Annotated in this window: 103 protein-coding genes (2 of these 103 running past the window's edge); 79 read left to right on the forward strand and 24 right to left on the reverse strand. The window is 42.4% G+C overall.

Annotated features, from left to right (window positions below; genetic code table 11):
- The 3 genes in view from ENLAB_RS11535 to ENLAB_RS11545 are tightly spaced (at most 51 nt apart) and all read left to right on the forward strand, a layout consistent with a single transcriptional unit that may run on beyond the window.
- Positions 1-1,284 carry the 3' portion of an alpha-N-arabinofuranosidase gene (locus ENLAB_RS11535; protein WP_195265329.1) on the forward strand. 162 nt of this gene lie to the left of the window's left edge, so the window shows 1,284 of its 1,446 coding nt (coding positions 163-1,446); its start codon lies off the left edge, out of view; its stop codon occupies positions 1,282-1,284.
- Positions 1,285-1,287: 3 nt separating this feature from the next.
- Complete coding sequence (locus tag ENLAB_RS11540) at positions 1,288-1,554, forward strand: DUF6171 family protein (RefSeq protein WP_140966217.1); 267 nt, start codon at positions 1,288-1,290, stop codon at positions 1,552-1,554.
- Positions 1,555-1,605: 51 nt separating this feature from the next.
- Positions 1,606-2,796 (forward strand): arabinan endo-1,5-alpha-L-arabinosidase, encoded by a 1,191-nt coding sequence (locus ENLAB_RS11545; RefSeq protein ID WP_244351158.1) that lies wholly within the window; start codon positions 1,606-1,608, stop codon positions 2,794-2,796.
- Between the two features lie 66 nt (positions 2,797-2,862).
- Here the strand turns inward: ENLAB_RS11545 and ENLAB_RS11550 are convergent, their stop codons facing one another.
- Positions 2,863-4,125: a glycoside hydrolase family 27 protein gene (locus tag ENLAB_RS11550; RefSeq protein WP_200126214.1), complete on the reverse strand. Its 1,263-nt coding sequence runs from the start codon at positions 4,123-4,125 to the stop codon at positions 2,863-2,865.
- Between the two features lie 120 nt (positions 4,126-4,245).
- On the opposite strand from ENLAB_RS11550, the gene ENLAB_RS11555 reads away from it, so the two are divergent.
- The 3 genes from ENLAB_RS11555 to ENLAB_RS11565 all read left to right on the forward strand — a co-directional run bounded on the left by ENLAB_RS11555 (position 4,246) and on the right by ENLAB_RS11565 (position 10,143).
- Positions 4,246-5,145 (forward strand): helix-turn-helix domain-containing protein, encoded by a 900-nt coding sequence (locus ENLAB_RS11555; protein WP_244351162.1) that lies wholly within the window; start codon positions 4,246-4,248, stop codon positions 5,143-5,145.
- A gap of 50 nt (positions 5,146-5,195) precedes the next feature.
- Positions 5,196-7,136 (forward strand): glycoside hydrolase family 127 protein, encoded by a 1,941-nt coding sequence (locus tag ENLAB_RS11560; RefSeq protein ID WP_200126211.1) that lies wholly within the window; start codon positions 5,196-5,198, stop codon positions 7,134-7,136.
- A 175-nt stretch (positions 7,137-7,311) separates the two neighbouring features.
- Positions 7,312-10,143: an endo-beta-N-acetylglucosaminidase gene (locus tag ENLAB_RS11565; RefSeq protein WP_200126209.1), complete on the forward strand. Its 2,832-nt coding sequence runs from the start codon at positions 7,312-7,314 to the stop codon at positions 10,141-10,143.
- A gap of 131 nt (positions 10,144-10,274) precedes the next feature.
- Here the strand turns inward: ENLAB_RS11565 and ENLAB_RS11570 are convergent, their stop codons facing one another.
- Genes ENLAB_RS11570 through ENLAB_RS11585 form a run of 4 tightly spaced genes read right to left on the reverse strand, consistent with a single transcriptional unit; the run spans position 10,275 to position 13,676 of the window.
- Positions 10,275-10,937, reverse strand: coding sequence for an ABC transporter permease (locus tag ENLAB_RS11570; RefSeq protein WP_005227316.1), 663 nt, complete (start codon positions 10,935-10,937; stop codon positions 10,275-10,277).
- A gap of 4 nt (positions 10,938-10,941) precedes the next feature.
- On the reverse strand, positions 10,942-11,862 hold the full coding sequence (locus ENLAB_RS11575) for an osmoprotectant ABC transporter substrate-binding protein (protein ID WP_060792624.1): 921 nt from the start codon (positions 11,860-11,862) through the stop codon (positions 10,942-10,944).
- A complete protein-coding gene (locus ENLAB_RS11580; RefSeq protein ID WP_005227319.1) occupies positions 11,862-12,497 on the reverse strand; it encodes an ABC transporter permease in 636 nt (211 codons plus the stop codon). The genes ENLAB_RS11575 and ENLAB_RS11580 overlap by 1 nt, the downstream gene beginning before the upstream one ends.
- A 3-nt stretch (positions 12,498-12,500) precedes the next feature.
- Complete coding sequence (locus ENLAB_RS11585) at positions 12,501-13,676, reverse strand: betaine/proline/choline family ABC transporter ATP-binding protein (RefSeq protein ID WP_005227327.1); 1,176 nt, start codon at positions 13,674-13,676, stop codon at positions 12,501-12,503.
- A gap of 352 nt (positions 13,677-14,028) precedes the next feature.
- Between ENLAB_RS11585 and queA the strand changes: the two genes are divergently transcribed.
- Entirely contained in the window at positions 14,029-15,060 is a 1,032-nt protein-coding gene (queA, locus tag ENLAB_RS11590) for a tRNA preQ1(34) S-adenosylmethionine ribosyltransferase-isomerase QueA (RefSeq protein ID WP_005227329.1), read from the forward strand.
- 448 nt (positions 15,061-15,508) lie between these two features.
- Here queA and ENLAB_RS11595 read toward each other — a convergent pair whose 3' ends face one another.
- Positions 15,509-16,219, reverse strand: a complete 711-nt coding sequence (locus ENLAB_RS11595; protein ID WP_061053705.1) for a DUF975 family protein — start codon at positions 16,217-16,219, stop codon at positions 15,509-15,511.
- A 198-nt stretch (positions 16,220-16,417) separates the two neighbouring features.
- Between ENLAB_RS11595 and tgt the strand changes: the two genes are divergently transcribed.
- Positions 16,418-17,563 (forward strand): tRNA guanosine(34) transglycosylase Tgt, encoded by a 1,146-nt coding sequence (tgt, locus tag ENLAB_RS11600; RefSeq protein WP_005227333.1) that lies wholly within the window; start codon positions 16,418-16,420, stop codon positions 17,561-17,563.
- Positions 17,564-17,646: 83 nt separating this feature from the next.
- Positions 17,647-17,988 carry a preprotein translocase subunit YajC gene (gene yajC / locus ENLAB_RS11605; RefSeq protein ID WP_005232170.1) on the forward strand — a complete coding sequence of 114 codons (342 nt, stop codon included), beginning with the start codon at positions 17,647-17,649 and terminating at the stop codon, positions 17,986-17,988.
- A 131-nt stretch (positions 17,989-18,119) separates the two neighbouring features.
- Here the strand turns inward: yajC and ENLAB_RS11610 are convergent, their stop codons facing one another.
- Entirely contained in the window at positions 18,120-18,551 is a 432-nt protein-coding gene (locus tag ENLAB_RS11610; protein ID WP_142962413.1) for an Hsp20/alpha crystallin family protein, read from the reverse strand.
- Between the two features lie 236 nt (positions 18,552-18,787).
- Between ENLAB_RS11610 and ENLAB_RS11615 the strand changes: the two genes are divergently transcribed.
- The 9 genes from ENLAB_RS11615 (at position 18,788) to adhE (ending at position 28,648) form a co-directional block, all read left to right on the forward strand.
- On the forward strand, positions 18,788-19,630 hold the full coding sequence (locus tag ENLAB_RS11615) for a YitT family protein (protein WP_005227341.1): 843 nt from the start codon (positions 18,788-18,790) through the stop codon (positions 19,628-19,630).
- Positions 19,631-19,656: 26 nt separating this feature from the next.
- Positions 19,657-20,385, forward strand: a complete 729-nt coding sequence (locus ENLAB_RS11620; protein WP_016609636.1) for a GntR family transcriptional regulator, LSA1692 subfamily — start codon at positions 19,657-19,659, stop codon at positions 20,383-20,385.
- A 25-nt stretch (positions 20,386-20,410) separates the two neighbouring features.
- The gene (locus ENLAB_RS11625) at positions 20,411-21,712 is read left to right on the forward strand and encodes a Sapep family Mn(2+)-dependent dipeptidase (RefSeq protein ID WP_244351164.1); all 1,302 of its coding nucleotides are present in this window, start codon (positions 20,411-20,413) and stop codon (positions 21,710-21,712) included.
- Between the two features lie 125 nt (positions 21,713-21,837).
- The gene (locus ENLAB_RS11630) at positions 21,838-22,785 is read left to right on the forward strand and encodes a glycosylasparaginase (RefSeq protein ID WP_244351166.1); all 948 of its coding nucleotides are present in this window, start codon (positions 21,838-21,840) and stop codon (positions 22,783-22,785) included.
- A 39-nt stretch (positions 22,786-22,824) separates the two neighbouring features.
- Positions 22,825-23,157, forward strand: coding sequence for a PTS sugar transporter subunit IIB (locus ENLAB_RS11635; RefSeq protein WP_005227348.1), 333 nt, complete (start codon positions 22,825-22,827; stop codon positions 23,155-23,157).
- A 68-nt stretch (positions 23,158-23,225) separates the two neighbouring features.
- Positions 23,226-24,581, forward strand: a complete 1,356-nt coding sequence (gene celB / locus ENLAB_RS11640) for a PTS cellobiose transporter subunit IIC (protein WP_005227350.1) — start codon at positions 23,226-23,228, stop codon at positions 24,579-24,581.
- Between the two features lie 17 nt (positions 24,582-24,598).
- Positions 24,599-25,117, forward strand: coding sequence for a GrdB-related putative oxidoreductase (locus ENLAB_RS11645; RefSeq protein ID WP_086293925.1), 519 nt, complete (start codon positions 24,599-24,601; stop codon positions 25,115-25,117).
- Between the two features lie 139 nt (positions 25,118-25,256).
- Positions 25,257-25,748, forward strand: a complete 492-nt coding sequence (locus ENLAB_RS11650; RefSeq protein ID WP_142424129.1) for an NUDIX hydrolase — start codon at positions 25,257-25,259, stop codon at positions 25,746-25,748.
- 308 nt (positions 25,749-26,056) lie between these two features.
- A complete protein-coding gene (gene adhE / locus ENLAB_RS11655) occupies positions 26,057-28,648 on the forward strand; it encodes a bifunctional acetaldehyde-CoA/alcohol dehydrogenase (protein WP_244351168.1) in 2,592 nt (863 codons plus the stop codon).
- A gap of 246 nt (positions 28,649-28,894) precedes the next feature.
- Here adhE and arfA read toward each other — a convergent pair whose 3' ends face one another.
- The gene (gene arfA, locus ENLAB_RS11660; RefSeq protein ID WP_244351170.1) at positions 28,895-30,427 is read right to left on the reverse strand and encodes an arabinosylfuranosidase ArfA; all 1,533 of its coding nucleotides are present in this window, start codon (positions 30,425-30,427) and stop codon (positions 28,895-28,897) included.
- Between the two features lie 101 nt (positions 30,428-30,528).
- On the opposite strand from arfA, the gene ENLAB_RS11665 reads away from it, so the two are divergent.
- Positions 30,529-31,344: an AraC family transcriptional regulator gene (locus ENLAB_RS11665; protein ID WP_244351172.1), complete on the forward strand. Its 816-nt coding sequence runs from the start codon at positions 30,529-30,531 to the stop codon at positions 31,342-31,344.
- 43 nt (positions 31,345-31,387) lie between these two features.
- Positions 31,388-31,873: a hypothetical protein gene (locus tag ENLAB_RS11670; RefSeq protein WP_244351174.1), complete on the forward strand. Its 486-nt coding sequence runs from the start codon at positions 31,388-31,390 to the stop codon at positions 31,871-31,873.
- A 244-nt stretch (positions 31,874-32,117) separates the two neighbouring features.
- Here the strand turns inward: ENLAB_RS11670 and ENLAB_RS11675 are convergent, their stop codons facing one another.
- A complete protein-coding gene (locus ENLAB_RS11675) occupies positions 32,118-33,953 on the reverse strand; it encodes a DUF2264 domain-containing protein (protein WP_244351177.1) in 1,836 nt (611 codons plus the stop codon).
- A gap of 169 nt (positions 33,954-34,122) precedes the next feature.
- Between ENLAB_RS11675 and ENLAB_RS11680 the strand changes: the two genes are divergently transcribed.
- Entirely contained in the window at positions 34,123-34,971 is an 849-nt protein-coding gene (locus ENLAB_RS11680) for a hypothetical protein (RefSeq protein WP_244351179.1), read from the forward strand.
- Complete coding sequence (locus ENLAB_RS11685) at positions 34,968-36,635, forward strand: heparinase II/III family protein (RefSeq protein WP_244351182.1); 1,668 nt, start codon at positions 34,968-34,970, stop codon at positions 36,633-36,635. The genes ENLAB_RS11680 and ENLAB_RS11685 overlap by 4 nt, the downstream gene beginning before the upstream one ends.
- 59 nt (positions 36,636-36,694) lie before the next feature.
- Here the strand turns inward: ENLAB_RS11685 and ENLAB_RS11690 are convergent, their stop codons facing one another.
- Positions 36,695-37,738 carry a LacI family DNA-binding transcriptional regulator gene (locus ENLAB_RS11690; RefSeq protein WP_005232137.1) on the reverse strand — a complete coding sequence of 348 codons (1,044 nt, stop codon included), beginning with the start codon at positions 37,736-37,738 and terminating at the stop codon, positions 36,695-36,697.
- A gap of 177 nt (positions 37,739-37,915) precedes the next feature.
- Here ENLAB_RS11690 and ENLAB_RS11695 point away from each other — a divergent pair, with 177 nt between their 5' ends.
- From ENLAB_RS11695 to sufB, 15 genes are all read left to right on the forward strand, one after another.
- Positions 37,916-38,338, forward strand: a complete 423-nt coding sequence (locus ENLAB_RS11695; protein ID WP_074535302.1) for a hypothetical protein — start codon at positions 37,916-37,918, stop codon at positions 38,336-38,338.
- Positions 38,301-40,142 carry a DUF2264 domain-containing protein gene (locus ENLAB_RS11700; RefSeq protein WP_244351185.1) on the forward strand — a complete coding sequence of 614 codons (1,842 nt, stop codon included), beginning with the start codon at positions 38,301-38,303 and terminating at the stop codon, positions 40,140-40,142. Before ENLAB_RS11695 ends, ENLAB_RS11700 begins: the two co-directional genes overlap by 38 nt.
- Positions 40,126-41,277: a glycoside hydrolase family 88 protein gene (locus ENLAB_RS11705; protein WP_244351187.1), complete on the forward strand. Its 1,152-nt coding sequence runs from the start codon at positions 40,126-40,128 to the stop codon at positions 41,275-41,277. Before ENLAB_RS11700 ends, ENLAB_RS11705 begins: the two co-directional genes overlap by 17 nt.
- 45 nt (positions 41,278-41,322) lie before the next feature.
- Complete coding sequence (locus tag ENLAB_RS11710) at positions 41,323-42,594, forward strand: ABC transporter substrate-binding protein (RefSeq protein WP_223079666.1); 1,272 nt, start codon at positions 41,323-41,325, stop codon at positions 42,592-42,594.
- 86 nt (positions 42,595-42,680) lie between these two features.
- Positions 42,681-43,583 carry a carbohydrate ABC transporter permease gene (locus tag ENLAB_RS11715; protein WP_005232126.1) on the forward strand — a complete coding sequence of 301 codons (903 nt, stop codon included), beginning with the start codon at positions 42,681-42,683 and terminating at the stop codon, positions 43,581-43,583.
- Positions 43,584-43,596: 13 nt separating this feature from the next.
- Positions 43,597-44,469: a carbohydrate ABC transporter permease gene (locus tag ENLAB_RS11720; protein WP_244351189.1), complete on the forward strand. Its 873-nt coding sequence runs from the start codon at positions 43,597-43,599 to the stop codon at positions 44,467-44,469.
- An 11-nt stretch (positions 44,470-44,480) separates the two neighbouring features.
- Positions 44,481-45,137 (forward strand): DUF624 domain-containing protein, encoded by a 657-nt coding sequence (locus tag ENLAB_RS11725; protein WP_244351192.1) that lies wholly within the window; start codon positions 44,481-44,483, stop codon positions 45,135-45,137.
- Positions 45,138-45,197: 60 nt separating this feature from the next.
- Complete coding sequence (locus tag ENLAB_RS11730; protein ID WP_244351194.1) at positions 45,198-45,740, forward strand: GNAT family N-acetyltransferase; 543 nt, start codon at positions 45,198-45,200, stop codon at positions 45,738-45,740.
- A 177-nt stretch (positions 45,741-45,917) separates the two neighbouring features.
- Positions 45,918-46,142: a type II toxin-antitoxin system PemI/MazE family antitoxin gene (gene mazE, locus ENLAB_RS11735; RefSeq protein WP_371860490.1), complete on the forward strand. Its 225-nt coding sequence runs from the start codon at positions 45,918-45,920 to the stop codon at positions 46,140-46,142.
- On the forward strand, positions 46,135-46,485 hold the full coding sequence (locus ENLAB_RS11740) for a type II toxin-antitoxin system PemK/MazF family toxin (RefSeq protein ID WP_244351196.1): 351 nt from the start codon (positions 46,135-46,137) through the stop codon (positions 46,483-46,485). The genes mazE and ENLAB_RS11740 overlap by 8 nt, the downstream gene beginning before the upstream one ends.
- Positions 46,486-46,790: 305 nt before the next feature.
- Positions 46,791-47,564 carry a Fe-S cluster assembly ATPase SufC gene (sufC, locus tag ENLAB_RS11745; protein ID WP_005227367.1) on the forward strand — a complete coding sequence of 258 codons (774 nt, stop codon included), beginning with the start codon at positions 46,791-46,793 and terminating at the stop codon, positions 47,562-47,564.
- Positions 47,565-47,577: 13 nt separating this feature from the next.
- Positions 47,578-48,882, forward strand: a complete 1,305-nt coding sequence (sufD, locus tag ENLAB_RS11750) for a Fe-S cluster assembly protein SufD (protein WP_244351198.1) — start codon at positions 47,578-47,580, stop codon at positions 48,880-48,882.
- The gene (locus tag ENLAB_RS11755; RefSeq protein ID WP_244351201.1) at positions 48,879-50,123 is read left to right on the forward strand and encodes a cysteine desulfurase; all 1,245 of its coding nucleotides are present in this window, start codon (positions 48,879-48,881) and stop codon (positions 50,121-50,123) included. The genes sufD and ENLAB_RS11755 overlap by 4 nt, the downstream gene beginning before the upstream one ends.
- Positions 50,101-50,595 (forward strand): Fe-S cluster assembly sulfur transfer protein SufU, encoded by a 495-nt coding sequence (gene sufU, locus ENLAB_RS11760; protein ID WP_005232105.1) that lies wholly within the window; start codon positions 50,101-50,103, stop codon positions 50,593-50,595. Before ENLAB_RS11755 ends, sufU begins: the two co-directional genes overlap by 23 nt.
- A 29-nt stretch (positions 50,596-50,624) precedes the next feature.
- Positions 50,625-52,016 (forward strand): Fe-S cluster assembly protein SufB, encoded by a 1,392-nt coding sequence (gene sufB / locus ENLAB_RS11765; RefSeq protein ID WP_005232103.1) that lies wholly within the window; start codon positions 50,625-50,627, stop codon positions 52,014-52,016.
- 673 nt (positions 52,017-52,689) lie between these two features.
- Here sufB and ENLAB_RS11770 read toward each other — a convergent pair.
- Positions 52,690-52,998 carry a hypothetical protein gene (locus tag ENLAB_RS11770; RefSeq protein ID WP_244351203.1) on the reverse strand — a complete coding sequence of 103 codons (309 nt, stop codon included), beginning with the start codon at positions 52,996-52,998 and terminating at the stop codon, positions 52,690-52,692.
- Positions 52,999-53,881: 883 nt separating this feature from the next.
- Between ENLAB_RS11770 and ENLAB_RS11775 the strand changes: the two genes are divergently transcribed.
- From ENLAB_RS11775 to ENLAB_RS11845, 15 genes are all read left to right on the forward strand, one after another.
- Positions 53,882-55,576, forward strand: a complete 1,695-nt coding sequence (locus tag ENLAB_RS11775; protein WP_016609664.1) for a DUF2075 domain-containing protein — start codon at positions 53,882-53,884, stop codon at positions 55,574-55,576.
- On the forward strand, positions 55,539-55,874 hold the full coding sequence (locus ENLAB_RS11780; protein ID WP_061053736.1) for a nucleotide pyrophosphohydrolase: 336 nt from the start codon (positions 55,539-55,541) through the stop codon (positions 55,872-55,874). The genes ENLAB_RS11775 and ENLAB_RS11780 overlap by 38 nt, the downstream gene beginning before the upstream one ends.
- Positions 55,875-56,355: 481 nt before the next feature.
- Positions 56,356-57,180 carry a hypothetical protein gene (locus tag ENLAB_RS11785; protein WP_244351206.1) on the forward strand — a complete coding sequence of 275 codons (825 nt, stop codon included), beginning with the start codon at positions 56,356-56,358 and terminating at the stop codon, positions 57,178-57,180.
- A gap of 626 nt (positions 57,181-57,806) precedes the next feature.
- Entirely contained in the window at positions 57,807-59,087 is a 1,281-nt protein-coding gene (celB, locus tag ENLAB_RS11790; protein WP_244351207.1) for a PTS cellobiose transporter subunit IIC, read from the forward strand.
- 1 nt (position 59,088) lies between these two features.
- Positions 59,089-59,988 (forward strand): DUF7916 family protein, encoded by a 900-nt coding sequence (locus ENLAB_RS11795; protein ID WP_244351208.1) that lies wholly within the window; start codon positions 59,089-59,091, stop codon positions 59,986-59,988.
- 178 nt (positions 59,989-60,166) lie between these two features.
- Positions 60,167-60,985 (forward strand): MerR family transcriptional regulator, encoded by an 819-nt coding sequence (locus tag ENLAB_RS11800; protein ID WP_081118988.1) that lies wholly within the window; start codon positions 60,167-60,169, stop codon positions 60,983-60,985.
- 86 nt (positions 60,986-61,071) lie between these two features.
- Positions 61,072-61,548, forward strand: coding sequence for an SAM-dependent methyltransferase (locus ENLAB_RS11805; protein ID WP_081118989.1), 477 nt, complete (start codon positions 61,072-61,074; stop codon positions 61,546-61,548).
- Positions 61,549-61,714: 166 nt separating this feature from the next.
- The gene (locus ENLAB_RS11810; RefSeq protein WP_081118990.1) at positions 61,715-62,296 is read left to right on the forward strand and encodes a GNAT family N-acetyltransferase; all 582 of its coding nucleotides are present in this window, start codon (positions 61,715-61,717) and stop codon (positions 62,294-62,296) included.
- A gap of 361 nt (positions 62,297-62,657) precedes the next feature.
- Positions 62,658-64,901 carry an ATP-binding cassette domain-containing protein gene (locus ENLAB_RS11815; protein ID WP_244351209.1) on the forward strand — a complete coding sequence of 748 codons (2,244 nt, stop codon included), beginning with the start codon at positions 62,658-62,660 and terminating at the stop codon, positions 64,899-64,901.
- Positions 64,902-65,219: 318 nt separating this feature from the next.
- A complete protein-coding gene (locus tag ENLAB_RS11820) occupies positions 65,220-66,695 on the forward strand; it encodes an AcpB/EbpR/MafR family transcriptional regulator (RefSeq protein ID WP_244351212.1) in 1,476 nt (491 codons plus the stop codon).
- Between the two features lie 378 nt (positions 66,696-67,073).
- Positions 67,074-71,252: a hypothetical protein gene (locus ENLAB_RS11825; protein ID WP_244351214.1), complete on the forward strand. Its 4,179-nt coding sequence runs from the start codon at positions 67,074-67,076 to the stop codon at positions 71,250-71,252.
- A 38-nt stretch (positions 71,253-71,290) separates the two neighbouring features.
- Positions 71,291-71,809, forward strand: coding sequence for a hypothetical protein (locus ENLAB_RS11830; RefSeq protein ID WP_077453676.1), 519 nt, complete (start codon positions 71,291-71,293; stop codon positions 71,807-71,809).
- 23 nt (positions 71,810-71,832) lie between these two features.
- On the forward strand, positions 71,833-72,402 hold the full coding sequence (locus ENLAB_RS11835; RefSeq protein ID WP_244351216.1) for a hypothetical protein: 570 nt from the start codon (positions 71,833-71,835) through the stop codon (positions 72,400-72,402).
- Between the two features lie 31 nt (positions 72,403-72,433).
- Entirely contained in the window at positions 72,434-72,775 is a 342-nt protein-coding gene (locus tag ENLAB_RS11840; protein ID WP_244351218.1) for an EF2685/EF0750 family sortase-dependent surface protein, read from the forward strand.
- 456 nt (positions 72,776-73,231) lie between these two features.
- The gene (locus ENLAB_RS11845) at positions 73,232-73,579 is read left to right on the forward strand and encodes a DUF7006 family protein (RefSeq protein WP_077453673.1); all 348 of its coding nucleotides are present in this window, start codon (positions 73,232-73,234) and stop codon (positions 73,577-73,579) included.
- A gap of 511 nt (positions 73,580-74,090) precedes the next feature.
- Here ENLAB_RS11845 and ENLAB_RS11850 read toward each other — a convergent pair.
- Entirely contained in the window at positions 74,091-74,831 is a 741-nt protein-coding gene (locus tag ENLAB_RS11850) for an EAL domain-containing protein (protein ID WP_077453672.1), read from the reverse strand.
- A 174-nt stretch (positions 74,832-75,005) separates the two neighbouring features.
- Between ENLAB_RS11850 and ENLAB_RS11855 the strand changes: the two genes are divergently transcribed.
- From ENLAB_RS11855 to ENLAB_RS11865, 3 genes are all read left to right on the forward strand, one after another.
- A complete protein-coding gene (locus tag ENLAB_RS11855; RefSeq protein ID WP_244351220.1) occupies positions 75,006-76,112 on the forward strand; it encodes a GGDEF domain-containing protein in 1,107 nt (368 codons plus the stop codon).
- 360 nt (positions 76,113-76,472) lie between these two features.
- Positions 76,473-76,790: a hypothetical protein gene (locus tag ENLAB_RS11860; protein ID WP_077453670.1), complete on the forward strand. Its 318-nt coding sequence runs from the start codon at positions 76,473-76,475 to the stop codon at positions 76,788-76,790.
- A gap of 59 nt (positions 76,791-76,849) precedes the next feature.
- The gene (locus ENLAB_RS11865) at positions 76,850-77,392 is read left to right on the forward strand and encodes a DUF3267 domain-containing protein (protein ID WP_244351222.1); all 543 of its coding nucleotides are present in this window, start codon (positions 76,850-76,852) and stop codon (positions 77,390-77,392) included.
- 282 nt (positions 77,393-77,674) lie between these two features.
- Here the strand turns inward: ENLAB_RS11865 and ENLAB_RS11870 are convergent, their stop codons facing one another.
- Positions 77,675-78,094 carry a DUF2000 domain-containing protein gene (locus ENLAB_RS11870; RefSeq protein ID WP_244351223.1) on the reverse strand — a complete coding sequence of 140 codons (420 nt, stop codon included), beginning with the start codon at positions 78,092-78,094 and terminating at the stop codon, positions 77,675-77,677.
- Positions 78,087-78,920, reverse strand: coding sequence for a helix-turn-helix domain-containing protein (locus ENLAB_RS11875; protein WP_081119003.1), 834 nt, complete (start codon positions 78,918-78,920; stop codon positions 78,087-78,089). The genes ENLAB_RS11870 and ENLAB_RS11875 overlap by 8 nt, the downstream gene beginning before the upstream one ends.
- A gap of 367 nt (positions 78,921-79,287) precedes the next feature.
- Here ENLAB_RS11875 and ENLAB_RS11880 point away from each other — a divergent pair, with 367 nt between their 5' ends.
- Positions 79,288-79,392, forward strand: a complete 105-nt coding sequence (locus ENLAB_RS11880; RefSeq protein ID WP_439711688.1) for a putative holin-like toxin — start codon at positions 79,288-79,290, stop codon at positions 79,390-79,392.
- Positions 79,393-79,896: 504 nt separating this feature from the next.
- Here ENLAB_RS11880 and ENLAB_RS11885 read toward each other — a convergent pair.
- Positions 79,897-81,336, reverse strand: coding sequence for a glycoside hydrolase family 1 protein (locus ENLAB_RS11885; protein ID WP_200126130.1), 1,440 nt, complete (start codon positions 81,334-81,336; stop codon positions 79,897-79,899).
- Positions 81,337-81,503: 167 nt separating this feature from the next.
- Here ENLAB_RS11885 and ENLAB_RS11890 point away from each other — a divergent pair, with 167 nt between their 5' ends.
- Both ENLAB_RS11890 and ENLAB_RS11895 read left to right on the forward strand, forming a co-directional pair.
- On the forward strand, positions 81,504-82,217 hold the full coding sequence (locus ENLAB_RS11890) for a GntR family transcriptional regulator (RefSeq protein WP_016611336.1): 714 nt from the start codon (positions 81,504-81,506) through the stop codon (positions 82,215-82,217).
- A 145-nt stretch (positions 82,218-82,362) separates the two neighbouring features.
- Positions 82,363-83,691: a PTS sugar transporter subunit IIC gene (locus ENLAB_RS11895; RefSeq protein WP_005227522.1), complete on the forward strand. Its 1,329-nt coding sequence runs from the start codon at positions 82,363-82,365 to the stop codon at positions 83,689-83,691.
- Between the two features lie 205 nt (positions 83,692-83,896).
- On the opposite strand, the gene ENLAB_RS11900 is transcribed toward ENLAB_RS11895, so the two are convergent.
- Complete coding sequence (locus tag ENLAB_RS11900; RefSeq protein ID WP_005232077.1) at positions 83,897-84,649, reverse strand: MurR/RpiR family transcriptional regulator; 753 nt, start codon at positions 84,647-84,649, stop codon at positions 83,897-83,899.
- 145 nt (positions 84,650-84,794) lie between these two features.
- On the opposite strand from ENLAB_RS11900, the gene ENLAB_RS11905 reads away from it, so the two are divergent.
- From ENLAB_RS11905 to ENLAB_RS11940, 8 genes are all read left to right on the forward strand, one after another.
- On the forward strand, positions 84,795-86,120 hold the full coding sequence (locus ENLAB_RS11905; protein WP_244351225.1) for a 6-phospho-beta-glucosidase: 1,326 nt from the start codon (positions 84,795-84,797) through the stop codon (positions 86,118-86,120).
- Positions 86,121-86,122: 2 nt separating this feature from the next.
- Complete coding sequence (locus tag ENLAB_RS11910; protein ID WP_139960420.1) at positions 86,123-86,848, forward strand: glucosamine-6-phosphate deaminase; 726 nt, start codon at positions 86,123-86,125, stop codon at positions 86,846-86,848.
- Positions 86,849-86,862: 14 nt separating this feature from the next.
- On the forward strand, positions 86,863-88,125 hold the full coding sequence (locus tag ENLAB_RS11915) for a PTS sugar transporter subunit IIC (RefSeq protein ID WP_142424087.1): 1,263 nt from the start codon (positions 86,863-86,865) through the stop codon (positions 88,123-88,125).
- A 362-nt stretch (positions 88,126-88,487) separates the two neighbouring features.
- Complete coding sequence (locus ENLAB_RS11920; RefSeq protein ID WP_142963133.1) at positions 88,488-90,527, forward strand: BglG family transcription antiterminator; 2,040 nt, start codon at positions 88,488-88,490, stop codon at positions 90,525-90,527.
- On the forward strand, positions 90,524-90,805 hold the full coding sequence (locus ENLAB_RS11925; RefSeq protein ID WP_005227537.1) for a PTS sugar transporter subunit IIB: 282 nt from the start codon (positions 90,524-90,526) through the stop codon (positions 90,803-90,805). Before ENLAB_RS11920 ends, ENLAB_RS11925 begins: the two co-directional genes overlap by 4 nt.
- A 16-nt stretch (positions 90,806-90,821) precedes the next feature.
- The gene (gene ulaA / locus ENLAB_RS11930) at positions 90,822-92,186 is read left to right on the forward strand and encodes a PTS ascorbate transporter subunit IIC (protein ID WP_005232062.1); all 1,365 of its coding nucleotides are present in this window, start codon (positions 90,822-90,824) and stop codon (positions 92,184-92,186) included.
- Positions 92,187-92,208: 22 nt separating this feature from the next.
- Positions 92,209-93,066 carry a transketolase gene (locus tag ENLAB_RS11935; RefSeq protein WP_008377922.1) on the forward strand — a complete coding sequence of 286 codons (858 nt, stop codon included), beginning with the start codon at positions 92,209-92,211 and terminating at the stop codon, positions 93,064-93,066.
- A gap of 3 nt (positions 93,067-93,069) precedes the next feature.
- Positions 93,070-94,032, forward strand: coding sequence for a transketolase family protein (locus tag ENLAB_RS11940; RefSeq protein WP_244351227.1), 963 nt, complete (start codon positions 93,070-93,072; stop codon positions 94,030-94,032).
- 115 nt (positions 94,033-94,147) lie between these two features.
- On the opposite strand, the gene ENLAB_RS11945 is transcribed toward ENLAB_RS11940, so the two are convergent.
- Both ENLAB_RS11945 and ENLAB_RS11950 read right to left on the reverse strand, forming a co-directional pair.
- Positions 94,148-95,617, reverse strand: a complete 1,470-nt coding sequence (locus tag ENLAB_RS11945) for a PH domain-containing protein (RefSeq protein ID WP_244351229.1) — start codon at positions 95,615-95,617, stop codon at positions 94,148-94,150.
- Positions 95,607-96,098: a PH domain-containing protein gene (locus ENLAB_RS11950; protein ID WP_189372338.1), complete on the reverse strand. Its 492-nt coding sequence runs from the start codon at positions 96,096-96,098 to the stop codon at positions 95,607-95,609. Before ENLAB_RS11950 ends, ENLAB_RS11945 begins: the two co-directional genes overlap by 11 nt.
- 238 nt (positions 96,099-96,336) lie before the next feature.
- On the opposite strand from ENLAB_RS11950, the gene ENLAB_RS16900 reads away from it, so the two are divergent.
- The 3 genes from ENLAB_RS16900 (at position 96,337) to ENLAB_RS11960 (ending at position 97,961) form a co-directional block, all read left to right on the forward strand.
- Positions 96,337-96,459 (forward strand): hypothetical protein, encoded by a 123-nt coding sequence (locus ENLAB_RS16900; protein WP_279612821.1) that lies wholly within the window; start codon positions 96,337-96,339, stop codon positions 96,457-96,459.
- 63 nt (positions 96,460-96,522) lie between these two features.
- Complete coding sequence (locus tag ENLAB_RS11955) at positions 96,523-96,738, forward strand: GyrI-like domain-containing protein (RefSeq protein ID WP_244351231.1); 216 nt, start codon at positions 96,523-96,525, stop codon at positions 96,736-96,738.
- A gap of 380 nt (positions 96,739-97,118) precedes the next feature.
- Positions 97,119-97,961 carry a class I SAM-dependent methyltransferase gene (locus ENLAB_RS11960; protein ID WP_244351233.1) on the forward strand — a complete coding sequence of 281 codons (843 nt, stop codon included), beginning with the start codon at positions 97,119-97,121 and terminating at the stop codon, positions 97,959-97,961.
- Positions 97,962-98,080: 119 nt separating this feature from the next.
- On the opposite strand, the gene ENLAB_RS11965 is transcribed toward ENLAB_RS11960, so the two are convergent.
- From ENLAB_RS11965 to ENLAB_RS11975, 3 genes are all read right to left on the reverse strand, one after another.
- Complete coding sequence (locus ENLAB_RS11965) at positions 98,081-98,542, reverse strand: GNAT family N-acetyltransferase (protein WP_244351234.1); 462 nt, start codon at positions 98,540-98,542, stop codon at positions 98,081-98,083.
- 98 nt (positions 98,543-98,640) lie between these two features.
- Positions 98,641-99,210 carry a hypothetical protein gene (locus ENLAB_RS11970; protein ID WP_035006572.1) on the reverse strand — a complete coding sequence of 190 codons (570 nt, stop codon included), beginning with the start codon at positions 99,208-99,210 and terminating at the stop codon, positions 98,641-98,643.
- A complete protein-coding gene (locus tag ENLAB_RS11975; RefSeq protein WP_086333005.1) occupies positions 99,200-100,108 on the reverse strand; it encodes a helix-turn-helix transcriptional regulator in 909 nt (302 codons plus the stop codon). Before ENLAB_RS11975 ends, ENLAB_RS11970 begins: the two co-directional genes overlap by 11 nt.
- 93 nt (positions 100,109-100,201) lie before the next feature.
- On the opposite strand from ENLAB_RS11975, the gene ENLAB_RS11980 reads away from it, so the two are divergent.
- The 4 genes from ENLAB_RS11980 (at position 100,202) to ENLAB_RS11995 (ending at position 104,889) form a co-directional block, all read left to right on the forward strand.
- The gene (locus ENLAB_RS11980; protein ID WP_244351235.1) at positions 100,202-100,618 is read left to right on the forward strand and encodes an effector binding domain-containing protein; all 417 of its coding nucleotides are present in this window, start codon (positions 100,202-100,204) and stop codon (positions 100,616-100,618) included.
- A 27-nt stretch (positions 100,619-100,645) separates the two neighbouring features.
- Positions 100,646-101,158 carry a ClbS/DfsB family four-helix bundle protein gene (locus tag ENLAB_RS11985; protein WP_061053753.1) on the forward strand — a complete coding sequence of 171 codons (513 nt, stop codon included), beginning with the start codon at positions 100,646-100,648 and terminating at the stop codon, positions 101,156-101,158.
- Between the two features lie 274 nt (positions 101,159-101,432).
- A complete protein-coding gene (locus tag ENLAB_RS11990) occupies positions 101,433-102,164 on the forward strand; it encodes a class I SAM-dependent methyltransferase (RefSeq protein ID WP_185946528.1) in 732 nt (243 codons plus the stop codon).
- A gap of 367 nt (positions 102,165-102,531) precedes the next feature.
- A complete protein-coding gene (locus ENLAB_RS11995; RefSeq protein ID WP_244351236.1) occupies positions 102,532-104,889 on the forward strand; it encodes an HAD-IC family P-type ATPase in 2,358 nt (785 codons plus the stop codon).
- Positions 104,890-104,968: 79 nt separating this feature from the next.
- Here ENLAB_RS11995 and ENLAB_RS12000 read toward each other — a convergent pair whose 3' ends face one another.
- Together ENLAB_RS12000 and ENLAB_RS12005 are read right to left on the reverse strand one after the other, a co-directional pair.
- On the reverse strand, positions 104,969-106,183 hold the full coding sequence (locus ENLAB_RS12000) for an MFS transporter (RefSeq protein WP_142424080.1): 1,215 nt from the start codon (positions 106,181-106,183) through the stop codon (positions 104,969-104,971).
- Positions 106,176-108,512 (reverse strand): alpha-L-rhamnosidase, encoded by a 2,337-nt coding sequence (locus ENLAB_RS12005; protein ID WP_244351237.1) that lies wholly within the window; start codon positions 108,510-108,512, stop codon positions 106,176-106,178. The genes ENLAB_RS12000 and ENLAB_RS12005 overlap by 8 nt, the downstream gene beginning before the upstream one ends.
- Positions 108,513-108,686: 174 nt before the next feature.
- Here ENLAB_RS12005 and ENLAB_RS12010 point away from each other — a divergent pair, with 174 nt between their 5' ends.
- Both ENLAB_RS12010 and ENLAB_RS12015 read left to right on the forward strand, forming a co-directional pair.
- Positions 108,687-109,694 carry an AraC family transcriptional regulator gene (locus tag ENLAB_RS12010; RefSeq protein ID WP_081119021.1) on the forward strand — a complete coding sequence of 336 codons (1,008 nt, stop codon included), beginning with the start codon at positions 108,687-108,689 and terminating at the stop codon, positions 109,692-109,694.
- 225 nt (positions 109,695-109,919) lie between these two features.
- A complete protein-coding gene (locus ENLAB_RS12015) occupies positions 109,920-110,846 on the forward strand; it encodes a LacI family DNA-binding transcriptional regulator (protein ID WP_170920163.1) in 927 nt (308 codons plus the stop codon).
- 414 nt (positions 110,847-111,260) lie between these two features.
- On the opposite strand, the gene ENLAB_RS12020 is transcribed toward ENLAB_RS12015, so the two are convergent.
- Positions 111,261-111,449, reverse strand: a complete 189-nt coding sequence (locus ENLAB_RS12020) for a hypothetical protein (RefSeq protein ID WP_081119023.1) — start codon at positions 111,447-111,449, stop codon at positions 111,261-111,263.
- 923 nt (positions 111,450-112,372) lie between these two features.
- Here ENLAB_RS12020 and ENLAB_RS12025 point away from each other — a divergent pair.
- The 4 genes from ENLAB_RS12025 to ENLAB_RS12040 all read left to right on the forward strand — a co-directional run.
- Positions 112,373-112,897 (forward strand): hypothetical protein, encoded by a 525-nt coding sequence (locus ENLAB_RS12025; RefSeq protein WP_244351238.1) that lies wholly within the window; start codon positions 112,373-112,375, stop codon positions 112,895-112,897.
- A gap of 244 nt (positions 112,898-113,141) precedes the next feature.
- Positions 113,142-114,449, forward strand: coding sequence for a DUF3440 domain-containing protein (locus ENLAB_RS12030; protein ID WP_081119025.1), 1,308 nt, complete (start codon positions 113,142-113,144; stop codon positions 114,447-114,449).
- Positions 114,450-114,485: 36 nt separating this feature from the next.
- The gene (locus ENLAB_RS12035) at positions 114,486-114,977 is read left to right on the forward strand and encodes a hypothetical protein (RefSeq protein WP_201705754.1); all 492 of its coding nucleotides are present in this window, start codon (positions 114,486-114,488) and stop codon (positions 114,975-114,977) included.
- A protein-coding gene (locus ENLAB_RS12040) for an IbrB-like domain-containing protein (RefSeq protein WP_077453646.1) crosses the window boundary here: on the forward strand, positions 114,904-115,343 show its 5' portion. Its footprint extends 94 nt past the window's final position; only the first 440 of its 534 coding nucleotides appear in the window; it begins with the start codon at positions 114,904-114,906; its stop codon lies off the right edge, out of view. Before ENLAB_RS12035 ends, ENLAB_RS12040 begins: the two co-directional genes overlap by 74 nt.

The raw sequence follows: 115,343 nt of genomic DNA on the forward strand, positions 1-115,343 counted from the left end.
GCACTGAAAAACATTCAAATCCCTGTGCTGCGTTGGCCAGGCGGCTGCTTCGCCGATGAATACCATTGGAAAGACGGGATTGGTCCTAAAGAAAACCGCAAAACGATGGTCAACACGCACTGGGGCGGCGTGACTGAAAACAATCATTTCGGGACCCATGAATTTTTTGAATTGATTAAGCAGCTGGAATGTGACGCGTATGTCAACGGCAATGTCGGCAGCGGAACGGTGCAAGAAATGTCGGAATGGGTGGAATACATCACGATGGATGGCATTTCTCCGATGGCTGATCTTCGCAGAGAAAATGGCCATGAAGAAGCGTGGGAAATGAAATTCTTTGGCGTAGGAAACGAAAACTGGGGCTGCGGCGGCAATATGCGGCCAGAGTACTATGCGGATCTGTATCGCCGCTATCAAACCTATGTCCGCCAATACGGTGACAAAAAAATCTACAAAGTTGCTGGCGGAGCGAATGTCGCAGACTATCATTGGACAGAAACGCTGATGAAAAACGCCCATTGGTTGATGGACGGCCTAAGCTTGCACTACTACGTTCATCCGCAAGGCTGGGAAGAAAAAGGTAGCGCCTTGGAATTTGATGAGGCAGAGTGGCAAGTGACCTGTGAAAAAGCAGCCTACATGGATGAATTATTGACCCGCCACAGCGCGATCATGGACCAGTATGATCCAGAACAGCGTGTGGGAATCATTGTTGATGAATGGGGCACTTGGTTCTCAGCAGAACCTGGTACGAATCCAGGCTTCTTATACCAACAAAATACGATCCGTGATGCCATGGTCGCAGCGATCACCTTGAATATTTTCCATAAACATGCCAAGCGAGTGCATATGGCAAATATCGCACAAACCGTCAATGTCCTGCAAGCGATGATTTTGACAGATGGCGAACAAATGGTGAAAACCCCAAGCTATCATGTATTTGATTTGTACAAAGTCCATCAAGATGCTGAAACCATTGATAGCCATGGAACTAGTAGTGATACCATTACGTATACGATTTCGAAAAAAGAGGATACGATCCATCTATCGGTTTGTAATTTTGCTACCCAAGGCACGGAAGAATTATCTTTCTCCCTTGAAACAGCGATCAATGAAGTGAAAGAAGCTCGTTATATCGTGGGGGACAAAATGAACGCACACAATGATTTTGATCATCCTGAAGATGTGGTGATCCAAGACTTCACCGCTTACAATGTTGAAGAGAACAAAGTCAGCTTGCGGGTGCCAGCAATGAGTGTTCTAACGATCTCATTGACAGTCTGACCCATGACTTGTAAAGGGTGCGAAGTGAAAGATGCTGCTGCAGCAGCACAGGAAGACATTGAATCCTTGATTGCAGAACAACTTTCTTTAGAAAGCGACTTGGCTTCGCCGGAGATCGTCAGTAGGAGAATCGCTGTTTGTGAGGCTTGTCCATTGCGATTGAATCATACCTGTACCAAATGCGGCTGCTTTTATCGGTTTCGCGCAAACTTAGCTAAGAAAAACTGTCCTGCAGGAATGTGGGAACAAACAGGACAGCTCGTCAAGTAGCTGTCCTGTTTTTATAAAATAGCATAAATCAATTAGGAGATGAGGGAAGACATGACAGCGATCAATGGGGTTCATGATCCTACGATTATTGAACATGAAGGCACCTTTTATTTATATTCAACGGACACCCAACAGCCCAAAACGGCAGGTGTACCAATTCGTCGTTCAAAAGATTTGATCCATTGGCAATTTGAGAAACAGGCATTGTCAGAAATGCCTGAACCAGCAGTAAAATGGAGCAAAGCTCAAGGACTATGGGCACCGGAAGTTATCCGCTACAAGGACGAATTCCGTATGTATTATTCTGCTTCGACATTCGGCAGTACCACTTCTTTTATTGGCTTAGCTACAGCATCAGATCCTTTGGGCCCTTGGGAAGATCAAGGAGAGGTTATTAAAACCAATGCTACTCTTGCACAGCATAACGCGATCGATGCCAATATTGCTTTTGACCGCTCAGGTGAGCAGTGGTTTGTCTATGGTTCTTTTTTTGGCGGAATCTATATTGCTCCATTGAACAAAGAAACTGGAAAACTTCAAGAAAAGAGCTATGGTCAACGGATTGCTTTTCGTCCGAAAACAGTTGATACTGCTATTGAAGGCCCATTTATCTATTATCATCCTGAAACCGATTATTATTATTTGTTTGTTTCTTTCGACTCCCTTAACGATTCGTATAATATCCGTGTCGCACGAGCAAAAGAAATTACAGGGCCATATCTGGACTGGCATGGTACGGCCATGACGGATCAAGAAAAGACGCCAACCGAAGTAGGGACTAAACTGTTGGGCAGCTATCAGTTCTCAGAAGAACCAGTTGTATACGCTCCTGGTCATAATTCGATCTTTACGCAAACCAATAAAGAAAGCTTCGTTGTGCATCATGCACGGAGAAAACCATTCAGTGACCAATTCCATTTACAGATACGTAAACTCTATTGGCTGGAATCAGGCTGGCCAGTAATCTCTGCTTCAATCTATCAAGGAAGTGTTTCACGAATGCCAGAGCAGGAAACTCTGTTAGGAAAGTGGGAAATCATCCAATTTGATCATGAAGCTCAAGTTATATCTTCTCAACTGCAAGAAATAACAGCATTAAAAAAAGAAGGACGAAGTTACTTGTGGGGAGAAAACGAATTTGTCCCATATTATGAGTACATCGACCAAAAAAAAAGGTTGTTTTTCTCTGGAATCAATGATCAAGGCGTTGCGTTTCTTGGTCGAAAAGTGTACGAAGAATAAAAAACAAGCAGCACAATGAGTAGGTTACATTGTGCTGCTTATAAACGTATGCTGCTGCCGGCTTTACTAAATACTGCCTTTGAATAATCGGACACCATGAGTAGGAACCTCAGCATCGGCAATTGTTTGTTCTTTTTGTTGCCATAACTCAGTGCCGCTTTTAATTGGTAGTAAAGCAGCGATCGATTTTGGGATGGTTTGTGTTTGATCAGAAACATTGAAAATGGCATAGTAGACTGCTGTGTCGCTCAACGCCTCCCAAATGATCCACTCTTGATCACGATAGAACTCTTTTTTCGTATGGATTCTTCGATACATTTCTAAGACTTCAGTATTCGTCAATAAACGTAAGGTAAAAGGATCGATGTCTGGTAAAGTACCACCGAACATCAATGGAGATTGGAAGATCGTCCATAAACTCATCAATAAGTATTGCTCGTCTTTCGTAAAACGTGTCCAGCTGTCACCACCGCCACCATCAACTGCTCGAATGCCGATATGACCCAGCGGTAGCATATCACAGTCAGGCCAGTTACCTGGACGAACGAAAGGTGCCCACTCTGCTGCTCGGTCAAACATGGAGTAAAGGGCGTCCCAATGATCCCAAAAGTCATCCGTCAAGCGCCACATATTGGCATGATTTTGAAAGAAACTACCATTTTTGAGGGCAGCTGGTCCGGGAGACAAAGAAAGGACGATCTCTCGACCCGATCGATCGATCGCACGGCGAATCGCTTTGATTTCTGCTTTATGGGCATCACCGTAAATTTTCGAATCGCCGATATCATCCACCTTTATAAAGTCAACACCCCAAGAAGTATATAATTCGAGCAAGGAATCATAATAAAGCTGTCCTTCAGGCAATGAAACATCGACCCCATACATATCGGAATTCCAAGGACAGATTGAATTCATAGCAATGTCCCGTGCCCGTTTATCCGTTCCTTTGATCGGCGTATTTTGATGAACTGCTTGTCGTGGAATGCCGCGCATGATATGGATACCAAACTTCAGCCCTTTTTGATGCAGATAGTCACCAAGTTTTTTGAAACCAGCGCCATCTGTTGCTGAAGGGAAGCGGTTCTCAGCAGGAATCAAGCGAGAATAGTCGTCCATACACAACGGATAAAAATCATTGTACCTTGTAGACTTTGCTTCTGGTTCGCTCCATTGAATATCCACGACGACATACTCCCAACCATAAGCTTTCAAATGCTCTGCCATAAAATCAGCATGGGCGATCACTTCTGCCTCGGTTACAGAAGCGCCATAGCAGTCCCAAGAATTCCATCCCATTGGGGGTGTTTGTGCAAAATGTAAAAAAGACATCGATTTCCTCCTAGTACGTTTTTCTTATAGTATAGTAAGCAATAAAAAAGAGAGGGAAAGTTTTGTCTACTAGAAATAAAAAAGAAAGAAATCGTCAACGAATGAAAAAGGAGTTGATCAATGGTGTTTCCACAAGAAACAAACTATGCGAAGATTACAGCATACTATAGTGTTGCCCTTGAGCGTTTTTCCATGGATCCACATCAACACCCAGCGTGTGAGATCATGTTTGTGACCAAAGGGAAGTGTAAGATAAAGGTGCAAGATCAAGTAATTGTTCTGGAAAGAAATGATTTCGTTTTCATAAATGCGTTTGTGGAACACGCCTTACTCGTTGAAGGAGATTCCTGCACATTACTGAATATTGAATTTCTTCTAAGTGAGACACCGTCCGCCCTTTGTGTTCGTGATGTTTTTGCATACATCAAAGGAAATGTACAATTGAATGAGCCTTACGCGAAAAGTCGCGATGTCCGCCAATTTGGACAAGCGATCAAGTCATTGCTGCAGCTGCTAATGATCGATGATACTCAAGAGCAACCGTCTGCTGAACGGCAATTTACGATTGAGCTCTTGTTTAAGCGGATGCTGATGGAATTAGCCTTTTCATTACGTACGAAAGAAACCAAACGGGGCAATTGCTATGTGAACGCTGCGATCGACTATATTCAACAGCATTTTGATGAAGATATTCAAGTCCCCCAAATCGCAGCGGCGGTGGGGATTACGAAAGCCTACTTGCATAAACTCTTTCATGAGCAACTGGGAGTGACGGTCAACCATTTTCTCACCAGTGAGCGTCTGAAGCAGGCAACATTTTTACTAAGCAATAGTCAGCTGCCAATCGTCGAAATTGCCGCTCAAGCAGGATTCAACAGCAGGCAGCACTTTAGCAATACCTTTAAACAGAAAAAAGGCATGAGTCCTAAAGCCTACCAGCTCTTATATAAGCAAACGATCAAAGAGGAGGCAGGGCAACATATCACAGGAGATGATCCGAACTTTTTATTAATGAAGTAAATATGAATTGAATGATCAAGCATAAAAAAGTAAAAGAACAGGAGAACGTAATGAAAGAATTCGCATTAAACAAGATCCAGCTCACGGACGAGTTTTGGCAAGGATACCAAGAGCTTGTTCGCAAAGAAACGATTCCTTACCAATACCAAGTCCTAAATGATGAAATCGATGTAGATGTTCAAGCAGAACGGGAAGATCCCAATTTGCCAGCTGGGAAAAGCCATGCATTGGCGAATTTTCGCATCGCCGCAAGGCAAATGGAAGGAGAACATTTCGGCTGGTTTTTCCAAGATAGCGATGTCTACAAATGGATCGAGTCAGCTGGGTATAGCTTGTTGAATACTAGCGATCCGCAATTGGAAAAGACAGTAGATGAAGTGATTGACTTAGTTGCTGCGGCGCAAGAAGCAGATGGCTACTTAAATACCTTCTTTCAATTGACCCGACCGAAGTTAAAATACCGTCAGCTGTATTTCAGTCATGAACTTTATTGTGCCGGGCATTTAGTCGAAGCGGCTATCGCTTATGATCAAGCGACAGGCAAGGATAAATTACTGACCGTGGCAGAGAAAAATATCGCCAATATTTGCACGCATTTTGGGCGGGAGCCTGAAAAAATTCAAGGTGCAGATGGCCATCAAGAGATCGAATTGGCGCTGGTGCGTTTGTATGAATACACCGGTAAACAAACCTATTTGACATTAGCTGATTTCTTTCTTGAAGTACGTGGGGAAGATCCTGCCTTTTACGAAAAAGAAATTTTGAAAAACCAAGCGGATGGCTTATCGGATGAAACGCCAAGGGTAGACCTCACCTATTTACAAGCCTACGATCAACCTAAAAAGCAGCATGAAGCCAAAGGTCATGCGGTACGAATGCTGTATATGGCAAGCGGGATGGCAAAAGTCGCCCAGCATACCCAAGATCAAGAATTAATCGACGCTTGTGAAGCGATTTGGGAAGACATCGCCTGTAAGAAAATGTATGTGACCGGTGGCGTCGGCTCAACCGTTCACGGGGAAGCCTTTGTCGGTCCCTATGATTTGCCAAATGATACGATGTATTGTGAAACCTGTGCTGCCATTGCATTGGTCCAATTTTCTTTTGAGCTGTTCAAACTAACCAATGAACCAAAATATTTAGCGACGATGGAACGAGCGTTGTATAATAGCGTCCTTTCTGGTGCGGCAATTGACGGCAAACACTTTTTCTACGTGAATCCTTTGGAGGTCAATCCCCAACGAGATCAAGAAAATCCTGGCAAAGGTCACGTCAAAGCCCAACGACCCGATTGGCTCGGTTGTGCGTGTTGTCCGCCGAATTTTGCACGGATGGTCGCTTCGCTGCAGCGCTTGGTTTACACTTGCGATCAAGAGAAGCTTTACGTGAATTTATTTGTAGCAAGCCGTTTAGAAGAACCTGATCAATTTACGTTTGAACAAACGGGCGGGTTTCCTTTTACAGAGGACCTCACGATTCGCTATCAAGGCATTCCAAAGACGCTTATCATCCACAAACCTAACGGACTAAGTAAGTTTCAAATCGATAGTGAACACGAATGGCAGGAGACGAACGAGGCAATCATCTTTGAGGCAGTCGAAAACGTGACGGCCAATATCCGTTTTGAACAACCATTGCAAATCCTGCGTGCGAATCCTCAAGTTATTCAAGCTATCAATCAAGTCGCATTGCAACGTGGCCCCTTCGTGTATTGCATAGAAGAAGCCGACAATGGTCAAGCACTCTGGCGTTGCCGCATCGACCCACAGGCGCTGGAGGCGACCTTTTCGAAAGAGGATACGTTGTTGCCAACTACTTTACGTTTGGCGATCAAAGGCTACCAAAGCGAAGAATGGTCGGGAACAACCCTTTACGAAGAACGAGCGGAAACGGTCATACCTCGTACGTGGCAACTGATCCCATACCATTTATGGGGCAATCGGGGCATAGGCGAAATGCGCGTTTGGCTGCCGCTCGTTGGAAAGGAGTAAGAAGTAAGCAGGGCCAAAGAGCTTCCCAAAAAGGAGGCTCTTTTTTTTCTAAACCTAACCTTCTTGGATTTGTTGCATGATTTCTTTAATTTGTTCCTATATTCCGATCTTTGAAAGCGTTATCGTTTTAGTGTAGGAATGTTGGCGGGTTTATGTAAAACAAGGAGGAAGAAGTGTGACAAGGAAAATCAGTAAAGTTGGCGTATCTTTGTTGGTATTGGCAGCGGCAACGGCAATCGGTGGCTGCACCCAAAGTGAGGCGAAGACAACTGGAAAAGTCGTTTACCAAGAAACAGCCAAAAGTACGTTGGAAAAAGCGATGGACAATCAACCGGAGTCGTCTTATTGGTTCCCAGAGGATTTGTTGGCATGGTCTTTTGAAAAAGATCCAGATGCGAAATACAATACCAGCGTTGTTCCATTAGCGCAGCGGGCAGCTAAAGAGACGTTGCCGAAGATGAATGACACGCAAACGGCAGAAACCAAAGTCGTGGCGCTTTCGATCATGAATAGCAGTACGAGCGGCAATGCACCACGAGGGATCAATACCTTTGATGCCAATGTCTTTTCTTATTGGCAATACATCGATCAATTGGTTTATTGGGGCGGCTCTTCTGGCGAAGGGATCATCGTACCGCCAAGTCCTGATGTGACAGATGCTGCTCATAGGAATGGCGTGCCGGTTTTAGGAACGATCTTCTTTCCGCAAACTGCCCATGGTGGGAAGCTGGAATGGCTAGATACGTTTTTAGCTAAGGATGAGGACGGCAATTTCCCGATCGTAGAAAAAATGATCGAAGTTGCCAATAGGTATGGCTTTGATGGCTGGTTCATCAATCAAGAAACCGATACGGCGGTCACTAGTTTTGATGATGCAGCGGAAGGTGTCGAACAATCGGGGGCTGATGGTAAAGGACTAAATGAAAGCCACGCCAAAGCGATGCAAGAACTGATCGCCCAATTCAAAGAACAAGCCGACGATCATTTAGAGATCATGTGGTATGATTCCATGACGAGTGATGGGAAAATGGATTGGCAAAATGCTCTGACGGATAAGAACAAAGCCTATTTAGTGGATGCAGAGATGAACCCATTGGCAGACAGTATGTTCTTGAATTTCTGGTGGACCACTGACAAACTGGCGGACAAGGAGCTGTTGAAGGCCTCCAATGAAAAAGCCCGTGAAATCGGTGTCGATCCTTACGATCTTTTTGCTGGGATCGATGTACAAGAAAATGGCTATGCAACGCCTGTGCGCTGGGATCTGTTTACGGATGAAAAAGGCGTTCCTTATACTTCATTGGGCCTGTATGTGCCTAGCTGGACCTATTCTTCTGCTAGTACGCCGGATGACTTCCAAAGCAAAGAGAATGCTTTTTGGGTCAATAACACGGGTGATCCTCGGGAAAGCCAGCTGCCAGAAGCGACAGAGTGGCCTGGGATCTCCACCTATGCCTTGGAACAGACCGCTATCACAGAGCTGCCTTTTGTGACGAATTTTAGTCTGGGGAATGGCTACAACTATTTTATCGAGGGAGAAAAAGTGTCCAGCCGCAATTGGAACAATCGGAGTTTGCAAGCTGTTTTGCCGACCTATCGTTGGGTCTTTGACCATGGAAAAGACAATGATTTGGCTGTATCAATCAATTATGCGGATGCCTACAATGGCGGAAATGCACTGAAACTACGTGGACAGATGACAAAAGGCAGTACCAGTCACATGGCATTGTATCAGACAGCATTTCCTGTGACGAAAAAGACGAAGCTGACGACGACTGTCAAAGCAACGGTACCGACAACTCTTGATTTGGTCGTGACCTTAGCCGATGGTTCGACACAAACAATCAAAGGAGACAAAGAGGTCGCAACAGACTGGACGACGATCACCTACTCATTGAAAGACATCAAAGGAGAAGTGACAGCGATCGGTTATGACATAACCACGAAAGAAACCAGTGATGTCTATGAATTGAATTTAGGGCAATTAACGATCGGAGATCAGAAAGCGGAGAAATTCGCTGCCGAAGCATTGACGGTTGAGGATGTGCTCTTTGATGAAGAAGAGGGCAACTATGCGGGTGTCCGTTTAACGTGGGAAGCTGCCAAGGACAAGACAGCTGCGGTTTATGAGGTCTACCAATTGAACGATGACGGCTCACGCTCTTTCTTAGCAGCTACGCCAGCAACCAACCACTATTTGAATGCCGTTGAACGACCAAAAGGGACGAGAACCAAGTTCGCGGTGGTGGCAGTGGATCGCTATGGCAATCGCGGCAAGCTATCCGATACGGTGGAGATCACTTGGCCGAACAATCAGCTGCCAAAAGCAGCCTTTACAGCCTCTAAAACCTTAGCGGCACCGGGGGAAACGATCACCTTCACGAATACCTCATCTGCGAATGCCGAAGCATTTGAATGGACGTTTGAAGGCGGCGATATCACCAGCAGTACAGAAGAAAATCCCCAAGTGACCTATTCGGAACCAGGTACCTACAAAGTCACGCTTGTTGCCAAAAACGAAGCAGGAGAGACCCCTCTGGAAATGGCGGGATTGATCACGATTTCTGCTGATGCGCCGAAAGAGTTGCTGCTGCTTTCAAAAGATGCCGAAGCAACTGCTTCATCGTTTGTCAATGATGCCGAAGCACCGGCTTTTGCCCTCGATGGTGATTTGAGTACGAAGTGGTGTGCGACAGGCAATGCGCCTCATGAGTTGATGATCGATCTCGGTCGACCACAAACGGTCAGTGAAGTACGCCTCGCTCATGCGGAGGCTGGTGGAGAAGGTCCAGACATGAATACGCGGGCGTATACGGTGCTCATCAGTGAAGATGGCAAAGACTATGAGCCAGTTTCACGAACGTTGAAAAATGAAGCCGGCAATAGCACCAATACGTTTGCCGTCCAGAAGGTGCAATATGTAAAAATCAGTATCGATAAACCAACACAAGGAGCAGATTCGGCAGCCCGAATCTATGAAGTCGAAGTATACGGAATGGATAAATAGCAAAAAAGAGCAGGGCGTTAACCCTAAAAAGGGAAGCGGCTGAAGCGATGCTTTTCTGAAAAATGACCGAACCAAAAAAGCCGTTGCGACCAATAAATGGTCACAACGGCTTTTGCTTTTTCCCAATAAGTTTAGCGTGAAGTACGGCTGGCGGGATCTAAGCGGCGTTCAATAAAGCTTAGCCCAAGATCCGTAATGATTGCCATCAAGGCAGTTGGTAAAGCACCGGCTAAGATGATCGATGCTCCATCTGTCGCATTGGTTCCGCGGATGATGATGTCCCCCAGTCCACCAGCACCAACGAAAGCGCCAATGGCGGTGATACCGATCGCCACGACTAAGGCGTTTCGAATCCCTGCCATGATCACCGAAACAGACAATGGCAATTCGATCATATACAATCGCTGCCAGCTAGTCATCCCCATCCCTTTGCCGACATCTAACGTATTGCGGTCGACTTGGCGCATGCCGGTATAGGTATTTTTGATGATCGGTAACAAAGAATAAAGGAAAATCGTTAAAATCACGACATTCACACCTAAGCCCATGCCGATCATTAAAATCGAGATCATCGCTAAAGATGGAATCGTCTGGATGATATTGGCGAAACGAATCACCCAATCTGCCAAACGCATTTTTTTAGAAATCAAGATCCCGATTGGAATGCCGACGATCGAGGCAAAAAGTACCCCGTAGATTGAAATCAAGAAGTGACGAATGAACTGGGCAAAAACATAGCCGCCATTTTCTTGAAAATAGAAAAGAAATTGTTGGAATAAATTCATGTCTGCCATTTCGTCACTCTCCTTCGAAGTAATTATTTTCTTCTAAGAAACGTTCGGCAACTACCGTTGGTTCTAGAAGGTCATTATCCACTTGGTAATTCAATTCTTGCATTTTTTCGGTATCGATTTTGCCTGCTAATTTGTTCAGGGCATCGCCGATTTCAGGTGTTTCTTTCAATAATTTGTCATCGACGATCGGTGCGGCATCATAAGGCGGGAAGAAGTTTAGATCATCTTCTAGCATCACGAGATCGTAACTGCCGATCCGGCCGTCGGTTGAGTACCCTAAAACGATATCCATTTTTCCGTTATCAACAGCATCATAAACGAGACCGATCTGCATCGGTAGGATATTTTGGAAAGAGAACCCATAGGCTTTCTGGAAGCCATCGTACCCATCACCGACCCGTGTGATCCACGCGGTATCGACCCCTGCAACTAATTGATCTGCGACATCTTTCAAGTCACTGACTTTTTCCAATCCGTATTTTTCGGCAGTGTCTTTTCTGACAAGAAAGACATACGTGTTATCAAAGCCGTATGAAGGGAACCAAGTCTGTTGGTACCGTTGCTCAAATTCTGATTTGACTTTGTCAAAGGCGGCTTGCGGATCAGATTCTGGCTCCAACCCTAACGTCGTGGTCAAGTCAGTTCCTGTGTAGCGGGCAGCTGAGATCGACGCATCGCCATTCATCATCGCTTGGTGATTGATGGTCGTTGTTGCTAAGTTGTTAATGACGGTTGTGTTTTTATCCGTATAGTGTTCGACCATACCGGCAACCACCGCGCCAAGAATTTGGGCTTCGGAAGTGATCCCGCCTGTGATCGCCACGGTATTCTCATCAGAAGTCGATGCTAAACCGGGAAAGGAACAGCCGGACAGTAAAGCGACACTTAAGGAAAACAACAGCGCTAATTTTGAAGTTTTTTTCATTACGCATCCCCCCTTAAGGCAGCTGGTGTTAGTTTGTTTTCTAACAAACCCAACAACCAGTCAGCTAATAAAGCAAAGATCGTCACTGGAATCGTCCCAGCAAAAATCAAAGGCGGTTGGTAGTTGTTTAGTCCGCTAAAGATCAAATCACCAAGTCCACCGGCACCGATGTAAGAAGCCAAGGTAGCCCAGGCTAAAACATACACGGCCGATAAGCGGATCCCTGCCATGATCGTTGGGATCGCTAGGGGTAATTCCACACTGATGATCGACTGCAAGTTGGTCATCCCCATCCCTTTGGCAACATCGCGGTAATTCCAATCGACTTTTTTCATTCCAATGTAGGTATTTCGCAAAATCGGCAACAAGGAATAAATGAAAAGAGCGACGATAGCAGGGACTTTTCCGACACCTAAAATCGGGATCATCAATGCCAATAGGGCCAAAGAAGGCACGGTTTGCAGCGCACTGGTGATGCCGATCACGATCGTTGCTGCTTTGGGGAAACGGGTCAAGATCACACCGATCGGTACGGCAACAAGAATCCCTAAGAGCAAAGCCGCAAAGGAGATATACAAATGTTCAAGACTTTTGGTGACCAATTGGCCGCCATATTCATTAAAGAAGCTTTGCATGCGCTAGACCTCCTCAGTTTCTTCAGGTTTCGCCGACTCAATGGCTTCCATGATCGATGGCTCATCGCCCCAAATCACGTCATAAACGATATCAACTAAGGAAGCACGGGTCAAAATCCCGACTAAATGTTTGTCGGCATCTACTACTGGGACATATTTTAAGCCGCGTTTTAAGATGCGTTGCAAGGTATCCCGCAACAAGGCGGTTTCGCGAACGAAAAAGACATCTTTGTTCAAGATATCGCCGACACTAGTAACTTTGCCACGGTTGCGGTCGATGGATTCGACATCGATGTAGCCTTTTAGCACGTTGCTATTGTCGGTAACTAGCAAGGTATCGACCCGTTTTTCTCGCATCAAGTGAATCGCTTCTTGTAAGGATTTTTCTGGTGTGATAGCGATCGGGGTATTTAACATTACGTCTTTGACTGGCGTCGTGTCAGGTTTTGCTTGTAACAAGCGGTCTTCACCGATCAACTCTTCCACAAACGGTGTTGCCGGGTGTTGCAGAATATTTTCTGGTGTATCAAATTGAATGACTTTTCCTTCACTCATGATCACGATACGGCTAGCAAGCTTCAATGCTTCGTCCATATCATGGGTAACAAAGACGACAGTTTTTCCAAGCCGTTCTTGCAAGTCTTTGACCAAATCTTGTAGGGAGTCACGAGTGATTGGGTCTAGTGCGCCAAAAGGCTCATCCATTAAAATGACATCTTGGTCAGCTGCCAAGGCACGGACAACACCGATCCGTTGCTGTTGCCCTCCAGACAATTCGTTGGGGTAACGGTCGAGCATTTCTCGTGGCAATTCCACTAAGTCGATCATGCGCTCGGCAGTTTTGTTGCGTTCTTCTTGGCTGACTTTTAACAATTTTTGAACCAATGTGATGTTTTCCCGAATCGTCATGTGAGGCATCAAACCGATGCTTTGGATCACATAGCCGATTTGACGGCGTAACTCCACTGGGTTGATCTCTGTAACGCTTTTTCCATTGATCAAGATTTTTCCTTTAGAAGGATCCGTCATACGGTTGATCATCCGCATACAAGTCGTCTTTCCGCTACCACTTGTCCCGATGAAGCAAATGAATTCGCCTTTTTCAAAGGAAAGATTCACATCTTCAACAGCGACTTTACCACCTTTGTAAATTTTGGATACCTGCTGAAACTCAATCATGATGTCACCTCTATTTTTATTTAAGCAATCTGAATAATGGCTTATAATCTGTACTAAGTATGCCGAAAAGTCACGTGTTATTCAAATAATCTGCCCATTTTTTTCATAATTGTATAGACAAAACTGAAAATAGCGCCATAAGCAAGTCCAAATTAAGGAGCGATGCATAGAGAAAAGAAGCAGCGGAAATATGTCGTTATTTTTCATTGGGAAAAAGGAGACTTTTTTGCTGAAGGCCTTGGCAGCAGTCTCTTTAATTTTTTCTAAGAAAGGGCAGAATTAAAAGCTGTTTTTTCAATTTTTATAAAAACATGCTAGAATAGAGAAGAATTTAGGGAAAGAGAGGAACAACATGCTTACAACTGAAGATTTTGATTTTGACTTACCGGAAGAACTGATCGCTCAAACGCCATTAAGTGATCGCTCAAGTTCCCGTTTATTAGTGGTTGACCGCGAGACTGGCAAATTTGAGGACAAGCACTTTTATAACATCATTGATGAATTGGCACCCGGTGATGCCTTGGTGATGAATGATACACGGGTATTACCAGCTCGTATCTATGGCGAAAAACAAGAAACAGGTGCCCATTTAGAAATCCTCTTACTGAACAATATTGAAGGGGATACGTGGGAAACCTTGATCAAGCCAGCCAAAAGAGCCAAAGTCGGCACGAAGATCACCTTTGGCGACGGACGATTAGAGGCAGTGGTGGAAGAAGAGCTCGATCACGGCGGCCGGATCATTCGTTTTCAATACAAAGGGATCTTTTTAGAGATTCTGGAATCACTTGGCGAAATGCCGTTACCGCCTTACATCAAAGAACGGCTAGAAGACCCAGACCGCTATCAAACGGTTTATGCCAAAGAAAACGGCTCAGCTGCCGCACCAACTGCCGGCTTGCATTTTACCCCAGAATTGCTAGAGCAGATCGCCGCAAAAGGCGTCAAGCTGGTTTATCTGACTTTGCACGTTGGTTTAGGAACGTTTCGTCCAGTCAGTGTCGATAATATCGCTGATCATGAGATGCACAGCGAATTTTACCGTTTGACAGAAGAAGCTGCCGCACAATTGAACGAGGTTCGGGCAAATGGTGGCAAGATCGTTGCAGTCGGAACGACTTCGATCCGTACATTAGAAACCATTGGGACCAAGTTTGATGGGCAAATCAAAGCCGATAGTGGGTGGACGAGTATTTTTATCACGCCAGGCTATCAGTTTAAAATCGTGGAAGCTTTTTCTACTAACTTCCACCTACCAAAATCAACCTTAGTGATGTTAGTCAGTGCCTTTGCAGGACGCGACCTAACACTTTCTGCCTACCAGCATGCCATTGATGAGCGATATCGCTTCTTTAGCTTTGGCGATGCGATGTTCTTAAAATAAACAAAAAACTGAGCGACGTAAGCGGCTCTTTAAGTTGAATCAATTTCTCAACTTTTAGAACTGCTTTTTTTGTCGCCCAGCTTACTACTAGAGGAAGGTATAAGTGGTGGTCGCTTTTTGTGGTCCATGCAAAGCAATGTTTCTCGAAAATTTGTTTTCATTTACAAACTTACACATGTTTCGTGTATTCCGATACAAAATGAGACGTATCATTTTTCGATATGGAAATGTTCGATCCTTGTTACGTTTTTCTTCTTGTTACTTTACACGTTTGGTACTAGGTGAAACTTGTACGTTCAACAACTTTTAGTAGATTGAGTTTGCGATATTTACGAAAACCACCAACAGAGTTGCTACCTTCCTTACACGTATACTATAACACGAAACGGAAGCGTTTGCAAAAGAAAAAGGTCGTTTTCCTCAAAAAAAAGACCGGCGAACCGATCTTTTAAGCAAGTGCTCGTTTAGGCAGATTGTCATAAAACGCTGCTTTGGTTGCACTGATGTAAGGTGTCAGCCATAAGTAGCCAATTCCTGCTGTCATGATGGCCAAAATGTGCCAACCGATGAAGCTCAAATCTAGGATGAACAATTGTCCTTTGTAGCCTTTCATTAAATGACGACTCCCCGTGATACAGCTGAGAAAATCTGGCCGCATACCGGTTTCTTCGTAGGTATCATAAAAGACAAAATATGCTTGAGAATAAGAATAAGCTTTGATGATTCCAGGAATGATAAACAGGAATGTCCATAATGTCGTGAAAATAGTCGACAAAATATAGATGACGATGATCCCTAACACGAAAGCACCACTGAAGCCACGAAAGACATCAGAAAAGGGCTGGATCGATTGCTTCTTACCGCGTAAAATGTCAAGGAAAGTCCAAGAGATCCCCGCACCGAATAAGGCAGAAAATAGACCGCTGATCAAACCGCCGCCACCACTGCCACCGCTTCCGCCAGCGGAATTGACTGCATCGGTAGAACCAAGATCATTGAACATACCGCTTTGATACAATGGAATAACAGCAAGAACGATAATGACGAGTGCGATAGCGATCGAGATCAAAGTCGGTACAATACACATCAAAACACTGTCTTTCCAGCGGCCTCTCAGGATTGCTTTTGCTTCTGCTTTTAGTTCTCTATTTGATTTCATTTCAAAAAACCTCCCTTCAATATAAATAACATGATAGCAAACTTTCGCTAAATCTTCAAAAAAAAGTAATAGATGTTTCGCATAACTAGGAGAAAATACTCTTAGTTTCTCTAAACTTCCTTGCAAAATGTAAGGGCAACCCTTATCATAGATAGCGTTGCACAGTTAATCGAGTTTAGAGAGAAAGTAGGGAAATGAATGACGGAACCAGCCATTCGTTATCGTCTGATAAAGAAAGAAAAGCATACCGGTGCCCGTTTAGGCGAACTGATCACGCCTCACGGAACCTTTCCAACGCCAATGTTCATGCCAGTCGGCACATTAGCAACGGTCAAAACCCTTGCCCCTGAAGAGTTGAAAGAAATGGGTGCAGGCGTCATTTTAAGCAATACCTATCACTTGTGGTTGCGTCCAGGAGAAGACATTGTTGCAGAAGCAGGCGGCTTACATAAATTTATGAATTGGGATCAACCGATCTTAACAGATTCAGGTGGTTTCCAAGTCTTTTCATTAGCCGAAATGCGCAACATCGTCGAAGAAGGTGTCCATTTCAAAAACCATTTGAATGGGTCGAAAATGTTTTTATCTCCTGAAAAAGCGATTGATATCCAAAACAAATTAGGGTCAGATATCATGATGAGTTTTGATGAGTGTCCGCCATTTGATGAAAGCTATGACTACGTCAAAAAATCGGTGGAACGGACGTCTCGCTGGGCGGAGCGTGGCTTGAAAGCCCATGCCAATCCAGATCGGCAAGGCTTGTTTGGGATCATTCAAGGTGCAGGATTTGAAGACTTGCGCAAGCAAAGTGCCCAAGACTTGATCAGTATGGACTTCCCAGGGTATTCCATCGGCGGCCTGTCAGTTGGCGAACCAAAAGCGGAAATGAATCGCGTGTTGGAATTTACAACTCCTTGGATTCCAGAAAACAAACCACGTTACCTGATGGGCGTTGGGGCAGCTGACTCCTTGATCGATGGCGTGATTCGCGGTGTCGATATGTTTGACTGCGTTTTACCAACACGGATCGCAAGAAACGGTACCTGTATGACTTCAAAAGGTCGTTTAGTCGTGAAAAATGCGCAATATGCCCGTGACTTTCGACCAATTGACGAGAAGTGTGATTGCTATACATGTAAAAACTATTCTCGTGCGTACATCCGCCACTTGATCAAATGTGATGAAACCTTTGGTATGCGTTTGACGTCTTACCACAATGTCTACTTCTTATTGAATCTGATGAAAAATGTCCGTCAAGCCATCATGGATGACAACTTGTTGGAGTTCCGTGAGCATTTTATTGAAGAGTATGGGTTCAACAAGGAAAATGCGAGGAATTTCTAACATTCTCTACTAAAATGGTGGGAATAATAGAGGAATTCTGATAAAGTATCTTATAGGAAAGAAAATAAATCGAGGTGAAAAAAATGGCACAATCTTTACCAATGCTCTTTATGCTGGTTGCTTTAGTGGCAATGTGGTTCTTTATGAGTCGTTCACAAAAGAAACAACAGCAAGAGCGTAAAAATCTTTTAGAAAATATGAAAGCTGGCGATGAAGTCGTAACCATCGGCGGACTCCACGGCGTTCTTTCTGAAGTCAACACAGAAAAAAGCACCGTGATCATCGACTGTGAAGGAATTTTCTTAGAGTTTGATCGTTCAGCGATCCGCACAGTGAAACCTGGAACTGTTGCATCCGTTGAAACACAAATCGAACCAGCTGATGTCGAAGACGCAACGAGCATCCAAGACGAAACCAAAGAATAAGCACAAACGCACCGTCGCTTTCTCAGAAGCGATGGTGCGTTTTTTTAGTAGTCGGACAGTTTCTAAAATAAAACAAGCACCGCAGCAAAACAGAGATCGCTCGTTTTGCTGCAGTGCTTTGATTGCCTTCGTTACTCGATCGGAATCAGTTTCTTTGACGCTTGTTTGCCTTGGTCTTTTGGCAACGTCAATTTCAAAATTCCTTCAGCGTAAGAGGCTTTGATTTCATCCTCTTTGACGTTTTCTAGCAGGTATTGTCGCCGAACGCTTGTCAAGCTGCGCTCGCTGCGAACCAGACGTCCTTTTTCATCTTCGGTCGCATGATCCGTCTGGTGTTGTCCCGTAATCGTTAAAACCCCATTCTCATAGGTTACTTGAATATTTTCCTTAGGGATGCCAGGCAGTTCTGCTTCAACGAGAAATTCATTGTCATTCTCGTGAATATCGGTTTTGATCAGGTTCGATGGAAACCCATCAAAAAAACTGCGGCCAAAATCTTCAAAGAAATCAAAAGGTATCATACTGTATGAATCTGAGCGGCGTGGCACAATCTCATGTGTCATAAGAATCATCCTTTCTTTATTCTTTTGTTTTTACACTTTTTATTTTATTCATTTTTTAGCGAATTTCAAGTGATTTACTCGCTTTAAAAAACCTTTGATACCAACGTTTTACTCCTTGATTTTGGCGTGTTTTTACCTTGCTTCGTTCCTGTTTTTCCCCTCATTTCGCCTGCTTTTTCTACGTGACAGTATATACTTAGTGATATATACTAAAGGCGAAGTGGAGGAGGAAAAACATGGCACGTTATAGAAAACGAATGCTTGTTGCTTTGATCTATGCATTGTTGTCGTCGATTGCTTTAAATCTCTTTTGGCTGCCGGGAAATATTTATGCGAGTGGGATCACTGGTTTGTCGCAATTGTTGTCGCAGCTTTTAGACGAGCAGTTGAATCTGCAGCTTTCGATCCCGCTTTTGGTGCTTTTTTTTAATGCGCCATTGTTAGCGGTTGCTTGGGTTAAAATCGATCGAGAATTTACCATCATGACGGTTTGTACCGTCGTCCTGTCTTCTGTTATGATGAAGGTGGTACCGGTCATTGCTTTAACGACCGATCCGGTGATCTGTGCCGTGTTCGGCGGATTGCTGCACGGGGTGTCGGTGGGCTTGACATTGAACGACGATTTTTCAACGGGTGGGCTTGATATTTTAGGGATTTTAGTGAAAAAAGCCACTGGTAGAAGTATCGGTAGCTTCTTTATCGGCTTCAATGTCAGTTTGCAGCTAGCAGCCGGGCTGATCTTTGGCTGGCCCTATGCTTTTTATAGTGCCATTTCCTTCTTCATCAGTGGGCGGATGGTCGACTACGTCAACCTGAAACAGCGGCGTGTGCAGCTGCTGGTCGTTACAGAAAAAGCAGAACCCGTCATTACGACGTTGCAATGTGCTTTGCAGCGAGGCATCACGGTCATCAACGATGTCGAAGGTGGATTTGATCATCAACAGAAAAAACTATTATTACTGGTCATTTCCCATAGAGAACTCAAGACCGTCGAAGGCATGATCCAAGGAATCGATGAACAAGCGTTTGTCAGTGTTTCTTCTGGCGTCAGTGCCAATCGATCGTTTTATGAATGGTAGCAAAGTGAAAGAAAGTAGGAGAGACGTTGAAAAAACAAGCAGTATTTCAAGAAGTTGCCCAGCAGATTGCGCAACGGGTTCATGAAGGTACGTACGTGACGAGCCAAAAGCTTCCTTCCGATTATGATTTAGCAGAGGAATTTCAGTGCAGCCGTTTAACGGTGCGCAAAGCCATCGATCTATTGATTGGCCAGAATTTGTTAGTGAAAGAAAAAGGCAAAGGAACCTATGTCATGAAACAGCCCAAGATCCAAAGCGGCTCCGGCGGTCTTCAAAGTTTTACCGAGACTGCAAAGATCCAAGGGAAAAAGACCCGTACGGAAGTTTTGCATATCGAAACCGTCAAAGAGCTCCCAATAGAGATTGGGCAGCTGTTTGGCGATTACGCCAAGGAACCGATCGTTTATTTGGTGCGCTTGCGTTACTTTGATGATGAGCCGATGACGGTGGAAAATCTTTACGTACTGAAACGCTATCTGCAAGAAGACACCGCAGAACTCACGAAAGCTCAATTAGAGTCGTCTTTGTATCAAGTCATTGAAGCCAACATCGAGATTGGTTATTCCCATCAAGAGGTGGAAGCTGTGAAAAGTCCTGCCGATATTGCGAAACTTTTACAGGTGCCTCAAGAGGAACCGATGCTTTTGGTCCATTCGATGACCTATTCCGCATCAGCTAAACCGATCTTATACGATACATCCTATTACCGAGCAGACAAATATACCTTCAAAAATACATTAGTGCGTCAAAAATAAAATCAATCCTTTAGAGGTGAAGACAATGGATCCACTCACAGCAAGTATTGAAGCCAATTGGTCAGAATTTCTCACACTTTTGAGCGAGGTGATGCAGATCGCAAGCGTCAAAGGTGAGCCGGTGCCCCATGCGCCTTATGGCACAGGACCACGAGAAGTGTTAGCATATGTCATGGAAAAAAGTGCAGCATACGGGTTTCAAACAACGGTCATCGATGATGCGATCGGCTATGCCCATTGGGGACCAACGGATACCGACTATATTGGTGTGTTAGGACACTTGGATGTCGTGCCGGCAGGTTCTGGCTGGAGCTACCCACCCTTTGCACTAACTGAAAAAGACGGCAACTTTTATGGCCGAGGGATCTTAGATAACAAAGGCCCGATCATCAGCTGTTTGTTTGCCATGAAATTATTGAAAGACCTTGGTCATCAACCGCAATTACCGTTGCGGATCATTTTCGGTACAGATGAAGAAAGCGGCATGTCGGATATCCCGCATTATCTAGCGGTTGAGCAGCCACCGCGTTTTGGTTTTACGCCAGACTGCAAGTATCCAGTGGTTTACGGCGAACGGGGTGTCGTCAATGTGCAACTTGATTTTCCATTGCCCGCCCAAGAACAGCAGCTGTTAGCGGCGTTTTCTGGCGATCAATTCCGCGATCATGTGCCAGACCACCTATCGGTAACCATAGGCAGCCAGTCCTTTGAAGCACTAGGCAAACGCTCCCCTAGCAATGCCCCTGAGCTAGGGGACAACGCCATTACAAAGCTTGCCCAGCAAGCAGCACCGCAACTAGCAGCGACACCATCCTTGCAAGCAGCTTTGCAGTGGATCGCCCAAAGTTTTCACCAGCAGCACTATGGCGAAGGCATTGATTTGGTACTAGAAGATGCTGATTCAGGAAAGTTGATCTTGACCCCTGTGGTTCTCCAAAAATCCGCCAGTGGACTAGCGTTAGAAGTGGCCTTTCGCTATCCGGTATCGGTAACGGAGGAACAAGTACTCGCTGGGGTGCAAAAGGCATTGCCAAAAGGGGCAAGTCTTACGATCCTTCGCAGCATTCCGGGGTTCTGCCGATCAAAAGATGCCCCCGAAATCCAAACGCTATCGTCGATCTATCACCAAGTAACGGGCAATGATCCAACCCCCGTGACCACCACAGGAGCAACCTACGCCCGAAAAATGCCAAACATCCTTGCTTTTGGTCCGTCTTTTCCAGGGCAAAAAGGGATCGCTCATAACCAAGATGAGTACATGGCGGTTGCCGATCTACGGATGAATCTTGAAATTTATCTGCGCAGCTTACAAGCACTGACAAAATAAGCGAAGACACGAACGAAGAAGAGTTTTTCCATTTTTTTTTGAGAAACTCTTTTTTTAGTATAGACATAGTAGTATATACCGTATAGAATATACTTGAAAGCGCTATGAAAAATGGAGGGATATTTATGTGGGGAATGATTGCTACATGGCGGATGGCACACGATGGCGTGCTCGCTGCTAAAGCACTATTAGAGCAACAAGGCTCCTGCCAAGATGCAGTAGAAACAGCCATTAAAGCAGTGGAAGATTATCCATTTTATAAATCGGTGGGGTATGGCGGACTGCCAAACGAAGAAGGCGTGTTGGAAATGGACGCTGCCTTCATGGATGGTGATACCTTCAAAATTGGTGCCGTCGCTGGGATCGTCGATGTGGAAAATCCTATTTCCGTGGCACGCAGCCTAAGTGAGGAAAAATTCAATAGTTTTCGGATCGGCCAAGGAGCGGTCGCTTATGCGCTTGCCGAAGGATTCCAGCCCAAAGAGATGCTGACACCGCGAGCCAAAACCATTTGGGAAAAGCGCAAAGCAGAGATCGCTGCCAACAACCTCGATCCCTATGACGGCCACGATACAGTGGGAGTAGTTGCGCTGGATGAACACCAAAGCATGGCAGCAGGAACCTCTAGTTCTGGTTTATTTATGAAAAAAAGCGGTCGTGTTGGCGATTCACCTTTATCTGGTTCCGGTTTTTATGTGGATAGTGAAATCGGCGGTGCCGCTGCCACAGGTTTAGGGGAAGACTTGATGAAAGGCTGCCTTTCCTACGAGATCGTCCGTTTGATGGGAGAAGGGCTAGCACCGCAAGAAGCATGTGATCAAGCCGTTTACGACTTTGAAGCGCGATTGAAGAAGCGCTACGGCAAAGCCGGCGCCTTCTCGCTGATCGCCTTAGATAAACAGGGTCGCTGGGGGGTGGCAACCAATGTAGAATTTACCTTTAGTGTCGCAACCACCAAGCAAGAGCCTGCTATTTTTATGGCAACGCCAGGACCTGAGCAGACAACCGTGATTGAACCCATCACGAAAGAATGGTTGGAGGCTTATGAAAAACGAATCAAAGCGCCGGTCTAAAAACCGCGATTGAGAAAAACAAACATTGGAGGAATGGATATGGCAACGAAAAAAATCTATTTGTTTTGTGAAGCTGGAATGTCAACGAGTATCATGGTCAATAAAATGATGGAAGTCGTCAAAAAGCACAACATGCCTTTGACGATCGAAGCATTCCCTGCGATCCATGCAGAAGAAAAAGTCGAACAAGAAAAACCAGTCGCTATTTTGTTAGGTCCACAAGTACGACACTTAGATAGCAAAATGAAAGCAACTTTCGAGCCAATGGGGATTCCAGTCGGCACGATCGCGACAGAAGCATACGGCATGATGGATGGCGAACGAGCGTTGAAAGATGCCTTAAGCTTGATCAAAAAAGCCAAAGCAAAGTAATAAAAGTGTTGGAGTAACAGGGGACTACGTGTTATCTGCCAGATAGCACGCAGATGGGAGGAAGAAAAATGCAGAAATTTTTAAACTGGTTAGAAAAAGTGTTAACACCGATGGCAAAGACGATCGGTGAAAACAAATACTTGATTGCGATTCGTGATGGTTTCTTATTATCCACACCGTTGTTGATCGTGGGTTCACTCTTTTTAGTCTTGACCAATTTTCCAATTCCAAATTGGAACGAGATGATGAGCAGTTTGCTGGGAGACAACTGGGCAACGATGTTGAATATGCCAGCAACAGCCAGCTTTGACATTATGACGATTTTAGCCGTTGGTGGGATCGGGTATAGTTTGGCAAAACAGTTTAAAGTTGATGCCATGCAAGCAGCCATTATTTCACTCGTTTCTTTTTTTATCGTGACACCATTTACGACCGTTTTCACACCAGAAGGCTCTACGGAAGTATATGAAGTTGGCAGCCTGCCATTACGATGGATGGGTTCTAGCGGTTTGTTCTTAGGGATGGTCGTTGCCTTGATTTCCACCAGAATGTTCGTTGCGTTATTACGCAAAGGGTGGACGATCAAAATGCCTGACGGTGTTCCCCCAACCGTGGTGAAATCCTTTGAGGCATTGATTCCCAGCTTTGTGATCGTGACGGTTTTTATGATCGCCAACTGGTTAGCCAACTTAACGTCTTATGGCAATCTGCAAGAGATCCTCTTTAAGTTCTTACAGACACCGTTGTTAAGTTTAGGAAATACTTTAGGTGCCATGATCATAGCCTACCTATTTTTGCATTTTTTCTGGTTCTTTGGGATCAATGGTTCCAGTGTGGTCGGCGCTGTCTTCAACCCTATCTTACGGGCATTATCTATTGAAAACTTAGATGCTTTCAAGAATGGCGCAGAAATTCCTAACATCATCACCGGTCAATTTCAAGACATGTTCGCGACCTTTGGTGGGGGCGGTTCGACATTGTCTTTGATTTTAGTCATGATCTTAGTCTGTAAAAGCCAAAGGGTCAAAAAACTATCACAGTTATCGTTGATACCAGGTATCTTTGGGATCAATGAACCAATCATCTTTGGGTTACCGATCGTCTTGAATCCAGTTCTGCTGATTCCTTTTGCTTTAGTGCCAACGATCAATATTATTATCTCTTACTTCTGTATGGATCTTGGATTAGTCAACTATACCAATGGAATTCAACTGCCCTGGACCACGCCGCCGATTATTTCTGGTTTCTTAGTCAGTGGTTGGCAAGCGTCTGTTTTACAAGTCTTGTTGATCCTCTTAGGAATGGCTATTTATTATCCGTTTATCAAAGTCTTAGATAATCAATATCTAAAAGAAGAAGCGGATGCCGTTGAACAAGAAGAAGAGGAAATCAATTTTGACGATTTCGATTTTGATGATCTATAAGAAAAGAGGCGCCGCTCATGAAAAAAATAATTTTGATTCTCAATCATGTCACTGCAGGGATGGGAAGTGATGAAAATGCTCAGTTGCCGCCAAGCGGCAAAAAAGCTGCCCTTGGTCCAGGTCGAACCTTGAATCCACTTTTTCAAGAGCAAGACGCACAAATCGTTGCAACGCTTTATTGTGGTGACCAATATTATCACGAGCATCAAGAAGAAGTGAACAAAAAATTTGTGGGGTTTGCTAAAAAATTTGATGCCGATGCCGTTCTTTGCGGACCTGCGATGCATTATCCTAATTTTGGCGAAATGGCAGCAGGATTGACGAAAGTATTCAACGCGCAAGGAATTCCAGGGGCTGCAGCGATGTCAGAGGAAAACCCAGCAGTGGCAATCTATGCCAAAGACATCTATATTTTGAAGATGCCGAAAAAAGGCGGGATTGGATTGAATGATTCCTACAAAAAGATGGCGCACGTTGTTTCCCAGCTTGCCCACGGAAAGCCTCTAACAGAAGCAGACCAAGACGATTTGTTTTAAAGAGAAAGACGATCAGCGTTGGCTGGTCGTTTTTTTATGAATCAAGCCAAGCATGTTCGATGTAAGACATAAATCGACTAAGCCTGTTGATGATTTGTTTTGATTTACGTAGAATAGATACAAGTTAGGAGGGATTCGGTTGTACCATACCGCATTTGGAGTATATGGAATTTTGTTTCAAGGCAACTGCTTGGCCGTCATCAAAAAGAAGGCGGGACCTTATCAAAACCGCTATGATTTGCCAGGCGGCAGCATGGAGGCAGGTGAATTGCTGGAAGACACGCTGTGCCGAGAATTTAAAGAAGAAACCGGCATGACCGTCACTAGCTATCATCAATTAGGAACAATTAATTTTCTCTATCCTTGGCGATACAAAGAGACAACAATGAACAATCATATCTGTGTTTTTTATGAGATTCGAGCAATCGTTGGAAAACTTGAAAAAAACGTTCACCAATTTACAGGCCAAGATTCATTGGGAGCAGTTTTCTTCCCCATCGAGCAGCTAAATGAACAAAATGCATCACCTCTTGTAATAAAAGCTTGTGAGGTGTTTAAACAGGAGGCATTTACGGCAAAAAGCCAACGCCTAATGAAATGGGATGTATTAGAAGCCCCTTCTTATGAGTAATCCTTTCAGATCGTAAGACGTTTGACAGAAAAAGTGAAAAGAGCAGATGATTATATTTAATAAGGATAAGGTGTTTTCGTAAACCTCTCTATTGTTCAACTGAGCACATGACATTTTTCTTAAGAAAAACCAAAACTTTTGTCCACTTCTTTTCCTTGAGAGCTCTTGAAAACGCTTAATTTAAAGGGAGTTTAATAAAACTGTGAAAAAAATCACAAAAACTATTTACAAACAAAAAAAGATGTTGTATGATCTGTATGTGAAGTAGTTAACAAACAAAACATGTTTAAAAACTAGGAGGACATACAATGGCTAAGACATTGGAAAAAGAAGTGACAATCGACGTACAAGCGATGATCGACGATTTAGCAACGAAGGCAAGTGTGGCGTTAAAAGAAATGGAAAGCTTTGACCAAGAAAAAGTGGACCACATTGTTCATGAAATGGCAATGGCAGCATTAGACAAACATATGCCTTTAGCTAAAATGGCAGTAGAAGAAACTGGCCGTGGTATCTATGAAGATAAAGCGATCAAAAACATGTACGCTTCAGAATATATTTGGAACAGTATCAAACATGACAAAACAGTCGGCGTGATCAATGAAGACAAACAAAAAGGCTTGATTGAAATCGCTGAACCAGTTGGTGTCGTTTGTGGGGTAACACCAACAACTAACCCAACATCTACAACGATCTTTAAAGCAATGATCGCTTTGAAAACACGTAACCCGATCGTTTTTGCTTTCCACCCATCTGCACAAAAATGTTCAGCAGAAGCTGCACGTATCGTTCGTGATGCAGCCATCGCTGCTGGGGCACCTGAAAACTGTGTGCAATGGATCGAACATCCATCAATCGAAGCGACTGGCTTATTGATGAACCACCCAGGAATTGCGATCGTATTAGCAACTGGTGGCGCTGGCATGGTCAAAGCAGCATACTCAACTGGTAAACCTGCATTAGGTGTTGGACCAGGGAACGTACCTGCATATATCGAAAAAACAGCGAAAGTGAAACGAGCAGTCAATGACTTGATCGTATCAAAAACTTTTGATAACGGAATGATCTGTGCCTCTGAACAAGCAGTGATCGTTGATAAAGAAGTCTATGCCTCTGTGAAAGCAGAATTTGAAGCACATCAAGTATATGTTGTAAAAGCAAAAGAATTACAAAAACTTGAAGATGCCGTGATGAACGAAGGAAAATATGCCGTAAATCCAGCAATCGTTGGACATTCAGCAATGGAAATCGCGAAATTAGCAGGCATCAACGTACCAGAAGGAACAAAATTATTGATCGCTGAACTTGACGGTGTCGGTGCTGATTACCCACTATCAAGAGAAAAACTTTCTCCAGTTTTAGCAATGATCAAAGCAAACAACACAGAAGACGCGTTCGAAAAATGTGAAGCAATGCTTGATTTAGGCGGATTAGGCCATACAGCGGTGATCCACACTGAAAACGAAGACTTGCAATTAGCATTCGGCCTACGCATGAAAGCTTGCCGTATCTTAGTTAATACACCATCTGCAGAAGGTGGTATCGGAAATATCTACAACGAAATGATTCCATCATTGACACTTGGTTGTGGTTCATACGGGAAAAACTCTGTATCACGAAATGTTTCTGCTGTGAACTTGATCAACGTGAAAACTGTAGCGAAACGGAGAAATAATATGCAATGGTTTAAATTGCCACCAAAAATCTTCTTTGAAAAGAACTCTCTAATGTACTTGGAGAAAATGGAAAACGTTGAACGTGTCATGATCGTTTGTGACCCTGGTATGGTTCAATTCGGCTATTGCGATACGGTTCGTGAAGTACTTGCTCGTCGTAAAAATGACGTGAAAATCGAAGTCTTCTCTGACGTAGAACCAAACCCATCAACAAACACCGTTTACGCTGGAACAAAAATGATGGTTGATTTCAAACCAGATACAGTGATCGCCCTTGGTGGTGGATCAGCAATGGATGCTGCCAAAGGCATGTGGATGTTCTATGAGCACCCAGATACTTCATTCTTCGGCGCGAAACAAAAATTCTTAGATATCCGTAAACGGACATACAAGATCGACAAACCAGAAAAAACGCAATTCGTTTGTATCCCAACAACGTCTGGTACTGGTTCTGAAGTAACCCCATTTGCGGTTATCACTGACAGTGAAACACACGTGAAGTACCCATTAGCTGATTACGCATTGACACCAGATGTAGCAATCGTTGACCCTCAATTCGTAATGTCAGTACCTGCTTCTGTTACAGCAGACACTGGAATGGACGTTTTGACTCATGCGATCGAATCTTATGTTTCAGTAATGGCATCTGATTACACTCGTGGATTGAGCTTACAAGCAATCAAGTTAGTCTTTGACTACTTAGAAAAATCAGTGAAAACACCTGATATGGAATCTCGCGAAAAAATGCATAATGCCTCAACAATGGCAGGTATGGCCTTCGCCAATGCATTCCTAGGTATTTGTCACTCTGTAGCTCACAAAATCGGTGGTGAATATGGTATTCCTCACGGACGTACAAATGCGATTCTTTTACCGCACATCATCCGTTACAATGCCAAAGACCCACAAAAACATGCAATGTTCCCTAAATATGACTTCTTCCGTGCCGATACAGATTACGCAGACATTGCGAAATTCTTAGGCCTTAAAGGCAAAACAACGGCTGAATTGGTTGAAGCATTGGCAACAGCTGTTTACGAATTAGGACAATCTGTGGGTATCGACATGAGCTTGAAAGCGCAAGGCGTCACTCAACAAACACTAGATACAACAGTTGATCGCATGGCTGAATTGGCTTACGAAGACCAATGTACAACAGCAAATCCAAAAGAACCACTAATCTCTGAATTGAAACAAATCATCGTTGATGCCTATAACGGCTAAACAATGAATCAAGAACACCCTGCGGTATCTTAGCTGCCGCAGGGTGTTCTTTTGTCGTCTCTTTTTTTGAAAAAGTAAGCCGACAGTTGCCGCCTTTTTACCCAGATCAGTTAAGAATGCGAAAAATAGCAATTAAACAGGGCGGTGGATCATAAAAAAGGAGTGGATTTCTCCACTCCCTAAAAGTCTCGTTTTTTCAGGATGTCACCAAGGCTGCTGCTTTTTTTGCTCAAACAGATACGCTCGTTACTTGCTGACGTTTTTCTTCAAGCGTAGCATCTGGAAGCTTTGTTTTTCCAAGACGACACGCAAAATGCCGTCATTCAATTCCGCTGTTTTTCCATTGACGGGCACAACGTTGTTCGGGGTTGCTTCGGTATTGACAGCATGCAAGTCTGGGTGGTGCAAGACTTGATGGGTAGCGATTTGCAATGAATCATATTGACGCAAGTCGCAAGTGAATTCGTTGGCATCCTGCAAATCCTTATTCACCAAGAAAAAGGTCAAATAGTCATCTTCGTTTTCGATCGCAATGGCATCCACATAAGAAGCTTTTCCGTGGCTGCTATCGAAATCAGCCCCTCGAAGGATGCTATGCAACACGTGACCGCGACCGTAGTTGCTGATCATTTCATAGGGATAAAAAATCGTTTGTTTCCAAGCGGCAGTATCGGAAGTCATGATCGGTGCGATCACGTTGACCAGCTGTGCCATGCAGGCGATTTTAACGCGATCTGCGTGATGAAGCATCGTGATCATCATGCTTGCGACGAGTAACGCATCTTCAAAGTGATAGACGTCTTCTAATTGTGGTGGGTGTTGACTCCAAGGTTCAATTTTTTGATCCTGTTCATTTGAGTGATACCAGACGTTCCATTCGTCGAAGGAAATATTGATAGTCTTCTTGCTTCGGCGTTTGGCTTTCACTGCATCACAGATTGCTGCGACTTGACTGATGAACTGATCCATTGCGACATTGCTTGCTAGATAATCTTGGCTATCGCCGTTACGGTTGCCATAATATTGGTGCATGGAAATGTAGTCGACTTGATCGTAACAATGACTTAAGACTGTATCTTCCCACATGCCAAAGGTCGGCATCGTGAGAGAAGAACTACCACAAGCGACGGTTTCGATCGTTGGGTCCACCAGACGCATCGCTTTGCCAGCTTCTTCTGCGAGACGGCCGTATTCATCGGCTGTCTTATGTCCTTCTTGCCAAGGACCGTCCATTTCATTGCCTAGACACCAAAGTTTGATGTCATGAGGATCGGCCACCCCATGGGCACGCCGGAGGTCACTATAATAGCTGCCGCCTTTTAAATTGGTGTATTCGATCAAGTTTTTCGCTGCTTCGATTCCTCGTGTCCCAAGACTGATCGCCATCATCGGTGCCGTATTGACTTGTTTGGTCCAATCCATAAATTCGTTTAAGCCGAACTGATTGCTTTCGATCACCCGCCAGGCCAAATCGATTTTTGCTGGCCGTTGCTCTTTAGGGCCGACGCTATCTTCCCATTTATACCCAGAGACGAAATTGCCTCCTGGGTAACGGACGATCGGCACATTCAACTGCTTGATCAAGGCAGCGACATCTTGACGAAAGCCTTGCTCATCGGCAAAAGGACTTTCTGGTTGATAGATCCCTTCGTACACACAGCGCCCTAAGTGCTCCACAAAAGAGCCGTAGATCCGTTCGTCGACTGGTGCCAAAATAAAGTGTTTGTCTAAATACATCGTAGTTTTCTTCAATTTTGCAACCCCTTTCTTTTCTTTCATTGTAGCGATAGTCCATGAAAATAAACACTACATTCTGTCTTATTCTATTGACGTTTTGTCCGTTTTCTTTATACTAAAGGCAAGTAGGAAGGAGTGAGAAGTTGAACGTAACCTATTCAGGATTTCAAATGCACAATGCTGTTTCCGATCATATTTATCGACCTTCTGGCTTAAAGCATTATCTTTTCGTGTTGACGTTGTCTCCAATGGTTTTCACTTTTGAAGATGGTCATCAAGAAACCAGTGAAAAAGGTAGCTGCATTCTTTTTCCTCCAACCGTCTATCAAGATTATCGTGGCAAAGAAGATTTTTTTAATAGCTTTGTTGAGTTTCAAACGGATCAGGTGATCGAAGAAACCTATGCGATCCCTTGCAACCAACTGTTCCAGCCGAAAAATATTCAACAAATCAACAAATTGATCCAAAAGATCAATCATGAATCCTTGTTGCCGCAACGGCACACGGAAGAATTGATCGCGGCGTATATGACAAATCTATTGGTCTTACTTGAACGCAATTTTGAAGAAAGCATCCCGCAACCACAAAACGAACACTATCAACTGTTTCAAGCGATGCGGTTGAAAATGTTAGTCAATTGCGAGCAGCAATGGGATTTTTCCCAGTTTAGCCGAGAGCTTTCCATCGGTAAAAGCCAATTCTATAAGCTCTATCAACAGTTTTTTCATACCACGCCCAAAGAAGATTTATTGCAAGCTCGGTTTCAAAAGTTTTTTTATTTACGCAGCAACGAAACACTAACGATTCGAGAGGCGGCGTTTCAATCTGGGTTCCAAAATATCAACCATTTTAATCGGCTCTTTGCGAAGCGCTATGGCTGTGCACCGACAAAGTACCAACAGGAGCAATCGGCAGGTCTGATCGGTAAAAACGCAGAAAAAAGTCCGACGAATTCTTGACGGATGCAAGAGAAAACGGGACAATGTCATTAGGAGGTGGCGTATGGATACAGAAACGATCGTAAGCGAACTTTCTAAACGTTCAAGCGAATTGGAAGCGCTACAAAGAAAATTGAGTCAAAGCCAATTAATGAATAATGAAGCAGCACAAACGTTCATTTTTGACTTAAAGGATTATTTAGATAGCTTAAAGCTCGTAACGGATTTAGTACCGTCAGCGGCAACTACCGCAGCGGAAGTTGACCAGTTGTCGTACGTCTTAGGTGAACAAAATCAAAGCATCCAGCAGCTGCTGGTCATTTTGGAAGAAGCCGAAGCAAACGACGACCAGCGCTTTTTTGGCAAAAGTGCGGGAGAAGTGCGGCGGATGATTGGCAGTCTGACTGGGATTTTGGAACTAAACGGTCTGTTGCTGCAAGACAATCGTGGTTTTCAGCAAGTCGTGAAGGAAACTGGACCGCTTCAGGTGACTGAAACAAAGGAAGTCCCTGAGAAAAAAGGGTTTCTCCAAAAGCTTTTCGGGAAATAAGCACTGATCGTCAATCAAAACATGAATCACTTGTACCAAAAAAACGGCGCTTCACAATGCGTGAAGAACCGTTTTGTGGTACAAGTATTTTTTTGCTCTTTGCCAATAGAGACGGAGGGATCAGAAGGTACCGACGCTGAAACGTTAGACTGAAAGCGAACTTCTGGGGGGACATTCTTCAATCCTGTAAATCAGAAAGGTGTTTTCGGTAGCTTTTCTACTAGCATTTGCCAATCATTTTTTGCTAGTAGTTAAGCTGAATAGTTTTTCTCTGATCCCCTTGGCTCATTGTTATTTTGTCCGCTGTGATAGTGACATCAAAGGGTGGGATCTGATCAGAAAAGGCATTCCCTAAACACGCAACGAGCCATTCCTGTTGTCCGGCGAGAACGGTTTTGCTTACTTGAGGGATGACGGTTCGACTATAAAGTAGATTCGTGTTGGGTTCTGGCATCAAGAGGGTACCCTCTTGATACGTCGGGAAGGTTTTGATACCGACACAGCCAACCGAGCTTTGATAAAAGGTGCCTTCTTTACTAGAAAGCGCAGCACCATCAGCTGGTGCTGCAAAGCTGCCATTGACCAGTTGCAACCTTCGATCCGTTTGAATCCGATGGTAACGCAGATGCCAAGGATACATCGGAATCACAAAGGTTTCGATGACGACCTGATCGTAGGGGCGCCAGCGACTATAGACGTAGTCATCTTCAATCGCAAAGGCTTCGTAACCAAAAGCTGTTTTAAAATCCGTCTGCCCCTCTGAGATCGCCAATGTATTATCATAGGCACCTTGTTTCAATAAAACGGTTGCTTTCGGTACGCTAAACCCAAACGTTGTCGAATAGACAAATTTTTCGTATTTGGCATTCCCGTGAGCGTGTTCGTGGGAATGTTGCCCCGCAGTGAAAGCTTGCAATTCTGTCCCTTCTTGGTTATGCACCAAAAGCATGCGACTATGTGGATTGCGCACCTGTGTGGCAAAGGTTGGCACCTGCTCCTCAAGCGTCCAAAATTCAGCATCCGCTGGGATGGCCAATACACAGAAATTTTTGAAAGCCCAATAAGGCGATCCTGGTGCGTTATAGCCTTCAGCCATATTTAGGTTGGGGTAGGCATAGCCAATACTTAAAAAGCCTTCTTGCGTAAAGATTGGTTGGCGAAACCAGTAACGCATGTTTTGTAACAGTAAATATTTTCCTTCGTTTTTGGTGAAACCCTCATATTCTATATCGGCGAAAGCCCCGACGGCAAAGAAACTTGATTGCGCAAACCGATACGTTAGACTACGACCAAAAGGCAATGCCGCACCGGTTTTCGTGAACCACTGTTTAAAGGAATGAGCGAACGTAGTGGCTCTTTGACGGTAGCTAAACTGATACAGGCATTGGGAACGACAGGTAAGAACACTGTAAAGGAGTCCGTAGTATTGCATCCCAAAAGGAATATAATAGTCGATTTGGTTTTCATAGCCATCAAAATACCAGCCGTCTGCTAAGTAATACCTCTCGATCTCTTCTTGATCAGCCAAAAGGGTGGTTTCTACAAAAGGCAATGCCGCCATTTCAAAGAAGGTATTGACTAAAATCCGAAAGAAGAGCCAATTGGTTTTAGGGATCGTGTGCTGATTGATCTGATTGAGCCAATCAAAGAGATTCGTTTGCTCTCTTGGTGTGAGGCGATCCCAAAAGACGGGTTTGGTAAAAATCAAATAGCTAGCAAGGGCACCCATTTCCACAAACAATTGGTCGTAGTCATGCAGTTTTCCCCAGTACTCCTGAGAGGTCGGGGTGGTGCCTGCAACGATCCCGGCATTGGCTTGTTGAAAAAGTTTTGGGTAACGAAGACACGCTTCTTCTTGGCTGAACAATGGGCCCAATCCCCAGAGTGTCCGTAAAAAGCCTTCGATGTCACTCTTTTCCTGAGTATACACAGCTCCTGAATTTCCTAGGTGGACCCTTCCGGGAGTTCCTTGTTGTGCCATACATTCGTATACGGGAGTGACCAGATCAACAAGGGCCTCTTCTAGATCGGTTTTGGTTCGAAGAGGGTTCTTACTTAATGCTTCTTGGAAGTTTCTCATGTAAACAGCTCCTTTTATTTGTTATTTTACTTTATTTAGTAAAATAAAGAAATGGAAACTGTTACATTTTTCGATTTTAAGTAAAAAAATAGTAAAAAATCGCTGGAAACAGTTACATTTTTTTGTCGACATCGCTATAATGGAGAAAATACGAGAGGAGCTACATGCAATGACCCAGATTTCCTTAACGATTTATGACCAAAAGCATCAAGTAAAACAAGGCAAACGAACACCTGAAAGTGAACCTACCCTTCTGCAAGCGACGGCGGAAGACTTTGTCACGTTGGCATCCCAAGAGTGTTGTTACGAGGACGGAGATAAAATCGTTGTCTCGCTCTCACGCAGTGGACAATTTGTGTGGGTCACACTCGATGAAACGCTGGCGACTACTTTGGTGTACATCAAAGGCAACGAGTGGATCTACCCCGTACATCTTAGTGAAAATGCCAAAGAAGCCGCGCCAGAAGGCCGTTTTGCTGGGAAAAGCCATTATTTGAGTGTGCGGGTAGCAACAAAAGAAGAACTAGCGGCTTACCGCAACGTCGCCTTAAACCCTCATGATCAAAAAGAATTCTTGGGTGCCTATCCGCATGCCCATGCCAATGTTGAAACAAGAGATGATGCGACGTTTTTCGCTTGTAACGCCATTGATGGCATTTTTGCCAATACGTCTCATGGCAATTATCCCTATGGCTCATGGGGGATCAATCAACAAGCAGATGCCGCTTTGACGATCGACTTTGGTCATGAGGTCCGCATCGACCAATGCGCGCTTACGTTACGGGCGGATTTTCCCCATGATAGCTATTGGCAACAAGTCACGTTGGCGTTTTCCGATGGGAGTCAAGAAATCTTGCAGACGGTCAAAAGCAGCCAGCCTCAACGGTTTTCTTTCCAGTCGCGAACGGTCACTTGGGTGAAATTGTATGAGCTGATCCAAAATGACGATCCCTCACCATTTCCAGCGTTGACCCAAATCGAAGTCTTCGGACGCTCCATTCAGGAGGAAAACGCGTGAATCCAGCAGATGTAAAAGAAGAAATTTTACAGGCGGCACAGGCTTACCTTGACACTGGTGAGATTCCCTATTTGCCTTATCAAGGCTATCAAGAGTATCTCGAATCGGGGAATCGTGTTGTCTTCGAATCCCATTATTTTGCCCGCCGACGGATGCTGGTGGTTTTAGGACTTGCTTATGAAATAGAGCGTAAGGCAGCGATCAAAGTGTTGCTGGAACAGGTGATTTGGGAAATCTGTAATGAATATACATGGTGTCTGCCAGCGCATCTGCCGATTGTCGATGGCCAGTTTTCTTCGCAAGCGCGCCACACAGTCGATCTTTTTGCAGCTGAAACTGGGCAATCCTTAGCAGAGTTGTTTATGTTGGTTGGGGGGGACCTTTCACCAGTCATCACAGAACGAGTGTTGTATGAGATCGATCAACGGCTTTTTTTACCCTTCGAGGAGCAAACCTGGGAGTGGGAGACAAAAGAGAACAATTGGCCCGCAGTCATTGGTGGCTGTCTTGGAATGACGGCGCTCTATGTATTGCCGAAAAAAAGCGAGCGACAATTGCGGATAATCAAACGATTGGATACTGCAATGCAAAGCTATCTTAACAGCTTTGGCGAAGATGGGGCTTGTGTGGAAGGTGTCGGATACTGGGCGTATGGGTTTGGTTATTTTCTGTATTATGCGCAATTGTTGGCAGAAGTATTGCAAGAAGATACCTACCTAAAGCAGCCTAAAACCAGAAAAATTGCTGCTTTTCCTTACTACACGATGATTTCTCCAGGGCGTTACATTCCTTTTTCTGATTATTCGGCGATCGAACTGCCTAGTGGCTTGGTCAGTTATTGCTACGAGCATTTGGGCGTGGCGGTTCCCCAATTATCGGGGGTCAGTCCGTTAGATTTTGATCCTTGCTACCGGTTTGCCCACAGCTATCGAAATTTGTATTGGCATAACGAAGCGATCACACGAGAAACGAATGCCTCGTTTCATCACTATTTTGAACAAGCGCAGTGGTTCATGGCAAAAGATGTGCAGCAGAATCTTTTTTTTGCTGCCAAAGGGGGGAGCAATCAAGAAAGCCACAATCATCTCGATGTCGGTCATTTTGTATTAGGAACGACGGAGGAGCTGTTTCTGACGGACCTTGGTGCAGGGGAGTACACCAAAGAGTATTTTGACGAGAACACGCGCTATCACTACTTTCCCGCAGCCGCAATCAGTCATTCGCTGCCGATCATCAATCAGCACACCCAACGCGCAACTGCCGAGGAAGCAACGGTGCTGCAGGTCAATGACCAGCGATTTGACTTAGACCTCAGTGCGTTCTATCCGAAAGCAGCGGTCACTGAATACCAGCGACGCTTCGTTGTCTCGCAGCAACAAGTAACGATCGAAGACCATTTTGTCTTTGACGAGCACCAACCAAAGAATCTGGTGGTGGAAAACTTTATTACGGACATACCACCAATGGTGCAAAATAAGACCGTCCAGCTACTGACAAAAAAAGCGCGCTGTGTTCTTTATTTTACCAGTGATAAGATCCAAATACAGCCAGTCACTTATCAAGATCACCATGGTGGACAGGCACAAGCGTATTTGATTCAAGCCGAATACACGCTTGAGCAGACAGGGGAAATCAAAACGACCATCAAAATAAAAAAAGGGTGAGAAAGATGCGGTGCTTCCTTGCAATGACGTTGTTCAATGCAAGAAGACACCGCAGCTTCTCAGCCTTCTTTTGGTTTTGCGGTAGATTGACGAATCACCAGCTGGGTACTTAAAAAGATTCGTCTGGCGATCCCAGGATTTTCGATGCGGTTATAGAGTAGCTCTAACCCCGTTTCACCCATCTCTTCAGTAAATGCTTGGACCGAAGAAAGAGGTGGAGAGACATAACGGGACACCGAAATATCGTTGATGCCCATAACACTGATGTCTTCAGGAATCTTGATTCCATGAGCCGTTAGCGTATGAATGACCCCAATCGCAAAGGCATCATTGGCTGCCAAAATCGCAGTCGGCAAGCGGTCTTGCCACAAAGCCAATGCCTGCTCCGTTAATTCTTCCCCCGTTTGGACATCCAACCGACTATTTTCTTTCACGATGAAATAATCCTCATCAAACAGCTGATAATGCTGCATCATATCGACATAGGTGTTGACCGTTGGCGTTTTGTACCGCCGATACCCATACATATTTTGACTTTCCTCGGCGCCGATAAAGGCGATTTTTTGATGACCAAGTCCCATCAAGTGAGAAAGAGCCAACTCGGTTGCTTGCGTAAAATCGGTATTGACAGAATCGTAGTCATCCAGTGGAAAGTTACTGCCAATCACACAGAGGTTGGGGTGTAGCTCATGGAGTTTCTTGACCCGCTCTTCTGTAAACTTGCCGATTGCCAGTAAGCCATCGACGGACTGGATCACTGACTCATCAAGGTTGGAGATTTTTAACAGATCACAACCCAGTTCGGCGGCGCGTTTTTCCACACCCAAACGAATCGACATATAGTAAATGTCTTCTAATTCTTCATCATCCATCCGCCACTGAACGATCCCGATCGATTTGTTGTGTTTTTTTGGTACATCCACTGGTAGTTCACGCTGCTTTTGCTTGTTTTTGTATTTCGTATAATTTAGTTTTTCAGCTGCCTCGAAAATCTTTCGTTTGGTTTCTTCGGTCACTGAAAGACTAGGATCGTAGTTCAGAACCCGTGATACGGTTGATATTGATACCTCAGCTATGGTCGCTATGTCGGTAATCGTAGCCATAGAATCCCTCCTCCAATGCTTCTCCTCTTCAGTATATTTCTTTTTAGTAAAAAAACCAAGAGAGAAATTGCTCTCAAGTAAAAATTTTACTTTTTTTAGGAAAAACTATTGATTATTTTCCTAAAAAAAAGTATGATTTGAAATGAAGAAAGCGTTTTAAAAATGAGGGTGGCATGAATGAAGTGGATTAATTCGTTATTTATCCTGGGTCTACTTATGGGGTTGACTGCTTGTTCTCCAAATGAAGCAACGCAGACGCAAGCATTTTCCCAAAGCAGCGAAAAGCAATTAAAAGAACGAGCGCTTTGTTATTCTGACGAAGATTTTTCGCAAGGTGTCGTCCCGTTGCATGAATTCGTGAAGCTATCTGGCACCATCGTAAAGAGTGATGCGAAAACAGCAGACATTGAGAAAGGGGATCGATTTATTCTAGAAACAGCGGCTGGACAGTACCAAGTATTCAATGAACAAAGTCAACAACTGAAACTGCAAGATGTGGTGACGGTCTACGGAGAATATTATGGTTTTATTAAAGCGACATTGATTGAAAGGAAGGATGCGGATGCAATCACAGAAGCTGCAGCAATTGAAAAAGAATAAATTTGAAAGTTATGAAGATGTAGCAGCCGGCTTCAAAACGATCATGGATCAACTCAAACCCGCTTTTGCAAGCAGTCGTCCCGGTCATTTGGCTTTAGGCAGCCATGGGACTGTCTATGAAAAAGAGGTACAGGAACTTGAAGCGTTCTTGCGACCGCTTTGGGGACTCGCGCCTTATCTAACCCAGCAAGAAGATTCATTCATGGAAACCTATCTCTCAGGAATTATTGCGGGTACAGATCCAGAGAGTCCCGATTATTGGGGTGTTGTGGAAGACTTCGACCAACGAATCGTGGAAATGGCTTCGCTAAGTACGTTTTTATTATTAAACAAGGAAAAAACGTGGGATGTTTTATCCCAACGCCAAAAAGATGATCTCCATGCGTGGCTGATCCAAGTCAATCAACGAGAAATTCCCGCAAACAATTGGCATTTCTTTCGGGTTCTCGTCAATGTAGCCATGAAGCGTTGTGGCAGCAGCTTTTCCCAAGAAAAAATCGATGCTGACTTGGCATTGATCGAGACCTTTTATTTAGGGGAAGGATGGTACTGTGACGGAGTAGCCACTCAAATCGATTACTATGTATCTTTTGCGATCCACTACTATAGTCTTCTGTACTGTCGATTTGTCCCTGAGGATCTTGAAAGGGCAACGAAGTTCAAACAACGAGCCACCGATTTTGCTGGAACCTTCAAGCATTGGTTTGCAGCAAGTGGAGCTGCCGTTCCTTTTGGTCGAAGTTTGACGTATCGCTTTGCGCAAGTTTCTTTTTTCAGCGCATTGGTTTTTGCGGATGTTGAAGCATTGCCATGGGGAGAGATCAAGGGGTTGATCAGTCGTCACCTGCATCAGTGGATGCAGCAAGACATTTTTACTTCCGAAGGGATACTGACGGTCGGCTATTCGTACCAGAATCTGATCTTTGCCGAAGGCTACAATGCACCAGGTTCGCCTTATTGGGCGTTAAAAACCTTTCTTTTGTTAGCGGTACCAAAGGAGCATCCCTATTGGCAAGCCACCCCGACGCCATTAGCGATCACTGAAAGAACACTGGCTCATCCCATCAGTAAGAACTTTTATCAACACAATCAAGACTTGACGCATGCCTTGATGTTTCCTGCAGGACAATTTATCAACTATCAAAGTCATGCCAACAGCAAATATAGCAAATTTGTCTACTCAACGACGTTTGGTAATAGCGTGCCCAAAAGCAATTATTGGTTTTATGAAGGAAATTATGACAATACGTTGGCTTTGTCAGAAGATGACCATTACTTTCGCACCAAAGGATTGGATCGCCAGTATCAGCTTTTACCTGATCGGATCATTCATGAATGGGATCCATGGGAAGACGTGCAGATAAAAACAACGATCATTCCACTGATAGGCAGTCACCTTCGCATTCACGAGATCAATTCTCAGCGCGCCCTTTCTTTTTATGAGGGTGGGTTTTCATCACCGAAAGAGGCAACTGCAATCACTGAAAAAACCGCACGCAGCGCTGCGGTACGAACATCGATCGGTTATTCGAAAATCGAGGCAATCGCTGGCTATGAAACGAGCGATATCTTACGAACGGAGCCCAATACGAACCTCTTGTATCCTGCAACGTGGCTGCCGTATCTAACTGCTCAACGACAAGCAGGAAAGCACCTGTTCGTTTCCCTCGTCACCGGCTTGCTTCCACAAGAACAAGAACAAGCAGTGACCGTCGAAGTGACAACAAACAACATTACGATCAATCAATCCGGACATATGATCCAGGTTGAGCGAATAGGAGGAAAAAATGGAAACCAGCTATGACGTACAGCTATCACAATGGGTAGCCGAGCAAATCGACTTCACCGTTAATCAAGTAAGAAAGAATACTAAGACCTTTGACACGTTGGTCCCACCTGCAGCAAGTGAACAGCTTGTCTATCGACCAGAAGCCAACCATGATTGGACGGCGAGTTTTTGGACTGGCATGTTGTTTTTGAGTAAAGAACTGACGGGATCAACAGAATTTGATGAAACCATCGAAAAACAACTGCACTCTTTCCAAGAACGATTGGACCAAAGAATTGGACTAGAAACCCATGATATCGGGTTTTTGTATAGTTTGACTGCGATTGCCGACTATCGAGTGAACGGACGGGAATCTTCGAAAAAACTCGCGATTGCCGCCGCCGATCTATTAATGGCCCGTTACTCACCCAAAGCCCAGATCATTCAAGCGTGGGGCAATCTCGATGATCCGCAACAACGGGGGCGCATCATTATTGATTGCTTGATGAATTTGCCGCTATTGTATTTTGCTTCCCAAATGACGGGGAATGAATCCTACAAAAAAGCAGCCTATGCTCATGCCAAGCAGACCCAGAAATACATCGTGCGAGACAACGCCACGACGTATCACACCTATTACTTCGACGTTGAAACTGGAGCGGCGATCGGCGGCAATACCCAACAAGGCTATGCCGATGATTCCTGCTGGGCGAGAGGGCAAGCGTGGGGAATCTACGGATTTACGCTGAGTTACCTTTACACCGGTGATACCAGTTTCTTGAAGACTGCTCAAGACCTTGCGGATTACTTTATTGCTGAATTACCGGCGGACAAGGTCAGTTATTGGGATTTAGTGTTTAACGATGGTAGTCAGGAAGAAAGGGATAGTTCGGCCGCCGCCATCGCAGTCTGTGGCTTGCTAGAACTGGCGAAACATTTACCGATCACGCAGCCAAACCAAGCCGCCTATCAAGAAAACGCCTTGGCGATCTTGGCGTCGTTAGCCCAAAACTATACAACGATCGACCATCCCGAATCAAACGGACTTTTGATGCATGGGGTTTATGACAAGAATTCCCTCAAAGGGGTCGATGAATGCATGATCTGGGGCGATTATTATTATATGGAAGCGCTGATGCGGGTGTCACAAAGTTGGTATTCCTATTGGTAGTTTTAGGGGCGACCCTTTAAAAAAATGTTTAATGGAGGAATGAACATGCACTTTTTGAAAAAAGGTTTATTAGCAGCAACGATGTTTGGGACGATCGCAGCCTTGGCAGCCTGCGGAGGCGGAGCGACAGATGATTCCGCTGCTTCTGAAGATGGCGACATCAAATTGACCGTAACCACTTGGAATTACGATACGACACCTGAATTCGAAAAACTATTCCGTGCCTTTGAAGAAGCGAATCCGGGCATTACCGTTGAACCTGTCGATATTGCTTCAGATGATTATGATACCAAACTGACGACGATGCTCTCTTCAGGAGATACGACAGATATTTTGACCATGAAAAATTTACTTTCTTACTCTAATTATGCGTTGCGGGACCAATTGGTGGATCTCACCGACCATATCGGATCATTGGATATTGCCCCAGCGCAAGAAAGCTATGACATGTATGACGTAGAAGGCAAAACCTATGCACAACCGTATCGGACGGATTTTTGGGTCTTGTATTATAACAAAAAAATGTTCGATGAGGCAGGCTTAGACTACCCATCAAACATCACCTGGGACGAATATGAGGAGCTTGCCAAGCAGCTAACAAAACCAGACGAACAAATTTATGGTGCGTATCAACACACGTGGCGTTCCACTACCCAAGCGATTGCAGCTGCCCAAAATGGCGCAAACTTGATCGATCCTCAATACGACTATTTAGAAGAATATTATGATCGTGCATTGCGGATGCAAGACGAAAAGGCGCAAATGGACTTTGGGACAGCAAAATCAACGAAAGTTACGTACCAATCACAATTTGAAAATGAAAAAGCAGCCATGATGTACATGGGAACTTGGTATATGGGTGCATTGATGACCAATATCGACGATGGCAAGACAGATGTTGAGTGGGGCATTGCGGAAATGCCGCAAAATGAAAAAGGGGAAGTAACGACATTTGGTTCTCCAACTGCTTTTGCCATCAATAAAAATTCAAAACATCAAGAAGCTGCACAAAAATTCTTAGACTTTTGTTCTGGTGAAGAAGGCGCCAAAGTATTAGCAGAAGTCGGTGTCGTTCCTTCGTATAAGACTGACGCCATTGATGAACTTTACTTCTCCCGTGAAGGCATGCCCGCCGATGAAGTATCGAAAAAAGCCTTCAATCCAGAAACCGTCGCGATCGAGTTTCCTGTCGATGAAAATGGACCAGCGATCGACAAAATCTTGCAAGAAGAACATGACTTGATTCTTGTAGGGGATGAAACACCAAAAGAAGGCATTGCGAATATGGAAAAAAGGGTGAAATCTGAAACAGAATAGTCCTAACGAGAGAAGGGACTTGGGCAAAAAAGTTCCTTCTCTTTATTAATGAAAGGGGGCCTGCTGGCAAGCAGCAGGAGACAAATATGGAAATAACCTCAAAATCAAAAGCAGCCAATAAGTTGAAACGCAAAAATACGCTAACCGCGCTGTCTTTTATTGCACCGAACTTTATCGGCTTTTTCTTATTTACCTTAGTGCCAGTTGTGTTCTCATTGATTCTGGCTTTCATGGAATGGGATTCCTTTAGTTCGCCTGAATTTGTGGGAATGAAAAATTTCAGCAAAATGCTAGGGGACGACACCTTTTGGATCTCGTTAAAGAACACCTTTCTCTATACGATTGGCGTCGTTCCATTGACGTTAGTATGTTCCTTAGGCTTAGCGATTTTATTGAATAAAAAAGTACGTGGAATGAAGTTTTTCCGTACTGCCTTCTTCTTTCCTTATGTCACCTCGCTAGTTGCGATCGCTGTCGTGTGGAACATGTTGTTTCACCCAACGATGGGACCAATCAATCAGTTTTTGAAATTTTTTATTGAAAATCCTCCTGGTTGGACCTCCAGCTCTGATTGGGCTTTGACGGCGATCATCATAGTCAGCGTCTGGCGTGGCATGGGGTATTACATGATCTTATACTTGGCAGGGTTACAAAGTGTGCCAAAGGAATTGTATGAAGCGGCTTCGATCGATGGGGCCAACAAGTGGCAGCAGTTTCGCAACGTGACGTTGCCGTCCTTACGACCAACGACCTTCTTTGTTTCGATCATGCTGGTCATAAACTGTTTCAAGATCTTCGATTTGGTCCAAGTCATGACTGCCGGCGGACCCGGCCGAGCCACCAATGTCTTGGTGTATCAAATTTACAACGAAGCGTTTGTGAAATTTAATTTTGGTTACGCATCCGCGATCGCCATGGTCTTGTTCGTGATCGTTTTGGGCATCACGGTGATCCAGTTTAAGTGGAACCAAAGACAAGAACGGGTGTAAGGAGGGAGTACAGATGGAAAATACACTGAGTAAAAAGAATGTTCAAGCCAAACCAAAACAAAAAGCCAAGCTGTCGATCGGCAGTGTCTCCTTGATTCTCTTATTAACATTTCTCGCGTTAGTGACACTGATCCCGTTTCTTTGGATGATCTCTGCTTCTTTTAAGACCAATAACGATGTTTTTAGCGTACCGATCCAATGGATTCCAAAAAGTTGGCACCCAGAAAACTATTCGGTGATCTGGGATCGCATACCTTTGCTAACTTTTTTCAAGAACACAGCATTTTTGAGCATTATCATTACCTTGATCCAATTGTTTACCTCTAGCTTTGCGGCCTATGGGTTTTCAAAGATGCATTTCAAAGGACGCGACCTGTTGTTTCTGACATACATCGGTACGATTGCGATTCCTTGGCAATCCTATATGATTCCTCAGTTCATCATGATGCGCCAGTTTGGGCTGACAGACACGCTTTGGTCTTTGGTCCTCTTACAAGCCTTCAGTGCCTTTGGCGTCTTTTTGTTGAAACAATACTATAGTAGTATTCCTGATTCACTGTGTGAAAGTGCGCGGATCGATGGTTTGAGTGAGTGGGGGATCTATCGAAAAATCATTCTACCACTGACGAAGCCTGCTTTAGCGAGTCTGACCATCATCACCTTCGTCAATACATGGAATGATTATATGGGACCATTTATCTACCTCTCCTCAACCGAAAACAAAACCATTCAGTTAGGCTTGAAAATGTTTGTCGGCTTATATGATGCCGAGTACGCCCTGATCATGGCAGCATCTGTGGTCTCCATTTTGCCAGTAGCGATCGTCTTTTTAGCAATGCAAAAATACTTCGTAGAAGGAATCGCTACTTCGGGAATGAAAAATTGAGGTGATCAATCATGTTTACCAAACCTACCTTTGAAAACAATCTTTACATGCGGATCTTCCGCTGGCTATATATTGGCTTTGCCCTGAATATCAGTTTTTGGGTCGTGAATACACCCTACACCCTCACGGCAATGTTCTTGGCAGTCGATCCTAGAAACCTCCTTTGGTTTGCATTGGCACTCTTGCTGATTGGTCCAAGCATGATCAGCCTCCTGGCTGCGATCGATCGCTTTGCAGAACACAAAGACATCGATCCAGTAAAAGATTTCTGCTACTTTTTAAGAACCTTTGCCGTGCGCGGGTTTCTCTATTGGCTCATCGGCTGGCTGGGAAGTGTCATTGCGATCGTGGATATTCTGTTTGCGGTTCAATTTGAAAGTGGCAAATGGCTCGTTCCTTTCTTTCTTTTGTTAGGGATGCTTTCCATAGCTCTAAGTATCAACGCTTGGTACTTCCAAGTGCGTAATCCAAAAGCCGCTAAGAAAGATGTCCTGCGTACCGCACTTTTCTTCACTTTGAAAAAATGGCCTGTTAGTTTGTTAGCAACCTGTTTGTTTGTTGCCGTTTTTGTCGCCTTGATTTTGAAGCCGCAATTTTGCTTTACTCTTTTTCCTGTCCTTTTTTTCGGACTCCTTTATTTAAACTTACGGAAATTTCAGATAAAATAGAAAGAAAGTCGTCTACGAATAAAGGAGACGACTTTTTTTAGGAGAAAGGGGTGTTTGAAGATGGCAGAAACAGTCACACTTCAACCGATTACCGAAGAAATGCTTGCTGAACTTTGGTCGATCAGCTATGGGCCTAAGGCAGATTTAGAATGGAAAAAATGGGACGGACCGTATTTTCAAGACCCCGTGTTGACGTGGGAAGAATTTCGAAAGGGGTTTGGCGCTAGCTGTATCGACAACCCGTTACGTAAAGCGATCAGCTATCAAGGAAGAATCGTGGGGATCGCGACCGCTTATTGGGAAGACAATACCTTGCAGCAGTGGTTGGAATTCGGGATAGCCATCTATGATGCTTCCCTTTGGAATCAAGGCATTGGCAGCCAAGCAATTCGCCAGTGGATCAATGAGTTGTTTGAATCACAGCCTCATATCCAGCGTGTCGGTTATACCACGTGGTCGGGCAATCACCGCATGATGAAACTAGGAGAAAAGCTAGGGATGACCAAAGAAGCCCAGATCCGCAAAGTCCGTTTCTGGGAAGGCACCTATTATGATTCCATCAAGTATGGCATCTTACGAGAAGAATGGGCACAGCAGAAGTGAAGGTAGGGGATGCGAGATTTTTTCGTGTCCTCTTTCGTTGTTGATGATTGATCAGATGCATTTTGCGTATAGTAAAGTACCTAGTAAAAAAGGGGCTGATCTCCTAGCTGTATTTTGTAATTACGTGGTGAAATAGACTATATAAGTTATGAAGGAAAGGTGATTGTTTTGGATACAGTGAAAACAAGAAAGCAAGGAAATGCGGTAATGGTCACGCTAGCAAGTAAGTTTGAGATTCCTGCTGGTAAGACCTACTTTATCAGCAAAGAAAACGATGGGACGATTTCCTTGATTCCTAAGATCGATGATTATTTTTTAGCTGCAAAAGAGAAAGAATTTGTTGATGAAGAAGATATGCTAGCTGCTGATTTTATTGTTGAAGGCAGGCAGCTTGATGAATAGGCTCGAACAAGGGACTCTTGTATTTATTGATTTTGATCCCTCGAAAGATAGTGAAATCAAAAAGCGCAGGCCTGCTTTAGTCATCAGCAGGGATGAGTACAGTTACACCTCAAATTTGATCATTGTTTGTCCAATAACGAGTACAGATCGGAAGCGTCCTTACTTTGTCGCTATTCAACACGACAAATTGAAACCTGGGAGTAAAGTAAATACAAAGCAAGTTTATACGCTAGATTATTCCGAGCGTGACGGTAGAAAGATTGAAATTTTAGGGAAACTATCAAAAAAAGAACTGATTAATGTTGCACAGCATTTTATGATGAACTTTAATTTTCCATTATAGTTAAAAAAACAGCAGGATGGAAAAAGTGAAGGATCCTCACAAAAAACGAGTGAGGGTCCTTCACTTTGATTTCCTAAGAATACAAGGTTTCAACAATAGAGAAAAGAAGATAGTTGAAAGATAAAAGTAAAATTTCAAAAATAGTCGACTTTCTGAACAATAACCATGTACTATCTCTATGTAATACTTTATAATAATTCCAATGTACAGATTAGAAATATTTTAAAAAAGTCGGGAATAGCGTTTGAAGTTCATTCTCAATTAGTCTAAAATAGTGAGAAAGAAAAGATACTGGAGGGAAAGAAATGTCAGTTTTAGAAATCAAAAATCTACACGTCCAAATCGAAGATAAAAAGATCTTAAAAGGCGTTGACTTAGTGTTAAAAACTGGAGAGATCCATGCCATCATGGGACCAAACGGTACAGGGAAATCAACCTTGTCCGCTGCCATCATGGGCAACCCGAATTATGAAGTGACAGAAGGGGAAATTTTGTTCGACGGCGAAAACGTCTTGGAAATGGAAGTGGATGAGCGAGCTCGTTTAGGTCTGTTCTTGGCGATGCAATACCCAAGTGAAATTCCAGGCATCACCAATGCAGAATTCATGCGGGCAGCGATCAATGCCAAACGTGACGAAGACGACAAAATCTCTGTCATGGATTTCTTGAAGAAATTAGATGAAAAAATGGATTTATTGAATATGCCCGAAGAAATGGCAGAACGCTATTTGAATGAAGGCTTCTCCGGTGGAGAAAAGAAACGAAATGAAATCTTACAATTGTTGATGCTAGAGCCAACCTTTGCAATTTTGGATGAGATCGACTCTGGTCTAGATATCGATGCCTTGAAAGTCGTAGCAAAAGGCGTCAATGAAATGCGCGGCGAAGGCTTTGGCGCTTTGATCATCACCCATTACCAACGTCTGTTAAACTACATCACACCAGACGTGGTTCATATCATGATGGAAGGCCGTGTCGTGATGACCGGTTCGGCAGACTTAGCCAAACGCCTAGAAGCAGAAGGCTATGCTGGGATCAGTAAAGAGTTAGGGATCGACTACAAAGAAGAAGAAGCGTAAGGAGGCAAGGTAAATGGCAAAATTACAGGATTATCTTGAACAAGTCAACGTTTTTTCAGCGTTAAAAGAAGAGCCTGAATGGATGTTGGAATTACGCCAAGCAGCCCTTGCGAAAGTGGATGAACTTGCGTTTCCAAAAATCGAGCGGGTGCGTTACGAGCGTTGGCCATTGTTCAATATCGACGAACAAGCACTTGCTGGTGAGTACGCTTTGTCAGAAGAAGAAGTGGCAGGCGCAGTTCCCGCCTTTAACGCGATGGATAACCATCCGACCCTCGTTCAGTTCGATGACACCACCATCTTTGAGCAATTACCGCAAGAGTTGATCGACAAAGGCGTGATCTTTACCGACTTGTTTACAGCAATGAAAGAAGTACCAGAGTTGGTTAATCAATACTATATGACCAAAGCAGTGCCAATGGACGAAGACAAAATGACCGCAGCACATGCGGCGTTTATGAATAGCGGCATGTTCTTGTATGTACCAAAAAACGTGGTGATCGAAGAACCCCTTGAAGCGATTTTCTATCACAATGGCAATAGTCAAGCGCATTTCTTCAAACACATTTTGATCGTTGCTGATGAGCACAGTGAGTTCAGCTACTTGGAACGTTTCCAAACCAAAGGCGACCAAGCGAAAAAACTGTCTGGCAATATCGTAGTGGAAGTAATTGCCAAAGCAGGCGCGAAGGTCAAATTCTCTGCGATTGATCAGTTAGGTGTCAACATTACTACGTACATGAATCGTCGCGGCTACGTATTACGAGATGCGATGGTAGATTGGGCGATCGGAGTCATGAATGACGGAGACGTCGTGGCGGACTTTGATTCTGATCTTGTAGGCGAAGGCGCGCATTCGGAAGTCAAAGCGGTCGCAATCAGTGCTGGACGCCAAACACAAGGGATCGATACCCGCGTCACCAATAAAGCACCGCATTCCATTGGTCATATCCTGCAACACGGTGTCATTAGAGAACGCGGCGTCTTAACCTTTAACGGTATCGGACACATTTTAAAAGGAGCCAAAGGAGCGGACGCGCAACAAGAAAGCCGTGTCCTAATGCTTTCAGACCAAGCCCGTGGCGATGCTAACCCAATCCTTTTGATCGATGAGCACGAAGTAACAGCCGGACACGCAGCCAGTGTGGGACGGGTCGATCCAGAAGAAATGTACTACTTGATGAGTCGTGGGTTGCGCAAAGAAGAAGCGGAACGTTTGGTGATTCGTGGTTTCTTAGGATCCGTCTTGACCGCGATCCCAGTCAAAGAAGTGCAACAAGAATTGGTTGCCGTTATCGAAGGGAAGTTGCTCGCATGATCGATGCCCAAAAAGTGAAACAAGCGTTTCCCATCTTGGATCAGCTCGTAAATGACGAACCATTGATCTACCTCGACAATGCCGCCACTACGCAAAAACCAGAGGCGGTGCTGCAGGCGATCACCGATTATTACCATCAAGACAATGCCAACGTTCATCGTGGGGTCCATACCCTCGCAGAACGGGCGACCCATTCCTATGAAGGCGCACGAGAAAAAGTTCGCAGTTTTATCCATGCGAATGAGACAGCGGAAGTGCTGTTTACTCGCGGGACGACCACTGGTTTAAATTGGGTCTCCCGCAGCTACGGCGACTGTTTTGTCAATGAAGGCGATGAAATCGTGATTTCCTATATGGAACATCACTCCAATATCATCCCTTGGCAGCAATTAGCTGCTCGGAAAAAAGCTACCTTGAAATATATCCAGTTGACACCAGAAGGCACCTTGGACATGGAAGATGCCAAGAAACAGATCACAGACAAAACCGCCATCGTTTCGATCGCTCACGTTTCCAATGTTTTAGGCGTGATCAATCCGATTGCGGAGTTAACCAAATTGGCGCATCAGCACCAAGCCGTCATGGTGGTGGATGGTGCTCAGGCTGTTCCACATATGGCAGTTGATGTCCAAGCACTGGATTGTGATTTCTATGCCTTTTCTGGCCATAAAATGTGCGGACCAACTGGTATCGGTGTCTTATACGGCAAGCGGCAATGGCTGGATCAGATGGAACCCGTCGAATTTGGCGGGGAAATGATCGATTTTGTCCATCTGCAAGAAAGCACGTGGAAAGAACTGCCGTGGAAATTTGAAGCTGGTACACCAAATATTGCCGGTGCGATCGGTTTAGGTGCAGCGGTGGATTACTTAACAGAAATCGGCTTAGAAAACATCCACGCCCATGAAGCAGACTTAGCTGCCTACGTTTTGCCAAAACTGCAAGCCATTGAAGGCTTAACCATCTATGGCCCCCAAGAAGCAGCAAAACGCACGGGAGTGATCGCCTTTAATCTAGCTGGTATCCATCCTCATGATGTTGCTACTGCTTTAGACATGGAAGGCATCGCGGTACGGGCAGGTCATCATTGTGCCCAACCCCTCTTGACCTATTTGCAAGTCCCAGCGACTGCACGGGCCAGCTTTTACCTGTATAATACAAGAGAGGACGCCGATCGACTGGTTGACGCCATCAAGCTGACGAAGGAGTTTTTCCAACATGGCACTAACGAAATTAGATAATTTGTATCGACAAGTCATTCTGGATCATTCCAGCCACCCACATCATCGGGGCACCTTGGATGATTCAACGTACAAAGTCGAATTGAATAACCCTACCTGTGGCGACGTGATCCACTTGGAGCTCGCTGTCGAAGGAGACACCATCAAAGACATCGCGTTTACTGGCGAAGGCTGTTCCATCAGTACCGCCAGTGCATCCATGATGGGGGATGCGATTATCGGTAAGACACTAGCCGAAGCTGGTGAACTTTCAGGCTTGTTTTCTGAGCTCGTCCAAGGAAACGACATTCCCCAAAGCGATCGCTTAGGCGATGCTTCCATGCTTGGGGGTGTGGCGAAGTTTCCTGCACGCATCAAGTGTGCGACCTTAGCTTGGAAAGCATTAGAAAAAGCCATTGCTGCCGACAGTACACAAGCATCTGTCAGTCACAGCCACGCCAATGAATCTGACACTGAAGAAACCAGCGAATAGACAACCGCACTACAAAAGGAGTGAGAACCATGGGTGTACCCGAATTAGAAGAATATAAATTTGGCTTCCACGATGACGTGCAGCCTGTTTTTAGTACCGGCGAAGGATTGACCGAAGACATCGTCCGTGAAATCTCACGGGTCAAGCAAGAGCCAGAATGGATGCTTGAGTTCCGCTTGAAGTCTCTTGAAGCCTTCAACAAGATGCCCATGCAAAACTGGGGCCCGGATCTGTCTGACATCGATTTTGATGCCATCAAATATTACCAAAAACCAAGTGATCGTCCTGCCCGTGATTGGGATGACGTACCAGAAAAAATCAAAGAGACCTTTGAACGCATTGGTATTCCAGAAGCCGAGCGGGCATACCTGGCTGGCGCTTCTGCCCAATACGAATCAGAAGTCGTTTACCACAACATGAAAGAAGAGTTTGAAAAACTTGGCATCGTCTTTACCGATACCGATTCAGCCTTGAAGGAATACCCTGAGCTGTTCAAACAATACTTCTCAAAATTAGTCCCACCAACCGATAACAAGCTTGCTGCTTTAAACTCAGCCGTTTGGTCAGGTGGTACCTTTATCTATGTACCAAAAGGCGTTCGTGTCGATGTGCCATTACAGACCTATTTCCGGATCAATGCCGAAAATACCGGTCAGTTCGAACGAACATTGATCATCGTTGACGAAGGCGCCAGCGTCCATTATGTTGAAGGCTGTACCGCCCCAACCTATTCAAGCAATAGTTTGCACGCAGCCATCGTTGAAATTTTCACCCTAAAAGACGCTTACTGCCGCTACACCACCATTCAAAACTGGTCAGACAACGTCTATAACCTAGTAACCAAACGGGCCAAAGCCTTAGAAGGTGCTACCGTTGAATGGATCGATGGCAACCTAGGAGCCAAAACAACCATGAAATACCCAAGTGTGTATCTTGATGGTAAAGGCGCACGGGGCACGATGCTTTCCATTGCCTTTGCAGGTGCCAACCAAATCCAAGATACTGGTGCAAAAATGATCCACAATGCACCAAACACCTCCAGCTCCATCGTCTCAAAATCAATTTCTAAAGACGGCGGTGCAGTAAACTACCGTGGACAAGTCACCTTCGGCAAGAAGAGCGCAGGTTCTATCTCCCATATCGAGTGTGACACCATCATCATGGATGACCTATCGAAATCCGATACCATCCCATTCAATGAGATCCACAACAGCCAAGTGTCCCTAGAACACGAAGCCAAAGTCTCCAAAATCTCAGAAGAACAACTGTACTACCTAATGAGCCGCGGCCTCTCCGAAAGCGAAGCAACCGAAATGATCGTCATGGGATTCGTCGAACCATTCACCAAAGAATTACCGATGGAATACGCAGTCGAATTGAACCGGTTGATTAGTTATGAGATGGAAGGGTCTGTGGGGTAATAGGGGTACACTATTACATTCAAAGCTTCATTGACTTGATTAGTATGTTACTGTTTTCCATAAAATAATGAAAAGGAGTACTCTAAGGAGTGCTCCTTTTTGTATCTTCTTTAGGCTTATTGTTGTTAAATTCCTTCAAGAAAAAGGTAGTAATGTCCAACCTACAAAATATAGATTGAACATTACTACCTTTTTCTTAGAGTTTTATCAATTAATAGTTTTCCGAGTTCATAAATTGCTGTTAAAACTGCGATACAAAAAAGTAGTGCAGTATATTGTACAAGAAAAACTATGTTGAACCATAGCCCATAGACCATTGGGAAAACGACTAAAAGACAAACATATAATTCTATCTTTCGTCTTTTTCTTATTTGGAACCATCTTTCGTCTGTCAAAACTAAAACCCCTTTAAGTTAAATTAAAACCGTTAGCCCGTATTCGATCATTGAATTTTTTGGTCAAGCAAGTGATGCCCTCAGCTAAGTATAAGAATAATTGAGAGCTACCAAATAAATATTACCTTATTATCTATATTGGAATAATTTTATCGCAAAAGAATAAATTTAGAATATTCGGACTGTTTTCTCGTCCCAAAATAAGTTGACAATCCGACGAAAAAACTGATTGATAACGGTATCAATCAGTAAGAGCTTAAAACGATCGAAGATTAGTATTACTTAGCATCGTTTTTTTTAAAGTAGTCATCAATGTAATCCTTAATTTTTTCAAAATCTTTAGTCAGAAAAAATTTAGAAGGAACTTTTATGATGGGGAGGTTATTTTCATTATCAAAAGGAGCGAATGGCTCAGGAAGGACCAAGTAATCAACAGTATCTTTATCTCTCAGATAATTGATTGAAACGTCGTAAAACGGTGAAAAATAGTCTTTGAGGCTTGTGTCTCTTTGATAAAGAACACCTGGAGTTAATGGTGTGTAAGATAATCCATTGCTCAAAACTAAGACAAAACAAATTCTTTTCATAAAAAATCACCTTTCCATTCGATTAAATACTAGCGTCATCTCAACAGTCAAGGATTCGTTATTCATTTAATAAATCCATTTTAATAGACAAATGGATAAAATAGTGAGCAATAGAAAAATAATTCAGTTGTTGGGTAGAAGGGAACCAACAATCACAAGTTGTTCCTTTAAAAAACAAGAGATAGGAAAATACCAAGAACAATTGTGGTTAAGATTTCTAGAGCTCTTTCCAGAAACAAATTGTTGCTTTTTAAAAATATTGTTTTCTTTTTATAAGGGAACCAAAATGACTGGTTTGCGTAGTCTGGCGGGTACACGAGATCTAAAATACCACTGATTAACAGTAATGGAATTGCTTCGAAAATATTGTCATGGACGGCTAAATAAATATAGTATGTTAACAAAGAAATTTGAGCGATCCGTAGATATCTTAGGCTGGTAACTGTATGGTTCATCAAATCATCCTTTCGTAAATGATTATCGCATATTGAATGATTTAGTCAAATTAAAATTATAAAATATTTATTTATTTTAATATTGAAAAATATTTTTTTGATTTACTAAACAATTTATAAATATCCTAAACAGAGGATATTTGATGAATTATCAAAGGGGATTTTCAGCTATTTATTTTAGAACGTCTTAGAGAGGATTCGTTTGAAAAGAGTTTCAGGATAATAAGTTAGTCTATTAAATCATTAGCAAAGTATGCACGTTGGGCGAAATTAGTAGATTAATCAATAGCGATTTTTTTAGATAATGGTTATTTTGCTAAAACAAAAAATTACCAATTTTGTCTTTAATGCTTTAAGAGCAAAATATGCAATGATATACTAAAATAAATAACCTTAATGGAATAGACACTAAACGGAGACTCTAAAATATGACCAACCAACTAATCATAGAAGATCATCATTTCAAGAAAGGTGAGCTATCTAGCATAACGACGGCTTATATCGATCAGTACCCAGTCGTTTACATACTCTACAACCGAAATGAAAAGAAAAGACCTGTTGCGTACATTGGTCAAACGGTTCAAGTGAACAAACGATTGAAGCAGCACTTGAATAACTCTAAGCGCAGAGAAATTAAAGAAGTCCTGCTGATTGGTCATGAAAAATTCAATCAATCAGCGACCTACAATATCGAAACCAATTTGATCAATCACTTCATTGGGGATGAGCAGTTTCAGTTGCAAAATGTCAGTCAAACAAGACAGGTGCAGATGCATCAGTATTATGAAAAAGAGTATTATGATGAAGTGGTCTTCCAAGAGTTATGGGAAGAATTGCAAAGGCGTCAGTTGGCGAAGCACTCAATCGATACGATTCGCAACAAAGATGTGTATAAATTATCCCCTTTTAAAGAACTGACGCCAGAACAGTTAGATATAAAACTTGAAATCATTGAGTACTGTAAACAAGCGATTCAGCAGGATGAAACACAAAAAGTCTTGATGATTGAAGGAGAAGCTGGAACGGGAAAGAGCGTCTTATTAGCATCTCTCTATAACACTCTTCAAGACTATACAAAATCAGAGTCTGTATTAAAAGGCACTGATAATTATTTGCTGGTCAACCATTCAGAGATGTTAAAAACCTATCATACAATGGCAGAAAGTTTGCCAAATTTAAAAAAGAATCATATGTTAAAGCCAACTTCCTTTATTAATAAAACAGATAATCAGAAGTTGCACCCAGACATCGTTATTGTGGATGAGGCCCATTTGCTTTTAACGAAGAAAGACAGCTATAACAGTTTTCACTATGAAAACCAACTAGAAGAAATTATCAAGCGAGCAAAAATCACGATTTGTATCTTTGATCCGAAGCAAGTATTGAAAATCAAAAGTTATTGGGATCAGGACAAATTGGATCAGTTTCAGAAAAGGTACAATGCTTCTCGCTTTCAGCTAAAAGATCAATTAAGAATGAAAAGTAGTCCACAAATTATTCAATGGATCGATGATATCGTAGAAAAACGTGTAACACCGATTCCAGAATCAACAGCATCTTTTGAGCTTCAGATTATGGAAACCCATGATGCGTTGAAGAATAAAATCTTTTCTCTCGATAAAAAGGAAGGTCTGTCACGGATCATCTCAACATTCGATTATGTTCATAAAAAAGACGGAGCTTCTTATCTTGTAGATCCTGGTGGGATCAACCTGCCATGGAATACGACCGACACGAAGCGAACATGGGCGGAGCGACCAGATACAATCAGTGAAGTCGGATCAATCTACACCGTCCAAGGGTTTGATTTAAACAATGTAGGAGTCGTCATTGGCCCTTCCGTTGATTACGATCCAGAGACCGACCAGCTTGTCATCGATATCGATAAATATGAGGACAAAGGGGCGTTTACGGGACGTGACGATATGAACCAAGAATTGACGAAGAAAGCCAAAGAAACGATCATCCTTAATTCATTGAATGTATTAATGAAACGAGCAATCAAAGGGCTTTACATCTATGCAATCAATCCCAATCTCCGCCAAAAACTCATAGCCCTACAAAACGAAAGGAGCCAGTCCAACCATGCAAAACCAACCCTCTTCAATGGAACGGATCAATAAATTCCGAGATGATCGCAATTGGCGACAATTCCATAATGAAAAAGATCTAGCTATTTCTATCTCCATCGAAGCCGCCGAATTGTTGGAGATTTTTCAATGGAAAACACCTGAAGAAGCCACTCAAGATTTCGAACATCTAAAAGAAGAAATTGCCGATGTTCTGATTTATTCCTATATGCTGGCAGACAATTTGGGTCTTGATATTGATGAGATCATCAAAGAAAAGCTGGAAAAAAACAACATGAAGTATCCGGTGAAAGAAAGTAAAGATTCGAAAAAGAAGTATAATGAATTGTAACAAAAAGAAGCAAGGACGCTGCAGGTTCTTGCTTCTTTTTTTGATGGAATAGGAGCAGCAACGGCTTTCTGAATTCATCTGCGATTGGTTACGAACGTCAAAAATCTGTCATAATTGAGAAAGTTGAAGATAACTTCAAATTGGTTACAATTTTTCGGAAATTTGAAGTTAACTTCAAATAAGCGCAATTTTTGATAAAAAATGAAGTTAGACCTAGTATCTGCTAGAGCAAAAACAAGATTATCCTATCCGAAAATGAAGACAAGATCATCGGTAAAAAATCGGCAACAATGAAGGTCGTTTTCTATCAAAAATATTTCTCCCCAAAAACCTAAAAAACCTATTGCCCCCCAAGCCCACTTACTGTATAGTAAACAAGAATATTTCATGAAAATAACCAAAAATAACTAATTAAAAAGACTTTGTTATTGAAAAATGCGATTAAACGCTGCCGGAAACAGAATGTAAGAAGGAGAAAACAATGACGTATCTAACAAACAATTTTGTGAATTGCATGATCACTTTAGGGTTTATCTTCATCCATCTATTTTCAAATGTTATCTCATCCAGAAAACTAAACGTGCAATACATGAGCTCCTTTGCCGCTGGGGTAGGAATCTCCTATGCAATCGTTCATCTATTGCCCCATTTGGCGTATTTTCAAACGGTGTTGATCGATGAATTTGGCTGGGATTCGGGGATTTTTTATAGTCATGGGGTCTATGGCATCGTTTTGTTTGGCTTAGTCTTCAGTTACGTGATCTACAAAATCGATGAGCGGACGTTTATGGTGTTAGAAAAGAAAGACATCACCAGTGCCAAAAACGCCTTTTTTTGGTCGGATATCGCTTTTCATGTGATTTACAATATTATGATCGGCTATATCGTGATTGCCAATACGCTATCAGAGCGTTTTTACATTTTGACCTACTTTATCGCTTTTGGTTTGCACTTTCTCATGAACGATTGGTTGCTCTATCACCATCATGGTGCCCTTTATAACAAATATGGTCGCTTTGTGCTTTCCTTCAGTATTTTCGCGGGAGCGGCGTTCTCCCTCTTTGTCTCATTGCCCTACTATTTGGTAGTCATCATTGAAGCCTTGATCACCGGCGCTTTGCTGGTGAATATCATCAAATTTGAGTTACCCAATGAAGGAGAAGGCAGTATTCGTGGGCTATTGGTAGGCACGATCTGCTCTGGAATTTTTTTGTATTTGTCTAACGCGAAAAGGAGGACTGAATCATGGATGATTCGGTCCTCCTTTTTTGATAAATACGCAAAAAAATCAAGATTTTCTGCTTAAATCCAACGAATTACAACAGTTTTTATATTTTATGACCATTATTTGCAATTTTATTGTCACGTTCGCTTGCTTTTCTGAAAAACATTCTATAGAATGTAAGCGAATAGAAACCAAAAAAATAGGCACCTCGTAATTCTGTTGGCGCAGACTTACGAGGCCCTGATCAGTCACTCACTATAGACAGTTGACCAATCAAGTTGCCATAGTTGATCGCCAAAGGCATCAACGTGTTTATTGTACCCGATTTCCTTGTCGATTTCTAGTAGATTCAGGCAGGTTTTTGGGCAAAAACCGTGGGATGCTGGACGCTTATTTTGCTATGCCAAAGGCATTGGACAATCTTGTCCAATGCTTTTTTTTGTCGTTTGAAACGGTTCATGCGCAGGATCGTTTGCGGCAAATAAAAGGTATGAAGATCAGTTGAGAACAGTTGCATGGAAAATAGGCAGTCATAGTTGAGAAATCCAATGCCTTGCGTTCTTACTGTGTTCATAGCAATAGCGTTTTGGCGATCAGCACTTCAATCCTAGGTTCTTGAAGGTGGCAAGCCTTGGTTTCTATTCACACTTCGAAAAGATACCTGAACGCACTCTTTCAGCGATCTTTTAAGGTTAAGGAGGAAGCTTATGAAGGATTCGTTAAAGAAATTTATGGAAGAAAAAATGCTGCCATGGGGAATGAAAATTGGCGGTGAAAAGCATCTAGTTGCTATCCGTGATGGACTTGTCACCACGATGCCTTTGATTATTATCGGTTCCATTTTTGTTATTTTATCCAACGTTCCATGGGAAGGCTTTAACCTATTTGTTACTAGTATTTTTGGCGGGGAATGGCGCAGCAAATTAGACTTTGTCGTACAAGTGACCTTTGGTGTGATGGCGCTGTTCAATTCCTTTGCTATTGCGTATAGTTTAGCAACCACTTACCGCGTCAGCGGTTTATCTGCCGGTGTATTGGCAGCTTCGGTTTTTCTTTTAGTCACTCCGATTGAAGATGGCGGCATTCAAATGTCTTATCTTGGTAGCCGCGGGCTGATCGTAGCAATCATCACCAGCCTGATCACGGCGGAGATCTTCCGACTATTCGTACAAAAGAATATCGTGATTCGCATGCCAGAAAACGTTCCCCCGGCGGTCAGTCGCTCCTTTATTGCATTGATCCCCTCATTTTTTTGCCTCTCGCTTTTCTGGGTGATTCGTTTATTAGTGGAATCATTCGGCAACACGAATGTTCATGATCTGCTGTACAGTCTTGTGGGACAACCATTGTCGATCATTGGAGGAGGCTTTATAGGCGGTCTGTTTGCCATTATGTTTACGTCATTGTTTTGGTCAGTGGGCATCCACGGTTGGGACTTGGTCTTGAGCGTCCTGCAGCCGACATGGATTCAAATGATCGATGAAAATCGAATCGCTTTTCAAAACGGCGAAACGATTCCGCATATCATCAATTATACCTTTATGAATACCTTTGTCTGGATTGGCGGGAGTGGCGTGATTTTGGGCTTGGCGATCTTGCTCTTAGTCAGAAGTAAAAGCAAGTATTTAAAAGAGTTGAGGAAACTCGGATTTCCATCAACGGTTTTTAATGTCAATGAACCCATCATGTTTGGGTTGCCCGTTGTCATGAATCCATTGATTTTGTTCCCATATATTCTGACACCGGTCGTTTGCTATATTATTTCTTATACGACAGTTGCCATGGGGATCGTCCGACCTGCCGTCGTTTTGGTGCCCTGGTCGATGCCGCCAATCATCGGCGGTTATCTAGCCACAGGCGGACATATTTCGGGGGCAATCTTACAACTGGTGAATCTGACGGTTTCTATCGCCATCTATTATCCATTCTTCAAAATGCTGGATAATCGGACATTAGCCAGTGAACTCGGTTCAGAAAGTGGGGCGTAAAATGAAGACAAAACGATTATTGAATTGCACGGCAGCTGATTTTAAATCATTTGATAAAGACCAGCTATTGGAAAGTATCCGAGGAAGTGCGGGACGGACGATCGTAGCAGAAAATGATGTCCAAATCGATCCGATGTCTAGAGGAATCACCAATGCTGAATTCGTTGCTGCATTTGGGGCGGATTTGATTTTGCTGAACCTATTTGATTGCGAAAACGGCGCTATCAAAGGATTACCGACAACGGATGACCCCATTCGCTTTTTGCAATGCTTGACGGGGCGGCCTGTTGGGGTCAATCTTGAGCCTGTCGACGATTGTGCGGAGCAGATGGAACAGTTGACAACTATCGCTACAGGGCGTTTGGCAACAAAGAAAAACATGGCTCGTGCAGAAGCACTTGGATTTGATTTTATCTGTCTGACAGGAAATCCTTCCACTGGCGTTTCAAATAAAGAGATCACAGCGGCAATCAAACAAGCAAGAGCCGTTTTCTCTGGGATCATTATTGCTGGAAAAATGCACGGAGCTGGTGTCAATGAACCCGTGTTAGATGAAGAAATTGCCTCTGCGTTCATTCAAGCTGGGGCCGATGTTATTCTTGTACCCATTGCGGGCACGATTCCTGGTCTGAGTGAACAACACATGAGTGATCTAGTGGCCTTTATCCACCAAAAAGGGAAGTTGGTCATGGGCACCATTGGCACTACACAGGAAGGTGCAGATACAGGCACGATCCGTGCCTTGGCATTGACTAGCAAACGTGCCGGCTGCGACCTTCACCATATCGGAGATGCTGGTTTTTCTGGAACCGCTGATCCCGAGAACATCTTGCAACTATCGATCACCATCAGAGGTAAGCGCCATACCTATCACCGAATGGCCGTCTCAGTGAACCGATAGGTGGAACAAATCGGCATATGCCTATGAAAGGCAAGAATTGTTAGAAGAATTTTTCGTTGAATATTGAATAATGAAGCAAGACCGAAACAGAGAGTGAACTCTTTGTTTCGGTTTTTTATAGTGAGTAGCATTGAAGTGTGGTTAAAGTGTTTTTATAATAAATCTATCGGAGGTGCATATGTTTAAGATAGGTGAATTTTCAAAGCTCTCTCAAGTGAGTATCAGAATGTTACGTTACTATGATGAGATGGGCCTATTAAAGCCCGATAGGATTGATACGTTTACTGGTTATCGACTGTATTCGGCTGCTCAATTGCCTGAACTCAATAAAATACTCTATTTGCGTGATAGCGGCTTTAGTGTAGCAGAAATTGCGGTGTTACTGAAAAACCAAGAGCAGGACTTCCTTGCAGAACAATTAGAAAGAAAACGAGATGAGATTAAGTCGACTATTGAGGCGGAAAAACAAAAACTAATCAAACTAGAAGTGGCTAAATTAGAATTGACGAAGAAACGAACAGAGCGCCATTATCAGGTTACAATGAAAGCAGTCCCGAGTTATCATGTGCTCTCCCTTCGCAAAGTCATACCAAATTATTTTTCTGAAGAGGAACTGTGGAGAGAACTAGCCACTTTTATGGAAAATCAGAAAATAAAGAATTTCGGACAATCATTTTCGATTTATCACGACCAAGAGTTTAAAGAAAAAAATGTCGATGTTGAATTGTGTGTGCAAGTGAAAGCAGGCCTGCAAGTAGATTCCAAAGTATTTTCCATCTACGAAACGGAGGCAGTGCCAATTATGGCGTGCACGATGGTGTACGGTGCATTCTCCAACATAGCCAACGTCTATTTGTCCTTGGCTGAGTGGCTACAAGAACATCCTTATTACCAAATGGACGGACCAGACAGGCAAATCGTGCATCGCGGTCCTTGGAATGAGCAGGAAGAACGTAATTATTTGACTGAAATACAAATACCGCTCATAAAACGTTGAGTAGCAGATTTTTTCTATTTTTTCTTGACTCTCACACTGTGTCAGGCACTATTCTGAGAGCACCAAGAGGAAATGGAGGAAAGAAAATGACAGAATATAAACTACAACCGATTGGGATCATTCAAAACAATGAGGAAGGATGCTTGCTCAAGCTTAAGAAAGAATATATTCCAGCTTTAGCAGGGATTGAAGGATTTAGTCACCTTCAATTAGTATGGTGGTTCAGTGATTTTGCGGATGCAAAGTATCGAATGATTTTGGATGCTGAGCAACCCTATAAACATGCGCCTGAAAAAATGGGGATATTTGCTACGAGATCACCCATTCGACCAAATCCAATTGCATTAAGTGTTGTTCAAGTATTATCAGTCGATGTTGAGAAAGGAATTCTTTCTATTCCTTATATTGATGCAAACGACCAAACGCCACTAATAGATATCAAACCGTACACACCAAGTTTGGATCGAGTAGAAGTGCCCAGAGTTCCTTCCTGGTGCCATCATTGGCCGAACAGTTTAGAAGAATCTGCTGATTTTAATTGGGAAAATGAATTTAATTTTTAGAGGATGAAAAAATAGAGGAATCAATCGGAAGATTGTTGGCGCAACAATGAAAATTTAAGCAATGTCGATGTTCGATTCAAGTAAAGAAAAAACGCGGTTTGTTTTTAAGGGACATCATCCGCTATAATTGAGGTAAACATTAGGAAGAGCGAAAGGAGTACACCACATGCTAACAGGCAACAAAGTCACTTTAACCCCTGCGGAAATCAAAGATAAAGAAGCGGTCTATCAATGGTGTTTTCACTCTGAAACCACAAAATATCATTCCGGACCACCTTCTTATCCTAATGCACCGATCGCCACCGAAACAGAGTTTTTTGAGGACTATCAAGAGTATTATTTTACTGGTGCTCAACCGCAAAATGGCAGAGGCTTTTTGATTCTACATGCTGGTGAACCGATTGGCTTTATTAGTTACTCCTCGTTTCATCTAAAAGACGGCATAGCAGAACTGGATATCTGGTTGAATCGGGAAGCTCATTGCGGCAAAGGATTTGGTACCGATGCGATCGTCACCCTCGGTGATCATTTACATGAAACATTCGGCATTCAAAAATTGATGATGCGGCCGTCGAGAAAAAATATCCCTGCAGTCAGATCTTACGAAAAGGCTGGTTTTACGCAATCTACCCAAGACCTTGCTGACTATTTGTTGGAAGAGTATCTTGCTTTATATGCCGAAGGGGATTATGGGGCAGAAGAAACGGTGACATTGATCAAAACGTTTCCGTCAACTGTATTGAGCTGATCTGGCTGATCTGGCCGATCTCTAACATTCGGCTTCAAACGATTAAAGGTTATTTCATAAAAACAGTCCATTTCACTTTGCAAGCAAGGGAAAATGGACTGTTTTTTACCTTTTAGCAATTTAAGGTCATTCAAAATACTCCTTCTTCGCTCTATCTTCTAACTTCGTTCGCACGCTAAATTCCTTCCTATGCAATAGTTATCGAAAAATCGCATAAGCCCTCTATCCTTGCTATTCCAACATTGAGAACAAAACATAAAATAAACATAGTTTTTTTGCAAAATTCCGAGAAACAGCGAGAATGTTTGTGCTATAATGGTCGCTCACTGTAAAAATTCAATAGAATCTGGGAGGGTATAGCATGCAGGAATACATTACGATCCACAACGCCAGGCAGAACAATTTGAAGGGCTTTGACTTGAAGATTCCCAAAAGAAAAATCACGATTTTCACGGGTGTTTCTGGTTCAGGCAAGTCATCGATCGTCTTTGACACGATCGCACAAGAAGCAGGTCGACAGCTGAATGAGAACTTTTCGAAATTTGTTCGCAACTTTTTGCCAAAATACAGCCAGCCCGATGCCGATGCCATCGACAATCTTTCGATGGCAGTAGTGGTCGATCAAAGCCGTTTAGGCGGTAATTCCCGCTCCACATTAGGGACGATCACAGATATCAATCCCTTGATTCGCTTGCTTTTTTCTCGTCTTGGTCAACCGTATTTAGGTCCTGCATGGAATTTCTCCTTCAATGACCCTCATGGGATGTGTCCCACTTGCGAAGGGATTGGGCGCATCGTCGGCTTAGATTTAGAAAAAGCACTGGATCTTGAAAAGTCCTTAAACGAAGGGGCGATCTTGCTTCCTGGCTACAAAGTCGGCTCTTGGCTGCTGAAGTCTTTCACCAATACGGGCTTTTTTGACAATGACAAGCCGTTGAAAGAATATAGCGAAGAAGAAATGAACCGCTTTTTGTATGCCCAAGGAGAAAAAATCGATTCCTTGTATATGGAAGGCATGAGTTCCACCTATGAAGGCTTAGTCGCTCGTTTTAATCGCTCCAATATCAAGGGCGGCAATGAAAGCTCCGCTGCTACCCAGAAGAAAATCGCTTCTTTCATGAATGAGCAGAAGTGTCCGGACTGTCAGGGAAAACGCTTCAACCCACAAGTACTCGCGTGCAAAATCGCGGGCTATTCGATTGCGGACGTTTTGGCGATGCAAGTGGATGAACTATTGACGGTTCTTCAAGAAATCTCGGAGGAGAGTGTTCAACCGCTACTTCAAAACATCCAAGCGAGAATCACTGATTTAATCAATATCGGATTGGATTATGTTTCCTTAGACCGTGAAACAACGACGCTTTCTGGTGGGGAAAGTCAGCGGGTAAAAATGGTCAAACACTTGTCTTCTAGCTTGAACGATGTGATCTACATTTTTGATGAACCGAGTATTGGGCTGCATCCAAGGGATGTTCATCGATTGAATGAATTGTTAGTCAAACTACGGGACAAAGGGAACACCGTCATCGTAGTGGAGCATGATCCAGATGTCATTAAAGCAGCCGACCATATTATCGATGTCGGACCTAAAGCTGGAAAAAATGGCGGCTATATTACTTACGAAGGAACCTTTGAAGGATTGCTGCGCTCAGATACACTGACTGGCAAAGCATTTGGACAGATGGTGGACTTTAAAGAAGCACCTCGCCAGAGTCATCAGTTTATCGAAACGAAAAAATCGACGCTGCATAACTTGAAAAATACAGCACTGCGGGTGCCATTAGGAGTATTTACAGTGGTGACCGGTGTCGCTGGCTCTGGAAAGAGCAGTTTAGTGAATGGGGTTTTTGCCAAAGAATACCCCGAAGCCATTACGATCGATCAATCAGCGGTGGCGGGAAATATCCGCTCCAATCCAGCGACCTATTCTGGGATCATGAATGACATTCGGAAGTTATTTTCCCAAGAAAACAAGGTCTCAGCAGGTCTTTTTTCCTACAATTCCGAAGGCGCCTGTGAAACGTGCAAAGGCCATGGGTCCATCAAGATGGAACTGTCCTTTATGGATTCCGTCGAGGTTTTGTGTCAGGCCTGCGGCGGCAAACGGTTTAAAGAAGAAGTCTACCAGTATCGCTTGAAAGGCAAGTCGATCGATGAAGTCCTTGCCATGAGCATCACAGAAGCGGTGGAATTCTTTGAGGAAAAAGCGATTCAAAGAAAACTAAAACAGATTTTGGCTGTGGGACTAGGATACATGACCCTCGGACAGCCATTAAATACCTTGTCTGGCGGTGAATGCCAACGACTGAAGTTAGCAAAAGAATTAAGCAAAAAAGGCAATATCTACATTATGGATGAACCAACGACCGGATTGCACATGGCAGACATCAAGAGCATTTTGGCGATCATCGAACGACTAGTGGAAAAAGGCAACACGGTGATCGTGATCGAACACAACCTTGAGGTCATGAAAGCAGCGGATTGGCTGATCGATGTCGGTGTTGATGGTGGAATTCGTGGTGGTGAAATCTTGTACGAAGGAACCCCAGACCAACTGATCAATTGTCAATCGTCGATTACTGCGCAGTATCTGTTTGAAAAATAAAACCTATCAACCACACTTGACTCTTAGAGAGGCAGGTGTGGTTTTTTTGATGGGATTAAAAAACTGTTGGTCTCTGAGCGAGTAACTGTGGTCAAAGCCCACCGACCATTTTATTGCAGAGGACGGTACATAGCCATAATATAGAGTGCTGCTTTCATGCCAGAAGTCATCAATTTTGGATTTGAAAATAACTTACAATTTATATCATTTTCCGTACATAATTTTAAGAAAAATGATTAAAATATGCATAAATGTTTCGCTTTTTCTCTTGTTTGTGTAATAGTAAAGAAAAGAAAACACTAAACAAGGAGAAAAAATATGCGAGATTTACAGATGGCTTTTATTAGTAATCGAACGACAAGCCGCTTATTTCGAATTTTGAGTACGATAGAGCGTGACCGTATTTTCACTATTGGTGATTTAGCAGAGCGAAACCAAGTGACTCAGCGTACGATTGCCAGTGACATTAAATATATCAAAGAATATTTTGCTGAGAGTATTTCCTTGCTTTCGGGAAATAGCGGCTTTATTTTCGAAGAAAAACAAGCCGAAATTTACAAGAAACGAAAACAGAACCTACTAAAAAATGAATGCTTATTTGAGATCATTGGCGATATTTTCCATGGGAAGCTGGCCAAAGTTGATGAATTGGCCCATCACTATCATTTCTCAGAAAGTACGTTTCGCCGTTTGCTTAACCAGCGTAACCCCATATTAAAAAGTTATGGTTTGCAATGGACATCCAATCCTTTAACAATTGAAGGAAGCGAAGCAAATCTGCGGAAGTTTTTCAAAGATTTTTATTATGAAGGTGCTGAAACGATCTATACGATGATTCCAGATCCTGAGTTACACGAGTTGATCCTTGAGAAATTGCAAGGACAAACAGGCGATTATGATTTAGGTTCGGGGGTAACGCCTGCGGCTTTTAACTATACGTTTTACATCGCCATCAAGCGTGCCAGTCTTGGTTGTTCGATCGATCTTCCAGAAGAGTTAGCGGAACTTGCCTATAAGTGTAGTGGTTTTTCTGCGTTTTGTACCTTAAAAGAAGACATTGAAAGTATTTACGATTTGCATTTGTCAAAAGAAGAATTTGCTTGGATCTATCTAGTAACGCTTTGTAAGCGAACATTCAATCAAGAGGAACAAGAACAGAAATTTTATCAGCATTTTAATCGGGGATCAGAAATTGCAGAAATGACAGAACTCTTTTTGAGGGGACGAGACGTACCACAAGAAAAGCAAGCGACTATCCAAACCTTCTTACGGTCCTTTTTCCTATCAAGAAAGCTCAACCATCAAATCACCCCTGTCTTGAACAAAGAAATGAGTGATATCAAAGAAGCAATCATGCGCTCGAATTGCGAGCTTTACCAGAAAAATTTGCATTTTCTTGAAGAACATCGCAACAAGCTCGCTCTAAACACAAGTTATCTTGAGGATGTATGTGTGAGTCTCACGCTATATAGTGAATTGATTTTCGATTTTTACGCTTCCAAAAAAACAGTCTATTTTCTTTTAGAAGGAGATCATTTTGTTTGTCAGCATATCCAAATACGCGCGCTCCGTCAATTTGGAAACCGGCATTCTTTGACCTTTATTCCACTACAATACTTGACCAAAGAAGCCTTGAATGAGACCCATATCGATATGGTTGTCACAAATTATCCACGTTACCTCTCTGACTATCATATCGAAACAGAGTACTTCTTACTAAAACCACTTCCAGATGAGCAAGATTGGGACTATTTGGAAAGAAAATTAAGCTCAGCCCAATCACCTCTTTTTTAGTACAAAGCTTGTGATAGGAAGCTTTAGAAAGGACAACGATTGTTATTTTCATCTATTTCAGGCGTTGATGAAAATAATGATTTTCTTTTGTTTTGAGACCACGGTATCCTAAGTGTTAGTAAGGCACACGTGTGAAACACTTACAGCTATTCTGTCTCATAAACCTTCGTTTTTGAGAATCGACAAAAAAAGACATTTGAATTTATCAAATGTCTTTAAAAAGTTGTTAAGTTAGGGTTTTGTCAAATAACAACTACATAAGAAAGTTATCCTCTTAAAAACGAAGATTTATGGGACGATTCTATGGGAAAAGGGGGCGAGTAGCCTAGGCATAAGGACTTCATATTACTGAATAATACTTGAAGAAAGGAGGACATGATGAAATTAATTACGTTGTTTTCTGCTTTACTACTAATAAGTACTTCTGGAATCAACACGATAGTGACATTCCAACAAGTAGTTGAGGCAGATACTGTTTCGCTTACAGAAGCGAGCGCGTCATCTGACCTTGAGTCAACGAGTAGCTCGGATGAGTTAGCTGACTTTCCGGCAATAACGGAGCAAAGCAGTGAAGAACCCCCGGCGCCCTCTGACTCTCCCGAAGATTCGTCCCCAGCTAGTCAAGAAGACCAAGAGCTAGTAGAAGAATCATTGCCAGAAGAAAGCACGAACGAGGCAGATTTGGCAAACGAGGTTGATGATGAGGCAGATGTGGAAGAACCACAAGTCGAAGCCTTGGACACAGAAGCAGAAATCCTGGCACTTTCAGTTGAAGGTGAGGAGCAACTTCGGGCGATTTTATTAGGAGAATCCTATACGGATAGTCAAGACACTTTATATGACTATGGACAAATCGCTAATGACCAAGCCATCCTTCTGACTCTTTCTGGCACTTTCACTTTGACTGCACCAATCAGCGAGATTCAGCGGACAAATGTTACGTTTACTGGGCAACAAGCAGTCATTTCTCAAGCAACAGCGAATGATTTGATGCAATTTGCCAATCCAGTGCAACTAACTTGGCAAGGTCTTCAGCTGCAAGGGATCACTTCGGCCCAAGGTTTGGCTCAAACAACTGGGCAATCCACGATCGTTTTTGAAAATACTCAACTAGAGCTAACAACGTCTACTGGACGATTGGTGAATAATGATCAAGCGCACCTGCATTTCAAAGGCAGCAATCGGCTAACGACCGCAGCCGCATCGATTCCGACACTATTTACTGCAAACCGCTTGACCGTCGAAGGGGAATTTACGATCGATCATCGTTCCACAAATACCACTCCGATTTTTGAACTAAATCAAGGAGTGATTGCGGAACAAGCAGTATTTTCCGTCACACGGTCGGCAAATACCAATACTGGGACCGTCTTTCATTTGACTGGAGCAGCAGCCACACTTGTATTTGGGCAAGAAAGTGTGACGACGATCCGTCAGTCTGGGGCAGTGGTTTCTGTACCAAATGCCAACCAAGATAGCCGCTTGACGGTCGCTGCGGGAGCGACACTTGACGTTGGAACTGGTCAAGGATTATCAGGCAATACGACGAGTACCCTTGGGGAAGTGGTGATCCAAGCAGGAAGTCAAGTGCAGTTTTCTGAATTTGGAACAGTTAGCGCCACACCAGCGATCAATGCCGGACGCCGATTGATCGTCGAAAATAGTTCTGCTGAACGGCCAACGGTGATTACTGGGACACGCACAGGAACGACAACTGGTGCCTTTATCCATTTGCGCAGTGCAGAAGCAGAGGTCCACATCGGTGCCTTTACTCAGATGACTGTCAATCAGACCGGTCCAGTCCTGACCGCTTCTTTAGCGGATGTCGTTGTGGGGGAAAATGCTCGGATAGATGCAACCACCGGTAATGGTTTTACTGCCGATACGATGATCAAAACGTTTCGCATGGAGGACCGTAGCCATATTGAGCTAGAAGAGCGTGCGAATAATAATTCAAATGTGCGCCGTTTTTCTGTTCGTGATTCCTTCGTTACGGGTGATGATGTTATTTTGAATTCTAAGCGCCAAGTTACTATCACTAATGCGGCATTCTTGCAATTGCAAGCGGCAAATGCTCGCTTTGTTTCTGGCAATAACAATCATATGACGATTACGCAACGAGGAGCGATTTTTCATGGGGTCGCTACTACAAGTGAACTGCATTTCGGTGAGGAAAATGTCATCAATCTGACATCCGGTCAAGGTTTGACCGGAAACAACGGTTCCACTCGAAGAATGATCGTAGGGAAAGAAACAAAGCTCTTTTTATCTGAACACGGAACCAATGACAACCAAAACTTTATTCGTTTGCGTGATGAGCTAAAACTAGAGGCTGGTGCAGAATTGCATATCAATCGAACATCTACTCGAACGGCAGAAGCGATTCGTCTGACCCGTGCTAGCTCTCAATTTACGATGGAAGAAGGCAGTAAGCTATTCGTCGAAGTACGGGGGATCGCCTTTTATGGAACCACGACAACGAATGTTTATGTAGGCGATAGAGCGGAGATTCACTCAAAAGCCAGTTACGGCTTCACCGGACGGCGTACGATTCGTTCGTTTGTCACAGGTAGCAAAGCAAAAATCTATCATACGGAAGCAACCAGTGGGAACTTGACTGTTTCAGAAACCTTATCTGATTCACCATTTCGAGTAAGTCATATTTTTACTTTAGGTGAAGAAGCAGAACTTACCGTTGTCCGTGAGCGCAACCGAAATGATGCTGGGGCGATTCGGGTCAATAATACGAACGGCGTTGTCACCCTGGGTAAAGGGGCGAAAATGTCGATAGAGCAAATAGGACCTGCTTTTTACGCCCCGCGAGGAGCTAGCTTTGTCATGGAAGAAGGTGCTTCTTTTTATGCCAATACTTCCAATGGCTTTAACTCAAGCACACGGCGTTTCAGTGAAATGACGATTGGTAAAAATGCTAATTTTCATGTGACAGATGCTGGTAGAACGAGGAATCGTTCAACCAGTCGACCGATGATCGACATTGCCAATACTATAACGGTGGATGAAGAAGCGGTGTTTCTAGTCGAAACCGAAGTAAACCGTAGTGAGATGATTTATTTTAGAAACGCCCGTGCGAGCTTAAATCTTCAAGGGGTTCAACGATTTGAGTTGATCCATCCTACGACACGTGCAGGAAATAGTCGAACGACATTACAGCAATTGATTCGTTCGAATAATAATACCGCGGCGAATGGATTATCGATCAATTTTGAAAATCAAAAAGTTTCCCTTTGGACAGGAACTGGTGAGCAACCCAATGAAGAATTTATCAATGTTTCAGGTAGATTGCGGATCAATCGAAACAATGGGGTCAACCCGTCATGGGGAACATTCAACGCAAATGCGCGTTCTCGTTATATCAGTGTGGAAAATGCGGATGGATCTATCTCCTCATTAAATGATGTGGATTTTGTTGCCGCAATCAGTGCCAATAACTATCGTCGTATCGCTTTTTCTGAACCAGAAGGGTTGGTGGCACGAATTGATGCCTTGAGTGATCAGTCCACTGAGATCACTGGTTCAATGTATGAAGATACAGATGTCACAGTCGTGACATACACCAATACGGCGGGTGAGGTCGTTGAGTTGACCAAGGATTCTGAACGTATCGAATGGGAAGGATACCGTGATGAAAGTGAACTCTATCGGTATTTCCGCATCCAACTGAGAGAAAATGAACGCTTGGAAACGGAGACAGAAGTTTCAGTCTTCTTATCAAAACCTTCTGTTGAGACACTAATTGATACCACAGCCCGTCGCACAGTCATCAAAGGGGTGGATTTTGAAGCCTACAATATCACATTGGATCGCTTCAAAGTCAATGAACTAGCTAATGAAGCAGCACTCCATGCTTTGATTCTGGAAGAAAGCCGAGCACAAGCCGAAAATGTCTTGACTCATGCCGATATGACGACTGATTTTCGTGTCATTGATACGGATGTCACCTTGGATGTTGACGAAGATGGCAGCTATTATGCGGTGCTTGAAGTGGGGAATAAAGCCTATCAACAGGTGATCGGTATTGACGTGACTTCCAAACTTGAGCATATGCGGGTGACGATCCCGACGAAAATGGTTTTCGAATCTTTATACAATGCGGCGGAGTCTAATCGTAATTTTGAGAGTCAAACTTATGAGATCCGTAATCACTCTTCCTTGGCAGTAGCTACCTACATCAATCAAGTAGCTATTGATGATAGTGCCGGTATCGTGCTCTTAGAAGCTGGCGAAGATCCGCTTGATTATGCGGAAAGTGAAAGCGAAGAGGAAGACCCTATCCTGACCTATGACGACATCTCGGTACCGTTGTTACGTTTGAATCTAAAAACGGAAGAAACGGAAATCCAGCTCTATGAAGCAATGGAAGAACAACCCCTGATGCGTTTAGAAGAAAGGAGCCGGGCACCGATTTCATTGACTGGTGATTTTTACGGTGATTATCCTCGGTGGGTCGTAGATGCAGAAGAGGACCAAGGGGGCTATTACGAAGATTCATTGGTACCAAACTATCGCATCATCTTGCGATTCGTACCCAGAGATTAAGCAACATGATCGTACCTAACACTAAGGAGGTGAATCCATTGGAGCAAACGAATCAAACCGAAAAAAAGGAACAACGTAAATGGGTCTTGTGGTTGTTGCTACTGGCAGTACTTGCTGGTGGGATCGGGTACTATTTCTATCCATCAAAAGAAGCCGTTCCTTTGATCAGTGCTGACCTGTTGCCTGAAGCCGGTGATGCCACCGACCAGCGATTGGCTGAGCGGGCGCAGGAAATCGCAGATGCCAATTATTTTACCCTGCAAATCAATCCAACCGCTCTTTTTGAAGACGGCCACAGTGCCGGCTCGATCGAGATCGTCAACCCTGGAACGAACGTTTATCCAATTGCCGTGGATATCTCTTTACTGTCTAGCGGAGAAGTGATCTACTCTTCCGGTGCGATCTATCCAAACCAATTTGTGGAAAATGTCAATTTGACCACACCATTGGCTAAAGGCGAATATCCTGCCAAAGCCACGATCAACATCTACGACCCTGAGACCAAAGAAAAGCAAGGGGTCACTGAAGCAGAATTAACGATTATCGTTAAAAATTAAAAAAGAAAAGTGAGGAAATAAGAATGAAAAAATTAGTAGCAGCTATTTTGAGTACCGCAACGATCGCAGGAGTAGTAGCAAGTGGTGTAACAGCCTTTGCGACACAAGACATTGATGGACGTTATGGCAACACTTCAGGAGAAATCCAAGTAAACGGGATCATCGGGGAATTTGATAACACCACCCCTGGACCAGATCCAGTTGATCCAAACGAATGGATCAATGTGACGATTCCGACGACAGCATTGTTTTATACTACTGAAGCATCTAGCCATACGGAGATTGTTTCACCTAACTATAAAGTAATCAATAACTCAGCTGTTGGCGTGATCGTTTCAGTTTCCGATGTTGATACGCCATTGAATATGGGCGAGGTTGATTTGTTAAACGTAAATAACATCGAGTTGTTTGCTAATGGTGAAGCAACCGTTGTGGATACTGAGTTATTCACTTTAACGGGTAATACAGGTGCCAATGCTGAAGGCGATTTTGGCTTCAATGGAGAAGCAACTCCAGTGGATTCAAGTAAAGAATCCAATCCGAGCTTCAACTTAGTCTTAAGCTTTGCGCCTGATTTGGCTGATGAGGAATAAATAACATCCCAATAAAGAAGGGATCAATCGCATGAAAAAACGAAGCAAATTGTTTTTTGTAGTTATCGGATGCTTAGCTATCATTGGTTGGGGATTTCCGGTTATTGCGTCAGCTGATCCGACAGTAGGACAAATCACGGTAAATGGGCGGATTGGAGAAGCTACCAGTGAATTGAAAGAGAAACCGAAGTGCGACAATGATTATAAGATAACGATCGTGGCAGATGCTTCTCAAATTGGACAAGGGAAATTACCGCAAACTGGCACTTCAAATCAACAGTTCTTGCTATCTTTGGGGTATCTACTCTTAGCATTGGTGCTGTTCATTCTGATCAGAAGAAAAAGATCCTTCAGCAAACGATTTGTTCCGTAAAGCATCAACTACAAAGTCGAACGTTAAAAAGAGAAACTGTGCGCAATCCCACAGTTTCTCTTTTTTCTTAGTTTCTATGAAAGCACGAAAAGCAAAGGACAAGCTTGCTGCTGCCTATTCTACTGTTCAACGAGCAATGAATCGAGGAATACCATCTGCTGTGACTGTACCGGAAAACAGAAGTAAGAAATTTTTTGCAATAATGAAGCAGGTGAAAAATTTGTCGACGATGAATAGTATACAGCAAGCCATAAGGATGCATTCGTCACAAAGGTTGGTTTACTTGATCGTTTGAACGTAAGAAAAATATTTTTTAGCCTGCCTACTAAAAGGGTTGAATAGGGTGTTTGATGAAAACTAGCCAACATTGATAATGGTTGTGAAAGCAACAAGCACCTTAGTAACAAAGAGGATACCTACGATAAAAGAAATGACTGTAAAGGAGCGGAGCATAGAATGACTGTTTTTACATCAAAAAAAGAATATATAGAAAAATTCCAAGAAAAGTTAGCAGGGTCACTCAGAGCAAATGGTGCATTAGCACATTATGTTGCCAAACAATTGGATCAGCTCAATTGTTTGGTTCAAGACATCTCGCAAGACACGTTTTGGGAAAGAATTCCTGTCATTTTAGGCATTGATGCAAAACTTGTCTTGATCACTGATTTGATGAGATTTGATGATTTTACAGATGAAGAGATCATCCGAATTGTTGAACAGGATTATCATTACTACTTCAAAGAGCTTTGCGGGTATACTCTTGGGATGGAAGCGAAGCACTCGCTGATATTCAATATTAAGTAAGCCACTCACAGCTAAATTTTCCCATAGTAAAGCAATGAGAAGAGACTTTGCTCATTTGTTTTTGATTCCTATCGGCACGCAGGTTGGAGGAGTGATATATTTTGGGGAAGCCATCAACAGTCAAGCATAAAAAATGAATTTTTTGGCTAAAGAAATGGACTGTTACTGTGTACGATGCAATTGGAAGATGGAAGTGCAAAAAGACCTGAAATAGAGAGAAACACTACCAAAAAGCCGACTTTGTGGTAATGTTTCTCTCTATTTCGCTTCCTCGTTACTGCGCTAGTCATGCTGGGAATAGTCTTTTCTTTTGTTCCTAAGTTCTTTCGTGTAAAATGCCTGATTGAAGAAGTGACCTACACGGTTTTTGTAAATAAGGGCAAAAAATGATCGCAACCAGCAAAAATTCTGCAAATAAAATTATTTGTGTTATATTTGAAAGGCATCTGTTTGCTTTTTAACGATCGTTTGAGTTTATTGTTAATTAGTGTTAGAAAGCAACTGCTCTAGCCTATCTTTTTTTCAATTGATCCGCAGGGGCAGGTTTATCCAAGTAAAACCCTTGTTGAAGAAAAATCTCTTCTTCAAGCAAATACTCGTGAATATCGGAGGTTTCCACTCCTTCAACGATAAATTGGAGCTGGCGGTTACTGGCGATATTGCGCCAGAAGTCGATCAAAAAGAAAATCTCTTTTTGGGGCAGCACGCGCAATGAGATAGGCGAAAATTTGATCACGTCGATTTTGTCCAGCATTGGCGCAATATTCGTCAGGGAATGAATGCCCGTCCCTACATCATCCAATGCGACAGAAAAGTGCATCTGTTTTATTTGGTTGATTTTGTTCATAAGAAAGGATTTGGGATCACAGGCGATGGAAGGTTCCGTATCGTCTTCGGTGATCTCAATCAAAATACGATTATGGTAAGGGGCTAAGTCTGCTAACATCAGAAAGGTTTCTGGATAACTAAGTTGTTGCGGGTGGATATTGAGACTAATTTTTGTATTTTCGTTGGGATGAAGCAAGCTGAAAATTTCATTTCGATACCATTGTAGTAAGCGAGTGTGTAGTTTTTTGTATTTGATCACTTGCTGGAAGAAAGAAAGGGGAAACCTATTTCTTTCGGTACTTCGCAATAATAACTCGTAGCCAATCACTTTCTGACTATCTTGTTTCATTTGAAAGATAGGCTGGGCATCAAAGTATAATTGGGGAAATATCGATAAGAGTTCTTGTTCAATTTTTTCAGCCATTGGTTTCTGCTCCTTTCTGGAGTAGCTTTAATTTTGGTTTCATGAAGGGAGAATGTTCTTGATCCTTTCCATGAATCGCTCGCATGCTCGTCTATGATCTGCTAGAAAGAAGCGTTACCTTCAATAATAGGCGAGATATTCTTAAGAAGAATAAGCAAAGAAAGAAGGAGTCGTATGATTATCCATCTGATTTATACTGCGATGTATGCTATTTTAGTCGTGAGCTTGCTTATATCGTATGATCTGTTTATCAAAAATTTTAAAGAATTAAACTTGCGTCTTTCGTTTAAAATTCTGATCGGCATTGTTCTGTTTATTTCGCAAGTCTACTTTATTATATCATTTTCTTTAAATAGTATTGGTTATGTTGCGTATGAATATACGATTCCGATCTTTATTTATTATTTTGGCGTCCTCAAAGAAAAAATCTATTTAGTTGGGCTGGTCCCCGTTATTTTGCTAACTTTTTTTGCATTGATCAATAAATTTGATTGGCAAGCTATGTTCTTTATTATCGGTTTAAATTATGTCATTTTAATCGTGACCTACTTATTAAAGAAAACATTTTTCGGTAAAGCAAATCACACCTTTTTTTATCTATTTTCAATTCTTGTGACTGTTGGTTCGCCAATGGTCGACTCAGGACTTTTTTATCGCCGAGAAATTGGCTTTGGCGATGTTGTATTTCTAGGGATTGGCTCAGGGATCATTCTCTTTTTGTGGAAGTATTATCTTCATAACCAAAAAAACTTTCTCGAAAAAATCAACACAAAAATCATTGAACGCAATTATGATGAGTTGACCAAGATAAAAAATTTTCGCAGTCTAAACGAGGACATCTCCAAGCTAACATTAATTGAAAAGAATCAACTAATTGTAGGAATGTTGGATTTGGATCATTTCAAGCAGATCAATGATCACTATGGACATCAAATCGGTAACCAAGCCTTGACGTTTTTCGCTGAAAAACTGACGACTTTTCTTGACCAAAAAATCGAAGATCCGTCTTTAGTGGAGGTCTATCGATACGGGGGCGAAGAGTTCTTAGTCTTGTTTAGAGGACATACTTTAAGTGAAGTAAAAAATATCATTGAAGAGTTCCATGCATTCTTAAGGAAGGAACAGTTGAACTTAGATGCAGCTCAACTGACTCTTTATTTTTCAGCAGGAATTTCAGAAGCCGAGCCAGCCTTAGACATTTCAGAAACCTTTTACCAAGCCGATCAAGCTTTGTATGAAGCGAAAAGGAAAGGCAGAAATCGCACGATTATTTTTTCTTGAGACGTTTGCTTTTCAGAAGAAGTTTTAATAGAGAGACAAGGATCATAGGTTTCTTTTTCCAGAGTCATATCTTTGTCAAAAGGAAGAGAGGGAGCAATTTGGCAAGTATAACGGTTTACCAAATGGTTTACCGATTATTTTTAGAGGTTAAGCGAAGAGAAAAAATAAGTAGAGTACTTTTTAAGAAGTGGAGAGAAACCACTTCTTTTTTTGCACCTAGCATTGGGCAGCCGCACTTGGCAGCATCGACATGGTTTTCTGGCGTGTTTACACCCTTTGAAAGTAATGGTATATTTATTTGATAAGTAAATAAAATTATTTTGTGATGTGTGTAACGATGACTACTAAGGAGACTTCCCTATGAAACCAATTCGGCGAACACTGTACCAAAGTGCTTTGTACGTAGCTATTCCTTTGATCGCGAGTCTGCTGATTGGTTACCTAGCCAAATGCTCACTCCTGATTCCGGCATCCATTATTTATGGCGTTCTTTTGGTGTTTATGATCCCTTCCGACAGCTTTTTATCAAGCAGCGTGGACTACCAAACGAAAAGCATGAATCCAAGTTTTCGTCCTCCACCACTAAAGAGAAGAATTGAAGGTGCGCCAGAAACGATCAATTTCCTATTCGTTTTAACGGCACTGGTTTTGTGTTTGCTGCTCTTGTTGGCTGGGTAAAGGGAATTCATAGAAATCATGTACTAAGAAAAATGTCGAAAATAAAAAGGAGAACAGCGATGAAATTACTCAAACAAATCAATTTGATGGATGATCAAAAAACAATAAAGAGATTGAATCTCGCAGCAATCCCTGCCTTGATTTTTTTCTATGTCTTTTTTACATTTTTAACAGTAGCTGGTCACGGAGCAACTAATGAACCCCCGTTTTTCATCGGACTTTTGATCTTAATGGGTACGTATATTGTTCTCATCATCATTCATGAATTGATCCACGGTGCCTTCTTCAAGCTTTTTGACCCCAAAGGGAAGGTAAAGTTTGGGTTCAAAAATGGGGTAGCATATGCCACGAGTCCCCATTCCTTTTATTCAAAAGGAAAATTTGCCATCATTTTATTGGCACCATTCATTGGCATTTCTGGGGGTCTTTTTCTTTTTTACTTTTTTGGTTGGTTGACCGTGTCTCTTTTTACTTGGATCGCTTCCGTACATGCCGCTAGTTGCGTGGGAGACTTTTACTTTCTTTATCTTATTGCTAAAGCACCAGCGAACAGTTGTGTGGAAGATACTGAAGTAGGGTTGAATATTTATCACGAAGAATAAGATGTTTTTCAGTGGCTACTCGTAAGAATAGAAAACGAAGGAAAATAGGTCTAGAATATTTAGTGTTGGTGGAAAATCTAGGGATTTTCTACTAACATTTTTTTGTAAAAAAAGAGATAACCTAATCGGTAGAATTTAGTCGACGAAATTCCACCAGTTAGGCTATCTCCATGGATTATTGTAAATGAAAATTGTTAGGCTATCAGATGAACAGTGCTTTTGTAAAGAAGAACTGTCAGAAACAAAAGGAAATTTTAGACGGCTGCCTTTTCACTAGCGATTTCACCGATACAACGGCAAACTACCAGCAACTTTATTAATAAGCTTTTTCTTGCCTTTTAGACAAATACCAAAATAAGCCAGCTTTTCTGGAGCAATCGACTCGAGGGTTTGGCGGTATTGCTCATAGGAATTAGTAATTTGGGCGACATCGGAAAAGTCAATGATAGTGACATCTTGGTCTGCCTGTTGGCTAATCGATTCGCGAATGGTCTGCAATTGTTCTTTGTTTGTTTTCAAGATAGGAATCGGAAAATTGACGATTCCTAAGTGTTTGTTACCAGTCGAATCATAGATGTCTTCTCCGATTCCTTCTGGATACAGTTTTCCCAAAGTAACACCTAAGATCGCCGCAGTGTTCGCGACTAATCCAATCGGTAATTGTTCATCGATAATCATGACGCATTTTTCTTGGTTATTCATTCATATTCACTCCATCTTCTTGATAAATTGTTTGGTAAGCTTTCGGGGTGACACCAATCAAACTTTTAAAGATACGGGTAAAATGGCTTTGATCGCTAAAACCGGTCAGAAAAGCGACTTCTGCAATTGCTTCTTGTGCTTCCAGTTTTTTCTTGGCAGCACTGATGCGCACCGTACTTAAATATTGAAACGGAGACAGGCCATACGCTTTCGTGAACTGCCGAATCAAGACATACTGATTCATTCCAAGAACGTCACTTAATTCACTCAGTGATAATTTTTCGGCATAGTGCTGATCAATATAGGCTTTCGCTACAGCAGCTTTATTTGAAGTCGTCTCTGTCTGTTCGTGGGTGAAATCCGCATACTGAACAAGCAGGTCGTGAAGGAGACAAGTAAAGCGTTCTTGTTTCTCAAATTCATCGCCCTGATCTGACAGCAATAGTTGGTGCACCGCATGGAATTCCTCTTTTTCTTTTACTTGACGAATGACTGGTTCAGGAAAGTGGGGTGTCAATCGAGTGTTAAAAATTTTTTGCACCTGCGCCGTCATATTCTCTGGTGTTAAGTGGATGTTGCGGTAAACCAGTTTCTCTTCCGTGAGTTGCTGGCAGCTATGGGCAGCTTTTGGTGGAATCAAAATCAAATCGCCCGCTTCAACGATATAGCAAGTATTCTGACAGGTGAATTTGCGCGTGCCAGCTTCCATTAAGCCAATCACGTAATATTCATGCCAATGGTTAGGAAACTCTTGCTGGATACCGTTAAACAATAAGGCCTCTACACCAAGGGTGCTATCTTGAATAATTTGTCGTTCGTTTCTCATCTGAAACCTCCTTTTTGTAACTATAACAAAAGTGTTTTTTGGCGAATAGAACGATATTGACTTTTTGACTATTTTTCTTGATGGGAGGTCCTTAATTGGGACTGAGAAAAGGGGCTGGAGAAAGTCGGGTAAGAGCGGATCAGGCTTGAAGAGAGAACAGCGATATATTTTGACGATTCTATGGAATGAATCACAGCAAATGGACCATGCACCGTGAAAAAATAATGATAAATCCTTGGCATTTGGAAGTTTCTTTGATGGAAGTATGTACCATTTGACTGCAGTAAAGCTTGTGACGGTGGCTATCTTTGAAAGGTGGTGGTGCTTATGAATGTAAGTACTAACTCTTCAGAAAGGAGAAGCCTTTTTGTCCACAGCGGAAGCAACCGGGCTAATGATCAGTTTTGGTACATTTACCGCCATGCTGATCTTTGGTATCCTAGCCGCAGTGAAAAATGACAAAAAAAAATAACCGTCGACTTTAACAGGGAAACGGTTATCTTCTAAGTTTAAAAACCTGTCGCCGTCTTAAATGGCGCTGCAGGGGAGTTGTGGCAACAACTCCTCTTTACATAGTTAGTATAGCAAGAAGAGAGTGATTTTTCAACTTTTAACAAGGATATTCTCAAACAAAATCGACAAGCGACATAGGAAAAACCTTATTCTAAATTGAAATAAGGTGTTCGATTTAGTCATTTTTGAAAAGTGTTTGTACATCTAAAAACGAATACAATGTTTAAAGAATAGGGAAGCTTTATTATCGAAACTAGTAGCTAATAAGTTCCAGATAAATTCTGGTACATTTATTGCCATGCTGCTCTTTCGTATCCTAGCCACAGTGAAAAATAACAAAAAAATAACCGTCGACTTTAGCAAGGAAACGGTTATTTTTTTACTAATAAAACCCTGTCGCCTTCTTAAAAGGTGCTAGAGAGGAGTTGTGGCAACAGGTTTCTTCTATACAGATCACTATCGATCATATTCGTGAATGCTGATCTACCAATCGCTCGAGATCGTAGGAAAAACCGTTTTGCTTACTTAGTTCCTTGTAAAACAAGCCACTTTTCTTTATTGTACGTTTCTGTGTGGCTAAATCTAAAGAAACTAAGCCGTAGCGGTTTTTATATGCATTGATCCATGACCAACAATCAATGAATGTCCATAGATGATACCCTTTTATATTACAGCCATCTTGAATTGCTTTCCATAAATAGGCGAGATGATCTTGGATAAATTCAATGCGATAGTCATCAATCACCTGTCCATTTTCATCCATGAACCGTTCTTCATTAGCAACACCCATACCGTTTTCTGAGATAAAGGATTCAATATTTCCATAGTTATTTTTGATGTCCATACATAAATCATAAATTCCTTTTTCATAGATTTCCCATCCACGATATTCATTCATTCGACGACCAGGCATAATATGCGGTTCAAAGAACCATTCTGGTAAGAATGGACTTTCTAAATTAACGGCAGAAGTTCTTGCTTTGACACGGCGTGGTTCATAGTAGTTTAGACCAAGTATCTGCGCGGTATTCTCTTCAATAATTTTTAGGTCTGTGTCATTGAAATCAACGGGTAATTGGTCATATTCCTCCAGCAAAGAGACTAGTTTTTCTGGAAATACTCCTTTGACCATGGGATCTAAGAAACTACGAGTATAAAAAAGATCCGCAATTTCTGCTGCTTTTTTATCTGCTGAATTTTGGCTTCTTGGGAAAGTCGGACTCAAATTGAGAATTACTCCGATTTTGCTAGATAGCTGGTATTTTTTAAAAGTTTGAATGGCTTTTGCATGGGCTAATATGGTAAAGAACGCTGCTTGAGCACCACGTTTAAAATCAATGAGATTTGGATAGTGAAAATCTTCTAAATAAGAGCCCAAGATTGGCCCCAAAGGTTCGTTAAAGGTGAACCAATGATAAACTAAGTCGCCAAACGCTAGAAAACAGGTATCAGCAAAATTTACATAAGCTTCAACAACTTCACGTGATTCCCATCCCCCTTTATCTTGTAATTTTGCTGGCATGTCAAAATGATAGAGATTCGCAAAAACTTTGATATTATTATTTTTCATTTCGGTAAAAAGATCTCGATAATAGGCTATCGCTTTCTCGTTCGCTTTACCAACCCCATCATTTGGAAACATTCGTGCCCATGAGATAGACACCCGAAATGAATTGTGCCCGGTTTGTTTCATCAATTGAATATCTTCGTGGTAACGATGGATATGGTCTGTCGTAATACTAGGTCCAATTCGTTTATAAAAACGATGAGGTTCTTCGTGAAACCACCGATCCCATACGGTCTCTGCTTTTCCTGTTTCTCCACGCCCTTCAGATTGTTCTGCTGACCAAGCGGATCCCCACCAAAAGTCATCTGGAAATGTTAACTGAGTATGTATTGACATTATCGTTTCCTCCTGTTCGTTTTTAACAGTGTAACATTGCTTTTGACATAAATAAATACTTTTTATTAAAAATATATATCTTTTTATGGTGGGTATGGTTTTAGCTGTAAAAAGACAATTTTTATGTTAAAGTATAAGTAATAGAGATGAGTATGAGGGAGTAAGTTATGAAGAAACAGCCAAAATATATGGAGGTTTATACGGAGGTAAAGAAAAAAATTGCCAATGGAACCTATCAAATCGGTGAAAAATTACCTACGGGCGATGAACTTGCGCATGAGTATCAAACAAGTAAGCTCACTGTGAAGAAAGGTATTGATATGCTAGTATCAGAGGGAGTTTTACGAACACGTAGTGGATTTGGAACGGAAGTTCTACGCAGACCAATTGATAATTCGAAAGTGTTTGGACCAAATGAAGGTCTTTTTGATTTAGTAGGGGAAGAACATGTGACTTCTGAAATCCATACGTTCTCAATTGAGTTGCCATCGAATGAAGTGGCAGAAATTTTAGAAATAAATCAAAAAGAGTATGTCTATAATATTATTAGAAGTCGTTTTATTGATGAACAGCCTTATTCTATTGAGCAAACGTTTATGCCACTTTCTGTTATACCGGGGTTAGAACCAAAGCATTTGAAACGTTCTGTATATGGCTACATTACAAATGAGCTTGGTCTAGAGATTAAATCTTCCCATATTTGGATCAAAGGGGATGTGGCAAATGATTTCGATGCGGAAATTCTTTCTGTAAAACCAGGCGAGTTTATGATAGAGGTAGACAAAGTGGTGTCATTGTCTTCTGGTATACCGTTTGAATATTCTCTTTCGAGACATTTATACAAAGATTTTATTTTTGAAGCAGTTTTTGTTGAGAAGTGAAGACTAACGAATTTCGTTGGTCTTTTTTTGACTTTCAAAAAAAGATATATAATTTTAGATAAAGATATTTACTTTTTAGAAGAACTGGTGTATGATCATCCCATAAGCAATCGCTTACAACTAAAGAAGGAGACTGATTGGAATTATGAGTAAAAAAGATGCTATTTTTGAAAAGTTCGGAATAATAGCCACAAGGTTAGGGAACCAGATTCATCTTCGAACACTAAGGGATGCTTTCGCCACTTTTATGCCTTTTATGATGTTGGCGGGATTTGTTACATTGATCAACTATGTTATTTTAGAGCCAACAGGATTTATGGGAAATATTATTGATCCAGCAACATTAACGACGATTCAAGAGATCGGGACTTCCATCAGTAATGGAACGCTAAGTATAACGACACTATTAGTTGTTGCGGCAGTTTCTTATCATATGTGTGTTAGCAGAAATTATACAAATCATATTGCTGCTGTTCTAGTCGCTATTTCAACGTTTATTGTTCTCACCCCTATGATGACGATGTTTACACCAGAAGGAAGTCAAGAAGCGCTGGAAGTAGGTGGGGTTATTCCTGTCACTCATACTGGTGCGTCAGGAATGTTCGTTGGAATTTTTGTGGGCTTAGCTGCTACGGAACTCTTTATTAAGTTATCTAATAATAAAAAGTTACAAATTCAATTGTCAGGAAATATCCCTCCAGCTGTGTTGAAGTCTTTTAACGTCCTTATTCCAATCATGATTACTGTGACTACCTTCGCAATTGGTTCATTTGCTGTCAATCAATTATTCAATATGGATGTTAATTCGTTGATTACTACTCTAATCACTGGGCCTTTAAGTAGGGTAACGACAGGTTTACCAGGGTTCCTCTTAATTACCTCAATTGCAAATCTCTTTTTTGGGTTTGGAATTCATCAAGCAGTGATATCAGGTTCACTTCTCGATCCGTTCTTGATTCAAAATATGCAAGAGAATATGGCTGCTTATGCGAATAGAGAAGATATTCCACATATCATAAACATGGCATTTAAAGATACGTTTGCTGTTATGGGAGGATCAGGAAATACTATTGCTTTGCTAATTGCTATTTTTATCTTTAGTCGTCGTAAAGATTACAAAGACTTTGCAAAATTATCCGTAACTCCAGCACTTTTTAATATCAGTGAACCAATCATTTTTGGTTTACCAATTGTTTTCAATATTAGTTTGATTATTCCATTTGTATTGGCGCCGATTTTTTCCCTAACAGTTGCATATTTTGCGACAGCTGTTGGTTTGATCAATCATGTAGTCGTGCAGATACCTTGGACCACTCCTCCCGTCATATCTGGATTTTTAGCAACTGGTGGCGATTGGCGAGCATCAGTCTTACAAATTGCGATCATTGCTGTGAGTGTTTTTATCTACTTACCATTTTTACGTATCGATGAAAAAGTTACCTCAACAATAGGAAATGAAGAGGCAAATGATTGAGAAGAGGAAACTTCACAAGATTTTTTGAAGTCGTCTCAAACCAAAGGTAAGTGAAACAAATAAACTGAACAAATCTATATAACAAAAAGAGACCACATAGATGTATGTGAGTCTCTTTTTTTGTGGAAATATCGGTCGGTGAACTTGTGTTTAGACGGAAAGAATTACCTGAAGAATTTATTAGCAAGAATTTTTTTATACAAATCTATTGAGTTTCCATTCTATTTCTCACGGTTTTGGCTAACTTTTCAATAATATACATTGCCGGTATCTGGGTTGTAATATCAGCTTCATTAATTTTTTCTAGCGAAATATTATAGGTTATTGAAATATCAGCTAATTTAGAAAGTGTTGAATTAGAGCTACTGGTAATTCCTATTACTGAGCTTTCTGATAGATTCAAATGATTTAAATATTGAATGATTTCTGTGGTCTCGCCGGAAACGGATAAAGCGACGATACACATTTTTTTTGCTAACTCAGTGGATAGGTAATTAATAGGATAATTACTAGGATCTTCAATGCGAATCGCCATGTTAAATAGTGACGAGAAATAAAGAGAACCATATTCAGCAACAACATTTGAGGAGCCTACGCCAATAAAAATGATCAGCTCTTTTTCCATCAATAAGTGAACTGCCTCATCAAATTTATCTTCAAAGAATTTGTCTTGTGTTCGTGCTAAAAAATTCAAGAGTTCACTCTCAAAATCAAGTGTTTTTACCTCTTTTTCTTCTTTAAGAGATTCGAGATACGCACTAAGGTAAATTTTAAATTCAGAAAAACCGGTACAGCGAAATTTTTTACAAAAGCGTAATACGCTGGCAGTACTCGTATGGCTTTTCTCAGCTAATTCTCGAATACTCATGGAAGCAACTGCATTTACCTCTGAAATAATTGCTTTATATACCTCAATATCCGTTTCATTTAAGTCTGGTTGATAGTCAAGAAACAACATAGTAATCCCCTCCTGTTACAAATTGTAACAGGATTGTAACCGGTGTCAATCGTCTGTTTTTGTAACCGTTTACTTAAAAGCGGTATTTAAGGGGATAAAAATAATCTATACTGACCATGTAGTTAAGTTAAAGGAGTGTTTCAGGATGAATAAAGGAATAAAAATTGCAACAATTGGCGGTGGATCAAGTTATACACCAGAATTGATAGAAGGATTTATTAAACGATATGCTGAATTACCGATTTCAGAATTATGGCTTGTGGATATTGAACAAGGAAGAGAGAAATTAGAAATAGTTGGGGAACTTGCTAAACGTATGGTAAAAAAAGCGAACCTTCCAATGAAAATTTATATGACTCTTGATCGTGAAGCGGCATTAAAGGATGCGGACTTCGTTACGACGCAATTTCGTGTAGGTCTTTTGGAAGCGCGAGCGAAAGACGAGAGAATTCCTTTAACATATGACACGATTGGACAAGAAACGAATGGTCCAGGAGGGCTTTTTAAAGGATTACGCACGATTCCTGTTATCTTAGAAATAGTGAAAGACATGGAGCGCCTTTGCCCAGAAGCATGGCTGATCAACTTCACTAATCCAGCTGGCATGGTGACAGAAGCTGTCTTACGCCATAGCAATATGCGTAGAGTAGTAGGTTTGTGTAATGGACCAATTGGAATAGAACGTGGCATTGCAGAAACATTAAAAGTACCCAAAGAAGAATTATATGTTGAATTTACTGGGCTAAATCATATGGTTTTTGCGAAAAAGATTTATCATAAAGGGATTGATGTGACCCAAAAAGTACTTACATTGATGACGCAAGATACTGGCGATGCAGTTGGTCTGAAAAACATTGCTGATTTAGAATGGGAACCAAATTTTTTCCGAACACTTGGCATGATTCCCATCGGCTATTTAAGGTATTACTATCAAACAGCTACTATGTTGTCTGAGCAAAAACGATCAGCAGAGAAAGAAGGAACTCGTGCAGAAGTTGTGCAGAAAATCGAACATGAGTTGTTTGAACTTTATAAAGATGAACATCTAGCAATCAAACCACCTCAATTGTCAGAACGTGGGGGCGCTTATTATAGTGAAGCAGCATGTAATTTAATTAATTCCATCTATAATGACAAACGTGATATTCAAACGGTCAATACAAGAAATAATGGTGCCATCAGTGATATCGATTGTGATTCAGCGGTTGAAGTAAATTGTTTGATTACAAAACAAGGACCGATCCCTTTGACTACAGGTGAATTACCTATTCCTATCAAAGGACTAGTTCAACAAATTAAGTCTTTTGAACGTATAGCGGCCCAAGCAGCTGTTACGGGAGACTATAACACTGCTTTATTGGCGATGACGATCAATCCCTTAGTTACAAGTGATAGGACAGCAAAGCAACTACTTGATGAAATGCTTTTAGCACACAAAGAATATCTGCCGAATTTTTTTAAAGGAGAATGACAATGAAAGTAAAATACTATGTTGAGGCAAATTACCAAGAAGTCAGTAAGATCTGTGCAAAACTCATTTTAGATGTCTTAAAAGAAAAGCCAAATGGGTTATATTGCTTTGCAGGTGGTGATACACCCGTAGGAACGCTTAACATCATTGCAGAAGCAGCAATCAACAAAGAAATAGATTTATCCCAGGCAAAGTTTATTGAACTAGATGAATGGGTTGGAATCGATCCGAAAAATGAAGGCAGTTGTCTATCCTATTTAAAAAGAAACTTATTCAATCGGGTTCCTATTGACCTAAAGCAACTTCACACATTTGATCCTTTAGCCGATGATTTAAATGAGGAATGCAAAAAAGCTGATAAATTTATCGAGGAGAATGGAGGATTAACACTGAGTTTGCTTGGGGTTGGAGTAAATGGGCACTTAGGTTTTAATGAGCCTGGTTCGTCCTTCGAAGATAAAGCTCATATAGTGAACTTAGACGAATCAACCCAAAGTGTTGGGAAAAAATATTTTTCAGATGAGAAAGTTGATCGTACGAAAGGAATTACGTTAGGTATAGGACAATTATTACAATCTGGAACAATGATCGTACAAGCTAGTGGAGCAAAAAAGAAATCTGCGATACAACAATTTCTATGCGGTACGATTACAAAAGAGTGTCCAGTTACTTCTCTATGGTTGCACAAAGATCCTGTATTGGTGGTTGATAAGGAAGTCGTGAACTAAAAGGAGGAAAAAAGATGCAGGTCATTGAGAACAAGGTATTGCCTATATTGCTGAAAATAGGCAATAGTAAACACTTAGTTGCTATAAGAAATGGGATTTCCATGACGATTCCTTTTACTATTGTTGGAAGTATCTTCCTAATCATTGGTAACTTTCCAATACAGTCATGGATGGATTTTGTGTCAAATTGGGGGCCGCAGTTGAATGCACCAGTCAATGTTACGTTCGGAATCCTTGGATTGATATCTGCCATTGGTATAGGCTATCATTTAGGAAAAGAGTTTGGTGTTGATGCTATTTCTAATTCGATGCTCACAACTATCGGCTTTCTTCTAGCAACATTAAACGATGACTGGACGATAAATTTGGCTAATTTTGGTGCTAGTGGTATGTTTACCGCGATCATTGTTGGGGTCTTTGTTACTCATGCTTTTAAATGGTTTGTCACTCACAATATTGTAATAAAAATGCCAGAGGGTGTGCCGCCCACTGTAGCAACCTCTTTTGCAACGTTAATCCCAGGGGCATTTATTCTGACCGTTATATGGATCGTCAGAACTTTATTAGGAGTTGATATCAATGAAATCATTACTATTGTTTTCCAACCTTTAATGCAAGGGATGGGAACACTCCCAGGCATGCTGTTATACACACTTCTCGTTTGTTTGCTATGGATATGTGGAATCCACGGAGACAATGTTTTGTCTGGAATTGCGACCCCTGTTTTCCTAAGTTATCTTGCTGATAATACGGCAGCTTTTCAAAGTGGTGCAGAAGTACCTCATGTTTTTGCCGATGGATTTTGGATTGTCTTTATGTGTTTAGGCGGAACTGGAGCAACACTCGGTCTAGTGTTAAATATGCTCCACTCCAGAAGTAAGATGTATAAGTCGATTGGACGATTATCTTTGCCGTCAGCTATTTTTTGTATCAATGAACCGGTTATTTTTGGTTTGCCTATTGTGATGAATCCTGTAATGCTTATTCCGTTTATAGCAACGCCTATGGTCCTATGTATCGGTACGTATATCTTAATGAATATTGGTATAGTAGGACCGATTGTTATTCAAGTTCCATGGACTATTCCTCCTATTATTGGTCCTTATTTAGCTACTAATGGTAGTATTGGAGCAGCCGTTTGGTCTTTTGTATCGATTTTCATTTCATATTTTATTTATATGCCATTTTTCAAAATATTGGAAAAGCAGCAAGTGAAAAATGAAACCGCAGAGGTGCAAGAAACGGAAACAACGATTCCTGTGAGTATAAGTGAGTAGATAGAGAAGCCTATTTTCCATCATTCATTAAGATAAGTATTTTTAGGTATTAGAAAATAACTTTAAAAAAGTATATTGGAAAAAAGACGATTGTCCTTCATGATTCTGATAGTTTCAATAATAAAACAACAAATAGCATCATTATCTAAGCGAATCAGTAAATGATTCGCTTTTTTTAATGTTGTATTTTTTATCATTTGCTTTTATCAATAAAACCTTCTCGAATACTTTATTGGATGTTATGGTAATCCTTGAAATCTCTTCTTCGGTCCATCGTTTTAAAAAAACGGAGTTTCAGTTGTACCGAGAAATGATGGCGATTTCATTTTGTGCAAGCTATAGTTTAGGTGGGGGTAGCAAATATGATTCATTTCAAATTGACGTATCTGTTTTCAGAACCAAATATTGAGGCGTTTCTTCAGTTGACGAAGTGGAGGGATGAGGAATTTCTGGCGGAGATTGCCAAGATCAATCAAATCACTGAACAGCGGTTGAATCAACGAATCACGATGCATGAGGGAGAAGTTTTGATTCCTTCGCTGATTCAACGAAAATGGCCGGAAATTCTTTTCGATGTCCAGAAGAACACCTTGTTTTTTTCGGAAGAAGAGCGGCGGTCCATGATTTATCTTCTGACTTTTTCAGCAGTGCAAGACTTATCTGTATATCAGTTTCAAGAGCTGTTCTATGTCAGTAAAAATACGATTTTGAAGGATGTAAAGGGGATCAGAGAGGAACTTGCAGCTTCAAAGATTCAACTATTGTACTCTCGAAAATATGGCTTTTATCTAGAGGGAGAGGAATATCAGATTCGCGCTCTTGCTTTTCGAAAAGTCAGTGCGTTATCCAATACGAAAAACGGGAATTTGCTTTTATTTGAGGGAATCTATGCGCAGGATAAAACGATTTATGTTCGGATCAGAGATCATTTGTCCGCAACACTGACTGCCTTCAATCTGGTGATCGTGCCGAGCCGCTTCGAAGAAATGCTTTATTTTCTTAATTATTTATCCTTTCGGATGGCAGAAACGGCTGTTTCTTTAGCGGAGACAGAAACATCGCTGCTACAGTCGCTGCATGTCCATCAAGTCAGTCAGCAGTTTTTAGCAGAATTTCCTGCGATCAAAGATCGGGAAACAGAAGCGCTTTATGTAACGATTCTGCTAAAAACGATTCTGCAAGGAGATATCGAAGATACTTCATTAGAGTTTTTATTGGAATGTGCCAGTAAGATCATTCATGAAATGGAACGACTGGCAGCTATCGAGTTTGTGGACTATCGCACCCTTTTGATGAACACATTCTATCATCTTGTCCCGGCGTATTTTCGAATCCGCTACGGTTTTCCACTGGAGAATGTACTGATTGAAGAAATCAAGCTGCAATACAATGAGTTGTTTGAACTGACGAGACGAGCACTGGGTTCCTTAGAAGACCTAGTCGGTACGATCCCTGATGAAGAAATCGGTTATTTTACGATTTTGTTTGGTGGGGAAGTCAGTAAACAAAAGGCCAAACGTGATTACTTCCAACTGAATGCATTAGTCGTTTGTCCCAGTGGCATCAGTTCATCCTTGATTTTGGAATCAGAATTAAAGGAACTGTTTCCCCAGATCCATTTTATGCCGGCTCGTTCGATCGAAGAGTATGAAAATGTTCGCTTCAATGAAGAGATTGATCTGATTTTTTCCAGTGCCCCGATCAAAACCAAACGACCCTGTTATGTGATCAATCCGATTATGACGCCCATTGAGAAGGATGAACTGCTTAGAAACGTACAAGCGGCATTCTTTCCTTCAAAAACTGGCTTGCATTCCATTGACGATGTGTTAGAAGTGATTTTGCCCTATGTTGATTTAAAAGCAGGCATCAGTAAGCAAAAGCTGAGAAAAATTTTGCAAAGAAAAATCAATCGAGAATTGAATAGAAGGGAAGACCAACGTCCGATGTTATCAGATTTATTAACAGCAGAAACCATCCAATTTACCGAGGTGCCGCTGACTTGGCAAGAAGCCATTCGAGAAGCTGCTGCGCCATTAAAAAAGACCAATAAAATTGAGGAACAGTATATAACCGCCATGATCAATAAAGTGGTAGATCATGGGCCTTTTATCCATATTGGAAAAGGCATCGCTTTGCCCCATGCACGCCCAGAAGATGGGGTCAATGCGATCGGGATGTCGTTATTAAAAGTCAAAGAACCAGTACTTTTGAATGATGATCCGCAACACCCCATTCAAGTGTTTATATGTTTGGCGGCGGTTGACAATGAGCTCCATCTAAAAGCGTTAGCGAGTTTAACCAAAATTTTGTCGAATAATGAAAAACTAACTGCGTTACTTTCCGCAACCAATGCGGATCAAATAATTGAAGTGATCAGAGAAGGAGAAGATGAAAAATGAAATTTGCAGCAGTGTGTGGGTCAGGATTAGGATCAAGTTTTATGGTGGAGATGAATATCAATTCTGTTTTAAATGAATTGGGTGTCTCAGGTGTGGAAGTGTCCCATTATGATTTAGGAAGTGCCGCACCCGATATGGCAGATGTTTTCTTCGTTGGCGGTGATTTAGCCGATAGTGCGCAGCATCTAGGTGAGATCGTGGTGTTAGACAGTATTATCGATCTCGATGAATTGAAGCAAAAGGTTCAAGCCGTTTGTCAGGAAAAAGGATTACTATAAAAAGGAGTAGACAGTCATGAACGAATTTTTAGATATTCTTGTTGATATCGCGAGTACCCCAGCGATCTTAGTTGCGCTGATCGCTGTTTTGGGGAATGTACTGCAGAAAAAAGACATTGCCACGATCGTCAAAGGGGGCATCAAAACCTTTGTTGGGTTTCTCGTGGTCACTGCCGGGGCTGGGGTGATCGAAAGCTCTCTGGCGCCATTTGGGGAGATGTTCCAAGCAGCCTTTAACATGCAAGGGGTCGTTCCTAATAACGAAGCGATCGTTGCGCTGGCTTTGACGACTTACGGCACCTATACCGCACTTATTATGTTAGCCGGCATGGCCTTCAATATTTTGATTGCCCGTATCACTCGCTTCAAATACATTTATTTGACTGGACATGCCACATTGTATATGGCTTGCATGATTGCGGTGATTTTGAGCGTTACTGGAATGAATACTTTTAATCTAGTTTTATTTGGCGGCTTAGCGTTAGGGATCTGTAACACGATTTTCCCAGCGATCGCACAACCGTTTACTCGAGAAATTACTAAAAATGATTCCGTCGCATTGGGGCATACGGGGAACTTCGGCTACGCATTGAGCGGGTTGATTGGGAAATACGTCGGCAATAAGGAAAAATCTACCGAAGACATCAATTTTCCGAAAGGCCTGTCTTTCTTGCGGGACTCTACTGTTAGTATCACGATTACGATGGCTGTTGTATACGTGATCGTAGCAATTTTTGCTGGGAGTGAATTTATTACAGAAAATCTTAGCAATGGCACGAACTCGATCATTTATTCGTTGCAGCAAGCCGGTTCGTTTGCCGCTGGTGTCTTTGTGATTTTAGCTGGTGTCCGTCTGATTTTGGCAGAGATCGTACCAGCCTTTAAAGGAATTTCCGAAAAGCTTGTTCCTAATGCGATTCCTGCATTGGATTGCCCGATCGTCTTTCCTTATGCGCCAAATGCTGTTCTGATTGGTTTTCTAACCAGTTTTGTCGGTGGGATCGTTAGTTTGATCATCATGGTCTTCACAGGAACAACCGTTATTATTCCAGGTGTCGTGCCCCATTTCTTCTGTGGCGCAACGGCCGGTGTTTACGGCAATGCAACGGGTGGTGTGCGAGGCGCCGTCATTGGTTCCTTTATTCATGGGATCATTATCAGCTTCATGCCGATCTTGTTGATGCCAGTCATGGGGGATCTTGGGTTCCAAGGCTCAACTTTCTCTGATACCGACTATGGAGTTGCAGGGATCTTCCTAGGAAACTTAGCCAATATGGGCGGTCAAATCGCCATCTTCTCAGGGATAATTGCGGTAGTCGCGGTCTTGATCGGATTGACGATTTTCAAGAAAAACAGCCGGGCAAAATCTGTTTCTGAATAAATAGAGGATGGAGGGATAAATAGTGGCAATCAGTGAACAAGAATACCACGAACTCGAAAGATTAGCGGCAAAGATTCGTTTAGATACCCTTTGCAGCATCAAGAAAATGGGGCAAGGCCATCTGGGCGGTTCCTTTTCAATTGTTGAATTATTAGCCGTTTTGTACGGCAAACAGCTGCGGGTCAATCCACAAGATCCACAGTGGGCGGATCGTGACCGACTCGTTTTATCAAAAGGACATGCTGGCGCCGCACTGTACAGTGCATTAGCAAATACGGGCTATTTTGATCGGTCGTGGTTATGGACGATCAATGAGGGCGGCACGAGACTGCCTTCCCATCCGGATCGCTGGAAAACGCCGGGGGTTGATGCCACCACAGGTTCACTGGGGCAGGGGACTTCCATGGCTGCCGGGATCGCGACGGGTCTGCGCTTGGCAGGGAAGGACAATTTTGTTTATTTGATCGTCGGGGACGGCGAACTAAATGAAGGACAGTGCTGGGAAGCCTTCCAATACATTGCCCACTTCAAACTGAATCACTGTATCGTCATTATTGATGACAATAAAAAACAGCTAGATGGGCCAACCAAAGACATTCTTGATCCCTTTGACATCCAGCAGAAGATGACTGCATTTGGCTTTTATACAGAAAAAGTTCCAGGAGCAGACATGCAAGCCATTGATGAGGCAATCGAGCGCTGCAAAGCGATCGAAGACCAAGCGGTTTGCATTGTCTTGGACAGCGTGAAAGGACAAGGCGTTCCTTTCTTTGAAGAATTAGATGCCAATCACTCCGTGAAGTTTACCACGGATGAAATCAATCAAGCGGCAGAAGCGGCAATCAAAGAGTTGACGATAAAAATCGAAGGAGGACGCTAAGGCATGTTTACATTAAGCAAAACCACTGCTGCTGGTAAAGAGCTGAGAACATGTGTCGTTGACACATTGGTGGAACTCATGGATGAAAATAACCAGCTAGTTGCGTTGGATGCCGACCTTGGCTCTGCCAGCGGCTGGACAGCGATTGCCAACAAACATCCCCAACGCTTTATCAACATGGGGATCGCGGAAGCCAATATGGTTGGCGTCGCTGCTGGCTTGTGTTTAACTGGCTATACACCTTTTATCCACACTTTTGGGCCATTTGCAACGCGCCGGGTATTCGATCAGCTGTTTATTTCTGGCGGCTATGGCGGCAATACGATCAATATTTACGGTTCTGATCCAGGGTTTGCAGTCGGGCACAACGGCGGCACCCATACGACATGGGAAGATGTGGCTTTGATGCGAATGATTCCCCAGTCGATCGTCTGCGATGCAGCGGATGAAGTCCAAATGGCGTGGATCATAAAAACCTTTAGCCAATTATCAGGCATTCATTACGTACGAGGCAATCGGAAAGCGGTTCCGACAATTTATGAAAAAGGCTCGACCTTTGAACTAGGAAAAGGCAATATTTTAAGACCAGGCGATGAACTGTTGTTGATTGCCTGCGGCCAATTGGTTTCTGAAACACTGCAAGTGGCAGAAGAATTAGCAGAAGTAGGAATCAGCTGTGAAGTGATCGATATGTTTACCATCAAACCGATCGATAAAGAAATAATCATCCGTGAAGTTCAGGGGAAACGGCAAGTCATCACCATCGAAAATCATTCTATCACCGGTGGACTAGGGAGTGCCGTCGCCGAAGTGCTTGCTGAAACTGGCAGTACTGTCCCCTTAAAACGTATTGGTGTCAATGAACGATTTGGCCAAGTCGGCACACCCGACTTCCTGCAAAAAGAATATGGCTTAGATGCTGCTTCAATCAAGCAGCAAATCGTCGAGGGTAAGGACAGGGGATAGAAAAAGGAAGCATCAACGAATCAATGGTTGATGCTTCCTTTTCATTCCTTTCAGGTCTTGCGAAAAAACGTCAAACAGCGCGTAAGTCCTGCTGTTTGACGTTTTTTTGTGTGAACTAAGACAAAAACCAGCGCCGTAACTTTTCTGCTTCAGTTAATGGAAAGTAGAACAGCTTACTTTCGGTGAGAGTATCTTCGGTTTTGATGGTCAGCTGTGACTTGCCAAGCCCTTTTTTGTGCTGCCAATACGTCGTGGTGACGGTGAAATCTTGGATTTTATTTTTCTTCAGATAAGCGGTCACCTTTGTTAAGCCGCGAATCGTTTGACACAATAATACGTGGTTGTCTAAAAATTGATAGCCTTGTATTTTGCCCCGCCAGATGCTTGATAACACGAAGGAGCCAAAGAACACGAAGAAAATCAGCGCTAACCACCAGAAAAAGAAGGCGGAGATTCCTACAGCAAGCAGTCCGATCAGCAGCGGCCAACGGCAGAAGTACCAAAAGTTGGGTCGCGGATTTTTCACTAGAGCGGTTTGTTGAAACGACCATTCGGGTAAAAAGCGGGTCAATGTTTCGGTCAGCTGCGCCTCTTTCAAAATGGGGAACAGATAGACCGTATCATCGCTTTCTGAAGAACTGCCAGCAGCCAGCAGTAACTTGACGGAGCTTAGATGAAAGATTCGGCGATAAAGATTTTGTTCGACACTTAGCCCTTGGATCCTAGCGAGGGGAATCGTTTGGTGTCGTTTAGAAAACAAGCCTTGTGTGATTAGCAGCTGTTGCTGGTTCGTTTCCACCGTAAAGCCATAATAGCGGAAAAGATTTCTAGCGATCGCAAGGAAGAAAAACAAAATCAGCAGCCCCAACAAAAGCGCAGCACCTAATAAAAGACCAAGTTGCTGCAAATCCGATGCATAGGCAAAGAGATTGGGTATGTTGTCGATCACATTGTAGCCGATAACTAGAACCAAGGTAAAAACAGAAAAATCAGTGATAGAAAACAAGAAAATCTCCTTGAATTTCAAAGTGAATGTTTCTAACGGCGGATTTGCTGTTTCCTCACCTGAAAAAACAGTAGCGTAATCGTTGGTTGTTTCTTCTCCACTAACTGCTTGGGTAGTCGACTGTTGTGGTGTCGCAGCCGCCTTTTTTGACGCTTCGATGGAGGCAATGAGAGCCAGCGGCAATGCCGGGAAAAGAATTTCGGCTTCGCCACTCGAACTTGCGGCGCTTTCCAACTTCACTTCAGCTAGTTTAAACGGACGTAAATAAAAGTAATGATTCTCTTGAATCGTTTGGATGCGTTCAAACGGCAAAATCGTTTGCTTTTGGATAAAGAGTCCTTTGTTGACTAGTACACTCGTTTGGTCGATTTGAAAGGTAAAGCGGGTGTAAGACAGTACCGCAAAAATCAGACAGATCAGTAAAAATAGCAGGATGCCGCCCAGAATTATCGGCAAAGAAGGGGCGTCGTTGAATAATTTGAATACAAGCAGAAATGCTAGTACCAGAAAATTTTTGCAATTTTTGAACCAGTAAAGGCCAATGCACAGCAACGGCAGTCGTTGTTTTTCATAGATCATCTTTGACCACCTCGACTAAAGTCATAATGGTTTCTCGCAAGCGTTCGGCTTGCGCCACTGGTAGGCCTTCAATGGTGTGGTTGGTGGCAGCCGTATGGATCTGTAAGGAGACTAAGGAGTATTTTCGCAAAAAGATCCCTTGGTCTGTTTCGATATGCTGGATTCGGCGGATCGGAATATACGTGGTGCTGCGGAATAGATAGCCGTGTTGAATGGCGATATCATTTTCTTGGATCTCGTAGCGATGGAATTTGTAACGGTAGCTCATTAGCACAAAAGAAAGCAGATGGCTGATCAAAGTCAGCGCCAATACGCTTGACCAAAGGGTGATCACCCAGAAATGCAGCCAGTTTTGCGTGGCTAGAAACCAAAAAGAAGCAGCGAAAATCAGGCTGAAAATAATCAGTGACGTAATCCTTCGCAACCGCCAAACACGAATGATGGTTTGAGGCATTTGTTCATTTAATAAGGGATAATTCAAGGGAAACATCCTCTCTACATAGAAATAAATAGGGTTACCCACAAATATAGTGGAGATAGAAGAAAAAAACAAGGTCAGGAATTAAAAATAGTTAATTGTGATTTAAATATTGATGCGAATAGGTACAAAAAAGAAAAAGCCACGTTTGGCTAACCAATGAGCATGAGTTTGTTCGTCATGAAAAAAAGCGACCTTACTATTGACTCTCCCTCGAGAGGAGCCAGTATGTGTTAGTAGAATGGGGCGATTGCTATGGAAAATGATTGAGGTTGCTGGGCTGTCAAAAGAAATCAATGGGCGCAAAACAATTGATCAACTGACCTTTTTGGTGTTGGAATACCGCTGGTCGTACTATTTTTGACCAATAGGATTGGTGGAGATAAAGTGAGGAGGGGCTGTTTCTTATACATCCCAAGATAGTGATTTGACCTTCAGGCAGATAGAAGAAGTACTAGAAGCAGTTTGTACGGTCCATAATGGAGCCTATGCTGCAGTTATTCAGTTTGTTGAAAACAACGGCTATCGAATCACAGGGCCTTTTCGTGAAAGCTATATTGATGGCATTTGGAATAAAGAAAGTGAAGAGGAATGGCTGACTGAGATCCAGCTTCCTGTTGAAAAAATCAGCAGGCGACAGTAAGCAGAGACGTAGTTTGATGCAGTTTTTTTGTTAGGCAAGGTGTGAATTGCAGTAAGAACTTCTTTTATCGAAGGAAAGCAGGCGAATCTCATTGACAAATCGGCTGGCTCCTTCTAAACTAAAAGCAGAAAAACAAGAGAAAAAGGTGATGGCTCCGGCCTATCTGCTGTTATTCCTTCGTTAACAGGGGTAGGACTGGAAAAGAGTAAATAAAATCAATTTCATAGGCAAAAAATTGACTGCATGCAGTTTTATTTGAAGTGCCTATCATTGATTTTATTTTACTCTTCGCTTTTTGATCTTCATCGTTTGAAGGTTGACCGCAGAGTGAAATCTGCGGTCTTTTTTGTTTTTCAATTATTTTGAAAGGGGAAAAGAAGATGTACCAAGAATTGAGAAAAGCAATCGAGCGGCCACCGCTCTATAAAAAAATGGCAGAGGCGTTTTGGGATGATGCGTATATTTCCAAGCAAATGTTAAAGGCTCATTTGGATCCTGATTTTGAGGGAGCGAGTAGAAAGGTTGACTTTATCGACGAATCCGTTCGATGGATCAGTCGCCTTGTTCCGCCAGAAAAACAGACGCAACTTCTTGATATCGGTTGTGGGCCAGGGATCTATGCGGAAAAATTTGCAGCGCTGGGGTATGAAGTGACAGGGGTTGATTACTCCAGAAGGTCCATCGCCTATGCGAGAGATTCCGCGAGTAAGCAGCAATTAAATATTACCTATCTATTTGATAATTATTTGGAGATGGCGTTACCTCAGCAATTTGATTTTATTACCTTGATTTATTGCGACTATGGTGCCTTAAATCCAGAGGAACGCAAACTACTGCTAAAAAATGTGCTGGCGCATCTAAAACCGGGTGGCAAATTTTTGTTCGATGTATTTACGATTGCACAGTTTTTAACGCTTAATGAAGAGCAGACCTGGGAAAGTCACGAATCAGAAGGGTTCTGGCGGGGGGAGCCCCATCTTGTGCTGAATCAACGATGGAAATATCCTGATCACGTCTTGCTGGAGCAAACAACGATTTTAGCAGAAGATGAGGTCACAAATTATTATTTATGGACGACCTATTTTGCAAAAGATGCATTGATAAAAGAAGCTAGGACTGCCGGTTTTGATATTTGTGAGATATTCGGTGATGTCAAAGGTAGTCCTTATAGCGAAGAAGGCTCGACAATGGCGATGCTACTGAAAAAACCATTCCCTATCTGAAAGAGTGGTTTTCTGTAAATAGAAAAAAGAAACGACGATTTTCTGTCGTTTCTTTTTGTTTGGCTCGGAACTGATCGATCAATTTTTTTGTTCTAATGATCGGGCCTATTCAACACCACTCATTCAGCGAAACGTCGAACCATCGTAATATCTGTTTCCAGATAGCCCATTTTTTTGTATAGCTGATACGCAGACTGATTATGGGCAAAAACGTGCAAGCCGATCTCAGTGATGCCTTGCTGGACCGCCCACTTTTCCAAAGCTTGTAACGCTTTGGTGCCATAGCCTTTTCCTCGCTGGTCTTCCTCGATGATAAAGTCATAGATGAAGGCTTTCTGGGCAGCTGTGTTGATCCAAATCACTCCGATCGGTTCACTAAAATCAGCTGCAAATAAAGAAAACAAGTGATTGTTTTCAGTGGCAGTCCCTTGAGGAAGCAAAGAAGCAAAACTCTCTTTGGCTAGGGCGAGGGCCTCGTCTTTGGCCCATGTGCCTGCTTGGACTTTGTCATTGGCGTATTCGAAAACAGCATTGGCTAAGTAGGCAGCGTAGTCGCTGTCTTTCATTGGTATTAAGTTCATCTGTTTCTCCTTTCGTCCTTTTGGATTCTCCCTATCTTGCAGAATGATTGCAGTAATGGGAAATTGGGACGTTTGATTGGTAACTATTTGTTCCCCCTTCAGTTGAAGGTCTCTGACAGCGGGTCTCGTCGTTGAAACAAAAACAGGTCATCCGGTGCAAACTGGTGGCGTGCATCGCAAGTATAGCCTCGCAACCAGTCACAACCATCGATGCGGCGAACGTAGAATCCTTTGGGGAAATCATCGGTTTTCTCCAAAGGCATAGAAGCGATCGTGATTGCGGCAGCTGGCGCTTTTCCTTGGGATTTCAGTCCGGTGCTATTTGCCAGTTGATGATAACTGAGGCGAAAGTGTAAGGCCATTTCCAATGTACAATCGGTCAGTCCATAAGAAGGTGCAGCTGCAAAAATCTCCGTCAACGAGCCACCTTGTGTGAGTCCCAGTTCTTTAAGGGAAACAATCACACAAGTAGTACGCTGTTTATCGGCACTGAGGGAGAGGTGGGGATGGCGCAAGAGCTGGTTGGCATACGCGTTTAAGTGAATCTGCTGTTCTTCCAACTGCTGGCAAAGGCGGGCTAGCGAAACCCCGCCATAGTCTACGATCACTTCTTTCAAATCAAACACTCCTTTCAATAGGGATCCATTTCTTGAAAAATCAGTTCGCACCCTCGTTCTCAGTCAAATTGGCATAAATCGCAGCAACTTCTTCTTGGTAACGATTCTTTAGTCGAGGGGGACTTAAAATGCGTAGGCTTTTTCCAAAAGAGAACAAATAGGGCACCACCCAGCTTTCCTCGGGTAAATCAACGGTAACCACAGCAGTGCCTTCCTCCGTCAAAGTAATATCCTGATGATCGAACTCATCATATACCCGATAAAGAACGTCGGCTTGAAAGAATAGACGAGCGGGATAGGTGTCAACAGTCAATTCAATGGCAGAATTAGGCGCAGTGACCGGAAAAAAATGCTGTTCAGTGACGTGGACCTGACTCATACGGCTGATTTTAAATGTCCGAAAGGCATTCTTTTGCTGGTCGAAGGCTTGCAGATACCATGCTTGCGAACGAAAAAGCAGTTTGTAAGGCTGACAGACGCGTTTTTGCGGTCCCTGTTTACTGATATAGTCAAAGGTGATCACGTGGTTCCTTAAAATACTCTTTTTTAATAAATCAAACGTGTCGTTGCCGTTTTCTCGCCGATGCCAAGTGGAAAAATCAACTTCTAGCCAGTCTGCATCGTTTTGCTGGAATAAGGATTGCAGTTTTGCCAATGATTCTCCGCTGATCTGTGGCGTCAGCTGGCGAATCCCTTTCAACGCCAAAAGCAGGTTTTTCCGTTCTTCCTCTGATAATAACACTTTATCCAACACAAAACTGCTTAACAAATAGACGCCGCCATTTCGACCCGTTTCGGTATAGATGGGTACGCCAATACTGCTTAAGGTATTGATATCTCTGGTGATGGTGCGAGTCGAGACTTCAAATTGTTTGGCTAATTCAGAAGTGGTTGCTTTTTCATGATTCAACAGGTGGTAGATAAGGCCGAACAGGCGTGTCGTGCTCACTTGGTTTACTCCTTTTATAAAAAGATGATAAAACACTGACAGAAGGTGTCTAGGTTTCTATCGTATCATAAAGACAAAGAAGGAGGAACACTAATGAAATTTTCGATAATAGAAACGGAAAGAACCAATAATTTTACTGATCCAGCGATTCAAGCAAAAATCACTGGCTTATGGGAGAAAAACAGCGAGGCGGTCAAGAAAGCCGCAAAAAAAGGAACGGTCATCGCTTGCGTTTACCACGAGTATGAGTCAAACTATCAAGGAGACTATGCCGTTTCGCTTTGTTTCGAAGAAACGGAGCAAGCAGACTTTGATACAGAAAAATATACTTGGAAAAAGTATCCGGTCGATCGGCGCGATGCGCAGGGCATTCTGACTACTTGGCGTCAAGTCTGGTCAGAGGAAGAAAACCAGCAGTTGCAGCGCAGGTATTCCTTTGATTTCGAACAGTATGCGCCAGACGGCGAAGTAACGATTTTTATCGCCATTGAAGAAAGCGACAAAGAGTAACCATTTTCCTGAATAGGAGGACAGTCAATGAGACAGTACGAAAGCAAAGCAGACTTGATCCAAGAGATCACAGAACGTTACCAAAAATTTCGCCAAGAATTTGTTGAAATTCCCGAAGCGTTACGAAATCAACGGATAGCAAGTGTCGACAAGACCCCTTCAGAAAATTTGTCTTACCAAATCGGCTGGGTCAGTTTGTTATTGTCATGGGAAACACAGGAACAACAAGGGATGAGCGTTCACACACCTGCTGAAGGGTATAAATGGAACAACCTTGGTGGATTGTATCAATCCTTTTATCAGACATATGGCAGTTTGACCTTAGCACAGCAGCAAGAGCTCTTAGACCAAAAGGTGACGGCACTTTGCCAGTGGATCGAAGGCTTATCCGATCAGGAATTGTTTGAAGCAGGGCAACGGGATTGGGCAACCACCAAAGCACAGTGGCCAGTCTATAAATGGATCCATATCAATACAGTAGCACCCTTTACCAATTTCCGAACGAAAATCCGAAAATGGAAAAAGGAAGCACTGCATTGATCAATAGAGAAATGAATGAATCGAACAGGAAAATCACACCCTTTTCATAGTGTGATTTTTTGCTGTACATAAAAAAACGGTTTATTGAGAAACAATGGCAAAGAAGCGCCAGCGACTTGCTATCAATTGTGAGAGACTGAAAATCGTGCTATGATGGCGTTAATCAGAGCAAGGAGGAAAAAGCTGATGTGTGGTGGCATTATTTCCCAAAAAATTGCCTAAGCCCATGTAGATCAAGACCAGCAAAAAACGATTTACATGGGAGGAACAAATGATGAAAGAAAACAAATATGATGACCAAACGTTTTTTACGAAATACAGTGAAATGACTCGCTCGCAAAAAGGCCTGCAAGGAGCTGGGGAATGGCAGACGCTAGAAAAAATGTTGCCTGATTTTGAAAAAAAGCAGGTACTTGATTTAGGCTGCGGGTATGGATGGCATTGCCAATATGCTGTAGACCATGGAGCGGCAGCAGTACTAGGAACTGACATTTCTCAACGGATGCTCGAGGAGGCCAAGAAAAGGCACCCTGATCCGAAAATAACGTATCAATGTGTCGCAATGGAAGAAGTGACACTTCCTCCAGCCTCAATAGACGTTGTTTTAAGTTCATTGGCGTTTCACTATGTGGCAACGTTCGAAACATTGATCAAAAGTATATCGGTCTGGCTGAAATCTGGTGGTGTGCTGGTATTTTCGGTGGAGCATCCGGTTTATACGGCGGAAGGATCGCAAGATTGGCAGTATGATAGGCAGGGGGAAATCCAGCATTTTCCAGTCGATCATTACTATTATGAAGGCAAGCGGCAAGCGCGATTTTTAGGTGAAACGGTGACCAAATACCATCGTACCCTGACAACCTATTTAATGACCTTATTGCAAAACGGCTTTATTTTAGAAAAGGTGATCGAGCCACAACCACCAGAAGAATTACTGGAAGTACCGGGAATGAAAGACGAAATGCGCCGACCAATGATGCTGCTAATAGCTGCTAGAAAAAGCTGACTTAAAGAATTGTTAAACAGTTGATCTGTGAAGATCAGCTGTTTTTTTGTTTTGTGTCATCGTAAGAAATAACTGGAGAAGCCTGTGACCGCTTAATGTCTAGTTAGTGGAGTTAATAAAATAAACTGTTATTTTAAGTGCTAAAGTGACGCGAAGGTGACAAAAATGAAACGCCAATTCGTAAAAGGGTATGCTATATTTTAAACAGTACTTGTTTTTTTACAGAAAAAAAGCGGGGAGTCGATGGCGTATCTTACGCAATCGACGCCAATTGGTTTTATAGAAAAAACACAAAACCATTCCCAAGTCTGATGCAAGTTTGCTGAATATTCAGCAAAATAAAAGTAAATGACTAAGAATAGAAAGGGTGAGGATCATCAAAAACAACCAAACCATTGGCTTGACGTCAGGAGAAGTCAAGGCGCGGGTGCAGCGCGGTCAAGTCAATAAGACAAAAAAGGATACGACGAATACGTACCCGAAAATCCTTTTTACCAATATCTTTACCTTTTTCAATTTGATCAACTGTGTCCTATTCTTTCTCGTCTGTTTGACGGGTTCTTATCAAAACGGGTTGTTCGTCTTTGTTGTCTTCAGCAATGTGATCATCAATCTCTTTCAAGAAGTTCGTTCCAAACGAACGCTGGATAAGCTGGCACTGCTAAAAGTTGCCAAAGCCGATGTTTATCGGGATGGCAAGCTGGAGAATTTGCCGATCCACAAGCTCGTAATGGATGATGTGTTACGACTGAAAAGCGGGGATCAAGTGCCGACGGATGCCAAAGTCATTCAAGGATCTTTAGAAGTCAATGAATCCTTGCTGACTGGTGAAATGGATACGATCCACAAACAGCCGGCAGACGAGTTGTTTTCTGGTAGTTTTATCACTGCTGGCGAAGCGTTATGCCAAGTGATCCACGTAGGCGCTGACAACTATATCGCAAAAATCAACAAAGAAGCCAAAACCATCAAACGACAAAAATACTTGATCCAAGGCAGTTTAAACAAAATCATTCGTTGGATCAGTCTGATTTTGGTCCCATTATGTACCCTCTTGTTCGTTAAACAGTTCTATTTCTCTCATGCGACTTTCAACACCGCCATCTTACGGACGGTGGCGGCAGCTGTGGGAATGTTCCCCGAAGGTTTGTTTTTATTGACGAGTGTCACGTTGACCATCAGTGCCGTCTATCTGGCGCGCAAAAAAGTGATGGTGCAGGAATTGAACTGCATTGATGCCTTGGCACGGGTCGATGTTCTTTGCTTAGATAAAACCGGCACGATCACCGAAGGCAAGATGACGGTGGAAAAGACGATTTCCTTTCATTCAGAAACACCGTTGGCAGAAATCACTGGTAACTTAATGGCGCAGCTACCCGATCAGAACCCAACGGCAATGGCGCTGCGAACCTTTTTCCCAGAAAAAAAGACGTACCAGATGCAGCAAGTCGTTCCCTTTTCATCTGACCGCAAATTCAGTTGTGTCACGTTTGAAGGGCAAGGCACTTATTTCATCGGAGCTGCGTCGATTTTACTGGGAACCAACCATGAAGCTGTCTTAAAACAGGAAAGACAGCTGGCAGAAGAAGGCTACCGGGTGATCGTTTTGGTGCACAGTGCGCAAGGCTATGAGGAGGCAGGACTGCCGACGGATATTGAACCGTTAGGATTTTATTTACTGTCAGACACGATTCGTGAAGATGCCAAAGAGACCTTGGAGTATTTTCGTTCACAGGCAATCCAATGCAAGATCATCTCTGGCGATGATCCAGTGACAGTCAGTCAAATCGCGAAAAAAGTCAATCTACCAGGGGCAGCTGATTTTATCGATGTGTCAAAATTAACAGCGACCGAATTAAAAGAAGCTGTCAGCAAATATCAGATTTTTGGTCGAGTGACGCCTCAGCAAAAGAAAGAAATGGTGCTCTACTTGAAAGAACAAGGGCATACTGTCGCGATGACTGGCGATGGCGTCAACGATGTTTTGGCGCTAAAAGAAGCCGACTGCTCGATCGCAATGGCTTCTGGTGTCGATGCTGCGCGTCAGGTATCAAATCTGGTTCTTTTGGAAAACCAATTTGATGCTTTGCCATCGGTCATGGACGAAGGCCGCCGAGTGATCAATAACATTACCCGCTCAGGTTCATTGGTGCTAGTGCAAGTCTTATTCTCCATCATGATCACCATGGGGACGTTGTTATCAGGAACGACCTATCCTTTTGAGCCGATCCAATTAACGATCATCAATGCCTGTTTTGTTGGCATTCCGACCTTCTTTTTAAACTTTGAACCAGACTTCAATCGGATCAAAGGGGACTTTATGACAACGATTTTCAAAAATGCTTTTCCAACAGCCTTGACGATTACGGTAGGAACTCTGCTGATCATCAACTTTGGCTATTGGTTCAACAGCAGCAGTAAAGCTCTATCGATCATGAGCATTATTTTTACTGCTTGGAACTATCGCTTGATCCAGAAAAAAGTCTATCCAGCGATCAACAGCTATCGAACGATGATTTTTTTCAGCACCCAGATTTTGTACTTTGCTGCTTTGATCGTCGGTCGTGACCTCTTTAACCTAGGCAATACCAGCTATCTCAACCTCATTCTCTTGATTGCCTTGTTGAATTTTTCCGCCTATATGCAACGCTTTGTGGATAAGGGCATCGAGCTACTGATGCGAAGATATACGAAGAAACGAGCGCTGCAGAAAGTGCAAAACTAATAGAACAAGCCTGAAATGATTGTTATCCATCATTTCAGGCTTATTTTTTTGCAAAGAGGAGCTTTAGAAAATCATCTTATTAAGACTGTACTTGTGAAAGAGAATCCTTGTCTAGGGGAGCTTGATTCAATGCGCGTTTGCCGATATTGGTTACTAAGACGATCAGACTGAGGATCACGCAAGCAATTCCACCGAATAAAAAGGCTTGTTCACCCGGATTAATCGTTAACCAACTCAGGATGATAGGCGAGAAAATACCGCCTAGTGAGTTCAAAAATTGGAACACTGACATAGCAATTGCAATCTCAAAAGGCCGTGCCTTCAATGAGATATAGTAAGGAATGGTAGCCATAACCATAGCCATAGCAAATCCTGAGAGAATAGCACCGATAGACATGGTCAGTACCGTTGAAGAAAAACGGCTGATCAGAAACGTCAAAGCTAACGATAGAAATCCTAATGCAAGTGTTTTGTCTTTTGTCACGCGATTGATGTATTTCAAACTGAAGCCGGCAATGAACCCACCGACCGTTCCAATTGCATTGACTAATCCAGTCGTACTTGTACCACCAATTTCTTTATGGTTGATCAAAATAGAGAGATTACTTGGATAAATTGTGTAAATAAATGACATGAAAAATGAGAGTCCTGCAATAACAAAAATCAGTTTACTCATTGATTTTAAAACATCAATAGGAGCTGAGGTTGACTGGTTCTTTTTGTCAGTTACAGTTTGTTTGGGAATTTTATCCATAGGAAGATTCACTAGTAATAATAAGAAAATCAGGATGGTTATTAGAAAAATGTAGTAGGTATTCTGCCAATTTGAGGCACCTAACAACCCGCCACCCAGCATCATTACAACGGAGCCTAACGAAGTAATTGCTGTTCCGATACCCATTAAGCCGGCTCGTTCTTCTCCTTCAAAGTATTCTGAGAGTAACATAGGACTGAGTGTATTCATAAATCCAATCCCAATGCCCAAAATAAGCGCAAACGCCAATAGGAGATTGATGCTTGAATGAAAGAAGATAGGGACTAATCCTCCAATAGCTGTTAGAAGGATTCCGAAGAGAGCTAAGATTTTTTTTGGACATTTCATCGCTAATATTCCTACGAATAGGGTGGTAATCAAAGACCCTAAACTAGGGATCGTACCGATCATTTGAATCTTCGCAATCGGTTCATTAGGAAAATCAGCAATAATGGCACTGTAAGCATTAGTCACAACTAGGGCACTCATACTCATAAAACTCAGACTAATGATGCCGATTTTTAACCTCAATTTACTCATATATTTTCTCTCCTTTAAACGTTAAATGGTGTTCGCCAGATGTTAAAACTTTTGAGTTCTCTCCATATTGGAAGGTTGCTTTCGTATTTTGTGGCACTCTTAAATGGAATTGGTCATTGCTCCGTTCGATTTCAATGTCACCGTATGCCGTTGTATAGTTCAAGTGATAACTTGAGATCGTGGTTTGCTCAAGCGGTGAAACCGTAAAAGAAGTGAAACCGGGTTCTGTTACTTGTAATCCTGCCAAACGTCTCACTAGCCAATCCCCAACACAACCAAATGCATAGTGGTTGAAAGAAAAATCACAGACTGTACCATCAGGTTGAATCGATGCCCATGACTCCCAAATCGTTGTTGCCCCATGATTGACTTCGTAAAGCCAAGAAGGGCATTCTTCTTGTAGTAAGAGCTTCAGTGCCAATTCTTGATAGCCATAATCACAAAGAACGTCAAGGAGATAAGGGATGGATAAAAAGCCAGTGTCTAGGCAATAATTGTTTGCAATAATCAGTTCGGATAGTCTTGCTGCTGCAGCTTTTGACGCTGTTTCATCTAAAAGACCAAACGCGAGTGCGATCACATAGCTTCCTTGAAAATCAGCGGTAAGGTGATCATCGTGCCAGTAATATTTCTGAAAAGCAGCTTTTACCTTATGACTAAAATCATTCCAATCTTCTTCCTCTTCACCCAGTAGCTGGCTGATTTGAGCAAAAAGTTGAGACGAGTGTGCTAGAAAAGCCGTACCGAAAAGGTCTTTCGTGGCGAGTGCCGTTTCCATCGGACCTTTCGCATTTTCTCCGATCATAAAGCTAGGAAACATCCAGTCACCAAAATGAAACTTTGTATCCCATAAATATTGTTTGTCATCCGTCTTGTCCCCAGCGCCGCTTTTTCGACTAAAGGAGAGCCAACGCTTCATTGCTTGATAATTCTCGGCTAAAATTTCTAACTTGCCATACCGTTGATACAATGTCCAAGGAAGTAAGACGATTGCGTCGCCCCAACCAGCAGAAGACAAAGAACCAGTAAGCGACTCTCCTTCAAAATAATCTCGTGGGGCAGGGGTATAGTCGACGATTTGTCCATCTGCTTGTTGCTCCAATCGAACGTTGTCTAGCCAGCGCCCTAAGAAGTCATAAACATCCATAAAGAATGTTGCTGTTGGTCCGAACACTTGAATATCACCTGTCCAGCCGACCCGTTCCCGTTGCGGACAATCTGTTGGAATCGATAGCATATTCCCTTTTTGACTCCATTGAATATTCTCAATCAGCTGATTTACTTTTTGATTGGATGTAGTAAAAGAGCCGGTTGCTTTCATATCAGAATAAATTGCGTATGCCCAGACAGACTGTTTATCAGGCAGGACGTCAAGCCCATCAATTTTGATGTAGCGAAATCCGTGAAAGGTAAAATCAGGCTCTAGGCAGGCTTCGCGGCCATTGCCAATAAATACATCTTTTTGGTCTTTGTTTCTACCAACGATATTATTGAAAAAATGTCCCTCCCGATCGAGCACTTCGCTATGCTCAATGGTGATTTCCTGTCCATCAGCTAATGGAATCTCTAACTGGACGCGACCTGCGATCACTTGGCCGAAGTCTACGATCACAGCGTCCTTTTCCCACCAAATACTCTTTGCTGCAAGCTTTTCTTGGCGTTTGACTTGCGGTCCTCTTTGAGGAGTCAAATGATCGAAGCCATAATCTGCTTTTGACACTTTCCTAAATCCAGTTAAGTCAAAATCGGTTTCCCAGTTTTCCTTTTCTAAACGTAAATCTTGTTTTTCACCAATAAAAAGATCACTATAGACATATTTGCCATGGCTGCTAAAAAAATCTTCGTCTGTCACAATGATTTCATACGTACCGTCGGTATAGTAGATTTCGATTTCTCCTAAGATACCTAGTCGATCACCGAATTGAGCGCTGCCACCACTGACACTGACTCTGCCGGCGTACCAGCCGTCAGCTAACGTTACCGACCAAACATTTTTTTCCTTTAACATGTGGGTCACATCATATGTCTGGTATTGAAGATACTGCGTGTAAGAGGTATAATCTGGCGCAAATAAGGCTTCTGATACCGCTTGTCCATTGATTTTTGCTTGGTAGATGCCATGTGCCGTCATCGTAAGGGATGCTTGTTTGATAGATTTGTTTTCAACAGTGAATATTTTTTTCAAATAATGTGGTGGGAGTAACCTTTCTTCAGGAGGATCCTGCGCAACTTTTTTTCCTGAAAACATATCCGCCAAACTGAATGGTGGTTCTTTTCGAGTTGGCTTTTGCTGCGGTTCAATCCAAGTCGCTTGCCAATTTTTTGTCATAAACTGTCCTTCTTTCTTTCAAAATTTGCCCTAAATGAAGCTTGCAATTCTTTTAATGGCTTGTTAGTATTACTACTAAGTTTTTGATACCTAAATTGTAAGCGCTATTCTTTTTTGTGTCTTAGCTATTATTGCCAACCCGATTAGTAAAAAAAGACATTGGAGGATTTCACAATGGCGACTCTAACGATTCTTGAAAAAGCATTAAAAGAAGTTTATTTGGCTTGCCCAGAATTAGAACTCCAGGTACCGTTTCATGACAAAGTAATTCCAAAAAATTTAGCTTCTAGCAAACGACTGATCCTAGAACAAATTTTCTCGGAATTCAGACCGGAACTATCAGAACACTACTTGATCGAAGAGAATGCAGACATTCAAGTGATCAAACACATTCGTTATTTACCGGCAAATTACCATGCACATGAATTTTTTGAGATGATCTATGTGGTAAAGGGCAGCTGTTATAATTTTTTTGAAAATCAGACCTATGAATTGAAAAAAGGGGATGTTGTGATTATTGCACCAAGGACTACCCATGCTATTAGTGGATTTACCGATGATTTGGAAGCAATCAATATTTTAATTCGCAAGAGTACATTCAATGCTTCTTTCTTTGGGTTATTAGAGGATAAAGATATTTTGTCGAACTTCTTCTTAAATGCGCTTTATGAAAACAGCAAGCGATTTCTTTATTTCCATACACTGCCTATTGCAGGGCTAGCGGACGACATTTTATTAATGACAGAAGAAATCAACAAAACGGATAGCTATTCTCAAAGAATGTTGAAGAACATTCTCGATACCTTTTTTATCAAGCTTTTAAGAGGATTTCAAACCAATCAAGTCAGCCTAGATACTGAAGCGGGAGAGGAGTCAGAAATAATCGATATGCTTCAATATCTGCAGAATCATTTTGCGGAAGTATCAATTGCCGACTTATCCAAAAAGTTCAACTATAGCCAGCGACAAATTGCACGTATTCTAAAAAATAAAACTGGTAAAACTTTTTCACAATTGATATTGGAAATGAAAATCAGCAAAGCAAAAGTCTATTTAAAACAAACCAACTTACCCATCCAAGAAATTGCTGAACTCGTCGGTTATGGGGATTTGAGTAATTTTTATCGCTATTTTTTTAAAGTAACGGGTTGTTCGCCAAAGCAGTTTAGAGAAATGAATTGAGCGCTTATCAAAGAGAACTGCTCTTCTAGAAATGTTGAGCAGTTTTTTCGTATGCTAGGTAGTAGTTAAAGAAAAATAATGTGGGCAATAGTCTTGCTATGAAACTCGTTTCATACCGTACAATCAACCAAGGGACCTTTTCAGAAAATTTGTCGAAAGTGGAACAACTAATTTTCTATGGTAGACTTAGGTCACTAGCAAAACAATCAGATAGGAATGAAAGAAATGGCAACGATTCGCGATATAGCAAAAATTACTGGTTTTTCGATCACGACAGTTTCTCGTGTGATCAATGGCCATCCTTATGTTGATGAGCAAAAGCGAGCAGCGATTTTGGCGGTGATGGAAGAACTGGATTACAAACCGAATAAAATCGCCCAAAAACTTAGCTCGGGGAAAACCTATAATATTGGAGTCATCGTACCGTTTGTCAATCACGCCTTCTTTGATGGGATTTTAAATGGCATTATGGAAGAAGCCTTTGCCCAAAAATACAAAGTGACGTTATTGCCGACCAATTTTGATCGAAAATTGGAATTAGAGTATCTAGAAGAATTCGCTGCAAAGGGATTTGATGGCTTGATCGTCATCACTCGGGCAAATCATATCGAGACGTTTTATCCCTACATGGAAAAAGGACCGATTGTTTTTTGTGAAAATTCGACCGGTACTGCCGTTCCTTTCGTTGCGATCGATTTGGTCGGCTCTGTGACAGCCAGTATCAATTATTTGAAGGAACAAGGCGTAAAACGCTTGGGACTGACGCTCGGGCGCAGCAAACGCCTCAGCTGCAATTCAGTCAACACCATCGCAAAAGCCAAGGAGCTGTTTCCTAATTTTTCTGAAGCAGATATTTATTGGGATTGCATCAAAGCACAAGATGGGATTCCCGCAGCCGCCTTTTTTAAGGAACGAGGAATCGATGGGGTGATCACAAATGGGGACGAGATCGCAGCGATGATCTTAAATCAATACCCTCACGGGACAGCACCCATCGTGATTGGACAAGAAAACCTCCTCATCAGTCAAATGCTGCACTTTCCTTCCGTTGAATTTCATCTGGATCAGTGCGGCAAAGAAGCCTTTCGCTTATTTCAAGAAAGAAAACAAGAGCAGATCATTCTGCCTTACGAACTTATCATTCGTGAATAATCATCGTTATAAAAAGAACACACCTTTTTGCCAAGAGGTGTGTTCTTGCCTGCTTTTTAAAGGGAATTTGTAGAGATAAAATAAAAAAATAAAGAAAAAATCAATTTTGAATGCTTGCTTTTCACAGAGTAAAGGGCTACCATTGGTCTGTGGCTTTTTCGCCACAAAAATAGGAAACGTATCAGACAAGAGTACTTGGGGAAGATTCTCTTGGGGGAAGCCTGATACGTTTCCTTTTGTTCATTCTAACACTATTTATATATAAAGTAGAGAGATATTGAGTAGATAAATAAAAATACTAATGTAATTGATGAATAGGAAAAAGCCAATCATTCAAAAGGCGACTTTTAGATCGTTTTCCTATAACATGTTGGAGGGCAAATGGCTCCCCATGTTTTGGTTAATAAAAGAGCATCAACTAACTAATTGTGTTGTACCAACAAGAAAATTACATAGCTTGGCAACACCAGTTTCAGCTGTTTCTTTGATTAGAACAGTTGCAGTATTTTCGTAAACATGAATCACACTAACTTCTTGTAAACCGGTAAAGCCAATAACATTTGCCTGATAGTTTTGACCAGGGAACACTTGGTATTTTTCCATGTTTTTATCTCCTTCATTAATCTTATTTCAAAAGAATAATAATTAAAATTTAAGAAAAAGTAAAGTGAAACGATTTTTCATTCAAAAACACAGTCCTTTGGCGTTTGTTTCGAGCAGATTCAAGCTTTTTCTGCAATTTTCCATTTTTTTTCAATAAATATGCGGTGAATTGTTGAACATTATTAAAGAAAATATACCTTTTATTTAAGGAGTGTTCACAGATTTTAGCTAAACGAAAGGGCGAGAGCAGCAGCTGAATTGTTTGTTTTGTGTTGGCTTGGGGCTTATAATAAAGATAGGAAGAAGGATTGGCGTCACCACTTCCTAAATCAATTGAAAAGGGCGTGCAAGTTATGGAAAACGTATACCGAAATAACTTTGTCAAAAGAACTGTTCAACTGATGTTTGCACCAAAAAAAATCAGAAAGCGTCCGCCAGAACAATGGATCAAAATGCCTACCAGCCGAGGTATTCGGAGAAAGGACGCGTGATCCAGCATCTCGCAACTATGCGTGAAATAGTGTTTGAAGAGAAAAGAAACGCAGGAAGTTCCGAAGACGGGACTTCCTTTTTTATGTCATTGAAATAGGGTGCTTATCGAAAAAGCAGTTGTCAACACGTTCTCTTGTGGAGGGCCACTTTCGGAAGAGGATACAAAAGGAAGCTTGCGAGAGCCCAATAGACGAACGAAAGAAATCAATAGATGTGTTAGTGGATAGAGGATCAAAATGGTTCTTCCTAACTGTTTTTCCAAAAATAATGATATTCAAAAAGACATTAGTCTATCTGCGTGGGCAGAATTGATGATTGATGTAAGAAGAGGGAACACAAAAGCCACTTTTTTCATACTTGAATTCTGTTAAAATACATATATAGGTTCAAACATGAAAAATAATCTGATAATTTTTAAAGAAGGTGAAAGCATGGACTACCAAGAAATCGCGCGTCATTTTCAGACGACATCCTTTGATCCCCAACCGTTTGTGCAAACGGCGATCGATGATCGAAAGGTAAGGGAGAAACTAGTGGAGAATATCGTTGATGGTCAAAATCATATCAATGAGTATTTTAATAGTTATTTGATCATTAAAGAAGTAGCCGTTAAAAACCCTGAGTTGATTTATGATGAGTGGGAACGGATCTGGGCGTTGCATACCCATAAAAACTCCTATCATCGGTGGATCGCCCACGATTTGATCACGCAACTTCTGGTGATCGATCATGAAGACAAGTTTGAAGCAATCAAGCAAGAATATGTACTACTGCCTAAAGAAGAAAAAATTAGCAATTTCTTGAAGATGATTGAAAATATCAAGGAAGCCAGTCGACACAAAGACCTTCAGCATGAAAAGAAACGCTTGCTTACGGATCAAGTATGGCTTTCAAACTTCAATGAAAAACAAATGAAGCGTATTGATAAAGTCCTCCAAACTCTTTTGACCGAATGAATCAAGAAAAGCAATTGAACTTGTTTCAGAAGGGGGGGCTTGCTGTTTTCCCCCACTTTTTTTTCTTGATTACTGGGAATAGTCGGGAGGAATGAGGAGCATGCTGCAATGATAGTTACCAATTAGTTGCATGTATCGCATGCAAAATCTCCCTTAAGTCCTTGTAAGAAGCCAAGTGAAACTTTATACTAGAATGTAATACTTATTCAAAAAAAGGACAAATAAAATGAGGACATGAGCTTTTATGAAGAAATATTGTAAGGAAAATGTGCTGGAAGCGGCGATGAATCGTCTGGAATATATTTTTGATACGTTTCCCCATGTGTACTTTTCGTTCAGTGGCGGAAAAGACAGTGGTGCTATGATCCAGTTGGCCGATCAAGTCGCCCGACAAAAAAAGAAAACCTTCGATCTGCTGATTTTAGATATAGAGGCAAATTATGATGCTACACGAGTATTCATGGAAAAAATCAAAGCGTTACCAAGTATCAATCAAACTTACCATTTTTGCTTACCCTTTTACGAGGACAACAATACCAGCGTATTTCAGCCACAATGGCTGATGTGGGATGAACAAGAACGGGAGAAGTGGGTACAGCCAATGCCAAAAGATGCGATTTCACTTGGTGATTTAGATGAATCATTGATGGAGATTTATCAGAGTGCAAATATGAATCCTGATAAGTTCTTGCGAAACTTTGCTCATTGGTACGCAAGTCACCATGGCTTTGAGCCCGTTGCTTGCGGTGTAGGTATTCGGACACAAGAAAGTCTGTATCGGTATCGATCAATCACATCGCCAAAGTATAACTTTCGGAAGCAATGCTGGATCAAACGGCAAGTAGCAGATTCAATGGTTGTCAATTTTTACCCCATCTATGATTGGAAAACCGAAGATGTCTGGGGAGCCTATGCTCGATTTGACTGGCCGATCAATGGCTTTTATGAAAAGTTGTATGATCATGGCGTTCCGATCCATCAAATGCGGATCTGTCAGCCTTACGGCATGCAGCAACGAAAAGGCTTGTACCAATATGCTTTGGTGGAACCGGAAACGTGGGAGCGCGTCGTAAATCGTGTGTCAGGAGCCAATTTTGGTCGCTTGTATGCCCAGACAGGATTGCTGGCGCATTACAATACGAGAAAACCCAGTCATATGACTTGGCAAGAGTATGCGGTCTTTTTACTGGAATCAATTGGACTTTATTCAAAGAAATTACAGGATCATTATTATCGCAAAATCACGATTTTGATTGATCATTATCGAGAAAAGCACGGAATCGAAGTGGAAGACATTCCCGATGTGACCAAACGTAAGGAGTGGCTAAAAAACGAAGTACTCTGGCATGACTGGAAAGGGATCGCTCGTGCGTTAGAAAAAAATGATTTTTCCTTGAGCACGCGACAATACAGTTTGACGAAAAAAGATGAGTCTGAATTGTATGAGTTGGCGGTGGATTTTGGGGCGGCGTTGGGGATCGAGCATTTACCAAAGTATCAGTTGAAAAAATTGAATGCCAAATACGAGTATCTAACGAAAAAAATCACCTAACGATGGACGAATGGGTCCGTAGAGAGGAAGGGTTTTGTGAACGAACGATTAGTTTTATTTTTTCCACCGTATAAGAAAAGCCAATTCTATCAATTGATGGGAGCTTTCTTTGCAGAGCGAGTGTATCAGCAACAATTTCCGTACTTAGTCAATGATGAGAACTGTTACTGGTACGTGATTCTTGATGATGAAAAACGAGTGACCGCTTTTTCTTATTATGAAAAAGGCGCCAACAAAGTGGAGCTAGGGGAATTTTATGAAAAAGATCCAGCTGCTCAATTTAAAAAGTTTCTTTTACGGAAAATGTTGGTGGATATCACGCGCAACTACCCAGAAGCAGAGATTCTCGCTTCTACTAACCAGACTAGTGAAATTGCCCTTTTGGAGTCAAAAGGGTTTGCGGTCTATCGACAAACAAAAAATTATTCATTTCTAAAAAGGAGTGTAGTCCCTCATGAGCGATATCGATTTTCCAGTGTTAGCGGCGAAGCTGATCCCAGTCAACAAGATTCACGCGAATACGTATAATCCCAACACCGTGGCTGCTCCAGAAATGGATTTGTTGGAACTGTCGATTCGAGAAGATGGCTTTACGCAACCATTGGTTTGCTACCACGATAAAGAGCAAGACCAGTATATTTTGATTGACGGGTTTCATCGGTATATCGTAGCAAAAGAGCGCTTGGCGTTGCCAAGCGTTCCGGTCACGGTGATCGATAAGCCTTTTGAGAATCGCATTGCTTCAACGATTCGTCACAATCGGGCCCGCGGTACCCATGGCATCGAGAAGATGGGAAATATCGTGCAGCAATTGGTCGCTAATGACTGGACGGATGAACGAATTGCCAAGGAATTAGGGATGGATCGCGAAGAAGTTTTCCGCTTTAAACAACG

The sequence above is a fragment of the Enterococcus innesii genome, from assembly GCF_022846515.1.
GTDB lineage: Bacteria > Bacillota > Bacilli > Lactobacillales > Enterococcaceae > Enterococcus_D > Enterococcus_D innesii.

Bases quoted from the DNA above. Each gene is read 5' to 3' on its own strand.
- ENLAB_RS11540 (WP_140966217.1), top strand. From the start codon at position 1,288: ATGACTTGTAAAGGGTGCGAAGTGAAAGATGCTGCTGCAGCAGCACAG.
- ENLAB_RS11545 (WP_244351158.1), top strand. From the start codon at position 1,606: ATGACAGCGATCAATGGGGTTCATGATCCTACGATTATTGAACATGAA.
- ENLAB_RS11550 (WP_200126214.1), bottom strand. From the start codon at position 4,125: ATGTCTTTTTTACATTTTGCACAAACACCCCCAATGGGATGGAATTCT.
- ENLAB_RS11555 (WP_244351162.1), top strand. From the start codon at position 4,246: ATGGTGTTTCCACAAGAAACAAACTATGCGAAGATTACAGCATACTAT.
- ENLAB_RS11560 (WP_200126211.1), top strand. From the start codon at position 5,196: ATGAAAGAATTCGCATTAAACAAGATCCAGCTCACGGACGAGTTTTGG.
- ENLAB_RS11570 (WP_005227316.1), bottom strand. From the start codon at position 10,937: ATGGCAGACATGAATTTATTCCAACAATTTCTTTTCTATTTTCAAGAA.
- ENLAB_RS11575 (WP_060792624.1), bottom strand. From the start codon at position 11,862: ATGAAAAAAACTTCAAAATTAGCGCTGTTGTTTTCCTTAAGTGTCGCT.
- ENLAB_RS11580 (WP_005227319.1), bottom strand. From the start codon at position 12,497: ATGCAAAGCTTCTTTAATGAATATGGCGGCCAATTGGTCACCAAAAGT.
- ENLAB_RS11585 (WP_005227327.1), bottom strand. From the start codon at position 13,676: ATGATTGAGTTTCAGCAGGTATCCAAAATTTACAAAGGTGGTAAAGTC.
- queA (WP_005227329.1), top strand. From the start codon at position 14,029: ATGCTTACAACTGAAGATTTTGATTTTGACTTACCGGAAGAACTGATC.
- ENLAB_RS11595 (WP_061053705.1), bottom strand. From the start codon at position 16,219: ATGAAATCAAATAGAGAACTAAAAGCAGAAGCAAAAGCAATCCTGAGA.
- tgt (WP_005227333.1), top strand. From the start codon at position 16,418: ATGACGGAACCAGCCATTCGTTATCGTCTGATAAAGAAAGAAAAGCAT.
- yajC (WP_005232170.1), top strand. From the start codon at position 17,647: ATGGCACAATCTTTACCAATGCTCTTTATGCTGGTTGCTTTAGTGGCA.
- ENLAB_RS11610 (WP_142962413.1), bottom strand. From the start codon at position 18,551: ATGACACATGAGATTGTGCCACGCCGCTCAGATTCATACAGTATGATA.
- ENLAB_RS11615 (WP_005227341.1), top strand. From the start codon at position 18,788: ATGGCACGTTATAGAAAACGAATGCTTGTTGCTTTGATCTATGCATTG.
- ENLAB_RS11625 (WP_244351164.1), top strand. From the start codon at position 20,411: ATGGATCCACTCACAGCAAGTATTGAAGCCAATTGGTCAGAATTTCTC.
- ENLAB_RS11630 (WP_244351166.1), top strand. From the start codon at position 21,838: ATGTGGGGAATGATTGCTACATGGCGGATGGCACACGATGGCGTGCTC.
- ENLAB_RS11635 (WP_005227348.1), top strand. From the start codon at position 22,825: ATGGCAACGAAAAAAATCTATTTGTTTTGTGAAGCTGGAATGTCAACG.
- celB (WP_005227350.1), top strand. From the start codon at position 23,226: ATGCAGAAATTTTTAAACTGGTTAGAAAAAGTGTTAACACCGATGGCA.
- ENLAB_RS11645 (WP_086293925.1), top strand. From the start codon at position 24,599: ATGAAAAAAATAATTTTGATTCTCAATCATGTCACTGCAGGGATGGGA.
- adhE (WP_244351168.1), top strand. From the start codon at position 26,057: ATGGCTAAGACATTGGAAAAAGAAGTGACAATCGACGTACAAGCGATG.
- arfA (WP_244351170.1), bottom strand. From the start codon at position 30,427: ATGAAAGAAAAGAAAGGGGTTGCAAAATTGAAGAAAACTACGATGTAT.
- ENLAB_RS11670 (WP_244351174.1), top strand. From the start codon at position 31,388: ATGGATACAGAAACGATCGTAAGCGAACTTTCTAAACGTTCAAGCGAA.
- ENLAB_RS11675 (WP_244351177.1), bottom strand. From the start codon at position 33,953: ATGAGAAACTTCCAAGAAGCATTAAGTAAGAACCCTCTTCGAACCAAA.
- ENLAB_RS11680 (WP_244351179.1), top strand. From the start codon at position 34,123: ATGACCCAGATTTCCTTAACGATTTATGACCAAAAGCATCAAGTAAAA.
- ENLAB_RS11690 (WP_005232137.1), bottom strand. From the start codon at position 37,738: ATGGCTACGATTACCGACATAGCGACCATAGCTGAGGTATCAATATCA.
- ENLAB_RS11695 (WP_074535302.1), top strand. From the start codon at position 37,916: ATGAAGTGGATTAATTCGTTATTTATCCTGGGTCTACTTATGGGGTTG.
- ENLAB_RS11700 (WP_244351185.1), top strand. From the start codon at position 38,301: ATGCAATCACAGAAGCTGCAGCAATTGAAAAAGAATAAATTTGAAAGT.
- ENLAB_RS11705 (WP_244351187.1), top strand. From the start codon at position 40,126: ATGGAAACCAGCTATGACGTACAGCTATCACAATGGGTAGCCGAGCAA.
- ENLAB_RS11710 (WP_223079666.1), top strand. From the start codon at position 41,323: ATGCACTTTTTGAAAAAAGGTTTATTAGCAGCAACGATGTTTGGGACG.
- ENLAB_RS11715 (WP_005232126.1), top strand. From the start codon at position 42,681: ATGGAAATAACCTCAAAATCAAAAGCAGCCAATAAGTTGAAACGCAAA.
- ENLAB_RS11720 (WP_244351189.1), top strand. From the start codon at position 43,597: ATGGAAAATACACTGAGTAAAAAGAATGTTCAAGCCAAACCAAAACAA.
- ENLAB_RS11725 (WP_244351192.1), top strand. From the start codon at position 44,481: ATGTTTACCAAACCTACCTTTGAAAACAATCTTTACATGCGGATCTTC.
- ENLAB_RS11730 (WP_244351194.1), top strand. From the start codon at position 45,198: ATGGCAGAAACAGTCACACTTCAACCGATTACCGAAGAAATGCTTGCT.
- ENLAB_RS11740 (WP_244351196.1), top strand. From the start codon at position 46,135: ATGAATAGGCTCGAACAAGGGACTCTTGTATTTATTGATTTTGATCCC.
- sufC (WP_005227367.1), top strand. From the start codon at position 46,791: ATGTCAGTTTTAGAAATCAAAAATCTACACGTCCAAATCGAAGATAAA.
- sufD (WP_244351198.1), top strand. From the start codon at position 47,578: ATGGCAAAATTACAGGATTATCTTGAACAAGTCAACGTTTTTTCAGCG.
- ENLAB_RS11755 (WP_244351201.1), top strand. From the start codon at position 48,879: ATGATCGATGCCCAAAAAGTGAAACAAGCGTTTCCCATCTTGGATCAG.
- sufU (WP_005232105.1), top strand. From the start codon at position 50,101: ATGGCACTAACGAAATTAGATAATTTGTATCGACAAGTCATTCTGGAT.
- sufB (WP_005232103.1), top strand. From the start codon at position 50,625: ATGGGTGTACCCGAATTAGAAGAATATAAATTTGGCTTCCACGATGAC.
- ENLAB_RS11770 (WP_244351203.1), bottom strand. From the start codon at position 52,998: ATGAAAAGAATTTGTTTTGTCTTAGTTTTGAGCAATGGATTATCTTAC.
- ENLAB_RS11775 (WP_016609664.1), top strand. From the start codon at position 53,882: ATGACCAACCAACTAATCATAGAAGATCATCATTTCAAGAAAGGTGAG.
- ENLAB_RS11780 (WP_061053736.1), top strand. From the start codon at position 55,539: ATGCAAAACCAACCCTCTTCAATGGAACGGATCAATAAATTCCGAGAT.
- ENLAB_RS11785 (WP_244351206.1), top strand. From the start codon at position 56,356: ATGACGTATCTAACAAACAATTTTGTGAATTGCATGATCACTTTAGGG.
- celB (WP_244351207.1), top strand. From the start codon at position 57,807: ATGAAGGATTCGTTAAAGAAATTTATGGAAGAAAAAATGCTGCCATGG.
- ENLAB_RS11795 (WP_244351208.1), top strand. From the start codon at position 59,089: ATGAAGACAAAACGATTATTGAATTGCACGGCAGCTGATTTTAAATCA.
- ENLAB_RS11800 (WP_081118988.1), top strand. From the start codon at position 60,167: ATGTTTAAGATAGGTGAATTTTCAAAGCTCTCTCAAGTGAGTATCAGA.
- ENLAB_RS11805 (WP_081118989.1), top strand. From the start codon at position 61,072: ATGACAGAATATAAACTACAACCGATTGGGATCATTCAAAACAATGAG.
- ENLAB_RS11810 (WP_081118990.1), top strand. From the start codon at position 61,715: ATGCTAACAGGCAACAAAGTCACTTTAACCCCTGCGGAAATCAAAGAT.
- ENLAB_RS11815 (WP_244351209.1), top strand. From the start codon at position 62,658: ATGCAGGAATACATTACGATCCACAACGCCAGGCAGAACAATTTGAAG.
- ENLAB_RS11820 (WP_244351212.1), top strand. From the start codon at position 65,220: ATGCGAGATTTACAGATGGCTTTTATTAGTAATCGAACGACAAGCCGC.
- ENLAB_RS11825 (WP_244351214.1), top strand. From the start codon at position 67,074: ATGAAATTAATTACGTTGTTTTCTGCTTTACTACTAATAAGTACTTCT.
- ENLAB_RS11835 (WP_244351216.1), top strand. From the start codon at position 71,833: ATGAAAAAATTAGTAGCAGCTATTTTGAGTACCGCAACGATCGCAGGA.
- ENLAB_RS11840 (WP_244351218.1), top strand. From the start codon at position 72,434: ATGAAAAAACGAAGCAAATTGTTTTTTGTAGTTATCGGATGCTTAGCT.
- ENLAB_RS11845 (WP_077453673.1), top strand. From the start codon at position 73,232: ATGACTGTTTTTACATCAAAAAAAGAATATATAGAAAAATTCCAAGAA.
- ENLAB_RS11850 (WP_077453672.1), bottom strand. From the start codon at position 74,831: ATGGCTGAAAAAATTGAACAAGAACTCTTATCGATATTTCCCCAATTA.
- ENLAB_RS11855 (WP_244351220.1), top strand. From the start codon at position 75,006: ATGATTATCCATCTGATTTATACTGCGATGTATGCTATTTTAGTCGTG.
- ENLAB_RS11860 (WP_077453670.1), top strand. From the start codon at position 76,473: ATGAAACCAATTCGGCGAACACTGTACCAAAGTGCTTTGTACGTAGCT.
- ENLAB_RS11865 (WP_244351222.1), top strand. From the start codon at position 76,850: ATGAAATTACTCAAACAAATCAATTTGATGGATGATCAAAAAACAATA.
- ENLAB_RS11870 (WP_244351223.1), bottom strand. From the start codon at position 78,094: ATGAATAACCAAGAAAAATGCGTCATGATTATCGATGAACAATTACCG.
- ENLAB_RS11875 (WP_081119003.1), bottom strand. From the start codon at position 78,920: ATGAGAAACGAACGACAAATTATTCAAGATAGCACCCTTGGTGTAGAG.
- ENLAB_RS11885 (WP_200126130.1), bottom strand. From the start codon at position 81,336: ATGTCAATACATACTCAGTTAACATTTCCAGATGACTTTTGGTGGGGA.
- ENLAB_RS11890 (WP_016611336.1), top strand. From the start codon at position 81,504: ATGAAGAAACAGCCAAAATATATGGAGGTTTATACGGAGGTAAAGAAA.
- ENLAB_RS11895 (WP_005227522.1), top strand. From the start codon at position 82,363: ATGAGTAAAAAAGATGCTATTTTTGAAAAGTTCGGAATAATAGCCACA.
- ENLAB_RS11900 (WP_005232077.1), bottom strand. From the start codon at position 84,649: ATGTTGTTTCTTGACTATCAACCAGACTTAAATGAAACGGATATTGAG.
- ENLAB_RS11905 (WP_244351225.1), top strand. From the start codon at position 84,795: ATGAATAAAGGAATAAAAATTGCAACAATTGGCGGTGGATCAAGTTAT.
- ENLAB_RS11910 (WP_139960420.1), top strand. From the start codon at position 86,123: ATGAAAGTAAAATACTATGTTGAGGCAAATTACCAAGAAGTCAGTAAG.
- ENLAB_RS11915 (WP_142424087.1), top strand. From the start codon at position 86,863: ATGCAGGTCATTGAGAACAAGGTATTGCCTATATTGCTGAAAATAGGC.
- ENLAB_RS11920 (WP_142963133.1), top strand. From the start codon at position 88,488: ATGATTCATTTCAAATTGACGTATCTGTTTTCAGAACCAAATATTGAG.
- ENLAB_RS11925 (WP_005227537.1), top strand. From the start codon at position 90,524: ATGAAATTTGCAGCAGTGTGTGGGTCAGGATTAGGATCAAGTTTTATG.
- ulaA (WP_005232062.1), top strand. From the start codon at position 90,822: ATGAACGAATTTTTAGATATTCTTGTTGATATCGCGAGTACCCCAGCG.
- ENLAB_RS11940 (WP_244351227.1), top strand. From the start codon at position 93,070: ATGTTTACATTAAGCAAAACCACTGCTGCTGGTAAAGAGCTGAGAACA.
- ENLAB_RS11945 (WP_244351229.1), bottom strand. From the start codon at position 95,617: ATGATCTATGAAAAACAACGACTGCCGTTGCTGTGCATTGGCCTTTAC.
- ENLAB_RS16900 (WP_279612821.1), top strand. From the start codon at position 96,337: ATGGGGCGATTGCTATGGAAAATGATTGAGGTTGCTGGGCTGTCAAAA.
- ENLAB_RS11960 (WP_244351233.1), top strand. From the start codon at position 97,119: ATGTACCAAGAATTGAGAAAAGCAATCGAGCGGCCACCGCTCTATAAA.
- ENLAB_RS11965 (WP_244351234.1), bottom strand. From the start codon at position 98,542: ATGAACTTAATACCAATGAAAGACAGCGACTACGCTGCCTACTTAGCC.
- ENLAB_RS11980 (WP_244351235.1), top strand. From the start codon at position 100,202: ATGAAATTTTCGATAATAGAAACGGAAAGAACCAATAATTTTACTGAT.
- ENLAB_RS11985 (WP_061053753.1), top strand. From the start codon at position 100,646: ATGAGACAGTACGAAAGCAAAGCAGACTTGATCCAAGAGATCACAGAA.
- ENLAB_RS11990 (WP_185946528.1), top strand. From the start codon at position 101,433: ATGAAAGAAAACAAATATGATGACCAAACGTTTTTTACGAAATACAGT.
- ENLAB_RS12000 (WP_142424080.1), bottom strand. From the start codon at position 106,183: ATGAGTAAATTGAGGTTAAAAATCGGCATCATTAGTCTGAGTTTTATG.
- ENLAB_RS12005 (WP_244351237.1), bottom strand. From the start codon at position 108,512: ATGACAAAAAATTGGCAAGCGACTTGGATTGAACCGCAGCAAAAGCCA.
- ENLAB_RS12010 (WP_081119021.1), top strand. From the start codon at position 108,687: ATGGCGACTCTAACGATTCTTGAAAAAGCATTAAAAGAAGTTTATTTG.
- ENLAB_RS12015 (WP_170920163.1), top strand. From the start codon at position 109,920: ATGGCAACGATTCGCGATATAGCAAAAATTACTGGTTTTTCGATCACG.
- ENLAB_RS12020 (WP_081119023.1), bottom strand. From the start codon at position 111,449: ATGGAAAAATACCAAGTGTTCCCTGGTCAAAACTATCAGGCAAATGTT.
- ENLAB_RS12025 (WP_244351238.1), top strand. From the start codon at position 112,373: ATGGACTACCAAGAAATCGCGCGTCATTTTCAGACGACATCCTTTGAT.
- ENLAB_RS12030 (WP_081119025.1), top strand. From the start codon at position 113,142: ATGAAGAAATATTGTAAGGAAAATGTGCTGGAAGCGGCGATGAATCGT.